Annotated in this window: 86 protein-coding genes and 5 tRNA genes; 42 read left to right on the top strand and 49 right to left on the bottom strand. The window is 29.1% G+C overall.

Annotated elements, in window-relative coordinates; all coding sequences use genetic code 11:
• Window positions 1-76: 76 nt before the first annotated feature.
• Window positions 77-277 (top strand): hypothetical protein, encoded by a 201-nt coding sequence (locus tag CAMP5063_RS04075; RefSeq protein ID WP_263665614.1) that lies wholly within the window; start codon window positions 77-79, stop codon window positions 275-277.
• A 126-nt stretch (window positions 278-403) separates the two neighbouring features.
• Here the strand turns inward: CAMP5063_RS04075 and CAMP5063_RS04070 are convergent, their stop codons facing one another.
• Entirely contained in the window at window positions 404-664 is a 261-nt protein-coding gene (locus tag CAMP5063_RS04070) for a hypothetical protein (RefSeq protein ID WP_263666860.1), read from the bottom strand.
• 225 nt (window positions 665-889) lie between these two features.
• Here CAMP5063_RS04070 and CAMP5063_RS04065 point away from each other — a divergent pair, with 225 nt between their 5' ends.
• Together CAMP5063_RS04065 and CAMP5063_RS04060 are read left to right on the top strand one after the other, a co-directional pair.
• The gene (locus CAMP5063_RS04065; protein WP_337194858.1) at window positions 890-1,039 is read left to right on the top strand and encodes a hypothetical protein; all 150 of its coding nucleotides are present in this window, start codon (window positions 890-892) and stop codon (window positions 1,037-1,039) included.
• Window positions 1,040-1,114: 75 nt separating this feature from the next.
• Entirely contained in the window at window positions 1,115-1,345 is a 231-nt protein-coding gene (locus CAMP5063_RS04060; RefSeq protein ID WP_133319264.1) for a hypothetical protein, read from the top strand.
• Window positions 1,346-3,801: 2,456 nt separating this feature from the next.
• Here CAMP5063_RS04060 and CAMP5063_RS04055 read toward each other — a convergent pair.
• Window positions 3,802-3,877: transfer RNA gene (locus CAMP5063_RS04055), tRNA-Met, on the bottom strand.
• 13 nt (window positions 3,878-3,890) lie between these two features.
• A tRNA-Gln gene (locus CAMP5063_RS04050) sits at window positions 3,891-3,965 on the bottom strand.
• A 105-nt stretch (window positions 3,966-4,070) separates the two neighbouring features.
• On the opposite strand from CAMP5063_RS04050, the gene CAMP5063_RS04045 reads away from it, so the two are divergent.
• Complete coding sequence (locus tag CAMP5063_RS04045) at window positions 4,071-5,093, top strand: bifunctional 3,4-dihydroxy-2-butanone 4-phosphate synthase/GTP cyclohydrolase II (RefSeq protein ID WP_337194857.1); 1,023 nt, start codon at window positions 4,071-4,073, stop codon at window positions 5,091-5,093.
• Here the strand turns inward: CAMP5063_RS04045 and CAMP5063_RS04040 are convergent.
• The 5 genes from CAMP5063_RS04040 to CAMP5063_RS04020 are packed head-to-tail and all read right to left on the bottom strand — an operon-like array spanning window position 5,083 to window position 10,451.
• Window positions 5,083-6,033 (bottom strand): SAM-dependent methyltransferase, encoded by a 951-nt coding sequence (locus tag CAMP5063_RS04040; protein WP_318529632.1) that lies wholly within the window; start codon window positions 6,031-6,033, stop codon window positions 5,083-5,085. The genes CAMP5063_RS04045 and CAMP5063_RS04040 overlap by 11 nt on opposite strands.
• Window positions 6,034-6,035: 2 nt before the next feature.
• Window positions 6,036-6,842 carry a M23 family metallopeptidase gene (locus CAMP5063_RS04035; protein WP_337194856.1) on the bottom strand — a complete coding sequence of 269 codons (807 nt, stop codon included), beginning with the start codon at window positions 6,840-6,842 and terminating at the stop codon, window positions 6,036-6,038.
• Window positions 6,839-8,833: a glycine--tRNA ligase subunit beta gene (gene glyS / locus CAMP5063_RS04030; protein WP_337194855.1), complete on the bottom strand. Its 1,995-nt coding sequence runs from the start codon at window positions 8,831-8,833 to the stop codon at window positions 6,839-6,841. Before glyS ends, CAMP5063_RS04035 begins: the two co-directional genes overlap by 4 nt.
• A 35-nt stretch (window positions 8,834-8,868) precedes the next feature.
• A complete protein-coding gene (locus tag CAMP5063_RS04025) occupies window positions 8,869-9,009 on the bottom strand; it encodes a hypothetical protein (protein ID WP_337194854.1) in 141 nt (46 codons plus the stop codon).
• Window positions 9,009-10,451 (bottom strand): alanine/glycine:cation symporter family protein, encoded by a 1,443-nt coding sequence (locus CAMP5063_RS04020; RefSeq protein ID WP_263659973.1) that lies wholly within the window; start codon window positions 10,449-10,451, stop codon window positions 9,009-9,011. The genes CAMP5063_RS04025 and CAMP5063_RS04020 overlap by 1 nt, the downstream gene beginning before the upstream one ends.
• A 223-nt stretch (window positions 10,452-10,674) precedes the next feature.
• Between CAMP5063_RS04020 and CAMP5063_RS04015 the strand changes: the two genes are divergently transcribed.
• Window positions 10,675-11,427, top strand: a complete 753-nt coding sequence (locus CAMP5063_RS04015) for an amino acid ABC transporter permease (RefSeq protein ID WP_133319270.1) — start codon at window positions 10,675-10,677, stop codon at window positions 11,425-11,427.
• Entirely contained in the window at window positions 11,420-12,148 is a 729-nt protein-coding gene (locus tag CAMP5063_RS04010) for an amino acid ABC transporter ATP-binding protein (RefSeq protein WP_263661710.1), read from the top strand. The genes CAMP5063_RS04015 and CAMP5063_RS04010 overlap by 8 nt, the downstream gene beginning before the upstream one ends.
• Here the strand turns inward: CAMP5063_RS04010 and CAMP5063_RS04005 are convergent.
• The 4 genes from CAMP5063_RS04005 to CAMP5063_RS03990 all read right to left on the bottom strand — a co-directional run bounded on the left by CAMP5063_RS04005 (window position 12,145) and on the right by CAMP5063_RS03990 (window position 14,616).
• Window positions 12,145-12,612, bottom strand: coding sequence for a tRNA (cytidine(34)-2'-O)-methyltransferase (locus CAMP5063_RS04005; protein ID WP_133319272.1), 468 nt, complete (start codon window positions 12,610-12,612; stop codon window positions 12,145-12,147). The two genes, CAMP5063_RS04010 and CAMP5063_RS04005, sit on opposite strands and share 4 nt — an antisense overlap.
• Window positions 12,613-12,626: 14 nt before the next feature.
• A tRNA-Arg gene (locus tag CAMP5063_RS04000) sits at window positions 12,627-12,703 on the bottom strand.
• Between the two features lie 42 nt (window positions 12,704-12,745).
• Window positions 12,746-13,762, bottom strand: a complete 1,017-nt coding sequence (locus tag CAMP5063_RS03995) for a fla regulon two-component system sensor histidine kinase FlgS (protein WP_337194853.1) — start codon at window positions 13,760-13,762, stop codon at window positions 12,746-12,748.
• A 2-nt stretch (window positions 13,763-13,764) separates the two neighbouring features.
• Window positions 13,765-14,616 (bottom strand): DUF234 domain-containing protein, encoded by an 852-nt coding sequence (locus CAMP5063_RS03990; RefSeq protein WP_337194852.1) that lies wholly within the window; start codon window positions 14,614-14,616, stop codon window positions 13,765-13,767.
• Between the two features lie 58 nt (window positions 14,617-14,674).
• Here CAMP5063_RS03990 and CAMP5063_RS03985 point away from each other — a divergent pair, with 58 nt between their 5' ends.
• Entirely contained in the window at window positions 14,675-15,940 is a 1,266-nt protein-coding gene (locus tag CAMP5063_RS03985) for an aminotransferase class V-fold PLP-dependent enzyme (RefSeq protein WP_263709456.1), read from the top strand.
• On the opposite strand, the gene CAMP5063_RS03980 is transcribed toward CAMP5063_RS03985, so the two are convergent.
• The 6 genes from CAMP5063_RS03980 to CAMP5063_RS03955 all read right to left on the bottom strand — a co-directional run bounded on the left by CAMP5063_RS03980 (window position 15,941) and on the right by CAMP5063_RS03955 (window position 21,366).
• Window positions 15,941-16,699: a basic amino acid ABC transporter substrate-binding protein gene (locus CAMP5063_RS03980; protein ID WP_263671483.1), complete on the bottom strand. Its 759-nt coding sequence runs from the start codon at window positions 16,697-16,699 to the stop codon at window positions 15,941-15,943.
• 190 nt (window positions 16,700-16,889) lie between these two features.
• The gene (gene ftsW / locus CAMP5063_RS03975) at window positions 16,890-18,053 is read right to left on the bottom strand and encodes a putative lipid II flippase FtsW (RefSeq protein ID WP_337194851.1); all 1,164 of its coding nucleotides are present in this window, start codon (window positions 18,051-18,053) and stop codon (window positions 16,890-16,892) included.
• 69 nt (window positions 18,054-18,122) lie between these two features.
• Entirely contained in the window at window positions 18,123-18,929 is an 807-nt protein-coding gene (locus tag CAMP5063_RS03970) for an adenylosuccinate lyase (RefSeq protein WP_263737659.1), read from the bottom strand.
• 18 nt (window positions 18,930-18,947) lie between these two features.
• Complete coding sequence (locus CAMP5063_RS03965) at window positions 18,948-19,667, bottom strand: arginyltransferase (protein WP_133319279.1); 720 nt, start codon at window positions 19,665-19,667, stop codon at window positions 18,948-18,950.
• A complete protein-coding gene (locus CAMP5063_RS03960) occupies window positions 19,667-19,927 on the bottom strand; it encodes a hypothetical protein (protein ID WP_263661557.1) in 261 nt (86 codons plus the stop codon). Before CAMP5063_RS03960 ends, CAMP5063_RS03965 begins: the two co-directional genes overlap by 1 nt.
• Window positions 19,924-21,366, bottom strand: coding sequence for an acetyl-CoA carboxylase subunit A (locus CAMP5063_RS03955; RefSeq protein WP_263728781.1), 1,443 nt, complete (start codon window positions 21,364-21,366; stop codon window positions 19,924-19,926). Before CAMP5063_RS03955 ends, CAMP5063_RS03960 begins: the two co-directional genes overlap by 4 nt.
• A gap of 118 nt (window positions 21,367-21,484) precedes the next feature.
• On the opposite strand from CAMP5063_RS03955, the gene CAMP5063_RS03950 reads away from it, so the two are divergent.
• Window positions 21,485-21,561 (top strand) — tRNA-Arg (locus CAMP5063_RS03950).
• A 1-nt stretch (window position 21,562) separates the two neighbouring features.
• On the opposite strand, the gene CAMP5063_RS03945 is transcribed toward CAMP5063_RS03950, so the two are convergent.
• From CAMP5063_RS03945 to folD, 5 genes are all read right to left on the bottom strand, one after another.
• A complete protein-coding gene (locus CAMP5063_RS03945; protein WP_263659363.1) occupies window positions 21,563-22,321 on the bottom strand; it encodes a CorA family divalent cation transporter in 759 nt (252 codons plus the stop codon).
• A complete protein-coding gene (gene tgt / locus CAMP5063_RS03940) occupies window positions 22,315-23,436 on the bottom strand; it encodes a tRNA guanosine(34) transglycosylase Tgt (RefSeq protein ID WP_263737660.1) in 1,122 nt (373 codons plus the stop codon). The genes CAMP5063_RS03945 and tgt overlap by 7 nt, the downstream gene beginning before the upstream one ends.
• A gap of 89 nt (window positions 23,437-23,525) precedes the next feature.
• A complete protein-coding gene (locus tag CAMP5063_RS03935; protein ID WP_263737661.1) occupies window positions 23,526-24,692 on the bottom strand; it encodes a pyridoxal phosphate-dependent aminotransferase in 1,167 nt (388 codons plus the stop codon).
• A gap of 162 nt (window positions 24,693-24,854) precedes the next feature.
• Window positions 24,855-25,703, bottom strand: a complete 849-nt coding sequence (lepB, locus tag CAMP5063_RS03930; protein WP_220566758.1) for a signal peptidase I — start codon at window positions 25,701-25,703, stop codon at window positions 24,855-24,857.
• Window positions 25,700-26,548 (bottom strand): bifunctional methylenetetrahydrofolate dehydrogenase/methenyltetrahydrofolate cyclohydrolase FolD, encoded by an 849-nt coding sequence (folD, locus tag CAMP5063_RS03925; RefSeq protein ID WP_133319286.1) that lies wholly within the window; start codon window positions 26,546-26,548, stop codon window positions 25,700-25,702. Before folD ends, lepB begins: the two co-directional genes overlap by 4 nt.
• An 81-nt stretch (window positions 26,549-26,629) precedes the next feature.
• On the opposite strand from folD, the gene CAMP5063_RS03920 reads away from it, so the two are divergent.
• From CAMP5063_RS03920 to CAMP5063_RS03890, 7 genes are read left to right on the top strand one after another with little or no spacing between them, the layout of a single operon-like run.
• Window positions 26,630-26,983: a c-type cytochrome gene (locus tag CAMP5063_RS03920; protein WP_263659360.1), complete on the top strand. Its 354-nt coding sequence runs from the start codon at window positions 26,630-26,632 to the stop codon at window positions 26,981-26,983.
• On the top strand, window positions 26,970-28,247 hold the full coding sequence (gene hemL / locus CAMP5063_RS03915) for a glutamate-1-semialdehyde 2,1-aminomutase (RefSeq protein ID WP_263737662.1): 1,278 nt from the start codon (window positions 26,970-26,972) through the stop codon (window positions 28,245-28,247). Before CAMP5063_RS03920 ends, hemL begins: the two co-directional genes overlap by 14 nt.
• Window positions 28,244-28,522, top strand: a complete 279-nt coding sequence (locus CAMP5063_RS03910) for an AtpZ/AtpI family protein (RefSeq protein ID WP_039641170.1) — start codon at window positions 28,244-28,246, stop codon at window positions 28,520-28,522. Before hemL ends, CAMP5063_RS03910 begins: the two co-directional genes overlap by 4 nt.
• Window positions 28,506-28,991 carry a hypothetical protein gene (locus CAMP5063_RS03905; protein ID WP_012661294.1) on the top strand — a complete coding sequence of 162 codons (486 nt, stop codon included), beginning with the start codon at window positions 28,506-28,508 and terminating at the stop codon, window positions 28,989-28,991. The genes CAMP5063_RS03910 and CAMP5063_RS03905 overlap by 17 nt, the downstream gene beginning before the upstream one ends.
• Entirely contained in the window at window positions 28,985-30,181 is a 1,197-nt protein-coding gene (locus CAMP5063_RS03900; protein WP_263660593.1) for an MFS transporter, read from the top strand. Before CAMP5063_RS03905 ends, CAMP5063_RS03900 begins: the two co-directional genes overlap by 7 nt.
• The gene (locus CAMP5063_RS03895; protein WP_337194850.1) at window positions 30,171-32,180 is read left to right on the top strand and encodes a flagellar hook-length control protein FliK; all 2,010 of its coding nucleotides are present in this window, start codon (window positions 30,171-30,173) and stop codon (window positions 32,178-32,180) included. The genes CAMP5063_RS03900 and CAMP5063_RS03895 overlap by 11 nt, the downstream gene beginning before the upstream one ends.
• Before the next feature lie 2 nt (window positions 32,181-32,182).
• Window positions 32,183-32,473, top strand: a complete 291-nt coding sequence (locus tag CAMP5063_RS03890; RefSeq protein WP_133319292.1) for a FlhB-like flagellar biosynthesis protein — start codon at window positions 32,183-32,185, stop codon at window positions 32,471-32,473.
• Here CAMP5063_RS03890 and CAMP5063_RS03885 read toward each other — a convergent pair.
• A complete protein-coding gene (locus tag CAMP5063_RS03885; RefSeq protein ID WP_263660591.1) occupies window positions 32,448-33,257 on the bottom strand; it encodes a phosphatidylserine decarboxylase in 810 nt (269 codons plus the stop codon). The genes CAMP5063_RS03890 and CAMP5063_RS03885 overlap by 26 nt on opposite strands.
• Window positions 33,258-34,388, bottom strand: a complete 1,131-nt coding sequence (locus CAMP5063_RS03880) for a metallophosphoesterase (protein ID WP_337194849.1) — start codon at window positions 34,386-34,388, stop codon at window positions 33,258-33,260. It abuts the gene before it with no gap.
• Window positions 34,389-34,458: 70 nt separating this feature from the next.
• On the opposite strand from CAMP5063_RS03880, the gene abc-f reads away from it, so the two are divergent.
• From abc-f to CAMP5063_RS03845, 7 genes are read left to right on the top strand one after another with little or no spacing between them, the layout of a single operon-like run.
• Window positions 34,459-36,396 (top strand): ribosomal protection-like ABC-F family protein, encoded by a 1,938-nt coding sequence (abc-f, locus tag CAMP5063_RS03875; protein WP_337194848.1) that lies wholly within the window; start codon window positions 34,459-34,461, stop codon window positions 36,394-36,396.
• 53 nt (window positions 36,397-36,449) lie between these two features.
• Window positions 36,450-37,637, top strand: coding sequence for a M48 family metallopeptidase (locus tag CAMP5063_RS03870; RefSeq protein ID WP_337194847.1), 1,188 nt, complete (start codon window positions 36,450-36,452; stop codon window positions 37,635-37,637).
• Window positions 37,637-38,437, top strand: a complete 801-nt coding sequence (locus CAMP5063_RS03865) for a HemK/PrmC family methyltransferase (RefSeq protein WP_337194860.1) — start codon at window positions 37,637-37,639, stop codon at window positions 38,435-38,437. The genes CAMP5063_RS03870 and CAMP5063_RS03865 overlap by 1 nt, the downstream gene beginning before the upstream one ends.
• 30 nt (window positions 38,438-38,467) lie before the next feature.
• A complete protein-coding gene (locus CAMP5063_RS03860) occupies window positions 38,468-38,935 on the top strand; it encodes a DUF4149 domain-containing protein (RefSeq protein ID WP_263661566.1) in 468 nt (155 codons plus the stop codon).
• Window positions 38,936-38,968: 33 nt separating this feature from the next.
• Window positions 38,969-39,718: a flagellin gene (locus tag CAMP5063_RS03855; protein WP_263660586.1), complete on the top strand. Its 750-nt coding sequence runs from the start codon at window positions 38,969-38,971 to the stop codon at window positions 39,716-39,718.
• A 38-nt stretch (window positions 39,719-39,756) separates the two neighbouring features.
• Window positions 39,757-40,632 carry a tRNA 5-methoxyuridine(34)/uridine 5-oxyacetic acid(34) synthase CmoB gene (cmoB, locus tag CAMP5063_RS03850; protein WP_263660585.1) on the top strand — a complete coding sequence of 292 codons (876 nt, stop codon included), beginning with the start codon at window positions 39,757-39,759 and terminating at the stop codon, window positions 40,630-40,632.
• Window positions 40,633-40,634: 2 nt separating this feature from the next.
• Window positions 40,635-41,198: a hypothetical protein gene (locus tag CAMP5063_RS03845; protein ID WP_133319302.1), complete on the top strand. Its 564-nt coding sequence runs from the start codon at window positions 40,635-40,637 to the stop codon at window positions 41,196-41,198.
• Here CAMP5063_RS03845 and CAMP5063_RS03840 read toward each other — a convergent pair.
• Together CAMP5063_RS03840 and CAMP5063_RS03835 are read right to left on the bottom strand one after the other, a co-directional pair.
• A complete protein-coding gene (locus tag CAMP5063_RS03840; RefSeq protein ID WP_263662160.1) occupies window positions 41,178-41,363 on the bottom strand; it encodes a hypothetical protein in 186 nt (61 codons plus the stop codon). The genes CAMP5063_RS03845 and CAMP5063_RS03840 overlap by 21 nt on opposite strands.
• 8 nt (window positions 41,364-41,371) lie before the next feature.
• A complete protein-coding gene (locus tag CAMP5063_RS03835) occupies window positions 41,372-41,896 on the bottom strand; it encodes a thermonuclease family protein (protein ID WP_133319304.1) in 525 nt (174 codons plus the stop codon).
• A gap of 53 nt (window positions 41,897-41,949) precedes the next feature.
• Here CAMP5063_RS03835 and CAMP5063_RS03830 point away from each other — a divergent pair, with 53 nt between their 5' ends.
• Window positions 41,950-43,218 carry a M20/M25/M40 family metallo-hydrolase gene (locus CAMP5063_RS03830; protein WP_337194846.1) on the top strand — a complete coding sequence of 423 codons (1,269 nt, stop codon included), beginning with the start codon at window positions 41,950-41,952 and terminating at the stop codon, window positions 43,216-43,218.
• A 134-nt stretch (window positions 43,219-43,352) separates the two neighbouring features.
• A complete protein-coding gene (locus CAMP5063_RS03825) occupies window positions 43,353-44,747 on the top strand; it encodes an anaerobic C4-dicarboxylate transporter (RefSeq protein ID WP_133319306.1) in 1,395 nt (464 codons plus the stop codon).
• A gap of 33 nt (window positions 44,748-44,780) precedes the next feature.
• Here CAMP5063_RS03825 and CAMP5063_RS03820 read toward each other — a convergent pair whose 3' ends face one another.
• The 4 genes from CAMP5063_RS03820 to CAMP5063_RS03805 all read right to left on the bottom strand — a co-directional run bounded on the left by CAMP5063_RS03820 (window position 44,781) and on the right by CAMP5063_RS03805 (window position 48,913).
• Window positions 44,781-46,637: an aryl-sulfate sulfotransferase gene (locus tag CAMP5063_RS03820; RefSeq protein ID WP_263671466.1), complete on the bottom strand. Its 1,857-nt coding sequence runs from the start codon at window positions 46,635-46,637 to the stop codon at window positions 44,781-44,783.
• Between the two features lie 21 nt (window positions 46,638-46,658).
• Entirely contained in the window at window positions 46,659-47,396 is a 738-nt protein-coding gene (gene dsbI / locus CAMP5063_RS03815; protein ID WP_263660580.1) for a protein-disulfide oxidoreductase DsbI, read from the bottom strand.
• 13 nt (window positions 47,397-47,409) lie between these two features.
• Window positions 47,410-48,072, bottom strand: coding sequence for a thiol:disulfide interchange protein DsbA/DsbL (locus CAMP5063_RS03810; RefSeq protein ID WP_337194845.1), 663 nt, complete (start codon window positions 48,070-48,072; stop codon window positions 47,410-47,412).
• Between the two features lie 196 nt (window positions 48,073-48,268).
• Window positions 48,269-48,913: a thiol:disulfide interchange protein DsbA/DsbL gene (locus CAMP5063_RS03805; RefSeq protein WP_442863207.1), complete on the bottom strand. Its 645-nt coding sequence runs from the start codon at window positions 48,911-48,913 to the stop codon at window positions 48,269-48,271.
• A 180-nt stretch (window positions 48,914-49,093) separates the two neighbouring features.
• Between CAMP5063_RS03805 and CAMP5063_RS03800 the strand changes: the two genes are divergently transcribed.
• On the top strand, window positions 49,094-49,474 hold the full coding sequence (locus CAMP5063_RS03800; RefSeq protein ID WP_263664745.1) for a YbgC/FadM family acyl-CoA thioesterase: 381 nt from the start codon (window positions 49,094-49,096) through the stop codon (window positions 49,472-49,474).
• Here CAMP5063_RS03800 and CAMP5063_RS03795 read toward each other — a convergent pair.
• The 3 genes from CAMP5063_RS03795 to CAMP5063_RS03785 are packed head-to-tail and all read right to left on the bottom strand — an operon-like array spanning window position 49,452 to window position 51,750.
• Window positions 49,452-50,669, bottom strand: coding sequence for a hypothetical protein (locus CAMP5063_RS03795; protein ID WP_220566741.1), 1,218 nt, complete (start codon window positions 50,667-50,669; stop codon window positions 49,452-49,454). The genes CAMP5063_RS03800 and CAMP5063_RS03795 overlap by 23 nt on opposite strands.
• Window positions 50,666-51,277 carry a uracil-DNA glycosylase family protein gene (locus CAMP5063_RS03790; protein ID WP_263737675.1) on the bottom strand — a complete coding sequence of 204 codons (612 nt, stop codon included), beginning with the start codon at window positions 51,275-51,277 and terminating at the stop codon, window positions 50,666-50,668. The genes CAMP5063_RS03795 and CAMP5063_RS03790 overlap by 4 nt, the downstream gene beginning before the upstream one ends.
• A complete protein-coding gene (locus tag CAMP5063_RS03785; protein ID WP_243705642.1) occupies window positions 51,277-51,750 on the bottom strand; it encodes a GNAT family N-acetyltransferase in 474 nt (157 codons plus the stop codon). Before CAMP5063_RS03785 ends, CAMP5063_RS03790 begins: the two co-directional genes overlap by 1 nt.
• A gap of 141 nt (window positions 51,751-51,891) precedes the next feature.
• On the opposite strand from CAMP5063_RS03785, the gene rpmH reads away from it, so the two are divergent.
• The 11 genes from rpmH to CAMP5063_RS03730 are packed head-to-tail and all read left to right on the top strand — an operon-like array spanning window position 51,892 to window position 62,953.
• The gene (gene rpmH / locus CAMP5063_RS03780) at window positions 51,892-52,026 is read left to right on the top strand and encodes a 50S ribosomal protein L34 (protein WP_012661270.1); all 135 of its coding nucleotides are present in this window, start codon (window positions 51,892-51,894) and stop codon (window positions 52,024-52,026) included.
• Complete coding sequence (rnpA, locus tag CAMP5063_RS03775) at window positions 52,023-52,349, top strand: ribonuclease P protein component (protein ID WP_082018444.1); 327 nt, start codon at window positions 52,023-52,025, stop codon at window positions 52,347-52,349. Before rpmH ends, rnpA begins: the two co-directional genes overlap by 4 nt.
• Entirely contained in the window at window positions 52,337-52,720 is a 384-nt protein-coding gene (gene yidD, locus CAMP5063_RS03770; protein ID WP_039664776.1) for a membrane protein insertion efficiency factor YidD, read from the top strand. The genes rnpA and yidD overlap by 13 nt, the downstream gene beginning before the upstream one ends.
• Window positions 52,684-54,267, top strand: a complete 1,584-nt coding sequence (gene yidC, locus CAMP5063_RS03765) for a membrane protein insertase YidC (protein ID WP_263737676.1) — start codon at window positions 52,684-52,686, stop codon at window positions 54,265-54,267. The genes yidD and yidC overlap by 37 nt, the downstream gene beginning before the upstream one ends.
• Window positions 54,251-55,096 (top strand): Jag N-terminal domain-containing protein, encoded by an 846-nt coding sequence (locus CAMP5063_RS03760; protein ID WP_337194844.1) that lies wholly within the window; start codon window positions 54,251-54,253, stop codon window positions 55,094-55,096. The genes yidC and CAMP5063_RS03760 overlap by 17 nt, the downstream gene beginning before the upstream one ends.
• Window positions 55,093-56,421 (top strand): tRNA uridine-5-carboxymethylaminomethyl(34) synthesis GTPase MnmE, encoded by a 1,329-nt coding sequence (gene mnmE, locus CAMP5063_RS03755; protein ID WP_263737678.1) that lies wholly within the window; start codon window positions 55,093-55,095, stop codon window positions 56,419-56,421. The genes CAMP5063_RS03760 and mnmE overlap by 4 nt, the downstream gene beginning before the upstream one ends.
• A 13-nt stretch (window positions 56,422-56,434) precedes the next feature.
• Window positions 56,435-58,612, top strand: a complete 2,178-nt coding sequence (gene purL / locus CAMP5063_RS03750) for a phosphoribosylformylglycinamidine synthase subunit PurL (protein ID WP_337194843.1) — start codon at window positions 56,435-56,437, stop codon at window positions 58,610-58,612.
• Between the two features lie 2 nt (window positions 58,613-58,614).
• Window positions 58,615-59,382 (top strand): DnaJ domain-containing protein, encoded by a 768-nt coding sequence (locus tag CAMP5063_RS03745; RefSeq protein ID WP_133319317.1) that lies wholly within the window; start codon window positions 58,615-58,617, stop codon window positions 59,380-59,382.
• A complete protein-coding gene (gene purH, locus CAMP5063_RS03740) occupies window positions 59,382-60,914 on the top strand; it encodes a bifunctional phosphoribosylaminoimidazolecarboxamide formyltransferase/IMP cyclohydrolase (RefSeq protein WP_337194842.1) in 1,533 nt (510 codons plus the stop codon). Before CAMP5063_RS03745 ends, purH begins: the two co-directional genes overlap by 1 nt.
• A gap of 15 nt (window positions 60,915-60,929) precedes the next feature.
• Entirely contained in the window at window positions 60,930-62,522 is a 1,593-nt protein-coding gene (locus CAMP5063_RS03735) for a methyl-accepting chemotaxis protein (protein ID WP_337194841.1), read from the top strand.
• A gap of 17 nt (window positions 62,523-62,539) precedes the next feature.
• The gene (locus tag CAMP5063_RS03730) at window positions 62,540-62,953 is read left to right on the top strand and encodes an META domain-containing protein (RefSeq protein ID WP_263666751.1); all 414 of its coding nucleotides are present in this window, start codon (window positions 62,540-62,542) and stop codon (window positions 62,951-62,953) included.
• A gap of 10 nt (window positions 62,954-62,963) precedes the next feature.
• Here the strand turns inward: CAMP5063_RS03730 and pyrF are convergent, their stop codons facing one another.
• Genes pyrF through CAMP5063_RS03700 form a run of 6 tightly spaced genes read right to left on the bottom strand, consistent with a single transcriptional unit; the run spans window position 62,964 to window position 67,632 of the window.
• Window positions 62,964-63,647, bottom strand: a complete 684-nt coding sequence (gene pyrF, locus CAMP5063_RS03725; RefSeq protein ID WP_263737681.1) for an orotidine-5'-phosphate decarboxylase — start codon at window positions 63,645-63,647, stop codon at window positions 62,964-62,966.
• On the bottom strand, window positions 63,644-64,042 hold the full coding sequence (nusB, locus tag CAMP5063_RS03720) for a transcription antitermination factor NusB (RefSeq protein ID WP_263659333.1): 399 nt from the start codon (window positions 64,040-64,042) through the stop codon (window positions 63,644-63,646). The genes pyrF and nusB overlap by 4 nt, the downstream gene beginning before the upstream one ends.
• Before the next feature lies 1 nt (window position 64,043).
• Entirely contained in the window at window positions 64,044-64,514 is a 471-nt protein-coding gene (gene ribH, locus CAMP5063_RS03715; protein ID WP_012661257.1) for a 6,7-dimethyl-8-ribityllumazine synthase, read from the bottom strand.
• A gap of 12 nt (window positions 64,515-64,526) precedes the next feature.
• On the bottom strand, window positions 64,527-65,330 hold the full coding sequence (gene kdsA / locus CAMP5063_RS03710; protein WP_263670124.1) for a 3-deoxy-8-phosphooctulonate synthase: 804 nt from the start codon (window positions 65,328-65,330) through the stop codon (window positions 64,527-64,529).
• Between the two features lie 18 nt (window positions 65,331-65,348).
• The gene (locus CAMP5063_RS03705) at window positions 65,349-66,710 is read right to left on the bottom strand and encodes a uracil-xanthine permease family protein (RefSeq protein WP_220566729.1); all 1,362 of its coding nucleotides are present in this window, start codon (window positions 66,708-66,710) and stop codon (window positions 65,349-65,351) included.
• Complete coding sequence (locus CAMP5063_RS03700; RefSeq protein WP_133319325.1) at window positions 66,700-67,632, bottom strand: DMT family transporter; 933 nt, start codon at window positions 67,630-67,632, stop codon at window positions 66,700-66,702. Before CAMP5063_RS03700 ends, CAMP5063_RS03705 begins: the two co-directional genes overlap by 11 nt.
• A 99-nt stretch (window positions 67,633-67,731) precedes the next feature.
• Here CAMP5063_RS03700 and der point away from each other — a divergent pair, with 99 nt between their 5' ends.
• From der to CAMP5063_RS03675, 5 genes are read left to right on the top strand one after another with little or no spacing between them, the layout of a single operon-like run.
• On the top strand, window positions 67,732-69,117 hold the full coding sequence (gene der, locus CAMP5063_RS03695; protein ID WP_133319326.1) for a ribosome biogenesis GTPase Der: 1,386 nt from the start codon (window positions 67,732-67,734) through the stop codon (window positions 69,115-69,117).
• Window positions 69,101-69,598 (top strand): shikimate kinase, encoded by a 498-nt coding sequence (locus CAMP5063_RS03690; RefSeq protein ID WP_263662351.1) that lies wholly within the window; start codon window positions 69,101-69,103, stop codon window positions 69,596-69,598. Before der ends, CAMP5063_RS03690 begins: the two co-directional genes overlap by 17 nt.
• The gene (trpS, locus tag CAMP5063_RS03685; protein ID WP_263664759.1) at window positions 69,595-70,554 is read left to right on the top strand and encodes a tryptophan--tRNA ligase; all 960 of its coding nucleotides are present in this window, start codon (window positions 69,595-69,597) and stop codon (window positions 70,552-70,554) included. Before CAMP5063_RS03690 ends, trpS begins: the two co-directional genes overlap by 4 nt.
• A gap of 11 nt (window positions 70,555-70,565) precedes the next feature.
• On the top strand, window positions 70,566-71,801 hold the full coding sequence (gene serS, locus CAMP5063_RS03680; RefSeq protein WP_263660568.1) for a serine--tRNA ligase: 1,236 nt from the start codon (window positions 70,566-70,568) through the stop codon (window positions 71,799-71,801).
• An 8-nt stretch (window positions 71,802-71,809) separates the two neighbouring features.
• Window positions 71,810-74,212, top strand: coding sequence for a tetratricopeptide repeat protein (locus CAMP5063_RS03675; RefSeq protein WP_263660567.1), 2,403 nt, complete (start codon window positions 71,810-71,812; stop codon window positions 74,210-74,212).
• Between the two features lie 102 nt (window positions 74,213-74,314).
• Here the strand turns inward: CAMP5063_RS03675 and CAMP5063_RS03670 are convergent.
• From CAMP5063_RS03670 to secA, 7 genes are all read right to left on the bottom strand, one after another.
• A tRNA-Asn gene (locus tag CAMP5063_RS03670) sits at window positions 74,315-74,389 on the bottom strand.
• 67 nt (window positions 74,390-74,456) lie between these two features.
• Window positions 74,457-75,365: a radical SAM protein gene (locus CAMP5063_RS03665; protein WP_337194840.1), complete on the bottom strand. Its 909-nt coding sequence runs from the start codon at window positions 75,363-75,365 to the stop codon at window positions 74,457-74,459.
• Window positions 75,362-76,384 (bottom strand): uroporphyrinogen decarboxylase, encoded by a 1,023-nt coding sequence (hemE, locus tag CAMP5063_RS03660; RefSeq protein ID WP_263737686.1) that lies wholly within the window; start codon window positions 76,382-76,384, stop codon window positions 75,362-75,364. The genes CAMP5063_RS03665 and hemE overlap by 4 nt, the downstream gene beginning before the upstream one ends.
• Window positions 76,385-76,398: 14 nt before the next feature.
• A complete protein-coding gene (locus CAMP5063_RS03655) occupies window positions 76,399-76,905 on the bottom strand; it encodes a YqhA family protein (protein ID WP_087699510.1) in 507 nt (168 codons plus the stop codon).
• Between the two features lie 11 nt (window positions 76,906-76,916).
• On the bottom strand, window positions 76,917-77,936 hold the full coding sequence (locus CAMP5063_RS03650; protein ID WP_337194839.1) for an aspartate-semialdehyde dehydrogenase: 1,020 nt from the start codon (window positions 77,934-77,936) through the stop codon (window positions 76,917-76,919).
• Window positions 77,937-77,945: 9 nt separating this feature from the next.
• Window positions 77,946-79,235, bottom strand: coding sequence for a sigma-54-dependent transcriptional regulator (locus CAMP5063_RS03645; RefSeq protein WP_263737688.1), 1,290 nt, complete (start codon window positions 79,233-79,235; stop codon window positions 77,946-77,948).
• Window positions 79,236-79,243: 8 nt separating this feature from the next.
• Window positions 79,244-81,835 carry a preprotein translocase subunit SecA gene (gene secA / locus CAMP5063_RS03640; protein WP_263728759.1) on the bottom strand — a complete coding sequence of 864 codons (2,592 nt, stop codon included), beginning with the start codon at window positions 81,833-81,835 and terminating at the stop codon, window positions 79,244-79,246.
• 119 nt (window positions 81,836-81,954) lie between these two features.
• Here secA and lolA point away from each other — a divergent pair, with 119 nt between their 5' ends.
• The gene (gene lolA, locus CAMP5063_RS03635) at window positions 81,955-82,461 is read left to right on the top strand and encodes a LolA-like outer membrane lipoprotein chaperone (RefSeq protein ID WP_220566718.1); all 507 of its coding nucleotides are present in this window, start codon (window positions 81,955-81,957) and stop codon (window positions 82,459-82,461) included.
• Here the strand turns inward: lolA and CAMP5063_RS03630 are convergent, their stop codons facing one another.
• Both CAMP5063_RS03630 and CAMP5063_RS03625 read right to left on the bottom strand, forming a co-directional pair.
• The gene (locus CAMP5063_RS03630; RefSeq protein ID WP_263737689.1) at window positions 82,462-83,112 is read right to left on the bottom strand and encodes a flagellar basal body-associated FliL family protein; all 651 of its coding nucleotides are present in this window, start codon (window positions 83,110-83,112) and stop codon (window positions 82,462-82,464) included.
• Entirely contained in the window at window positions 83,109-84,455 is a 1,347-nt protein-coding gene (locus CAMP5063_RS03625; protein WP_263737690.1) for an ATP-dependent DNA helicase, read from the bottom strand. The genes CAMP5063_RS03630 and CAMP5063_RS03625 overlap by 4 nt, the downstream gene beginning before the upstream one ends.
• Window positions 84,456-84,497 lie beyond the last annotated feature (42 nt).

Raw genomic sequence — 84,497 nt, 5'->3', positions numbered from 1 at the left:
CAACTTTTCATAATTGCCAGACAATACATCAACCTATTTATCAAGATGCTTTTTGCAAATGGACAGGATATTGTTAATGTTTGTTAATACTTGTCACGGCTTGGTAGATACCAAAGTAGAATATCGAGATAAACCTGCATTAGAAGAGGCGATTGCTAAACAGCAAGAAGATACAAAAAAAGTAGAAGCTGAAGCTAAAAAAGAAGAACAAAGTAATTCTACAAATACAGATAAAGCAGACAATAAAAAAGATCAGCTTTTAGATATATCTGTTTAATCTTAATATTAAGCGGCAGACTTTATCCGCTTTCCGTACTACACACTTAGACAACCCCCGCACCCCAATTATCGCAAATCATAGCACCTTAACAGGTGCGATTTGCTAAAGCACCAAAAAGGAAAACTATCTATTAAACCCAAACCCTCTATCGTTTCTTTTAGTTTTTGCTTGTTCAAAAGAATTTTCAAAAGCTCTTTGATATTTAAGCTCTTTTTCTATTCTTTCGGCTTTTAATGGAAATATTTCTTTTAACTGCTCCACGCTTAAATTTTTTTCGCACCATCTGCCTATTTCTTTTAGTCGAGTTTCTAATCTTTCATTATTTGTCTTGTGTGTTTCAAACAAAGTTCTTAAAGTATCTCTATCATCTTTGACTTTATCCACTTAATATTTCACTATCTCCTATCACATAGACTTTTGTGAAAATCCATCCCCTGCTTTTTTTAATATATAAAAACGCATACGCGCGAGAAAAAACAAAAAAAGTTGAGTAATTTTTTTCAATATTTAAGCAAATTTTGTTTTTTTCTCTTATTTAATATTAAATTAATTTTTTGACTTTTATAATTATTTATATATCAAAAATAATCACAAAAAGGCTCAAAAATAATGAAAAAAATTATCTTAGGTTTAGCAGTTATTGCTTCATTATCTAGCGTTGCTTTAGCTTTAAATCATAGTTATCATAGCAAGAAAAATTTTAATAATTCACAACAACAAGATAGAATTTTAACTTGTGCAACTTTTCATAATTGCTAGACAATACATCAGCCTATTTATCAGCATCAAGCTTGTGCTAAATTAGGTATTTGTATAAATCACTAAAGGATAATGATGGGATTAGTATATTCTCAATGTTGTAATCAAGTTATTGATACAAGCTTGCGTTATACAGCAAAACCACTATTAAAACTTGAAGAAGCTAAATTTGAACAAGAAAAAAAAGCTGAGAATGATAATACAAAAAAAGTAGAAGCTGAAGCTAAAAAAGAAGAACAAAGTAATTCTACAAATACAGATAAAGCAGACAATAAAAAAGATCAGCTTTTAGATATATCTGTTTAATCTTAATATTAAGCGGCAGACTTTGTCCGCTTTCCGTGCTACACACTTAGACAACCCTAGCACCCATTTTAGTACAAAACATATAGCACCTATAAGGTGTATTTTATTTAGAGAAGAAAAGAAAAGGTGCTTCTTTTGAAAACCTTATCTTGCTTCTTCTCTTCTTCATCACGGTGATTGCTATTTAATGGCATTAAAAGCCGTATTTTTAAAAGTGTTTAAAAAAGATTTTCTAAATCATTCATTGGTGTAGTTTCTTTGATATTTACAACCGCACTCCATTTATAGTTTTTTACTTAAAAATTTTATCCTATAAGTTTGATATATTTTTCATAGCATTATTTATGATTTCATTTTTTAACGCAATTGTTTGTTTAAAATAACTAAGTGATGAAATTCTTTATTATGTTGGATTTGTATAAAATTGGATTTTAAAATTAATACTATATATTTATCTCATTGTCATGTTTATCTATAATTATTTTAAAATAATTGATAATTTTTTCAGGATTTTTATTCCATTTCTTCAAATGTTTAAAAATCAAAACTACCATATTTATTTTAAGTTTCATTGCAATTGGTTTTAACAAGATCAAATCAGTGATTTACATATAAATATGGCTTAGTTATATCAATCAAGTGATGAAGAAGATCATATTTTTAAAAAAAGAAAGAATTTTACTTGTAGTTCATACTATATAGAAGGCAGTACGGCATACATTATTTCAACATCAAACTTAATCAATATTTTTTAAAGATTATTGCAGTGGTTAGATATTTATTATCTTTAATATTCAAGAAGAGTATAAAATAAATATTATTTCATGTTATCAACTTAGAAAACAAGAGTATAATTTATTCTTATATCATTTAATGACTCATAAAAAAAGAGAGAGTAATCATTAAATAAATCTTGATTATTATTACAATAACATAATAATTGCTACAATATACCTTAGAATAATTATACAAAATATTTTAAAATTAATTTCTTATACTTATTTTATATTGCTTCAATGTGAAGATTAAAAACATCAAGATAAAATATTATCACACAAGTTCGAACACATTTGGCACTTTCTTAGTTAATAAAACTACTATCTTTTATTTACCAATCAAGAAATATTTGATTAATAAAACTAACTAAGGAATATTTATCCAAACAGATTATTTATTTAGATGTATAAAAGGATTTGCTAAATTAAGAGAATATAGTTATATTTTTGAAATAAAACATAAAATAATAGAACAAAGAATAAAAATTATATCTTTCATAAGCATCATGGTTTAAAAGCTACTTTAGAAGCTTTTAATATAGATAAAAAGATACTTTTTAGAAAACAAGAAATTTATCACAAAAATAATGATAATTTAAATACCCTAAATACAAAATACACTAAAGTAAAAAATATAAGAAGTTCTTTTGATTTGGAAATTACTTTAAATATTAAAAGACTTAGGCATATTTATATAAATTTAGATAAAGAAAGATTGTATTATTTTTTAAAGCCTACCTCCTAGTGTTTCCACCATAGGAAGAATCATCTCTAAAGATAAAATGAGAATAACACTTACAAGAATTAATTATCTAGGTCAAAATAAAAGCTACAAGAGAAAGTTAAAAATAGATAACTAAAAAAATCTTAAAACAACTCCTATGAATACTTGGGCAATAGATACTATAAAATATGTCGATAATAAAATAAAAATATATACTTACTATGATAGATTTAGTTACAAGAATTGATTATACTGTAGCTTTATCTCCTAAAAAGACAAGATATACTAGCATATCTTAAAAGTTTTGTTATTATCTTAAAAACTAATAATACTCATAAAAGAATTTAGCATACTCACAGATAATGGCTGTGAATTTAAAAAACTATGAATGTTTTATTTAAAGAACTTAACACTACTCATTATTGTACTTATCTAAAGAATCTTAGAATGAATATTCATAATGAAATATTTAATAAAACCTTAAAAGAAGCATTTGTTAATCATTATAAAGATTTATTATTTATAGATCTTAAAGAATTTAATCAAGAAATGATTAAGTAGTTAGCAGCTTATAATACTATCTTGTTATATCCAGCTTTAAAATATAAAGTTTCCTCATTTGCACTTCATCAATTAAGAAATATTTTTATTTGTTAGACTTTAAATCAATATTGTTTTTTTCTTGCACTCTAAAAATTTTAATACATTACCTATTTAGCAAAAAATATCATTTTTTTACATTTTTACAATAAAATACAAAGCATGTGCAATAATTTAATTAATAAATCATACGCCTATTAAACTCGCCATTTATTCTTGTTAAATATTATTTTATCTATTTTATTCTTTGTATTGCATTTTTAAAATTTCAATAATTTTAGAAATTTTAAATTAATTTGATTTCAATATTGCTAAAAAACATCTGTTGAAATAGATTATAAGTTATTTTTATATAATGGTTGCGAAGGGGAGATTTGAACTCCCGACCTTCGGGTTATGAGCCCGACGAGCTAACCACTGCTCTACTTCGCGGCATCATATGAAGTGGATGGGGTAAAGGGATTCGAACCCCTGAATGACAGGACCAAAACCTGTTGCCTTACCGCTTGGCGATACCCCAATAGAAATTTTTTATTTAAATTAAAAGTGATATTATATATTATTTTTTATACAATGTCAAGAAAAATGCTATAATATTTTTAAAATATTTTCAAGGAATGATTTTATGGGATATATAAGTATAGAACAAGCTATAAAAGAACTTCAAGATGGTAAGATGTTGGTAATGGTGGATGCAGAAGATAGGGAAAATGAAGGGGATTTGATTTTCCCTGCACAATTTAGCTCACAAGAAAAAGTAAATTTTACCATCACTCACGCAAGAGGTGTGGTATGTGTAGCATTAAGTGAGAACTTAGCTAAAAAATTTGAACTACCTTTAATGGTACCTAAAAACACATCAAATCACGAAACAGCTTTTACCATCACTGTCGATGCAAAAAATGCAACAACAGGAGTAAGTGCCTACGAAAGAGATATGACTATACAAATTTTTGCTGATGATAATGCAAAGGCAAGTGATTTTGTGCGTCCTGGTCATATTAATCCTTTGATAGCAAAAAAAGGTGGAGTTTTAGAAAGAACGGGCCATACAGAAGGAACAGTGGATTTATGTCGTTTGGCAGGATTAAAAGAAGCATGCGTAATATGTGAAATTGTTAAAGATAATGGAGATATGGCTAGAAGAAGCGATTTGCTTGATTTTTGCAAAAAACATGATATTAATATGATTACTATTTCAGATTTAATCGAGTATCGTTTAAAAAATGAAAGTTTGATTTCTTTAATTAAAGAAGAAGAAAGTATTTTAGCAGGTTTTAAAGCTAAAAAAATGACTTTTAAAGATCACAATGAAAATGAACACATAGCTTTTAGCTTTGGCACTTTGAAAGAATGTGAGAATGTTAAATTTTATCTTAGTGGAAGCGACTTTGAGCTTCTAACTTCTAATAAATTTAATGAATTATTAAAACAGATTGAATTTTTAAGTCAAAAAGGTGGTGTAATCATTTTCATGAAAAATGAAAAACAAGAAAACATACAATTTAAAAATTATGGCATAGGAGCGCAAATTTTAAGGTATTTAAAAATTTCAAAAATCAAACTTCTAAGTCAAAATACCGATAAAGAATTTATAGGCTTAAAAGGCTTTGGGCTTGATATTACAAGCAGTGATTTTAAAGCTTAAATTCTAAAAACTTAAACTTATCGCCAAAGTTAAACATCAAATTTTTACTTTGGTTGATAAAGTTTTTATAAATTTGGAGGTTAATATTTTTAACTTGCTCGATAATTTCTTCCAAACCAAAGTCAATTAAGGCTTGATTTTGATTTTTATATTCTAACACCTCAAAGCCCTCTTCTTTTAAAACTTGTAAAAAATGATCAAAATTTACATTATATGTAATATCGCTTTTAGCAAAAAAATCTTTTAAGTTTTCTTCAAAAAGATTATACACTTGGTGATTTTTATACATTCTAATACTAATTTTTTCTTCTTTTTTTGCATAATCAAAACACGCAAAAGTTAGTTTTTCACAGGTTTGTTTTAATTTGGATAAAAAGGGTTTATAAGAAATACAAAGCTCGCTATTAGTGATAGAATATTTTTCACATTCTTTTAAAAGATCTTCATTCATAGCTTTAAAAATAATGTTTAAATCATCATCAACATATGCCATTGTTCTATCTTTTATAAGCTCACACGCAAAACAATCAAATAATTCATTAGCGTAAAAAAAGGCGTTTTTAAAATGACATTCTTCCAAAGAATTATAAATTTTTACATCCAAATCATACTCATCAAAAAGTTTTTTTTGAACACATTTTAATTTTTCATGTGGCTCTATGATAAAACACTCAATCTGCTCTAGAACATCGGCCCTAAGAGTGTATAGAGCTTGTATAAAATCAAGCATTAAATACCCTTCATTTGCCCCTATTTCTACAACTTCAACCGGTAAAATTAGCTTTTTATCATCTATAAGTTTTAAAAAATGATTAGCTAAGAGCGTTCCAAACAGATTTCCCACGCTAACTGCGGTATAAAAATCTCCATTTTTACCAACACTCACAGCTTGGGAGTAATATTTATCAATCCAATTTTGAAAAAACTCACTAAAAGCTATCATTATAAAGCATTAAATTTGGCTATAAAATCAAGTGGATCAACTTGCACACCATTAACTAAAATTCCAAAATGCAAATGTGGCCCTGTAACCCTACCGCTAGCTCCACTCAAACCTATAAGCTCACCCTTTTTTACCTTTTGTCCTACTTTTACATTAAGTTTTGATAGATGATAATACTGAGAATAAATCCCATATCCATGATCAATTACCACTGAATTTCCTGCATAATAACGATTTGAAGCAATCCTTACAATACCATCATTGCTAGCATAAATTTTTGTCCCACTTGCTGCTCTAAAATCAGTTCCGCTATGATAACTTTTAAGAGTATCATTAAACAATCTTGCTTTTCCAAAAGCACTTGTAATTTTACTTTCTAAAGGGTATGTAAAATTGCCTTCAAATAAAGCCATATTGGTATAAGTATTATAAACCTTAATAGCTTCTTGATATTCTTTGCTAATGCGATCAAGTGTTTCTTTAGGTGGATTAACCTTAGAAGCACTAACTTTTAAAAATTCTTTTTTATAGTTTCCTTCGCTAAATTTTATGTTAATTTCTTCTTTGGAATTATCTTTAAATTCAGCTATTAATTTTCTATCTTTAGGATTTTTATAAGGTATAGCTATACTAACAATGACTTTATTTTTATACTCAAAAAAAGGAAGTTTTTTAGAATTTGAGCTAATTTGTAAAAAATTATTTTTATCAAATTCTAAAAAAACTACTTGACCTTTTACAAGCTCAATCTCTCTAGCTTCTAATACAAATACCAAAAAACAAAGTAAAAAAAGAATTTTTCTCATACGCTAAGCTCTTTAATATCAGCTATTTTTAAAAACCCACGATAAATTGCACATACTAAAGCTTGACGATTGTTTTTAATATTTTCATCTTTGTCATTAATCATTACTTTATCAAAAAAAGCATCAATTTGTGGTTTTAGTGCAAAAAGGCTTTCTAAAAGCTCTTGGGTGTTATTTTCTTTTGTTTTACACTGCATAAAAGCTTGGTATAAATCTTTTTCCTCTTGAGTGTTAAACAAATTTTCATTAATTTGAACTTCACTTAATATTGCAATATTTGCCAAGCGCTTAAAAGTAGCAAAATTTTGACTAAAATCTGCCTTATTTGCACTTTGTATTAAAGCTTTAATACAAGAATCAATATAAATAACATCATAAGTTTTAGAGCTAAGTACAGCTTTAACAAAAGAAGCATTTACTTCATAAAAAGTATATAAACGCTCTAAGATAAAGTCTAATAAAATTTTCAAATCAAAGCTTTTATACTCACTAGCTATTGTTTCTAAAAATATCTTAAGATCAAAATTTTTATTTAAAGCTAGAATAATTTTTAAAACACCATTTGCTGCTCTTCTTAAAGCATAAGGATCTTTTGTACCACTTGGGATTTTCCCCATTGAAAAAAGCCCCACGAGTGTATCAAATTTATAAGCCAAAGCTACAATAGAACTAAATTCATTACTTGGCATAGCTGAATTATCGCCATTTGGAAGGTATTGTTCTTTAATCGCCAAAGCAAGCTCATCGCTCATACCCATAGCCTTAGCATAATAAGATCCCATAATGCCTTGAAGATCAGTAAATTCATACACCATTTGAGTACTTAGATCAGCTTTTGAGTATTCTATAGCTTTTAAAATTTCATCTTTTTGAGTATTAGCAAAAACTTCACAAAGCTTAGTAGCAATTTTTTGTTCTCTAATAATTTTATCTTTTAAGGTTCCAAGTCCTTCAAGATAAACCATTTGGCTTATTTTATCATTATTTAAACCCTGCGCTAAGTCATTTTTCCAAAAAAACATCGCATCACTTAATCTTGCTCTTAAAACTCTTTCATTTCCATTAATGATTTTAGAATAATCTTCACAAACCGCATTAGAAACTACAATAAAATGATTGCTTAGAGTATTGTTTTTAAATACTGCAAAATAGCGTTGATTTTCTCTCATAGAAGTAATTATCACTTCGCTTGGGATTTCTAAATACTCTTTTTCAAAATGCCCTAATAATGCCTTTGGATACTCTGTGATAGCTACAACTTCAGCTAAAAGCTCATCATCTTCTGCAATAGTAATATCATTTTCTTTTTCAAGTGTCTTTAACTGCTCAATGATAAGTTTTTTTCTTTGTTCTTGATCTAAAATAATATAATTTTGCTCTAGAGTCTTAAGATACTCATCAATATTTGAAAAAGCTATCAAATCATAACTAACACTTCTATGCACAAAAGTACTTTTTGCACTTTTAACACCATAGCTTTCAAACTCAATCAATTCATCATTTAAAATACAACAAAGCGAGCGAATAGCTCTGATAAATTCAAAGCTACCATCACCCCATCTCATAGTTTTACCAAAACTCAAGCTTTTTAAAAAAGCCTCGATCATTTGAGCTAAAACTGCTTTGCTTTGCAAGCCTTGTACTTGTTTTTGACAATACAATACTTCTTTACCCTTAATTTCTTTAAATTCAAGCTCTTCTTCTTTTAAACCACTTTTTTCTAAAAAGCTAAGTCCTGCTTGAGTGAGCTTTCCATCTTTATAAGCTATCGCCTTAGGTGCACCTATAAATTCCACAAAAGAATCATCTTGTTTTTCTTTAAAATTTTCATGGATAAAAACCAATCTTCTAGGAGTATAGAAAAATTTAAATTCAGATTCTAAATGATACTCTTGTAAAATCTTTTCCCATTTTTTAGTAATATTTGGAAGTTCTTTTAATAAAGGAATAGCAGGAAGCTCTTCTGTGCCTATTTCTATTAACAATTTCATTTTACACTCTTTTTTAAAAAATTTTTTAGTGTATTTTACCTATTTTTTTTAAAATCTTTCTTTGTTTTTAGTTTTTCTTCTCTTTGCTTGACTTTTTCTTGCATTTGGCGGTTAAAGCCAAACACAAGAAAAACAATAAAAGCTATAAACAAAGCAATAATAATATAATCTATCATTAGTCCCAACACTCTGCGTTTTTAATACCAAGCTTTGAAGCACTAAATACCGGATCTCTACCTTGTCTTTTTTGCTCGCTAAAATCTTTTAATACCTTTTTCACTATACCACCAAGCAATAAAATAGAAATGATGTTAATCGTAGCCATAAACGCCATAGTAGTATCAGCCAAATCCCACGCAAATTTTAAATCCATATTTGCACCAATAAAAATCATAAGCACGGCACTTGCTTTAAAAAGATTAATAATAATAGGATTTTGAGTAAGGTATTTAATATTTGCTTGAGCATAATAATAATTTCCTATCAAAGAAGTAATAGCAAATAAAACTATACTAATAGTAGTGAAATGTACACCTAGATTTCCATAATATTCTTTCATGGATTCTTGTACCAAAGGTAGTGCTGTTAAAATAGGCTTACCGTCTACACCAATATTATTAGCATAAGCAAGTGAAAATAATACCAAAAATCCTGAACTTGTACAAATAATCACATCAATTAATACAGAAAATGCTTGAATAACCCCTTGTTTTGCAGGGTGAGTTGTAAGAGCTGAAGCTGCTGCATTTGGTGCTGAACCCATACCTGCTTCATTAGAAAATAATCCTCTTTTTATACCTATAACCAAAGCAGAACCTGCAAATCCACCAAAAATAGCTTCAAAATCAAAAGCACTTTTAAAAATCATAGAAAACACTTCAGGAATTTTATCAAAATTCATAAACATTGCTATGATAGATAAACCAACATAAATCATCGCCATAATAGGAACGATAACTGAGCTTACTTTACCTATTTTAGTGTGATCGCCAAAAAACATATAAGCAGCAAAAATAGCCAAAATAGCCCCTATTACAATAGGCCACCAACTTTGCGAAAAACTTACTTCACTAGCATCAACCATACCTTTATAATAAAACTCAAATGCTGAAGTCATAGTTTGACTTTGAAGTCCATTAAATCCATAAGCATAAGTAATGATTAAAATCACCGCAAAAACAGCTCCAAGCCATTTTAAATTTAAAGCTTTACTAATATAATAAGCAGGGCCACCTTTAAAACTTTTTCCATCACGACTTTTATAAACTTGTGCTAAAGTGCTTTCTGCAAAAGCTGAAGCGCCACCAAAAAATGCCATAGCCCACATCCAAAACAAAGCGCCAGGTCCGCCTAAAACAACTGCTACTGCAATACCTGCAATATTTCCTATACCAACTCTTGAAGCTGTTGAAATCATCAAAGCCTGAAAAGGAGTAATATGGTGTTTTTCATGTTTTTCTTGCTTTTCTGTCAAAATGTCAAACACATAAGGAAGCATTCGAAATTGCACAAAACCCGTCAAATAACTATAATAAAACCCTACAATAATAAGCAAAATAACCAAAATGGAATAATACTGATTATTTACAAAGCCAACAAATTGGGATATTAAATCCATATTTATCTCCTTTTTATAATTTAATCGAGTGTAAATTTATCATAAAAAAATGAATTTGCTACAAAAAAATATAATTTTATATTAATTTTATTTTATTTTTTACAGCTATGTGAAAATTTAACTCACGATATTTACCAAAAAAACACATAAAAATGCTTTTAAGTAAAAAGAAAACTTAATTTTTATACACTTAGTTTTTTTAAAATTTTATAAGGTGTTTAAATTGAAACAAAATACGATGAAAATTTTTGTATTTTTTGCCATTATTGTTTTTTGGGCTTATTTTTCATTTCCTATTGAAATTTTACAAGTTAAAGATCAAAATGGCTTAGCTACAGGAGAATATGCTTATACTATAGAAGCCAAAGCTTATGTTCATAGTTATTTCACAACACTTGGCTTAACAGTGGGTGGAATTTTAATAGGAATAGCACTTGGTTTTTTCCTAGCATTTTTAAGATTTTTAGAAATCCAAAGTTTAAATTTCATCATAGATGAATACATAGACATTATACGCGGAACCCCTCTGCTTTTACAGCTTTTGATTTTTTCAGTAGTGATTTTTGCTACTTGGAGTGATAATTTTTATGTAGCTATTATTGCACTTGGACTTAATAGTTCTGCTTATGTAGCTGAAATCGTAAGAAGTGGAATTCAAAGTGTAGACAAAGGACAAATGGAAGCATCAAGAGCAATGGGGCTTAATTATTCTGCTTCTATGAGACTAATCATCTTTCCGCAAGCGATTAAAAATATCTTACCTTCTTTAATGAATGAATTTATTTCTTTATTTAAAGAAACTTCAATAGTGGGCTATATTAGCGTTATGGATATTACCATGCAAAGTAAAAGCTTACAAGCAATTTATTACAACCCTAAACCTATTATTTTTACAGGGCTTGTATATTATGTAAGCGTTAAAATTTTAACACTGATTGCAAGATTTATAGAAATGAGATTAAACAAACATGATTAAAATAGAAAATTTGATTAAAAAATACGGAGATTTAGAAGTTTTAAAAGATATTAGCATTGAAGTGCATAAAGGTGATATTATTGCTATTATAGGGCCTAGTGGGGGTGGGAAAAGTACTTTTTTACGCTGTTTAAATAAACTTGAAACACCAGATAGTGGTAATATTTATATCAATAACATTAATATACTTGATAAAAAAACAGATATCAATAAAATTCGTCAAAAAGTTAGCATGGTATTTCAACATTTTAATCTTTTTAATAATAAAAATGTTTTGGAAAATTTATGCCTAGCGCCAGTACAAACAAAAATCATGGGTAAAGATGAAGCAGTAAAAAAAGCACGAGAATTACTCAAAAAAGTTGGCTTAAGTGATAAAGAAAATTATTTTCCTCATAAGCTTTCAGGTGGACAAAAACAGCGTATTGCCATAGCAAGATCATTAATGATGAATCCTGATGTGATTTTATTTGATGAGCCAACTTCAGCTTTAGATCCTGAAATGATAGGTGAAGTTTTAAATATCATGAAAGAAGTAGCTAAAGAAGGTCTAACCATGCTTGTAGTTACACATGAAATGGGATTTGCAAGAAATGTAGCTAATCGAATTTTCTTTATGGATAAAGGCATTATAGCAGTAGATGAATGTCCTAAAATAGCTTTTGAAAACCCAAAAAATGAAAGATTGAAAGAATTTTTAAATCAAGTTTTAAATCATTAAAATTTTTCAAAAGAGGCAAAATTTTGCCTCAAAGCTTCATAACTCACTATGCCTACACTTGTAGCTAAATTTAAACTTCTACCACAATCTTTCATCGGTATAGTAATAGTATTTTCCCATTTTTTTTGCATTAAATCCATAGGCAAACCAAAACTTTCACTTCCAAAAAATAAAAAATCACCTTTTTGATAATTTACATCAAAATAAGCTTGAGTAGTTTTAGTTGTCGCAAAGAAAAATCTATCTTGAAATTTTTCATACTCTTTTAAAAAATCTTCTAAATTATCCCATAAAAAAGGATTTAATTTTTTCCAATAATCAAGTCCTGCTCTTTTAACTGCCTTTTCATCAATACTAAAAAGTGGATTGATAATATGTAAAGCAAAACCTGCATTAAAACACATTCTGCCTATACTTCCTGTATTTTGTGGTATGCGAGGTTCAACTAAGACTATATGAAACATCTTTTTCCTTGAAATGGTGTCCCCAGCAAGGTTTGAACTTGCGACCTCAGAATTAGGAATTCTGCGCTCTATCCAGCTGAGCTATGAGGACAAATTTTTTTATTATTTTAAGAAAAAATTTATTTTATAGAGCTTAAATTTTAAGCTCTATAAAAAAACATTTTGGATTTTCATCAAAACCTAAAACTCCATTATGCGCATCAATAATTTGTTTTGATAAAGAAAGACCTAAGCCATTGCCTTTTAATTTAGTTGTTTTAAAAGCCTCAAAAACCATTTTTTTATCTTTGATACTTACACCATTATCATAAACTTTAATAAAAACCTTATCTTCTTTTTGTTCGCACTTAACCTTTATATAACCATCATCATTTTCGCTTTCTTCAATAGCATCTATGGCATTATAAAGTAAATTTTGCAAAACTAAAGCAAGTAAAGATTTATCTGCATTGATTTTTAAATCTAAAAATTCAAATTTAAAATCGATGTTAGCTAGATAATTATAAGCTCCAATAGCTTGCTCACACTCATCTTGTAACTCCTGTAAATTAAACTCATTTAAATTAACATGTACTCCTTTTGTAAAAAGTAAAGTAGAATTTACAATACGCTCTACTCTTGAAATTGCTTTTTGGATTTCTAAAACTATATGCTTATTTTTTAACTCACTTCTTTCAAACAAAGTAGAGCTTAATAAAGAAATAGAACCTATAGGATTGCGTATTTCATGTGCTAGGTGTGCTGCAACTGTTCCCATGCTAGCTAACCTTTCATTTCTTTTTTCATCACTAATATCTGTTGCATTTACTATAAGTTTATCAGTATGAGAGGTGATTTTGATTAGATAAAATTTATGATCAAACTCAAGTTCATAATGTGTTTTATCAAGATCAATGCATTCTAAAAGCTTTGGCTTTTGTGTAGCTAAGTTGTTTTGCAAAATAATATTTTTATTTGCGTCTAAAATCCACAAAGCCATAGGTAAAACCTCTATAATCTCACTTACCATTTGTCTTAATGCAGTGTAGTTTTCATTAAGTTGCTTATATTCATTTTCTATAACATAGGTTTGCTCTATTAAGGCTTTTAATCCTTGTTGTAAGTTTTCTTTTTCACTAGAATCTAAACTTTTTAAAATATTCTCATCCACACTTAATCCTTAATTAAAAATTGAAAATCTTCTAAAGTATATAAAAGCAAATTACGCTCCTTATTTAAAATAAGCTCTTTACTAAAGCCACTCTTTGAAAAAAGCACATATAAATTAGGTTGAATTTGCAACTGTTTTGCTTTACTTTTTAAAATATTTAAAACATTTTTACATATTTTTCTTTCTTTAAATTTAACTTCACCTAAAACACAAAAATTGTTTTCATGATAATACAAGTCTATTTCATGATAATAATTCCAAAAACTATACACTTGATCCACTTTAAGTTTTTTTGCTAAAAATTCTTTACATAAAAGTTCAAAAGTAAAACTTTGGTATTTTTCCAAATTTTCTTGGATAAGTTCTATTAATTCATTATATTTTTTCATCGCGATTAAATTAAGTTTAGGATATATAAAATAAAAGAAAAATCTTAATCCTTGATTTTTAAAAACAACCTTATCTTGTATATTATAAGAGCGCAATTCTTTTTTAACTTTCTGTCTTTTGTTTTTTATAATTGGCTTTTCTTGACTTTTTTCTAAGATCAAAATATTTTTCTCTAAAAGTTTATTAATAATTCCTAGAGCCTGAAAATGCGGAATAGATTTATTAATAGAATAGCGTTTTCTATCGTTTTTACTTAAAACACTCAAAGCTTTTAAAGCATTCTCATCTAAATTTAAAGAAGCTAAAATATCAAAGGCTTTCAAAATAAAAACATTTAAGATATTTTCATATAAACTTAATTTCAAATCAAATTCAAACTCATCAAAAATACTATAAAAATCAAAAATACTTTCAAGCTCCAAAGTTTCACAGCGTTTTGAAAAATCACCAAATTTTATAATCACATCCTTAAAATAAATATTTTGTATGTTATAATTTTAACAAAAAATTAGAGGATTTTTTTTGGATATTGAAAAACTAAAACAAGATATTATTTTAAAAAAAGGAATATATTATTTTGATTTTACAGCTAGCGCTTTAGCACTAAAAAGCATAGAAAAAGAAATTAAAAAAATTCTTACCACCTATGCAAATACACATTCAGATAGCTCTTTAAATTCTTTTATCACACAACAGCATTATGAAAACGCAAGAATAAATTTAAAAAAATACCTTGAATTAGATGATAGTTTTGCTCTTATAGCTTGTGGGAATGGATCTTCAGCAGCTATAAAAAAATTTCAAGAACTTTTAGGTCTATATATACCACCACTTATTAAAGAAAAATATTTTAAAAATACAGACAAAAATACCTTACCTTTGGTTATAGTTGGACCCTATGAACACCATTCTAATGAACTTTCATTTAGAGAAGCTTTGTGTGAATGCGTTCGAGTACCCTTAGATAAAAATGGAGAATTAGATTTTAATTTTTTAGAAAAATTATTACAAAAATCCAAAAACAGACAAATCATAGCAAGCTTTAATGCAGCTTCTAATGTTACAGGAATTTTAAGTGATTATAAAAAAATTTACACTTTAATCAAACAACACAACGGTATAGTTGCTTTTGATATTTCCACTTTAGCTCCTTATGCTAATTTAGATCCTAAATTTTACGATGCAGTGTTTATTAGCTCTCATAAACTACTTGGAGGTGTAGGATCTTGTGGCTTACTTGTTATCAAAAAAAATCTATGTGGCAATACCCCTAGCTTTGCAGCAGGTGGAACTGTGGGCTATGTTTCAAGAACATCTCAACAATATTTATGCGAAGTTGAAAATTTAGAAGAAGGTGGCACGCCTGGAATTATTCAGCTTATTAGAGCAAGTTTGGCTTTTAAAATACGCAATGAAATAGGTTTAAAAAATATAGAAAAAAAAGAAAAAGAACTTTGTGAATATTTTTTCAAACAATGTACAAATTTTCCAAAAATGATCTTATATGCAAAAAATATCACTAATAGATTACCTATTTTTGCTTTTAATATAGAAGGAATTTCTCCTTTTGATTTAGCTTATAAACTAAGTAAAACTTATAAGATAGAAACAAGAGCAGGTTGTGCTTGTGCAGGACCTTATGGGCATGATTTACTCAATCTAAAAGACAATCAAGAATTAAAATCTAAACCAGGTTGGCTAAGAGTGGGTTTTCATTATACGCATACAAAAGAAGATATAGAATATTTTTTTAAAGCCTTGAATATAAGCATCAAGGCTTTAAGTTAATTATTGTAAATCGTATTTTTCTACGATTTTTTGGTAAGTACCATCAGCTTTAACTTTTTCTAAACCTGCATTAATTTTTTGAACAAGCTCATTTTGTTTTCCTTTATCAAAAGCTATACAAAACCCTGAACTTCCATCATTTTCTTCTAAAAATGCTTCTAACTCTTCATTAGTTTTTAAATAACCTTTACCAATATCTTTATCCGTTAAAACTGCATCTACTTTGCCAGCTTTTAAAGCTAAAATTGCTGCTAACATTTCTTCGCTTGCAACTACTTGAGCATTTGGAATAGTCTTAGCAGCACTTTCTTGAATAGTTCCAAGTTGAACACCTATTTTTTTACCTTCCAAACTTTGTTTATCGCTAATACTAGAATCTGTTTTTAATTTTAAATATAAATTTTTAGTATTGAAATAAGTATCACTAAAATCCATACTTGCTAATCTTTGAGGAGTTGAACTCATAGCAGAAGCTATCATATCAATCTTTCCAGCTTTTAAGGCAGGAATTAAACCATCAAAACTCATATTTACCCATTCAAGTTTTAAATTTTCTCTTTTAGCAATTTCTTCCAATAAATCAACATCAAAGCCGGTAATTTTTGCATCTTTAATAAAATCAAAAGGAGGATAATTTGCAGCTATACCTACTTTATAAACTTTTTCACCAGAAGCACTAGCTTGATTTTTATCGCTTGAACAAGCACCTAAAGCTAATATACCAAATAACGCTAAAACAACATATAATATTTTTTTCATTTTTTTCCTTTGTTAAAATTAAAATAAAATTGATAAATGATTATAATGTGTTTAAACGCCTGTATTTCTTCATATCCGCCTCCTTTATAATAAATGTGAGCATAATTATAGCAGAAAAAAGTTTTTTGTAAAGAGTTGTTATAGAATATTTTTTATTTAAGTTAATTTTTATATATTTTAATTAATGAGTTTAAATTTTTATCTTCTTGCTAATCATTAAAACATAACCTATTCCAAGACAAATAGACCACATAGAACTGCCGCCATAACTTAAAAGTGGCACAGCAACTCCTTTTAATGGAGTTAAAGAAATAATTCCAAAAGCATTCATAAAAAATGAAAATAATAAAAGTAAAGCTACACCTGAACAAAATAAAAAATGGACCTTATTTTCACAACGCCCAGCAATTCTAAAAATTCTAAGTATGACCATCAAATAAATCAAACATATAATGCTCAATCCTAACAATCCTATTTCCTCAGTAATCCCTGATAAAACAAAATCCGTATGCACCTCACTTAAAAATCCCAATTTAAAAGTTCCAAGGCCCAACCCTTCTCCAAAAAATCCACCATGAGCTATAGCATTTAAACTATGTGAAATTTGATAAGGTTCTGAGTTATGGCTTACTCTTAAAGCACTTGCTAGCCAATCAGGAAAAAAAGGTAAAAACGCATCTTGGATATTTCCCCACCAAGCAGAAATACGCTGAATTCTTCTTTGATTACTTAAAATCACCAAAACCCCAATCATTCCAACAATAACCACGCCAAAAGCAAAAAGTCTTTTACTAGCTCCTGCAAAAAATGCTAAAGCAAAAACCAAGAAAAAAGAGATAACACTTTGGCCTAAATCATTTTGTGTCATATAAATATAACCAATAACAAAAGCAGCTAAAATAAAATAAGGAATTAAAATTAAAACTTCGTGTTTGATTGCTTTTTTGCTATCATCAATTCTTCTTGTATAAGACCAAGCAAGGAAATAAATCAAACCTATCTTAAAAAATTCAACAGGAGAAATAGATAAAGGACCAAGCCTGATCCACCTTTTAGCACCACCTGCTGCAGTAGCAAGAAAGGTCGGTAAAAAAGGCAAGATAAGTATAAATAAAAAAGAGATTAACAAAACACTTATCATTAAATAATGTGCCATTTTACTATCAGGATTTAATCTTGAAACAAAATAAATAATAGCTATACCACTAAGTCCAAAAAAAAGCTGTCTGATAAAAAAATGAAATTCATTATATTCTAAATAAAGCACAGTAAAAGCACTTAAAGAATATGAAAAAAGTATCCCTATAGTTATTAGAATGCAACTTAAAAAAAATAATTTTCTATCAGCAACCAAAATTTCTTCCTAGAATTTTATAAAAATTAATTTTAATAAATTGCAACTTAAAATGATGTTATTTGGAGATTATGTATTGTTTTTATATAAAGATTTTAAACTCTCATAAGCAAGCTGAATTTTTTCAAATTCCTCACGGCAATAAGCTTGTTCGATTTTGCTTTTACCTTGATGGCGATCAGGATGATAAATTTTAACTAAATTAAGATAATTTTGTCTAATAGTAGCAAAATCATCACTAGAATTACATCCTAAAGTTTGGAAATAATTCTCAAAAAGTTTAGCCAAAGCATTAAATTTCCAATTAGTATTGGCTTTATTTTTCATTTTATTTCTAAATTCTAAAAGTTGAGTTTCATTGATTGTAAAATCCACACAATATTTTAAATGCTCATTTACGCTTGCTAAAATTTCTAAAAGATTTAAAGTATTATCATCTTTGTATTCTACTGAAAAAATACAATTTTTCTCATCATACATACTTTTATGACCTTTAAAATATTGCTCTAAATATACAGCAAACATTTTTTCATTAGAACTTAAAGTTATTAAGATATTTTTTTGTGCAAAACCTATTTTAGCAAAGATTACGGGCTTTAAAGTATTTGCTTGAGCAAGATTTAATTTAAAGGTCTTATAATGCGCAAAAGCAAGATTATCGATTTGGTTTCCAGTATTTTTTTTATACTTGTGATTAACAAGTTTTAAAAAATATCTTCTTTGAGGAATTTCATTTTCCACAAAAAAAGATAGGGTTTTATTTTTATTACCTATAACTTTAGAAAAATTTTTACGGATAAGATCTTGAAAATATTTAAACATTAAAAAATCATCAGTATTAACACTAACAGATTCTAAAGTTTGCACTACTTGCATAAAATCCTCTCTATAAACCTAACTCCACAAAAATGCCTGTTCATCTAAAGCACTAGTGTGTTTTAAAATTTCATTTGGACTATAATCGGCTTTATACGATAAAGATTGACACCCTTTTACAAAATATCCTAAATAAATATATTTTAATTTTTTTAATTGTGCAAGCTTGATTTCTGTTAAAAGCGAGTATTTTCCAAGACTTAGATGTGAAAAATCAGGATCATAAAAACAATATATACTAGAAATTCCATCTTCTAAAATATCAATCAAATCAACACACACTAACTTATTATCTATATAAAAATCAAGTTCATATCCAAAAGTACCTGCATTATCTACATAAAGATTGTAATATTTTCTAAAATTTAAATCATAAATTTTCCAATTTCTTTTATCTTTTTGATAATGGTGATATTTTTCATAAAGCAGTAAATGCTCATCACTTAAAGAAGGTTTTTGTAAGATTATTTTAGTAGCTATATTTTTTTTTAAAACCCTACGATAGCTTTTACTAAAATGGAAATTTTCTACCAAAATACGCAAATTTTGACATTCATTACAATCATTACATATTGGTCTTGAAAAATATGATCCAAAGCGACGCCAACCTCTTGAAACTAATTCTTGATTTTGCGCTTTGTTAATAAAAGATATATAATTATACTCATTTCTACAATATCTATTTTCAAGATAAGGACATTCTTCTTCTAAAGTACAAAAACCAATAATATTATTCATTAGATCTTTTTAATATCACTATTTTTTACAAATTCCATAAATTCATTAGCTAAGCGCTCTTCTTTTAAAAACATATCTTCAAATTCTTGTTCTTGCTTTTTATCTTCATTTTGCTTAGCTAAGTCTTTTTGTATAGCATCTAAGTCAGTATTTTTCATACTAACTCCGCTTTTACTCGCTTTAACCTTTTCTTTTTTTATTTGACCTTGTTCTTTTTGGAGTGCTTTTTTTATATCTTTTAATTCATCTAAAAAACTCATGATTGCCTACTTTCTTTTATCTTTTGTAAGGCTGCAGCTATAGCAGCAATTACTTCTTCTTTATTTTCTTGGTGTCTATCTTCTGTCTTTTCCAAAAGCTCTTCCATATGTGTTTCTATGAAAGAAGTATCAAAATACCCTCTTCTAAATTCTCTTATTTTGGTAATTGCAATCAAAAATGGAACAGTTGTTCTAATATCATCAATCACAAATTCTTTCAAAGCTCTCTCAAGTCTATTAACTGCACTATCATAACTTGAACCCTTAACAATTAATTTTGCAAGTAAAGAATCATAATAAGGTGGTACAGTATAGTCTTTATATAAATGACTATCCACTCTCACAGATGGCCCTAAAGCTGGAAAATACTCTGTAATTTTGCCTGGACTTGGAATGAAATTTTTCCATACATTTTCTGCTGTAATCCTAGCTTCTATCGCGAAACCTCTTGGTTTTATATCGCTTTGCTCAAGATCTAAAATTTCCCCATTTGCTATACGAATTTGTCTTGTGATAAGGTCAATCCCCGTAATTTCTTCAGTAATTGGGTGTTCTACTTGAATTCTTGTATTCATTTCCATAAAATAAAATCTATTATAATCATCAAGTAAAAACTCAACCGTCCCAACATTCGTATAACCTACAGCTTTTGCAGCAGCTACTGCAGTAACTCCTATGGTTTTTCTTAGTTTTTCTGAAATACTTGGGCAAGGTGCTATTTCAATGATTTTTTGATGTCTTCTTTGTATTGAGCAATCTCTTTCACAAAGATGAATGATATTACCATAATTATCTGCTAAAATTTGAAATTCAATATGCCTTGGATTAATAACATATTTTTCCATAAAAACTTCATCATTTTTAAAAAAACTTAGTGCTTCTCTTTTGCATGCTTCAAAAGATTTTTCCAAATCCTCTTCTTTATGTACTACGCGTATGCCTCTACCGCCGCCACCACCACTAGCTTTTAAAATTACAGGATAGCCTATTTTTAAAGCTTGAAATTTGATTTCTTCTAATGTGCAATGATTTAATTTTTCAGTACCTGGAACTACAGGGATTCCATTTTTTTTCATTAAATATCTTGCTATATTTTTATTACCCATTTTGCGGATAACATCTGATTTTGGACCTATAAAGATAATCCCTGCTTCTTCGCATTCTTTTGCAAATTCATAATTTTCACTTAAAAAACCATATCCAGGATGTATAGCATCAGCTCCACAAGCTTTAGCAATCTCAACTATTCTTTTACCATCTAAATACCCTCTTATGGCATCAGTTCCTATTCTATATGCTTCATCAGCAACTTTTACATGCAAACACTCATAATCAGGTTCAGTATAAACAGCAACACTTTGTATATGCAAATCTCTACAAGCACGGATCACCCTTACTGCAATCTCACCTCTATTGGCTATTAAAATCTTATGTATCATGACTTTGCCTTAAGCTAAAATATTAAAAAGAAGATTAGCATAAAAATATAAAAATTCTATAAAAATATTTATTTTTGCTAATTTTAAGAATTTTTTGATAGAATTACTCTTTATTTTTGCGCCCATAGCTCAGCTGGATAGAGCATTTGATTGCGGTTCAAAAGGTCAGAGGTTCGAATCCTCTTGGGCGTACCACTTACTTCTTTTTTACAGAAAATTCATCCAAATCTAATTCTTTTTTATCTTTAAATTGATACCATAAAAATAAAATAAAAAATATCGTTAAAATCACAGCCAAAACATAGTAAGTTCCATATTCATTTTCAGATAAAAATAAATTTTTGGTATTCATACCAAAAAATCCAACGATTAAATTTAAAGGTAAAAAAATTGCAGACATAATACTTAAAAAGTAAATATTTTTATTTATTTTTTCATTTCTTGCGGTATTAATATAAGTGTAAATCCCTTCTAATCTTGATATATTTTCTTTAATATTTTTTTCCAAAACAGCTAAATTTAAAATAATTGTTTTTAAACTTTTCTTTATAAAATGATGCTTACTATGACAAATTTTACAAGCCTCTAAAACAGAAGAAACCATGTTATAACTTTTACTAAGCTTGACTTTTAATATAAAATATTTTGTCAAGAAATTCTTTACTTTTTTATTTTCTAAAATCAACTCCTCTCTTTTTTCTATAGAAAGGTTAATGGTATTATTTTTTTCTTTTTCATTTTGCAAAATTTCTTTTAATATAGCTATAAATTCCGTATTAGAAAATAAAATCAAATTTTCATCTTTATACTCAAAAATTTGATTTTCTTTAAAAACAAATACACTTTTAGAATTTTTAGTTATATCTAGAGTGAAAATATCAAAATCATCAAATTCATAATAAGCATTTGATATATTAATATTGCTAATAATTTGTTTTAAAACATCATTTAACACATTCTTTGCCTATAAAATTCTTTTCTAAAATTTTCAAATTCATCTTTAACAATAGCTTCACGCATTTGCTTGACCAAATTTAAATAATAGTGTAAATTATGAATACTTGCAAGTCTAAAAAAGGTTAATTCTTTGGCTTTAAATAAATGATTTAAATAGGCCCTTGAAAAATTCTTACATGTATAGCAAGAACATTTGCTGTCTATAGGGGCATGATCAGTGATAAATTCTGCTTTTTTGATATTAAATTTTCCAAAGCTAGTAAATAAAGTACCATTTCTTGCATTTCTTGTTGGCATCACACAATCAAACATATCCACACCTCTTGCTACATTTTCTACTAAATCTTCAGGCGTACCAACTCCCATTAAATATCTAGGGCGATTGTTATCCACATAAGGCATCATAGCTTCAACCGTATCATACATAGCCTCATTTTCTTCTCCCACGCTTAATCCACCTATAGCAAGCCCATCAAAATCCATCTCACAAAGTGCTTGAGAGCAAATTTTTCTAGCTTCAAAATCAGTCCCACCTTGGATAATACCAAAGATATTTTGCCCTATTCCCACACCTTGACTTTGTTTTAACTTATGATAATCAATAGCTTCTTTTGCCCATTTTATAGTGCGTTTTAGAGAAAGTTCTATCCTTTCTTTACTTGCAGGTAAGGCCACTAAATCATCTAAAATCATCATAATATCTGAATTAAAATCATATTGTGCATCTAAAACACTTTGCGGGGTAAAATAGTGCAAACTTCCATCGATATGACTTTTAAATTGAATACCTTTTTCATCAGGTTTTGAATTTTTACTTAAAGAAAAAGCTTGAAAACCTCCACTATCTGTTAAAAAAGAGCCTTCAAATTTACTAAAACCGTGCAGGCCACCCATTTGCTTAATCACTTTAGAACCAGGCCTTAAATACAAATGATAAGTATTTGCTAAAATAATTTTTGCATTTAAAATCTCACTCATATCAACAGCATCTAAACTTTTAATCGCAGCCAAAGTTCCAACGGGCATAAAAATAGGAGTTAAAATTTCACTATGTGTAGTTTTTATACGACAAGCTCTAGCATTTGCACTTTTATATTGAACTTCAAATTCCATTATTTTTCCTGTATTTTTTGCATAATCATACCAAAGACTTGCTTATAAGTTTTTTTGAAAGAAAGCCTGTTTTTAACAGGCTTAAGAAATTAGTAGTTTTTTACAAATTCAACGATTTTTTCACAACCTTCAATAATATCTTTTTCATTAGTTGCGTAAGAGAGCCTAAAATACCCTTCCATGCCAAAACCAATACCTGGCACCAAAGCTACTTTTTGCTCTTCTAGTAGTCTTTTACAAAATCTCATAGAATCATTATCAACTTCTTTACAAGATATAAATAAATAAAAAGCTCCTTGTGGAATTTGTTCTAATTTTAACTTATCGCTTTTGGCTAAAATTTCACAAGCTAATTCTCTACGCTTTAAAAAGGCTTGTCTCATCATTTCAATATCATTATCTGCTTTTCCAAGCAAGGCTGGTAAAGCTGCGTGTTGGATGATTGAACAAATATTTGATGTACTTTGCCCTTGTAGTTTTTTAACAGCATTATTAAACTCGCTCATTTTACTTGCCATGTATCCAAAACGCCACCCTGGCATAGCACCACATTTGCTAAGACCATTAATACTTACAGTTCTATTTAAAGCATCCTCACTAACTTGTGCAAAAGCACAAAATTCTCCATCATAAACTAATTTTTCGTAAATTTCATCACTTAAAACTACTATTTTAGTTCCTTCTAAAACCTTAGCTAAAGCACTTATTTCTTCTTTAGAATATATAGCTCCTGTAGGATTTGATGGAGAATTAAACATCAAAACCTTAGTTTTTGAAGTAATAGCTTGTTTTAATTGTTCTGGGGTGATTTTAAATCCATTTTTTGCTTCACCTTCTATAAACACAGGAGTTGCGCCTGCAAATTTTACCATTTCAGGATAACTCACCCAATAAGGACTTGGAATGACAACCTCATCACCTTCTTCAACTAAACACTCAATCGCCATAAACAAAGAATGTTTAGCACCAACATTGGTAATGATTTCACTTGTTTTATAATTTAAACTATTATCATTTTTAAATTTATATTGTATAGCCTCTATAACTTCTTTTATACCCACAACTGGCGTATAAGCTCCACAACCTTTTTCAATAGCTTCAATTGCTGCTTTTTTAATGATTTCTGGAGTATCAAAATCAGGCTCACCTGCCGAAAAACTAATAACTTTCTCACCATTTGCTTTTAAAGTTTTGGCTATATCAGTCATTACTAAAGTTAAGGATTCTCCTAAATTTTGAGATCTTTGGCTTAGCATTTTCTATCCTTTTATCTTATACTAATTTTAATTTTTGTAATTGTTACAACTTGGAGCTTAAAAAATTCTACGAGTAAAATCAAGATTGTATATTTTTCAAAAATTTTGTGTAGAAACTATACATTTTCTACACAAACTATTTTTATTTGTTTCTTTGGGTAATTATTCTAAAGCTTCTATGTCGCTTTCATTATGATGAATAAAGCGTTCATCTTTTTCTATAGTTTCAACTAAACGCCCTACTCTTTCCCATCTAACTTTTTTATTTTCATCCCATGAAAAATAAATAAACCAAGGTTGCCCAACTATATATTTATAATCTACACTTCCCCAAAATCGACTATCGCTAGAATGATCACGGTTATCGCCCATCATAAAATATTCATTTTCAGGTACTTTATAATAATAAGCATTAAAACCATAAATATTATTAGCACCTAATTCATCAAAAGAAGCAGGCTTCATAGCAAATTGCCCCAAATTTAAATAGCGAAAAAATACACTGTCTATATCCACTCTAGAATCATAATGTATTCCTTTTTCCACAAAAGGCTCTTTTACAAAAAGTCTTCCGCCTATAATTTTTGTTTTATTAGGATAATAATCTTTCATATATTCATCACCCTCAACCATACGCACATATAAGGTTTTATTTGCAAAAACTACTTCATCTCCGCCTTTGGCCACACATCTTTTTACATAGTGGATTTTTGGCTCATGCGGATATCTAAATACCACAATATCCCCTCTTTTAGGACCTTCACCACTTACTAAATGTCCATTTTTATTAAAATCAGGTAAAACAGGAATTTCCACCCAAGGAATATGCGGGGTTGGAATACCATAAGAAAATTTTTTTACAAATAAAAAATCCCCTACTAATAAAGTATTTTTCATAGAACCGCTTGGTATAGTAAAAGCTTGTATAAAGAAAAATATAATCAATAAAACAACTACTAAAGTTCCCGTCCAAGATTGTGTAAATTTATAAATTTTCTTCAAAAATTTCATTTTTTTATCCTATTTTTAGCTGATTTTATAGTATTTTCTAAAAGCATAGCAATAGTCATAGGCCCTACTCCACCTGGTACAGGAGTGATATAACTAGCTTTTTTACTAACATTTTCAAAATCGACATCGCCTACTATTTTTCCATCAACTCTATTAATCCCAACATCAATTACCACCACACCTTCTTTAACCATATCTTCTTTTAAAAGATTTGGACAACCTGCTGCTACGATAACAATATCAGCATTTTTTGTATAAGCTTTTAAATCTTTTGTATAAATATGACAAATACTCACACTAGCATTAGCATTTAACAAAAGAGTAGCCATAGGACGGCCTACTATATTTGAAGCTCCTATTACAACTACACTAGCTCCTTGTAATTTTATATCATAATGTTCTAAAATTTTCATAACGCCTAAAGGTGTACATGGTAAAAAACCACCTTTTAAATTAAGATTTAAATTTCCGACATTAAAGGGGTGAAAGCCGTCTACATCTTTATTAAAGTTAATACTTTCTAAGATTATATCTTTATTAATATGCGATGGCAATGGAAGTTGAACTAAAATTCCATCTATACTATCATCATGATTTAAAGTATTAATCAAAGCCAAAAGCTCATTTTGGGTTGTATTTACATCAAGTTTATAAACTAAAGACTTAATTTCACATTGCTCGCAAGCTTTTGCTTTAGAACCCACATAAGTAGCACTAGCAGGATCCTCGCCTACTAAAATTACAGCCAAACAAGGCTCTATACTTTGAGCTTTAAGTTCTAATACTTCTTGTTTTAAATTTTCTTTTAACTTATCACTTAGCTTTTTACCATCTAAAAGTGTCATTTCTTTCCTTAAATTTTATAGCTTTCTTTAACTTAAAAAATTGTATCATAACAAAACTTCTTTTTTTGTTAAAGGCAATGAATGAAAATTGTATTATTTTTATTTTTTATAATTTATGGTGCTTGGGCTGAAGATTTTATCTCTCCTAAAGAATACCAAGAGTCCCTTTACAAAAATCCAAGAGGCATAAGTTGTGCTAAATGTCATGGCGATGGAGGTCAACAAATACTAGGTTATTACACTAAAAATGGAGAAAAAATTCCTTTTATTGTGCCAAGTATTAAAAACACTCCTTATACGCGTTTTAGAAAAATTCTAAATCAACCTCAAGAGGCAAAAAGCATTATGCCAACTTACTCGCTAACAGAAGATGAAATAAAATCACTTTATGATTATATTACTAGCAATAAAAGGAGTAAAAATGAAAAACAATAAAAAAGCCTTTGAGGAAGCTTGTGAGTATATAGCAGGTGGGGTAGATTCCCCAGTGCGTGCTTTCGCAAGTGTAGGTAGCAATCCTTTATTTATCAAACAAGGCAAAGGTGCTTATATTAGCGATATAGAAGAAAATACTTATATAGATTATGTGCAAAGTTGGGGACCTTTACTTTTTGGACATTGTGATGAGGATATTGAAAAAGCTTGTAAAAAAGCATTAGAGCATGGCTCGAGCTTTGGTGCGCCAACTTTAGCTGAAACTAAATTGGCTAAATTTATCTTAAAAGATTGGCCACATTTGGATAAAATCCGTTTTGTAAGTAGTGGCACTGAAGCTACTATGAGTGCTATTCGTCTTGCAAGAGGATTTAGTAAAAAAGATAAAATCATCAAATTTGAAGGATGTTATCATGGGCATTCTGATTCTTTATTGGTAAGCGCTGGAAGCGGTGCAGCTACTTTTAACACCCCAAGCTCACTAGGAGTTTTAACCGATGTAGCTAAAAATACTCTAGTAGCCGTTTATAATGATATTGATAGTGTTAAAAACTTAATCAATAATGATGATAATATAGCTTGTATCATCATAGAGCCAATTGCAGGAAATATGGGTTTAGTACCTGCTAAAATAGAATTTTTACAAGAGTTAAGAAAACTATGTGATGAGCATCAAATTCTTTTAATTTTTGATGAAGTTATGAGTGGTTTTAGAGCTTCATATCTTGGCTCTTTTGGGGTTAATAATATAAAAGCTGACATAGTAACTTTTGGTAAGGTTATAGGCGGAGGTATTCCTGCAGCTGCTTTTGCTGCAAGAGCTGAAATCATGGATTTATTAAGTCCTTTGGGCGGGGTATATCAAGCAGGAACACTAAGTGGCAATCCTCTTGCTATGGCTGCAGGTTATGCGAGCTTAAAAAAAGCAAGAAATTATGAAGGCTTATATGAAAAATTAGAAAAACTAGGCAAAAGACTTACTCAAGGCTTTAAAGAAGCTGCAAATGATTGCAAAATTCCTTTGCAAGTTAATTGCGTTGGTTCTATGTTTGGATTTTTCTTTTGTGAAAACCCTGTTAATAATTATCAAGACGCTTTAAAATCAGATACTAAATTATTTGCCAAATTTCATGCGCAGATGCTAAGCAAAGGTGTATATTTAGCACCATCTCAATTTGAAACAGGTTTTATATGTGAATGTATGGATAAAAAAATCATTGATAAAACTATACAAGCAGCACAAGAAAGTTTTAAAGCATTATGAATAAAAGACAAAAAATCATTCGCAAAGGTATAGAAGCTGCAGATGGATTAAGCCTTGGTATATCCATGGTTGTGGCTGTTTTAATCGGAGTTGGTATAGGCTATTTTTTAAAAAACTTAACCGGTATTGTTTGGCTTTTTTGGGTAGGAGTGTTTATAGGAGTAGCTGCGGCGATTTTAAATGTTTACAAAGCCTATAAAGCACAAGTAAAAAGTTACGAAGAATTTAAAGAAGAAAATCGCTATAAAGATTTAAAAAATGATCCTAAAGCCTAAAATTTTATTAAAACTCTTGCTAGGATTAAATTTACTTTTCTTAGCAGGAGTTTTTTTTTACAAAGAATTAAGCTTTAAAACCTTTATAAGCTTTGAATTTGGCTTTTTAGCTCAAAATTTAATCATTCTAATATCTTTTTTAAATTATAAAAATTTTATTTTTAAAGCAGCTAAAAATTATGATTTTACGCAAAGACCTTTACAAATTTTTGCTAAAAAACAATATTCTTTGCCAAAAATTATAAAATTTATCCATATAGATGACGATTTAAAACCAAAATTTAAAAGTATTTTTAAAAACGCATTAGCTTTTTTTTCTTTATTTAAAATTTTTGCTTATGTGTTTTTAATAGCAGGATTTTTATTTTTAGAGTTTCAAGGTTTAATGAGTATTTTTGCCTTGTTTTGTGCAATGTTTGTCACACCCATAGCGGTATTAATATATAATTTTTTAATAAGAAAATGTTAAGCTCAAAAAGAACGATTAGATCACTAACAGCATTATTTCTTGGTATGATTTTTGTTTTCATAGGAAGTGCTTTAACAGTAAATTCCATAGCTATTATTTTAAAGCATAATAATATTAGTAATTTTTATATAGGTGTAATAGGAAGTTGTTATTTTCTTGGTGCTATGGTAAGTACAATTAGTGCCCATAGAATAGTTTCTAAAGTAGGACATATAAGATCATTTGGAATTTTTGCTATTATTTTTGGTATAGCCACCATGCTTCATAGTTTAAATTCTAATCTTTATTTTTGGATGTTTTTAAGATTTTTGCTAGGTTTTTGCTATTATGCACTTTTAATGGTAATAGAATCATGGCTTAATGAAAAAGCAAAAAACACTATTCGCTCAAGAGTGATAGCCTTTTATGAGGTTGTATTTTACTCATCATCAGGTTTTGGAATTTTACTTATGTCTTTTGACTTTCCAAGTAATACAGTATTTATTTTAAGCGCTAGTTTTATTATGTTTGCTTCCATTCCTTTATTTTTAATCCGCATTAAAGAGCCTATTTTGCCACAAAAAACAAAAATTTCCATTCCTAAGGTTTTTGATATAGTGCCTTTAGCCTTAGTAACAAGTTTTATAGCGGGCATGCTTTTAAATGGCTTTTTTTCCATGGCTTCTTTATTTGTACTTATACAAGGATTTGGCGCAAAAGAAGCTTCTATTTTTATTTTCTCTACTATGGTAGGTGGCTTTATTTCGCAACTTTATATCGGAACTCTTTCTGATAAAATTAGCAGAAAATTTGCCATTATATTGTGTGCTTTTATTGCTTTAAGCGCTATGCTTTGCATACTACTTTTAGAATATAATATTTATCTAAAATACTTTTTTGGATTTTTGCTAGGCATGGGTATGTGTTGTTTATACGCTCTTTCTTTAGCAAGAGCAAATGATATGCTTGATAATCCTAGCAAAAGAGTTGAACTTGGCAGAGCAGTTCTTTTTACCTATTCTTTTGGTGCTTTATTCGCGCCTGCAGTTTTGGGAACTTTGATGTATTATTTTCAAGCTTATGGCTTTATGTATTTTTATATAGTTTTATTAAGTATTTTGATACTATTTGCCATCGATAAACCAAAATTTAAAAAACTTACCAAATTTAAAAGAAAACCTGGTAATATGGTAATGCTAGATGATAACTAATATCTCTAATAATCAAAATCAGTTTGCAAAAAATGAAACAAATAAAGAAAATAAAAGTGAAAAATCAGACAAAAAAACCTCACTCAATGATGCGTTAAAAAATCCTTTATTTTCCAAAAGCGATTCTGAAGTTAAATTACCCAAAGATTATGTTAGCAAAATTGATCAAAAACTACAAGAATTACTTAATAAACTTTTAGATCAAATCAAAACCAATAAAGATCCTGATTTGGCAGTATTAAAAAATCATAAAGTTTTAAATTTTGCACCTAATTTTGCCAATGAAGTAAAAAAACTCCAAGCAGAGCTTTCAAAAAATCCTGAATTTGAAAAACTGCTTAAAATTTTAGAAGATTTAGTCAAGCCTGCTAAAGATATTAATAATAAAAATCTTTCATCTTTAGTGAAAAATTCAGGCATATTTTTAGAAGCAAAGCTCAATCATTCTTTAAAAGAACAAAATTTACCACAGAGTTTTTTTAATCTTTTAAGTACTATAAAAGGCGCTACAAGTGAAAATTTAAAACACGATATAAGTAATTTAGATCTTAAAAATCTTGATACTACAAGCACCTTAAAAGAGCTTATTCACATCTTACAAAATCACAAAAAAGATAATAAAATTTCTTTGGAAAATACAAACTACAAAACACTTTTTAAGCTATTTGATAAAATAGAAAATTTTAAAAATTATATCAATAAAAACCCAAGTTCTATTAGTCAAGAAAAACTCCAAAATATTGCGGATAATTTTATCAAAAATCTTAATAAAAATTTAACACTTATCAACAAAGAACTAGCTAAACCCGAAAACATAAAAATTCAAAACACTCATATACTAAAAGAGCTTAGCCAAAATATAAAAGATTTTATAATACTTTTAAAAGATATAAAAAATCACAAAAACAAAACCGAAACAACACAAGAAAATTTAAACAAAACTCCACACACTAAAGACATCAAAGAAGAGTTAAAAGAAGAAATAAAAACTCCACAAAAAAGCACAGAGGATAAAAAAGAAACTCAACAAAAACAAGAAAGCATAGCAAAAGATAAAGAAATTCAAAACACAAAAGAAGAAAAAATACCACAAAGTAAAGATATCAAAGAAAATCCCAAAGAAGAGCCAAAAACACCACAAAAAAATACTGAAGATTTAAGTAAAAATGATAGTAAAAGTCAAAATTTACAAACAAATAATACTAAGCTAGAGGATATATTTAAAAGCACTTCAGGTAAAATTTTACTAGAAGATATTTTCAAACAAAATGTAAGTAAAAATCTTAATTTTAGCCAAAATTTACAAGAAGAGCTTTTAAACAATCTAAACAAAGAACTAGGCTTAATAGGAAGAAAACTCAATGAAGTTTTAAAAGCTTTAGATCCTAAAAATTATGAGGCAAAAAATTCTTTAGATGATATAAAAAATATAGAAAAAAAATTAGAACTTTCTATAAAAGATCTTGGAAAAATTACCCAAAAAGATAGCACAGAAATTTCTTCAGAATTACAAAAAGATATTAAATCCACTCTTTTGCAAGTTTCTAATCTAGCCAAAAATTTAGACAATGAAAGCATACTAAATCAAGCGAATCGTCTTATAGCTCAGCTTGAATTTAACCAACTTTTATCTTTAGCCAATAATAGCATTCATACTTTTTTACCTTTCTTTTGGGATGATTTAGAAAAATCTAATGTAGTTTTTAAACGCGGTAAAAAAGATAAATTTTATGCACAAATTAATCTTGAATTTGAAAAATTAGGAAAAATCAATGTATTTTTATCTCTAAGTAATGATAAATACATCGATATAAATATGATGATAGAAAATGCTAATTTTAGAAAAAAACTTTATGAAAGAGCACATGAACTAAAAAAAGCCTTAGTTAAAGTAGGACTTCTAAGCTCTAATTTTTTCATCAGCGATATAATTAAAAGTAAATTTCACAATCAAGAAGAATATAATGACTTTAATATGGGTTTTGACACAAGGGCTTAAAAATGGCTAAAAAAACAAAAAAAGCCGTTGCACTAGGCTATAACAAAGAAGAACAAAATGCACCAAAAATCCTAGCTAATGCCAAAGGTGAAAACGCTGCTAAAATCATCTCTTTAGCCAAAGAAAATGGCATACCCATAAAAGAAGACAAAGACTTAGTAGAAGTGCTTAGCAAACTTGATCTAGGCGATGAAATCCCACCTAATATGTATAAAGCAGTGGCTGAAATTTTTGCCTTTTTATATAAAGTTGCTAATGAAGATGAGACTAAGCAAAGTCCGCAATCTTCTTAGAAAATTCAACTTGCTCATAAGCATTTTTACTAAATTTTAAAAACCCTTTTTGAGCGATTAAAACTATAGTTGAACCTAGCTCAAAATTTCCAAGTCTTTGGCCTTTTTTTACAAAAAGATCTTCATAGGTATGAGTAAAATCAAAATTTGCTGCATTAGTTTGTATGCTAGTATCAAAGCTAAAGTGCATTTTACCGACATTTAGCGCACCCACAAATACCATCCAAAGTATAAATTTTCCTTCCACTAAGCACTTTAAAACTACTCTTTCATTTTTAGTATAAAGGTTTATAATTTTAGCTAACTTTGCCTCACTCACACTAAATAAGGCCCCGCTCATATAAGTAGCACTTAAAATTTGCATATTACAAGGTGCATGATAATGATGATAATCTTTTGGAGATAAATAAATATTTGCATAATCTATGCCATTTTCCAATTCTTCTTTACTAGCTGAGTTTTTTAAAAGCTCTTCTATACTATAACTTGAACCTTTAATGCTAAAGGCTAAATTTTCTTTTAAATCATTTTGAAAGCTACTTCCAAGTTCTAAAATTTTACCATCACTTGGACTTATAAAGCCATCTTCTAATTCTCGCTCATTTAATAAAGTTCTTGTAAATAAAGCATTTAAACTCTCATATTCTTCTAAAGGTTTAAATTCACTCATATTGATATTAAAAGCATTTACATAAGCTTTATTAATATTTTTTTGTATAATTTTTGGAAATTTATATTTTGCTATGATTCCAAACATTTTTGAAGCACTATTGCTAAATCCCACTCATTCTCCTTTTAATCTAATCAAAGCTATCTCACTAGGGGCTAAAAATCTCACAGCAGGCCCCCAAAATCCAGCTCCACTACTTACATAAAGCAAGCTATCTTTGCTTAATTTATAAAGCCCATACACAAAACCTTGTTCTAAATATACTAGCAAAGAAAAAGGGAAAATTTGTCCTGCATGTGTATGTCCTGATAAAATCAAATCAAACCCACTTACATCATAAGTTTTTACATACTTTGGTTGATGAGTGATTAAAATATTAACCTTTTCTTGATTGATTTGAGTTTTGATTTTTTCTATATTGCTTTCTTTAAAACCCAAACGCTTGGCAGCCAAATCCAAAGTCCCACTTAAAGTAAAATCCCCAAAATCAATACTTTCATCTTCCAAAACTTTGAAATTTTTAAGAGTTTTAAGCTTTTTGCTTATTGCATTTATATCATTATAATACTCATGATTTCCATAAACAAAATAAGTACCATATTTTGATTTAAAATTTTCTAATAAATTAATATAAGGCATACTAGCAATATCTGCATCGATTAAATCCCCAGCTATAATAACCATATCAGCATTTAAAGCATTAACTTCACCGATTAAGGTTTTTAAAAAATCTTCTCCTAAATTTTTTCCCAAATGCACATCAGAAAGTAAAACTATATTTAAATCTTCTTTTAAATTTTTAACTTTAATATCTACCTCATTAACCTTAGGTGTGCTAATAGCATTTACAAAACCTTTAAATACCATACTAACGCTAAGTATAATAAGCCAAGAATCAAAAATTAATTTTAAAAACTTTCTTCTTTGGACACTAAAAATTTGCTCTTTTTTATTTTCATTAAAAAAAATCCAAGAGCCAATTTCAAAAATCACTCCAAAAAACAAGAAAAAGCAAGTAACAGTAGGAAAAATAGCTAAAATATAATAAAGCTTTTCATGTAAAAAGTCCCCGCGCATATTTATAAAAAAGATTAATTCACATGCAAAAACTATTAAAACAAAAGCTAATACAAACTTTTTATAAGGCTTTAAAAAATCAACCCTACTTAAAAATCTTTTATAAATATACCAATTTGCCAAAGCAAAAAATAAAACTAATAAAGTAAAAAAAACAAATGCTCTCATGGCGTAATTTTATTTAAGCAAAATTAATACTTTTTAAAGTAAAATCGTAAAAAACATTTGGGAAAGAAATTTGGCTTTAATAGATTTAATCGACGCAAATAAGAAATTTAATACAAAAATAGTTTTAGAAAACGCAAATTTTAGCGCAAATTTAGGAGAAAAAATCGCCATTATAGGCAAAAATGGCGAAGGAAAATCAAGCTTTTTAAAAGCCCTTATGGGAACTTTAAAACTAGATAGCGGTAGAGTAATTAAACAAAATAACACTAGTATAGGTATGCTAAGCCAACAAGTAAGCTTTGAAAGCACCTTAAGTGTGAGCGAAGCCATCAAAAAAGAACTTGAAGAAATATACCAAGCCTTGAAAGAATTTGAAAGCTATAATGAAAAACTAGCTTTTGATCCTGAAAATAAAGAATATTTAAAAAAAGTAGATGAATTAAGTTTATTTATAGATTCAAAAGACGCATGGAATTTAGACCAAAAAATACAAAGAATATTAGAAGAATTTAAACTATTAGAATACAAAGACAGAACGCTTTGCTCTTTAAGCGGGGGCGAAATAAGACGCGTAGGGCTTTGCACACTTTTGCTAAAAAATCCTGATATATTATTGCTTGATGAACCAACTAATCATCTAGATGTATATATGAGTAACTTTTTAGAAGAAAGACTGAAAGCTTCTAAAATGTGCGTTATTTTCATCTCTCATGATAGGTATTTTATCGATGCTATAGCGCAAAAATGCGTAGAAATAGAAGCGGGAAAATTAAGCATTTTTGAGGGTGGATATACGCAATATCTAGAAAAAAAAGCAGCTATTTTAGCTTCCTTAGCTAAAAACCATGAAACCTTGCTTAAGCAACTAAAAAGTGAGGAAGAATGGCTAAGAAGAGGAGTCAAAGCTAGGCTTAAACGCAACGAAGGACGCAAAGAACGCATTTTTAAAATGCGTGAAGAAGCTAAGAAAAACCCAGGAGCTATCAAACGCTTACAACTTGAAATCAAAAGAGCAAGTAAAAATTTTAACCAAACTCAAAGCCAAAACCGCAAAAAAATGCTTTTTGAACTTAAAAATATCTCAAAGTCTATTACCAACAAGACACTTTTTAAAGACTTTAATGCACGAATTTTACAAGGTGAACGCATAGCCATAGTAGGTAAAAATGGCTGTGGGAAATCTACTTTCTTAAAGATTTTACTTGATCAAATTCCGCTTGATAGCGGAGAGATTAAAAGAGGTGAAGTTAAAATAGGCTATTTTGATCAAAGCAGAAGTTTATTAAACACTGATAAAAAACTTTTAGAAATTTTTTGCCCAAATGGTGGCGATCACATTCAAGTGCGTGGTAAAAATATGCATGTTTATGGGTATTTAAAACAATTTTTATTTCCAAAAGAATTTTTAGAGCAAAGTGTGAGTGTACTAAGTGGGGGCGAGAAAAACAGAGTTGCTCTTGCCTTGCTTTTTACTAAAGAATATGATGTATTAATCTTAGATGAACCAACAAATGATTTAGATATAGCTACAATAAATATCTTAGAAGAATATTTACTTTCTTTTGAAGGTGCGATTTTGCTTGTATCACATGATAGATATTTTGTTGATAAAATAGCAACTAAACTTTATGCTTTTGAAGATAATGCAAATATTAACATAGAAGTTCTTTCTTATAGTGAATATTTAGAAAATGAAAAAGAATACAAGGACTTTGAAGAATTTTCTAAAAGTTTAGAAACAAACACTACAACAAGTGTAAAAACAAAAGAAAAATCAAGTAAAAAACTAAGCTATAAAGAAAATGAAATTTTAAACTCATATCCTGATAAAATTCATAAATTAGAAGAAGAAATCAAAGAAATCAAAAATGCTCTAAGCAATCCTGCAATCTATCAAGAACTAGGTATAAATACCCTTTATGAAAAGCTAAACTCTTTAGAAAATGAACTTAGTATTTTAGAAGAAGCTTATTTTGAGGTTTTGGAAAAAAGTGAAAATATTGATTAACTTTATATATTTTAAATAAGATAAAATTACTCAAATTTATTTAAGGAAAAACTATGACTTTGATAACTATTTTATGTATTTATACAGCTTTTTTGGTTTTTATATCTTATGTGCAAATTTCTTTTTTAAAAAAAGAAAGAGAAAAACAAGCAATTATTTTAAGTGAGTACGATTATAAAAATGCTGCAAATATCGCCATAGAAAATGAAAAATACAAAATCTTTTCTAATCTTTATAATCTGATGGTTAACATTTCTTGGATTAGCTTTGGCTTTTTGTATTTAAAAGAAATTTTTATAAAAGAAAATTCTACCTTAGAAAATACTTTATTTTTGCTTGCATTTTTATTTATTATTAGTATTTTAAATTTACCACTTAGCTATTATGAAAGCTTTATAAAAGATAAAAAACACGGCTTTTCAAATATGACTTTAGCACTTTTTGTTAAAGACAGCATTAAATCTTTAGCTCTAATGCTTGTTTTTGGCTTTTTAATCATCTATGCCTTAGTATTTTGCTTTGAATTTTTTAACACATACTGGTGGGTAGTGGCTTTTGCTCTAAGTTTTATAATTATACTTATTATAAATCTCATCTACCCTACACTTATTGCACCTATGTTTAACAAAATGAAAAAACTTGAAGATGAAAATTTATTAGAAAAAATCACTAATTTAATGCAAAAATGTGGCTTTAGTGCAAATGGTGTTTATGTTATTGATGCAAGCAAAAGAGATAAAAGATTAAATGCTTATTTTGGTGGCTTATTTAAAAGCAAAAGAGTAGTACTTTTTGATACACTTTTAAATGCTTTAAAAGAAAAAGAACTCATTGCTGTTTTGGGTCATGAGCTAGGACATTTTGTGCATAAAGATTTGCTAAAAATGTTATTTGCTAGTGCTTTGATGCTTTTTGCTTTATTTTTCATCTTTGCACATTTACCAAGCTTTTTTTATATTGAAAGTCATTTAAATGGAGTGAATGCTGGAGTTTTTGTACTTTTATTGATTTTTGGAAATATTTTTACTTTTATTATTTCTCCACTGCTTAATAAAATGAGTCAAAAAAATGAATTTAATGCTGACTTACACGGAGCAAAACTAAGCTCTAAAGAAGATATGAAAAATGCTCTCATAGCTTTAGCAAAAGAAAACAAAGCCTTTGTTAAAACAAGTAAAATTTATACTTTCTTTCATCTAAGTCATCCTTGTATTTATGATAGAATCAAAGCTTTGCAATGATTTCAATCAAACAAGCTTTAAAGCAAGCTTACGCAAAAGATCCTACTCACAAAGAATATATACTTTTTATTCTTTGTGAGCTTTTGCAAAAAGATAAAGCTTGGATTTTTTTAAATCCTGAATTTCAAATCAATGAGAAAGTTTTTTTAGAATATATAGATAGATTTTTAAATGGTGAGCCTTTTGAGTATTTATTTCAAAAAACACAATTTTATAGTTTTGATTTTTTTACTAAAAAAGGGGTTTTGATACCGCGTTTTGATAGTGAAATATTACTTGAAAGATGTTTAGAAATTTTAGATCATAACTCTTTTAAAAATATACTTGAAATTGGCTTTGGAAGTGGAATTTTAAGTATTTGCTTAGCAAAGTTAAAACAAATTTTTATACAAGCTTGCGATATTAATCCAAAAGCATTAGAGCTTGCTAAAAAAAATGCAGATTTTCATAATGTTTCAAATTTAATCAATTTTCAACTTTGTGATTTTAAAAATATACAAGGAAATTTTGACTTTATTTTTTCTAATCCTCCTTACATAAAAAATGACTATCCTTTAGATAAATGGGTTCAAAACGAACCACACAATGCTTTGTTTGGTGGAGATAAAGGTTGGGAAATTTTACATGAAATTATTCTTTTTGCCAAAAATCACAACACAAAAGTCTTAGCATGTGAGTTTGGCTATGATCAAAAAACAATTTTAAATAAAATTTTAAAAGAAAATGATTTTAAAGCTACTTTTTATCAAGATTATAATGGATTTGATAGAGCCTTTGTTGCATGGAATTTAAAAAATTAGACTATAATTATCTTTATTATAGGAGAAAATATGAAATCAATATATTTATTTTTACTAGCAAGCTTAATTGGGATTGAAATTAGCATAGGTGTATTTTTAGCTCCGACTATATTTTATCCTGCTAAATTCATAGGTGAAGGGGTTTTAACTCATTTTCAAAGTGGGCTTTTAATGACACACATTTTTGTACAATTTGGCTATGTTTTGTTAAGTGTGAGTGTTTTGTCTATTTTAATAGAAATTTTTTCATTTAAAGACAAAAATTTAACTTTTAAAATAAATTTTTCAAAATTTATGCTTTCTTTGATCATTTTGGCACTAAGTTTGCTTTTTATATTTTACTTCACTGCTTATGTTTTAGAAGCACAAAGTTTAGGAGAAGAAGCAACTAAAACTCAAGAATTTATAAAAATTCATGGTGCAAGTGAAGTTGTGATGAAAATTATCATGTTATCACAAGTAATTTTGTTTTTCTTAAATTTTAAAACAAAAAAATGATATAATAAAATAAGTCTTTAAAAGGAGTCAAAGATGAAAATAGGCGATATAGGAACAACTCAACAAAATCACTACTTAAATCAAGCTCAAAAAAGCCAAGAAAAAGCTTTAGAAAACATAGCTGCAATCCGTGCTATAGATGGGAGCGATGGAGCAAATTTAGCCATAGCTGATTCTTTAAGAAGTCAATATAGCACTATAGATCAAGGTATTTTAAATGCCTATGATTCCATAGGAGTTTTACAAATTGCTGATTCAACTTTAAATAACATTTCAGCTACTGCAGACAAACTCAATGAACTTTCAGTGCGCTCAAACAATGCTGCTTTAAATGACAGACAAAAAAGTATGCTAAATTCTGAAGCAAGCAAACTTGTAACTTCAATCAATGATGCTTTTTCTAATGCGACTTTTAATGGAAAAAATGTATTTCAGAGTATGGATTTTGTTGTTGGTACTGGGGTTGAAAGTATTAATTTAAATCAACCAAGCACAGCAAATTTAAGCCTTGAAAATCAAGACGGAATTCGTGATTTTCAAGATCAAGTAGGTTCTTTACGCGCAGATATTGGTGCTGGAATTAACGCTATCCATTCTAATATCAACTCATCTTTGCAAACTAGTATTAACACTAAAGAAGCTGAAAGCAAATTACAAAATAATGACTTAGCTCAAAATATCAATGATTTTAATGCAAATTACCTAAAAGAAAATGCATTTTTATTTGCAAATGCTCATTCAAATGTAATGTTACAAACTAAACTGGCAAGCCTACTTCAATAATAAAAACTCCCAAATAAGGGAGTTTTTCAAGGAAAAATATGCAAAATAATGCTTTATTTAAGCAAGTTTTAAAACATCCTTTATATGAAAAAATTCAAAAACTTAGTGAAAAAATTCAAAATTCAAATTACCTTATAAATGAAAGTTTTGATATTTTTTGTGATAAAAGTTTAGATGATGAGATTAAGAATATCACTTTAGAATTAAAACCTTGGCGTAAAGGACCTTTTAAAATTAATGATTTATTTATAGATACAGAATGGCAAAGTTTTATCAAATTTAATATTTTAAAGCCTTATATGCAAGAAATAAAAGGCAAAATAGTAGCAGATATTGGCTGCAACAATGGTTATTATATGTTTAAAATGCTTGAATTTAATCCTTCAAAGCTCATAGGTTTTGATCCTTCTATTAAGTATTATTTGCAATTTTTACTTTTAAACTCCATTGCAAAAACTCCTATACAATATGAGCTTTTAGGCGTAGCTGATGTACCAAATTATGGCATAAAATTTGATGTGATTTTTTGTCTTGGAGTGATTTATCATCGTAGTGATCCCATAGCCATGCTAAAACAACTCAAACAATCTTTAAATAAAGATGGCATAGTCTTTTTAGACACTATGTATATAGAAGATGAAAGAGAAATAGCACTTATTCCTCAAAAAACTTACTCAAAAATACCAAATATTTTTTTCATTCCGTCGATATTAGGTTTAAGAAATTGGTGTTATAGAGCTGGATTTAGTGAATTTGAAGTTATAACAACTAAACAAACCGATCTTTTAGAACAAAGAAAAACACAATGGATTGATTCTTATTCTTTAGATCAATTTTTAGATAAAAATGATTCAAATTTAACTTGCGAAGGCTACGAAGCACCAAAAAGAGTTTATGTTAAATTAAAGGTGTAAAAATGGCAAGAACAGTAAGTGCTGTTACTATAGAAGAATTAATAGATCCAGAAGAGTTAAATCGTATCAAATCAGAACTTATCACTTGTCCAGGGATAAACAATACTTTAGCAGGAAGTATTTCTCATATAGAAAAAAATTTCGCCAAAGGTATTTTAATCACAACCCATGATATGGCAGTAGATGAACTAGGATTAGTGCATAGTGGCTTTGTATTTAATGCAGCAAATTACATAGCACAAGCTGCAATTAATAAAGAATTTAGCGTCTTAATAGGCTCAAGAAGCTTTTTTTATGCTCCTTTAAAAGTGGGAGATATTTTAAATCTTGAAGCGAGTGCTTTATTTAGCGATGACTCAAGAAAAAGAGAGGTTAAAGTAGCTGGTTTTGTAAATGAGATTAAAATTTTTGACGCATCTTTTCAAGTTATTACTACAGATGATCATATATTTAAACTTAAACAAAATCAAGCCGCTACAAATAATAATCAAAATCAGCAAGAAACAACTAAACAAGAATCAATGCAAGAAGAACTTAATGCAGTCTTAAAAGGAATCGGGGGTTAAAGGTAAATCCACCCAATTCTTTGGACATTCCTTATGATAAGTCCCACTTGCATCATAATATTCTTTACAATCATCGTAAAAGCGATTTGAAACCCCTCTTTCATTTACAAAACAACCACTAAAAAATAATGCTAAAAACCCTAGAAAAAATACACTTTTAAACATTTCTCATCCTATTTTAATCTTATTTGTTTACGCCATTTATAAGGCTCTATAGGATTTTCACTTTCCCATAATCCTTTTTTATTTATCTTGGCATAATTTTGCTCATTTATATACAAATCACTATAATGCTCATACGCCCAAGCAAAACCATTTTTAACCATAACTTGATTAATATCTTTATCATTTAAATACACAATGGCTAAAATTCTACCATATTTATCCTCATCTTTTACATTTAAAACTACTTCTTTATTTAATACAATAGCTTTTAGAAATTGCGTAGCCATCTTTCCATAAGCTTGATCACTCTCAGGCGCATCTATACCAAAAAGTCTGATTTTAAGCTTTTCATTTTCGAATTTAGCCTCAATAGTATCTCCATCTACTACACGACTTACTTTAGCATTGATATATGAACCACTATCATAGTTTAAAACATAAGCAAAAGCAACTAAAAAAAGTGCGATTAAAAATTTCTTCGGATCTTTTAATAAGTTTATAAATAATTTAATTTGTTTCCTAGAAAATTTCATTTAAACCTCATCTATATAAAAATATGCCATAATTACAATAAAAAGGAGAATTTATGCAAGAAATTATACAAAATTTTAAACAAATTGCTCAAATACCTCATTGTAGTTTCAAAACCGAAGAATTGAAAAATTTTCTCATTGATTTTGCTAAAAGTCAAAATTGCCAAGTAAGCGTTGATGAAGCAGGTAATATCCACGCACACAAAGGAAATCCTAAAATTTGTTTACAAAGTCATTATGATATGGTTTGCATGGGAGAAGCTCCAAGTATACAAATATATGAAGAAAACGGATATTTAAAGGCTAAAAATTCAAGCTTAGGTGCAGATAATGGCATAGGAGTATCACTAATGATGCAAGCTTTAAAAGATTTTGAAAATATAGAATGTCTTTTTACTAATGATGAAGAAGTTGGACTTTGTGGAGCAAACAATCTCACCCATACTTTGATCTCAAGCAAGCTTTTAAATTTAGACCACGAAAGCGATGATGAAGTTGTTATAGGTTGTGCTGGTGGGGTAGATATTTTTGCTAGTTTAAACTTAGAAATAGATGAAAAAGAAGAAGATTGTTATGAGATAGAAGCAATTGATTTTAAAGGTGGGCACTCGGGAATTGATATTGTTAAAAACATTAAATCTTCTATTAAAGAAGTGAGCTATTTTATCACTCAAAATCAAGGGGAACTTTGCGAATTTAAAGCGGGTGAAAGAATAAATTCTATACCAAAACATGCTAAAGTTATAGCATTTTTTAAAAATCCTCCAAAAGAAAATGATCATTTTAAAGTAAATTATATAGGTAAAATCAAAAGAACATATTATAAAAATTCTCAAGTTATTTTAAATCTCATTAATGCTTTTGCACAAGGAGTTAGAACTTTTAATCATCAATTAAATTTAGTTCAAACAAGTATCAATCTTTCACTAGCTTATGAAAAAGATAGCAAATTTCATTTTGAGCTTTTTGCAAGATCTAATGATTTACAAGAACTTAAAAACATAGAATTTGAAACCTTAACTTATTTTAAGATGCAAAACTGCGAAGTTTCAAGTGCAAATTTTTATCCACCGTGGGCTAATAAAGATACTAAATTTGGAGAAGAAATTCTAAGTTATTTTAAAAAAGAAAACCCAAACGCCAAGCTTTACACTATACATGCTGGTTTAGAATGTGGCGTTATAAGTGAAAAACAACCTTTAGAATGTTGCTCAATAGGACCAAATATCCATAACCCTCACTCAACAGATGAAAAATGTGAAATAGCTTCTATTGAAAAAATCAGTAAAATTCTTTATGCAATCTTAAAATATTATCAATAAATATAAAATAACCAATATTTTGATAAATAAATTCAAAATATTGGTAAATATTTATTTAAATAATAAAAAATTTTATTTACTATTAATAAAACTTGGATTATACTCTCACATATTTCAAAAAATAAGGAGAGAGTATGGAAATACTAACTAGCCTTAGCGAAGGTGTTCAATTTAGTATCCAACTAATTGTTGTTCTTATTTGTCTTTTTTATGGGGCAAAAAAAGGCGGTATCGCTCTAGGCTTATTAGGCGGTATAGGTTTATTAGTTTTAAGTTTTGGTTTTGCTGTAGCACCTGGAAAACCTTCTATTGATGTTATGCTTACCATTTTAGCTGTTGTTGTTGCTAGTGCAACTTTACAAGCTAGTGGTGGTTTGGATGTAATGTTGCAAATTGCAGAAAAAGTTCTAAGAAAAAATCCTAAATTCTTAACTATTTTGGCGCCATTTGTAACTTGCATTCTTACCATGCTTTGTGGAACTGGGCATGTTGTCTATACTATGATGCCTATTATTTATGATATTGCTATTAAAAATGGTATTCGCCCAGAAAGACCAATGGCTGCTTCTAGTATTTCTTCACAACTTGGTATTATCGCAAGTCCTGTTTCAGTTGCAGTTGTAAGCTTAACAGCCCTACTTTTAAATCCAGAAATTAATAAACATCCTTTAGCAGGATTTGATGGCTATGTAGATTTACTTGCTATTACTATACCTTCTACCTTAGTAGGTGTTTTGGCTATAGGAATTTTTTCTTGGTTTAGGGGAAAAGATCTTGATAAAGATGAGGATTTTCAAGCTAAGATTAAAAATCCAGAACAAAGAGAATATATCTATGGCGATAGTAAAACTCTTCTTGGACAAAAACTTCCAACTATCCAATGGGTAGCTATGTGGATTTTCCTAGGTGCTATTGCTATAGTAGCTATACTTGGAGCTTTTCCAGAACTTAGACCGCAATTTACCTCAAAAGGCGTTACCAAACCTATGAATATGGTAGCAACTATTCAAATGTTTATGCTTTTAGCAGGTGCAGCGCTAATCATTTTTACCAAACTTGATGCAAGCAAAATTGCAAAAAATGAAATTTTTAAATCCGGTATGATAGCCTTAGTAGCTGTTTTTGGAATTTCTTGGATGGCAGATACAATGTTTGCAGTGCATACTCCTATGATGAAAGAATCTTTAGGTAATATCGTTATAGAACATCCTTGGACTTATGCTATTATGCTTTTACTTATTTCTAAATTTGTTAATTCTCAAGCAGCAGCAATTGCAGCTTTTGTGCCACTTGCACTAGGAATTGGTGTTGAACCAGGTATTATCATTGCTTTTGCAGCAGCTTGCTATGGATACTACATTTTACCAACTTATCCAAGCGATCTTGCAACTATACAATTTGATAGATCAGGTACTACAAAAATAGGTAAATTTGTTATCAATCATAGCTTTATCTTACCAGGATTAATTGGTGTGATTGTTTCTTGTATAGTAGGTTATTTTTTAGCTTTAGGTGCAGGATATTTATAAAAATTAAAAGGGCTTTAAAAAAGCCCTTTTTTCTTATTTAAATGCTTTTTCTAAATCAATAGGCATAGCTTGATAACCAGTACTTGCTCCGCTAAAGCGAATTTGTACTGAAGGTTCTTTAGCTCCCCATTTAAATTCATCTATTTCAGGTTTTGGCTCACCTACAGCAGCACCCTTGCTTAAGTCAAATGACATTCCAGCAGTAGCACTATAAACCATGATGGAATTTTTATCTTTATGGTATTCTGCTAAAGAAGTGACAGGTGAAAACCATTCATTGCCTCTTTGCTTTCCATACTCCCAAATTTGTTCTACGGTTTTATTTTTTTGATCTATTTTATACACAACTGCTCTTGAGTATTTCATTGAAGCAAAAGCAGGTTGCTCTATACCTCTTGCATCGCCATTATCAAAAGCTGTGATATAAATATATCTTTTGTCAGATTTTTCATCTATTCTAAAAGCAGTATGCTGTGTCCATGTAAAATCAAAACCACCTTCTTCGTTTTCATATCCTGGACATTTACTATACTCATCTTCACAAACTATCTTTTTGCCATTTTTATCAACAGGTTGTAAAAGTGTTTTTTTGTATTTTTCTCCCCAGCCTTTATGTGCTCCTAGTATCCATTTTACTTTTTTATCACGTCCTATTTTTATAATAGCACTTTGATGACGACTTGAAATAATAATACTATCATCACTTGGATCATAATCTACGCTATTTACATGAGCCCAGTTACGCCCTACTCCAGTGCCTGCTATATCGCCAAAAGAATCACTTGCGTCCATTTTAGCTAAATCCTCATCACTTAAAGTAACCCCTGCTTTACTCGCATCAATATTTAAACAAACCGCACCTTGATCTAATGCTTTGATTACATTTGCTCTATATGGATCTAAAATTTCAAACAATCTCCACTCATCTACTACATTACCATTTTTATCAACCTCTACTATCACATCGCGTACTGAACGCACATTTTTACCATCAGGACGCTTAACATTGGCAGAAGCCACCCTTAAAAGATAATTTCCATTTTGCATATTATCCATAGAATGAGAAAAATCTATATAAGAAGAAGGTAAAAGACGATTAAAAATTTCTCTACCCATTAAATCATACTTAACATATCTTTGTCCAAAACCCCAAGTTAAAGCTCCATCAGTATTTTGCCTAAATCCCATCATAATACCACGATTGTAAATATTATTCCAATCCATTAATTTATCATTATCAAAATACCAACGAATTTCACCTTTTGTATCAATGATAAATGCATTTGAATTCTCATCCCATTCCATTGCACCACCTGCTGGGTTATTCCAAACAGATTGAGAGCCTTTTCCACTTTGTTTCCCTGGAGCATTATTAACCAAATACAACCTATCTTCAAAACCTTTATCTACTTTAATCACTTCTACTTTTTCAAAAGGTACACCTCTTTGCATAATACTTCCACTTGGCTCTATATTTACTCCACCAGTTGCTATTTTATATACCTCATCTACTACTTTTTCACTCTTTCCAAAAGCAGTTTTAGTATAACTTACTTTTACTGTATTAAAATATGATGGATAAAGTCCAAAAACAGGAATTCCTCCATAAGTTTTAATTTTATTAGGGCTAACCTTATAAGATATAGTCTGTCCATTTGGCTTTGGAACTATAGTTACGCTTACATCACTTAGTTTGTATCCACCATCCATAATTACAGCACTAAGCGGAGATAAACCATAAGGATTCATCTTTACTGCGCCAATTTTGCCTTGAATTTCCCAATCAATTTTAGCACCACTAGGTCCACCCATAGCCAAAGAAACACTAGGCACTACCATAACAACACTGCTAGCAAGCAAAATACTACTTACAATTTTACTAATCTTCATTTTTTCTCCTTTTTTATATTATTAAGCTATTTGCACACTTGGCTCACCTAAAATTTTTAGCAAAACTACTAATATTAAAACAATCAAAGCATAAAATTTAGCCTTAGAATGTGAAAATGTATAAGAAACAAACATGCTTCCTAAAATCACCAAACAAACAACAAAAGCCAACAAACAACAAATTGCCATATTCATAAATTCCATACTAGGAATCAAATACCAACCATTACTATACAACCCATCTTCAAAATTTGGAGGATTTCCAACAAAAAATTTCTGAAAAGCATTTAAACTACCATAAACATCTTCAGGCACTATAGGTGTATCCATACCACACTCACCTGTTGGTAAAAACCATCCTGGTGCCCATTCATGCAATGGTAAATTAAAAGGATATATAGGAATTTCTCTACACCCATCAACACCAGCAAAAGGATTTTCTGAATGCACTACCTCGTGGATATGATTAAGAGTAATACAATACTCTATACCAAGCCATATACCCCAAAATACAAAAGTATAAGCAAAAATTTTCAAATAATCATTTTTAGGATCTATCAAAGCTAATATACCACCAAAAGCCATAGTTAACATAGCAAATCTTATATAAACACACTGCTCACAAGGCTCCATATAAAGGTATTCTTGAAACAAAAAGTGTGCTATAAAAGTTAAGCCTACCATAGCTATAACCATTATTAACCAAGGCATTCTAGTGTTTTGCCAAGCACTAACTCTACTAACAGGACAAGAACTCATAAAATACCTCAAATCACATCTTGCTTAATTCTTCTGTTATTTCTATTAAAGCTTGTGGAGATGTGATAGCTTGTGGTATGATTTGGTATTTACCATTTACTACAAATGCAGGTGTACCATAGTTTTTAGAGATATCATTAGCATTTTCATAAGATTTTAAAATTTCACTAGCCTCAGGAGTTTTTAAAAAGTTATCTAAATCTTCTTTGCTTGCTGAAATTGCTTTTAATCCTACTTCATAAAACGCTTCAGGATTGGCTCCATTTCCCCATCTTTGTTTTTTCTTAAAATAAGCATTAAAATATGCTTCAGAAGCTTTATGAGTTAAACTATTTTTATCGCTTTGACTTACTTTATTTTGCTCATCTTTAAAAGCAGCAAAAGCAAAAATTTCATTAGCTTGCTTACCATAATCACCCATAGAGCTAACAGGATAAAATTTATAAGTTAATTGTGGTAATTTTTCTTTGACTTTTGACATGGTATTAAACTTATGATGATCATAACAATGTGTGCAACGATAAGAAAATACTTCTATTAAAGAATTTTGTGCATTTGGAATAGGTGTTTTTAAAGTAATATACTCTTTACCCTCACTAAGTGCATTTGCACTCACACCAAGAACAAAAGCAGCTGCCGCCACTGCTTTTGACAAATTATTTAAGTTGAATTTCATTTTATTTCTCCTATTTGTATTTTATATATAATAAATATTTGCAATTTATTATAAACATGCTAAAGTTATATTAATATAACTTAAATATTAATTAAACAATAAGAAAAAATTTCAAAATGAAAATATAATTATTAAAAAAATAAAAAATAATAATACTTTATCACAAAAATTACAAAAAGCAATGCTTAAAAAAGCATTACTTGGTAGAAAGTTCTTTAACTATACGGATTAGTTCTTCTAAAGAAGTGATATACTCAGGATTGATTTGATATTTGCCATTTACTACAAAAGCAGGCGTGCCATAATTTCTTGAAATTTCATTAGCTACATCATAAGCAACTAAAAGCTCTTTGGCTTCTTTAGTTTGTAAAAATTTTTGCAATTCTTCTTTACTAGCACCAATAGCATTTAAACCTATTTTATAAAACAAATCAAGATTATTTAAATTTAATTTTTTTTCAAAATGACTTACAAAATACACATCAGCAAGCTTATAAGTAAGACTTTTTTCACTAGTAACATCTAAACCTAAAGCTTTTTCTTTAAAAGAAGCTAAAGCAAACATCTCATTTAAAGCACCACCGTACTCGAGCATAGAACTTACCGAGAAAAGATCATATTTTAAATTTGGTAAAGCTTGTTTAACTTTTGCTAGAGTGTGAAATTGATGATGATTATAGCAATGAATACAACGATAAGAAAATACCTCTATTAGAGAATTTTGTGCATTTGGGATAGGTGTTTTTAAAGTAATATACTCTTTACCCTCACTAAGTGCATTTGCACTCACACTAAAAACAAAAGCCATAATAGCTAGCAATTTAAACATTTTTTGCAACACTTGCATGATTTTCCTTTTTTCAATGATATAAAATACAATTTTAACATAAGATATAAAATCAAGAATATTTTATGCTTTTCTTATGACATTTTAAGTAGAATTTCAACAAATTTATCAATAAAAAAAGTTGATTGTAAGCGATATTTTCCGATCAATATATAATAAAATAAAAGGTCTAAAATGCAAATACGAATTTATTATGAAGATACCGATGCAGGTGGAGTAGTATACCATAGCAACTACTTAAAATTTTGCGAAAGAGCAAGAAGTGAGATATTTTTTCAAAAAAATGCAAAAATTTTTGATAAAAATACAGGACATTTCCTACTTACTAAAGCAAATTGTAACTTTTTAAAACCCGCTAAACTTGGAGATCTTATAGAAGTAAAAACATTTATCACAAAGCTTAAAAAAGCCTCAGTTTGTATAAAACAAGAGATTTATAAAGAAAATACCAAGCTTTTTGAAGCTGAATTTACCCTAGCTTTTTTAAAAAATGAAAAAGTAACTCCTATAGATGAGACTATAACTAAGGTTTTTACTGATCTTGCAAAGGAGTAAAACCTAAGCCTTGCGAGCGAATGATTTTAACCTTATAGTCAAATTGATTATCATTTAAACCCTCATCAAAAATTCTTTGAGAATCTTTATCTAAAAACTGCGTATAAAAATAATCAAGGCCCACACTAGTTGCATAAGCTATCCAGTTGTAATTAATATTTTGCGAAAAAAGTTCATTAAGATAGCTTAGAGTTTGATCCTCATTAGAAATGGAATTTGCTAGCAAAAGTTTTTTTCTATCATTAATTTGCGTTAAACTTAGCAAGATAGGATTATAATTAATCTGAGTTGATAATAATACAAAAGGCTCTATATCATAAGTTCTTATTTGTGAGCTTATGAGTGCTGTTTTAATCAAAGAAGTATTTAAAATAATACTAGAATCTTGAAAACTTCTATTTTGATTTAAAATACTTCTAAAATCAAATTTAGAACTATTAATAGTATAAATTTTCTCACTACCATTACCTGCGTTTAAAACATTCTCATCTAAGCGATTAGCTAAGGCTGTTCCATCTGAAAAAATAATATTTTTACCATTTGAGTATTCCAAAAGTTTTTGGATTTGTTTTTGATAATCTATACTTCCAAAATACACATTTTCATTTTGCGTATCAAAATTTCTTTTATGTGCAGTAGGAATAAAAACTTTTACATTAGAATCAAGGCTTTCTTTTAATAAATTTTTCACACCTTTATCTGTAAAACCTGCGATAATATAATTAAATTTCTCATCTTGAGCTTGTTTAAAAGCTTTAGTTATCTTACTCTCATCTTCTGTGCCTATTAAAAACACCTTTACTTTTATTTGCGCTCTTTGCCTTAATAAATACGCTATGCTTGAATTTATAATAGTATTAGAATAACTTTTAATCGTTTGCTCAGGTATAATAATAGCTAGTTTTATGCTAGCATTTTTTTGAATTCTTTTTTCAAAATCTATAATAGAATTTAAAAGTTTAGTATAGATATTAACTAAAAGCTCATTTGCATTATCATTATTAAATCTTGATAAAAAATTAAAATAAAGTCCTGTTTCTAACAAAGTAAATAAACAATCATTATCACAATTTTGAAATTCTAAATTAGGATAAAAAGACTCACTAGGTTCTATAGGCGATGGTTTTTGCTCTTTCGCAAAGACATTTAAAGTTAAAACAAAACTCATCATCAAACAAACTAAACTTTTTCTCATAAATAACCTTTTATTTTTTTAATATCTTCTATAAATTCAGCATAAAAGCTAGGATTTTTACTCAAAAAATTCAAATCATAACTTGGCAAAAGTAAGACATTATTATAATACATACATTGTCCTTTATATTTTTGAAAATTCTCAAAACCCAAACTTGCAAAAGCTTCTTGGCCAAGACATAAAATAATCTTTGCTTTTATAAAATCAAGCTCATTATAAAAATATGGCAAGCATAATTTTAATGCTTGATCGTCTATTTTAAAATTACTAAAACATTTAAACATATAAGAAAAATATATCTCATCGTCTTTTAAATTTAAAAGCTCCTTACATAATTTCAAAAATTCTTGTTTATTTTTAGAAGCAAAAAACTTTCCACTTTCATTCTCTTCCTTGTCAATAAAGGCCTGATAAATCAAAATTTTAGCATTTTTGGCTTCTTTTTCCATTAAACTATGCTTTCTTAGTCTAGAAAAATGACAAAGATTGCAGGTTTTTACCCTTTCGTTTAATTCTTTAAAACTTAAATTAAAATGCCTAATTTGTTTTTGCTCGTTAAAATATTCATAACCAAAAGCTTTTAAATAATACAAATTACGCTTATTCATTACATCAATACTTCTAAATTTTCACCCTCTAAACGATAAGTTCTCCACTCATTCATATGCTTTGCATTTAATTTAGTATAAAACTCAATCCCTAAATCATTATCGTTCAAACATACCCATTCTAATCTTTTAAGATTTTTTTCTTTACAAATTTGTGCTAAATATTTAAAAACAGCTTTTGCATAGCCTTTTTTTCTATATTTTGCTTGAATATAAATATCTTCTAGATATAACCCACCTAAACCCCAAAAAGACGAAAAAGTAAAATAATACATTGCATAACCTATGATTTTACCATCAACTTTTAAACTTAAAGCCTTAGCATATTTATTTTCAAAAAAAGATTCTTCAAGTTCTTTAGTTGTGCATTTTACATCTTCAAGCATATTTTCATGGATAGCAAGCTCTTTAATTAATTCTAAAATTTTTTCTAAATCTTCTTTTTTACTCTCACAAATTTCAAAACTCATGATTTTTCCTTAAAATACATAAAAATAAAACAAAAATTTAGCAAAAACTTTTAAAATAACTCTTAATTAAAAGCAGATTTAAGTAAGATTTTGATAAGATACACGCTTATTATTTTGTTTTTTATTTTAAGTTAAGGAAAGAATATGAAAAGAACATATCAACCACACAAAACTCCTAAAAAAAGAACTCATGGCTTCCGCGTGCGTATGAAAAGCAAAAATGGTCGCAAGGTAATCAATGCTAGACGCGCTAAAGGTAGAAAAAGATTAGCGGTATAAAAGATTTTCTAAGTATTAACGACTTAGGAGAGTTTGCAACAATTTATAAAGAAGGTAAAAAGTGGCACTGTGAAGGTGTAATCATCTTTTATACTTTAAGTAAAGAAAAAAAATTTGCTGTTGTTGCTAGTAAAAAAGTTGGAAAAGCTGTCGTTAGAAATAGAGCCAAAAGGCTCTTAAGATCAGCTTTTTTTCAGGTTAAAAATCAAGTCGAAAACGGGAAATACATACTTGTAGCTAAGACAAGTATTACTGAAATTCCTTTTTTAAAATTAGAAAAAAACTTGAAATGGGGTTTGAAAAAAATAGGATGTATAAAATAGCTTGTTTAAAACTTATCAGATTTTACCAGCTCTTTATCAGCCCTTTTAAGCCACAATGCTGCAGGTATTATCCAAGTTGTTCTGAATATGCCTTATGGCAATTTAAAAAAAATAATATTTTTAAAGCATTTGGTGCAGTTTTTTTAAGAATTTTAAAATGCAATCCGTTTTTTAAAGGTGGTATTGATTATCCTAAAATACGCAAGAATACTCTAAACTCAGGTGTATGTTTTAAACCTAGTTTTAATGCTTTAAAACAACTCAATTATTTTTATATCCCTTGCAATGATAATCAATTTTTTTTAATTAAGATTATATTTCCAAAGGACAATCCGTGTCAGAAAATTTATCCCAGCAAAAACGCATATTAATTGCCATTGTATTATCATTTTTATTTTTTGTAGTTTATGATTATTTTTTTATCCCAAAAGCACCACAAAATGAGCAAAATATCACTCATATAGAACAAAACAATTCAGCTCCACAAACTACAACCGCAAATACAAATACACAAGCTCCAAAGACAGAACTTAGTGTTAATCAAAAAGAAGAAATAGCAGTTGTTAAAAGTGAGCATTTTGAAGCACATATTGACTCTTTAGGTAGAATAGCTAAATTTTATCTAAGCGATGAAAAATATAAAGATGAAAATGGTAAAAGCATTAATCTAGTAGATACTTCTTTATCACCTTTGCCACTAGAAATAAGATTTAGTGATGCAAAGATAAATCAAGAGGCATTCAATACAGTATATACAGCTAGTCAAAAAACTATCAATGTAAATGATGAAAATACAACATTAATTCTTACTCAAAATTTAAATGATCTAATAATAACTAAAAAAATCACTTTTCACAAATATGGAAATTATGATTTAGAAGTAAATCTAAGCAAAGATACAGCTTATTTTATCACTCCAGGTTATCGTCCAAATATAGCAGTTGATAGTTATACAGTACATGGAGTTTTAATCTTAGATAAAGATGATAAAATAACAATGTTAGAAGATGGTGATGTAGAAAATGATGAAAGTTTTTCTAATGTAACCCTTATGGCAGCTTCAGATCGCTATTATAGTGCTTTCTTTTATAATTTTGAAAAACCTTTAAATGCAGTAGTTACTAAAGATAATCACGAAAATTCTATCGTTTTTGCAAGTGCAACTAACAATTTTAAAGCAACCGGATATATAGGTTCAAAAGAGCATGAAATTTTAAGAAGCATTCATGCGGATTTAGATGATGTGGTAGAATATGGTTGGTTTACTTTTATAGCTAAACCTATGTTTGAATTTTTAAATTTCTTACATGGTTATTTGGGTAATTGGGGTTGGGCTATCGTAGTGATGACTTTAATTGTGCGTATTATTCTTTTCCCACTTACTTACAAATCAATGATTTCTATGAATAAACTCAAAGATTTAGCACCAAAAATGAAAGAAATTAGAGAACGCTACAAAGGTGATCCACAAAAAATGAATTTACATATGATGGAACTTTATAAAAAACATGGTGCAAACCCAATGAGCGGATGTTTACCTATACTCATTCAAATTCCAATTTTCTTTGCAATTTATAGAGTTTTACTAAATGCCATAGAACTTAAAGCTGCACCTTGGGCTTTTTGGATTACAGATTTATCTGTGATGGATCCATGGTTTATTTTACCTATATTTATGGGTCTAACTATGTTTATCCAACAACTTATTACACCAATGGCTATACAAGATCCTATGCAAGAAAAGATTATGAAATTCTTACCATTAATTTTCACTTTCTTTTTCTTAACATTCCCAGCAGGTTTAACTTTGTATTGGTGTGTAAATAATATATGCTCACTTATCCAACAAGTAATTGTTAATAAGCTTTTCAAAAACCATAAAAAAGAGGAAATAGCTAAACATGAACATAGAAGCTAAAGACTTACAAACTGCACTCATAGAAGCCTCAAAACAACTTGAGTGCTCTGTGATTGACTTAGAATACGAAGTTATTCAACATGCTAAAGCAGGATTTTTTGGCCTTTTTAAAAAAAATGCGATAATCTGTATTAAAGGACATAAAAAAGCTCAAAAAGTCCATAATGAAAAACCTAAAAAAAATCAAAATGAGAAATTTAACAAATATTCTCAAAAAAATTTTGAAAAAAATGAATATAAAAAAGAATATAAAGAAAATTTTCAAAAACCAATTGAAAATATTGCTCAACCTAAAGAACATTACAAAGTAAAAAATGATGCTATTTTTGATTCTTTTCATAAGGAGTCTTCAGAAGAAAAAAACATTGTTTCTTATATTGATGAGATAAAAATTTCACTAGAAAAATTATTAGCAACTTTTGATTTTGATATTAAAGTTGTGCAAGTTAGCGTTTGGAATGAAACCTGTGTTTTAATTAAACTTGATGGAAAAGATGCAGCCTTGCTTATAGGCAAAGAAGCTCACAGATATAAAGCTTTTTCATATTTACTTTATAATTGGCTTAATGCTAAATATAAAATTCAACCAAGACTAGAAATAGCACAATTTTTGGAAAACCAAACCCAAGCTATTGATAGTTATTTAAAAATTCTCATAGAAAAAGTAGAGAACACTGGAAGAGTTCAAACAAAACCACTAGATGGAATTTGGCTAAAACTTGCTTTAGAAAAATTAAGAGAACGCTTTCCTGATAAGTATGTAGCTATCAAACAAAATGACGATCAAAGATATATCGTTGTGAATGATTTTTTGAAGAAAAATGAATGAATGACACGATAGCTGCTATTGCTACAGCTCACGGAGTGGGCTCTATAAGCATCATTAGAGTAAGTGGAAAAAAAGCTTTAGAACTTGCATTAAAAATTACCCACAAAAAAGAACTCGCACCACGCTATGCACACTTGTGCAAACTTTATAAAAACAATAATGACTTTTTAGACGAGGCTTTAGTAATTTATTTTAAAGCACCCTGCTCTTTTACAGGAGAAGATATTGTAGAATTTCAACTTCATGGTGGTTTTTCTTTGAGTGAAATTTTACTCGATGAGCTTGTTTTAGCAGGTGCGCGCCTTGCTAATCCTGGAGAATTTAGCAAAAGAGCTTGCTTAAATGGCAAAATGGATCTTTTAAAAGCTTTAAGCATACAAGATGCTATCATGTCAAAATCAACAAGTGCTGCAAATATCATAGCAAAAAATATTAAAGGTGATTTAAGTAAATTTTTAAACACCATTCGAATAGACCTTGTTCAAACTCTTGCTTTTGTAGAAACTAGCATTGACTATGCAGATGATGATTTACCGCAAGATCTACTTGATCAAATCATTGCTATGTGTGAAAAAAATTCAAAACTTTTAAGCGATATAGTAGATATTTCCTTAAGTAAAAAAGGTCTTATAAATGGCTTTAAAGTTGCTATTATCGGCAAGCCAAATGCCGGAAAAAGCTCATTGTTAAATTCGCTTTTAGCATTTGATAGAGCTATTGTATCTAATATTGCAGGCACCACAAGAGATCGTATCGAGGAAAGTTTAAAAATAGGCTCACATTTAATTAAAATCATCGACACAGCAGGCATAAGAAACGCAGATGATGAGATAGAAAAAATCGGAGTCAACTTAAGTTATGAAAGCATTAAAGAAGCAGATATTATTATAGCTGTTTTTGACGGATCTAAAGAATTTGAAGAAGAAGATAAACATATTTTACAAGCTTTAAAAGATTGTGATAAAAAAATCATTTATGTTTTAAATAAAAGCGATTTGACTACCAAATTTAAACATGAAATTAGCACTTCTTGTATACGCATTTGCGCCCAAGAAAACGCCCAAGCCATTAAAGAAAGTTTAAATGAATACTTAAATACTTTAGATGGCGATGGAATGCTAATTAGCAATACTTTAATACTCAATGCTTGTAAAAATGCTAGTGAAGCTATTTTGCGTGCAAGGGATTTATTAAAGGAAAGTTCTTTAGAACTTTTTGCTTTTGAATTAAATTTAGCCATAGGAGAAATAGCTCAATTTACCAAAAATTTTGAAAGAGATGAAATTTTAGATGCAATGTTTAGTAATTTTTGTTTAGGAAAATAAAAAGGAGATAATTATGGATAAAGAAGTTATAAAACAACACAAAATTAGCGATGAGGAATATCAAGAAATTTTAAATATACTAGGTAGAGAACCTAATTTATTAGAACTTGGAGTGATTTCTGCAATGTGGAGTGAACATTGCTCATATAAATCAAGTAAAAAATACCTTAATGGCTTTCCAACTAAAGCTCCTTGGGTAATCCAAGGTCCTGGTGAAAATGCTGGAGTAATAGATATAGGCAAAGGAATGGCTGCTGTATTTAAAGTAGAAAGTCATAATCACCCAAGTTTTATAGAGCCATTTGCAGGTGCAGCTACTGGTGTGGGTGGAATTTTACGCGATGTTTTTACCATGGGTGCTAGAGTTGTTGCAGGTATGAATTCTTTAAAATTTGGTAATATCCATGATGAAAAAATAGGTAAACATCAAAAATATTTAGTTAAGGGTGTAGTAAGTGGAATTTCACACTATGGTAATTGTATGGGTGTTCCTACTATAGGTGGAGAATGTGCTTTTGATGAGTGCTTTAATGGAAATATCTTAGTTAATGCTTTTGCACTTGGAACTTGCAAAATCGAAGATATTTTTTATGCAAAGGCTGAAGGTATAGGAAATCCTGTAATTTATGTAGGCTCAAAAACTGGTCGCGATGGACTTGGTGGAGCTGTAATGGCAAGCGATAGTTTTAATGAATCTAGCAAAAGCTTAAGACCAACTGTTCAAATTGGTGATCCATTTGCTGAAAAATTATTAATGGAAGCTTGTTTGGAACTTTTCAAAACTGATTATATAGTTGGAATTCAAGATATGGGTGCAGCAGGACTTACTTCAAGCTCTTTTGAAATGGCAGGACGCAGTGGTAGCGGGATGAAACTTTACCTTGATAAAACTCCTATGAGAGAAGAAGGTATGACTCCTTATGAGTTAATGCTAAGTGAATCTCAAGAAAGAATGCTAATTTGTGCTAAAAAAGGCTATGAAGAAAAAGTTATTGAGATTTTTAATAAGTGGGGGCTTGATGCAGCCATTATAGGCGAAGTTACAGATACTGGCAAAATGGAATTATTTTGGCATGATGAATTAGTTGGTCTAATCCCTATTGAACCACTAAGCGAAAAAGCACCTATACTTGATAGACCTGTGGCTAAGCCAAAATACTTAGATGAAATAAAAAACTATCAATTTAAACTTAGCATTCCCACTCAAGAAGCCTTTGAAAAACTTCTTGCAAATGAAAATATCAGCAATAAAGCTTATATTTATGAGCAGTTTGACTCAAGCGTGCAAACTAACACTTTAAAAAGCGATGGGGCTTTAGGTGCAAATAGTATTAGAATTAAAGAAAATAATTGCTTGCTTTCTATGGCCATTGAGTGCAACTCAAGATTAAACTATGTAAATCCAAAAATCGGTGCAGCAGCAGCCGTTGCAAGTGCAGGAAGAAAAATAGCATGCTCGGGAGCTAGACCTTTGGCAATTAGTGATTGTTTAAACTATGGCAACCCACAAAACCCTGAAGTAATGTGGCAATTTGCTCAAGGCTGCGAAGGTATTAAACTAGCTTGTAAAGAACTCAATACCCCTGTGGTAAGCGGAAATGTTTCTTTATATAATGAAACCGATGGAGTAAGTATTTTTCCAAGTCCAACCATAGCTTGCGTTGGTATTCACGAAAAAGCAGAAAATGTTTTAAAATCATACTTTAGTAAAGAAACGCAAGCTATTTATTTAATAGGAGAAAATAAAGGTAGTTTTGGTGGATCTTTGGTTGCTAAAGTACTAGATCAAAAAGTCGCAGGAGAGCTTGAAGATATAGATTTTAAAGCAGAATTAAAACTATGGGATTTCTTACTAAAAGCAAACGAAGCAAAATTACTTGATTGTGCTAATAGCATAGGCATAGGTGGTCTTGCTATGACTTTAGCCAAAATGAGCGTAAAGGCGAATTTAGGTGTAAATGTAAAAACAAATTTTGAAAACAGAAGTTTTATTTTTGAAGAAAGTCCAACTAGAGTTGTAATTGGTGTTAAAAATGAAAAAAATTTTATTGAATTTGCAAACAAAATGAAAATTAATTTTGCAAAACTTGGAATTTTAAATGAAAAAGATTTCGTTTTAGATGATATTAAGATATCTTTAGTAAAACTACAAAAAATTTATTTTGATAAATTTAAAGAATATTTAGGATAGAAATGCTTTTTGTTTTATTGGTATTAGCAATTCTTGCATTTTATTGGTATTACAAAACTTGGGGCAAAGATGATCTTTTAGGCTCTTTCAAAAAAGGAGCTAAAAGCTTCTCCCAAGGTTTTAAACAAGGCTATCATGAAGAAAGGATTGATGGCTTTAAAAGGAGATTAAACTATTATGTTATAGCGCTTTTAGCAAAAATAGCAAAAAGTGATGGTAGAGTTAGTGAGAACGAAGCAAATATGATCTCACAAATTCTTGATTATAATGCTAAAGATAAAAAAGAAAGAGATTTTTTAAAACAATGTTTTAATGAACATAAAAATACTTTAAATGATACTTTTGATATAGCCAAAGAGTTTATCAAAGAAGTGCCTTTACCGCAACAAGAAAGAATTAATATTTTGAATGTCTTAGTAGCAATGGCTTTGATTGATGGAGAACTTAACAATACCAAAAAAGATGTCTTAAGAGCTATCATTAGAGCTTTTGAACTTGATGTAAATATACTTGAAAAACTTTTAAACTCTATGCAAACACAAAATACAGGTATGAATTTACAAAAGGCTTGTGAAATTTTAGGCTTAAATGAAAATGCAAACTTGCAAGAGCTTAAAAAACGCTATAGAGAGCTTGCCAAAAAATACCATCCTGATATTTTAAACGCAAACAATAGTGATGAAGAAAAAATCAAAGAAGGTGTTAAAAAATTTCAAGAAATTAATGAATCATATGAATTTTTAAAACAATATATAGAAAGGAAAAATTAATGAAAGCACTAATTAGTGTGAGTGATAAAGAAGGTGTTGTAGAATTTGCTAGCGAACTTACTAAATTAGGCTATGAGCTTTTATCCACCGGAGGTACTTATAAGCTTTTAAAAGAAAATAATTTACAAGTACAAGAAGTTAGTGAATTTACTCAAAGCCCTGAAATGTTTGAAGGGCGTGTTAAAACATTGCACCCAAAAATTCATGGTGGAATTTTATACAAAAGAGAAAATGAAGATCATCAAAAACAAGCCAAAGATTACAACATCGAAAGTATAGACTTGCTTTGTGTGAATTTATATCCTTTCAAAAAAACTACAATTTTAACCCAAGATTTTGATGAGATTGTAGAAAATATCGACATTGGTGGTCCTGCTATGATACGCAGTGGTGCAAAAAACTTTAAAAATGTCATTGTCGTTTGTGATATTTTAGACTATGATAAAATCATACAAGCCTTAAAAGATAATACCTTAGATCTTGATTTTAGAAGAGCATTGATGATCAAAGCTTATGAGCATACAGCAAATTATGATGCTTACATAGCAAATTATATGAATGAGCGTTTTAATGGTGGCTTTGGTGCAAGTAAATTTATCGTAGGTCAAAAAGTATTTGACACAAGATATGGAGAAAACCCTCATCAAAAAGGTGCTTTATATGAATTTGATGACTTTTTCACACACAATTTTACAACCTTAAAAGGTGAAGCAAGTTTTAACAATCTAACCGATATTAACGCGGCTTTAAATTTAGCAAGTGCTTTTGATAAAGCTCCAGCAGTAGCCATAGTCAAACATGCAAATGCTTGCGGATTTGCCATAAAAGAAAACTTACTCCAAAGCTATATCCATGCTCTTAAATGCGATACCTTGAGTGCTTATGGAGGAGTTGTTGCTATCAATGGAACCTTAGATAAAGAATTAGCGCAAAAAATCAATGAAATTTATATAGAAGTAATCATTGCAGCAAATGTAGACGATGATGCTTTGGAAGTTTTTAAAGATAAAAAGCGTATTAAAATCTTTACACAAAAAGCGCCATTTTTAACTAGAGCTTATGATAAATATGATTTTAAGCACATAGATGGTGGTTTTGTATATCAAGATAGTGATGAAGTTAAAGAAGATGAATTAAAAAATGCGATTTTAAAAAGCGAAAGAAAAGCTAATGAACAAGAATTAAAAGATCTTGAAATAGCTATAAAAATTGCTGCATTTACTAAATCAAACAATGTAGTTTATGTAAAAAATGGAGCTATGGTAGCCATTGGTATGGGTATGACAAGTCGTATCGATGCAGCTAAAGCAGCTATTAATAAAGCCAAGGAAATGGGGCTTGATCTAAATGGTTGTGTTTTAGCAAGCGAAGCTTTCTTTCCATTTAGAGATAGTATAGATGAGGCTAGCAAAATAGGAGTAAAAGCCATCATTGAACCAGGTGGAAGCATAAGAGATGAGGATATTATTCAAGCTGCTAATGAGTATGGTATCGCATTATACTTTAGCGGCATAAGACACTTTTTACACTAATAAAAGGAGTTTTAAATGTTTAAAAGCATAGGTGCAAAAATATCTTTAGCAATGATCTCTACATTGCTAATTAGTTTTATTATCATGCAGATTATCTTACAAAAAGATTCTCAACAAACTACAGATAGAATCAGCCGTGCACATTTAGATACTTTAAGCACTTCTGTTTTTCAAACATTAAGAATGGCAATGAATTTGGGCGATCCTGCTATTATAGAACAAGCTATAAAAGATGCTGGTGAAATAGAAGGTATAAAAGATATTAAAATTTATCCTTCAAAAAGCACAATTGAGCTCTTTGAAATACAACATTTTACAAAAAGTGATGAGAGTATTATCAACGAGCAATTTAACAAGCCAGAAATTAAAGCTGTTGAAATCAATAACGAACAAGGACATTATCTAAGACTTATACGCCCACTTATCGCCAATAAAGGTTGTCTTGCTTGTCATGCTAATGCTAAAGAAGGCGATGTTTTGGGTGTTATGGATATGTACAATGATTTAAAACATGTAGATGATGATTTGGCAAGTTCAGCTAGAACTTATATTATAATCTTTAGCGTTGCTTTACTTTTTACCGTTTTTGCTGTACTTTATATTTTAAAATTAGTTGTAGGTAATCCTGTTTTAGATCTTTTAAAACATGCTAAAGAACTAGCTAGCGGCGATGGAGATTTACGCGCAAGAATTAATATAAAAAGCACCGATGAAATAGGTAAAGCTTGCACCTACATCAACCAATTTATTGAAAAAATTCAAAATGCAGTAGTTTCTACTAATAAAAACTCTCAAATGGTAGATAAACAATCTAAACTTTTAAATGCTAATGCACTTGATCTAGCAAATAGAACTAAAGAAGGTCATACAAAAACTGATGAATCTTATCATTTAAGTGAGCAAATTCATACAGAATTACAAGATCTTGCTGAACTTTCAAATAACGCAAATAAAGCCAATACAAAATCTTTTGAAGTTTTAAACACCATGCTTGACTCATTAAATCAAGTAGTAGATAAGGTAAAAGTTGTAGCTGAAAATGAAGATATATTATCTCAAAAAGTAGAAGTTATGGAAAAACAAGCAGAAGAGATTAAAAAAGCTTCTGACATGATGGGAGAAATTGCTGATAAAACCAATCTATTATCTTTAAATGCAGGTATTGAAGCTGCACGTGCTGGAGAATTTGGTCGCGGCTTTTCAGTTATTGCTGAAGATGTAAGAAATCTTGCTCAAAATTCAGAAGAATTTTTAAAAAATATTGCCATCGTAACCAAACAATTAGTAGATAGTATCAATGAAGTTTCTAAAGAGTTAAAACACAATGCTAACGAAATTAACTCTTTAAATCAAGATGCAAAAGAACTTGTAGAAGGAACCAATGAAGTAAAAGTTTGCAATGAAAATGCAAGAGATTTAGCAAATGCTTGCATGCAAAAAATTTCAAGCACACAAGAAACTTTACAATCTTTGCTTGATAAAATGCAAGAAACGGTAAAATTAAGTGATAAAAATGAAGAAATTTCAAAAATTTTATTAGATGTTGCTCATGAGTTAAATATAGTTTGTCAAAATTTAGAGGATGAATTAAAACATTTTCATGTATAAATCAAAGGAGTATAAAAATGAAAAAAATAATCACATTAAGTATAGCGAGCTTAGCTATTTTTAGTGGGTGTTCTGTGGCAAATTTAAGTGTTGATGATTTACAAAATAAAGAATTTACTATAAGTTCTTATGAAGCTAATGGAAAAAATCATGAACTTCCTCAAAATGCTAAAGCAAGCATTAGTTTTGATAATAAAGATAAAAGAGTTTTTGGTGTATCAGGATGTAATAGATTTTTTGGAAACTATAAAGATCAAGGAAGTAGTATCAAAATAGAAGATAATCTTGCTTCGACAAAAATGCTTTGCGATCAAGAATCTATGAAATTTGAAAACGACTTCTTAAGATATTTTAATGGAGAATTTCAAATTATTAGTGATGATGATGGAATTATTTTAGAAAATAAGAAAATGAAAATTTATTTAAAATAAGCCTAGAGGCTTATTTTAAATGCTCTAATATATTCTCACAAACCATTCTAGGTTCTTTTGCCTTATAAATAGGTCTTCCAACCACGATAAAATCTGACAGATTATCCTTAGCACACTGTATATCAGCTACTCTTTTTTGATCATCTAAATTTTCTTTAAAAGGACGAATTCCAGGAGTTAGTGTAATAAAATTTGTATTTGTATTTTCTTTAATCAATAAGCTCTCATATACCGAACAAACCATACCATCAAGACCGCTTTCATAGCTAATTTTAGAAAATTCCTTAACAGCTTGTTTGATATCTTGTTTGTATATACTAAAAAATTCTTGCTCATCAAAACTAGTTAAAGCAGATACAGCAAGCACCAAAGGTCTTTTACTCAAAACACTTAAACGCTCCATAATCATACACATAGCACTTTTACCTGCACTTGCGTGGATATTAAACATATCCACATCAAGCTTAGCAAGCTCTTCACAAGCATCTGCCATGGTATTTGGTATATCATAAAGCTTTAAATCTAAAAAGATTTTAAAATCATCCACTTTTTTAATCGCCTCTAAAAGCTTTGCTCCATCTCTTAAATATGATCTAAGTCCTATTTTAACCCAAAGATCTAAACCTTTTAATTCTTTAGCCAAACTAATACACTCATCATAACTTGACACATCAAAAGCCACACAAAGTTTCATTGCTTTTCCTTGTTGATTTTATCCAACACCCCGTTGATAAATTTAGGAGCATTATCCCCTGCCATTTCTTTTGCAAGCTCTATAGCCTCGTTAATGATAATCGCTTTTTGTGTAGAAGTAAATAAAATCTCATAAGCACCTAAACGCAAAATGGCCTTTTCTATACTAGCTACTCCATCTAATTTGTGCTCTTTCAAGCACTCATTGATTTTCTCATCAAGCAAAGTAAGTTGCTCATTAATACCATTATATAAATCTAGAGTGAATTTTCTTTGGTCATTGCGAATTTTTTTCTCATCCAAAAATTCATTGATAAAATCTTTATTTTCTTGATTTAACTGTGCTGCATAAAGCAAAGAAACTATACTTTGTCTTACTTGGTGTCTAGTAGCCATTTTAAGCCTTAATTTTTTGGATTAAATTAAGCATTTCAACTACAGTAAGCATAGCTTCAAAACCCTTATTACCTGCTTTACTACCTGCTCTTTCTATGGCTTGCTCTAAGGTATCAGTTGTTAAAACTCCAAAACTCACAGGCACATTAGCTCCAAGCCCCACACTTGCTATACCTTTGGTAGTTTCAGCTGCTACATAATCAAAATGTGGTGTACTTCCACGAATTACTGCTCCAACACAACAAATTCCATCAAATTTTTTACTCTCACAAGCTTGTTTTAATGCAAAAGGAATTTCAAAAGCACCTGGCACTAAGATAAGACTTAAGTTTTCTTCCTTGCCTCCATGTCTTAAAAAAGCATCTTTAGCACCTTCAACTAAACGATCTGTGATGATATGATTAAATCTTGCATTGATAATCGCAATTTTCTCATCACCTTTTAAACTTAAATTTCCCTCTATTATCTTCATAATTTTCCTTTTTTAAATGATTTCTTGAATTTTTAAAAGCGTATTTACACAGTTTTTAAGTCTTGAAAGATCAAGCATATTTGGTCCATCGCATAAAGCTTTACAAGGATCAATGTGCGTTTCAAAGAAAAATCCATCTACGCCTACACTAGCAGCAGCTCTTGCTAATGGCTCTACAAATTCACTTTTGCCTCCACTACTTCCACCATTTGCTCCTGGCATTTGCACACTATGAGTAGCATCAAAAATAACTGGAGCATATTTTCTCATGATAACCAAACTTCTCATATCTACAACCAAATTTCCATAGCCAAAACTCGAACCTCTCTCAGCTACAAAAACTCCATTTTCTTTGGCTATTTCAAAACCTTCTTCATTAATGCCTCTAGTTTGTAAAATTTTAGCTACGCTGTATTTAATATCTTCAGGATTTAAAAATTGCCCTTTTTTTACATTTACCTTGGCTTTTGTTTTAGCAGCAGCTACTAATAAATCAGTTTGCCTGCATAAAAAGGCTGGAATTTGTAAAACATCTACAACCTCAGCCGCAACACTTGCTTGAGAACTCTCATGAATATCAGTAAGAATTTGCATGCCAAATTTGTCTTTAACTTTTTGCAAAATTTCCAAGCCTTTTTCAATGCCTGGTCCTCTAAAACTATTAATACTAGTTCTATTTGCTTTATCAAAACTTGATTTAAAATAAAAATCAATTCTATCATCTTTTAAAAAGCATTCAAGCTCTTGTGCAACTTTAAAAACAAGTTCTTCATTTTCTATTACACAAGGACCTGCTATTAGTATCATTTTTTTCATTATTTTTCCTTATTTTTATTATTTTACTTTATTTTTTTCATTTTCTTCAAGCGGAAAAACGCAATTTAAAATAATAGCCGTAATCCCACCTGCTGCAATCCCTGAAGAAAATAAAGTTTTAAACCACATTGGCATAAATTCTAAAATATCAGGATTATTAGAAACTCCAAGTCCTATACCCAAACTCATAGCTATGATGATAATAGAACGACGATTTAGATTTTCCTTAGAAATAATCCTAACTCCCGTTGCAGCTATAGTACCAAACATTACTAAAGTTGCTCCACCTAAAATAGGCTCTGGAATTTGTAAAGTAATATCAGCCACAATAGGAAATAAACCCAAAATCATCAACATAAAAGCTACAATAAATCCAACATATCGACTTGCAACACCTGTTAAAGCTATAACGCCATTATTTTGCCCAAAACATGAATTTGGAAAAGTATTAAAAAAGGCTGAAACAAAGGAATTAAAACCATTAGCCAAAACCCCGCCTTTTAATCTTTTTGCATAAAGTTCGCCTTTAACTGGCTGATTTGAAACTTCACTAGTAGCACTAATATCGCCGATAGTTTCTAAAGAAGTTACCATAAAAACTAAAATCAAAGGTAAAATAAGATTATAATCAATACTCAAACCATAATGTAAAGGATCGGGTAAAAACACTAAAGGTAAATTTTCATTAAAATTAAAACTAAAATTTTCAAAAGTCATAGCTACTAAAAGTCCTATTATCATAGCTATAAATAAAGAAGAAATTCTTATATAGGCATTATTAAAACGATTTAAAACAATAATACTTAAAATCACAACTCCGGCTAATAATAAATTTTGTAATGAGCCAAACTCACCACTTGCCTTAGCCGCAAATCCACCTCCTGCACTCACAAGGCCAACATTAATCAAACTAAGACCTATAATCATCACAACTATACCTGAAACCAAAGGCGAAATCACTCTTCTAATAAAAGGTAAAATTTGAGAAATAATCATTTCAGTAGTAGAACAAAGCATTAAAGTGCCAAAAATGGCTCCAAGCATTGCTTCTTGCGATAAACCATTATTTTTTAAAACAAGCCCACCTAAAATAATAGGTGCAACAAAATTAAAACTAGTCCCTTGAATAGATAAAAGTCCACTCCCTATAGGACCCCAAGTTTTAATCTGCAAAAGCGAAGCAACGCCTGAAGCAAAAAGCGACATACAAATAATTCTAGCCGTATTAGTATCATCTATCCCAAGTCCTTTGCAAATTAATAAAGCAGGTGTAATCACAGCAACAAACATAGCCATTAAATGCACTAATGCAGCAAAAAATGCCTTAGCAAAAGGTGGTCTATCTTCTAAACCATAAATTAAATCTGTTTTATTTTCCATTTTTCTTTCCTTTTGTTTGCTTACTAACCAAAATAATTCCTCCTAAAATAATGCTAAAAATTCCTATAAAAACCATTAAGCTAGGAAATTCATCTCCTAATAATATGCCCAAAAATAAAGTAAAAACTACATCTATATAGCTAACTCCTGCGACAACTCCTGCCTTTTTTGCTACTCCATAAGCTTTAGTAACATGAATTTGATACATTGCTCCAAAAATTCCCATCAAAACAATAAAAATCCAAGCTTTAAGACTAGGCATAACAAAAGGAGCAATTAAAAAATCAAGCTCTTTTATTTCATAAAAAGAACCTACAATCATAGACATTAAAGGCATCAAAGTACCAATTAAAACAAAAGATAAAGCTATAAATGGCGCTGGGTATGATTTTCTAAGCTCTCTTACGCTAGTTAGCGCCAAGGCTGCACAAAAACCGCTTAAAATTCCTAAAATACTATTTTTTAAATCAAAACCTGAATGCGTAGTGCTATCTGCAAAAGGCTGACAGATTAATAATACTCCTATAAAAGCAATCAAAATCCCAAAACAAGCTTTTAATCCCAAACTTTCTTTAAAAAACAAAAAAGCAATCAAAGCTATAAAAATAGGCGCTGTTTTTTGAAAAGCAAAAGCCCCACCTAATGAAATATTAGAAACATTATAAAAGAAAAGATATAAAGCGATCGTTCCTATAATACCTCTAAAAATAAGCAGTCCAAGATGTCCGCCACTTTTATGAAAATTTAATTTTGAAAGCGCATAAAGCATAAAAGCTGTGCCTATAATATTTCTAAAAAACATAATTTCAATCGATGATAATTCTTCACTAAGAATTTTTGCACAAGCACCTACAAATGCAAATTCTATAGAAGCAATAATCATAAAATATATACCTAAATTCTTTTTAACTATTCTTAACATATAAATTCCATATAAAATTCCTGTTATTTTAGTCTTTTTTGCTTAATTTTAAGGCAATTTTTATATAATCACAAATAAAAATTTAAAAAATGAGTATTAATGCAAAGTATTATTTTAATAGGAAAACCAAATGTTGGCAAATCAAGTCTTTTTAATAGACTTGCAAGAAAGCGCATTGCAATAACTAGTGACATAAGTGGAACTACAAGAGATACTAATAAAATAGAAGTAGAAATTGATGGCAAAAAAGCTTTGTTGATAGATAGCGGCGGGCTTGATGAGAGTAATGAGCTTTTTAAAAATATCAAAGCAAATTCGCTTAAAGCTGCTAAAAATAGTGATATTATCTTTTATATGGTGGATGGAAAATTTTTACCTGATGATGAAGATAAAGCTTTTTTTTATGAAATGAAAAAACTCAACAAACCCATAGCTTTAGTAATCAATAAAGTCGATAACAAAAAAGACGAAGAAAGATCTTGGGAATTTTCTAATTTTGGAGTAAAAGAAGTTTTTAATATCTCTGTAACACATAATATAGGCATTGATGAGCTTTGTATGTGGGCTAGTAAGTTTTTAGATGAAAGTTATTTAAATGCAGATGAAGAAGAAGACTTTGAAAGTTATTTAGAAAATTTTGATGAAAATAGCGGAGATTTTAAGCTAAAAACTATTAATGAAAATCATATTAAAGTGGGAATTATCGGCAGGGTTAATGTAGGAAAATCAAGTCTTTTAAATGCTTTAGTAAAAGAAGAACGTAGCGTGGTAAGCGATATAGCAGGCACTACAATTGATCCTGTTAATGAAAGCATTATGCATAAAGATAAAATCATCGAATTTGTAGATACCGCAGGTATTAGAAAACGCGGGAAAATACAGGGTTTAGAGCGTTATGCACTTAATAGAACTGAATATGCCCTAGCCAATGCTCAAATTGCACTTTTAGTACTTGACGCAGCTGAAGGTTTTAACGAACTTGATGAGCGTATTGCAGGACTTGCTGCTAAACATTGTTTAGGTGTGATTATTGTACTTAATAAATGGGATAAAAGCGAGCTTGATTTTGATAAAACTTTAAAAGAATTAAAACTAGATCGTTTTAAATTCCTAGCTTATGCGCCCGTTGTAAGCGTATCAGCTTTAAGTGGAAAAAGAATACATGTACTTTTGGATAAAATTTTAGAAGTTTTTGCAAATTTCACCCAAAAAATTCCAACAGCAAAATTAAATGCTTTGGTAGAAGAAGCCACAAGAGCCCACCCGCTACCACATGATTATGGCAAATTAGTGAAAATTTATTATGCAGTTCAATACGACTTAGCACCTCCAAAAATAGCTCTAATTATGAATAGACCAAAAGCTTTACATTTTAGTTATAAACGATATTTACAAAATCAAATTAGAAAACAATTTAACTTTGAAGGTGTACCTTTAATTTTAGCTTCAAGAAAAAAAGGTAGCAAAGATGAGCAAGAAAACTAACCTCCTTTTTGTAGGATTTATGGGCTGTGGTAAAACAACTATAGCAAGGGCTTATGCAAAAAAATATGATAAATTCTTTTTAGATACAGATGTTTTAATCAAAGAAAAATTTAATCTTGAAATTAGTGAATTTTTTAAAACATATGGAGAAAAAAAATTTCGCAAAGAAGAAAAAAAACTTGTTTCGTTTTTAACTTATGTGCAAAATTGTTCTATTGCAAGCGGTGGTGGCTTCATAGAACAAAAAAAAATAAAAAATATTGGTACTATCGTTTACTTAAAAGCAAGTTTTGATTATCTCTTGAAAAGACTAAATAAAGAAGAATTGGCCACAAGACCCTTATTTTCAAACACAAACAATGCTAAAATACTATTTGATCAAAGAATTAAAAAATATGAAAAAAAAGCAAATATCATTATAAACATTGAAAACAAAAATATCCAAGAAATAATTAAAGAAATCAAAAAAGAGGTAAAATGAGAATTATTACAGGATTACAGCCAAGTGGGGATTTACATATAGGAAATTATTTTGGCTCTATAAAACAAATGCTAAATATGCAAGAAGAAAATCAAATGTATATGTTTATAGCAAACTATCATGCTATGACTTCAAATTTTAATGGAGAAAAACTTAAACAAAATTCACTCAAAGCTGCGGCAGCTTTTTTAAGTTTAGGAATTGATCCACAAAAAAGCGTATTTTGGTTACAAAGTGATGTAAAAGAAGTGATGGAGCTTTATTGGATTCTTTCTCAATTTACCCCAATGGGACTTTTAGAAAGAGCACATAGCTATAAAGATAAAATTGCCAAAGGTTTAAATGCCAACCATGGGCTTTTTTCTTACCCTGTTTTAATGGCTGCAGATATTTTACTTTTTAATGCTCAAGTAGTTCCTGTAGGTAAAGATCAAATTCAACATGTTGAAATAGCAAGAGATATAGCTTTAAAAGTAAATAATGAATGGGGTGAAATTTTTACCCTACCTCAAGCTAAAGTTAATGATGAAGTTGCAGTAGTGCCTGGTACTGATGGAGCTAAAATGAGCAAGTCTTATCAAAACACAATCGATATTTTTAATACACCAAAAGCTATTAAAAAACAAATTTCTTCTATTGTTACAGATAGTACGGCTTTAGAAGATCCAAAAGATTGGCAAAATTGTAATGTATTTAAAATCGCAAAATTGTTTTTAGACAAAACAAAACAAGAAACTTTAAAAAGTCGTTATGAAAAAGGTGGCGAAGGTTATGGGCATTTTAAAATGTATTTAAATGAAATCATTAGTGAGTATTTTGCCTCGGCTAAGGAAGAATATGAAAAATTACTAGCTAATCCTTCTAAAATCGATGAGATTTTAGAATTTGGAGCAAGCAAAGCAAAAAAACAAGCCCGAGAAACAATGGAAAAAATTTATGCTAAAATAGGACTATAAAAGGAGTTAGAATGTTAGATTTAAAACTTTTGCAAAATAATTTTGATGAAATTGCGCAAAAACTAAAAGCTAAAAAAGTAGATGAAAATTTACTCAAAGAACTTAGCGACTTATTTATAAATTTAAAAAAAGAAAAAGCACTTTTGGAAGAATTTCAAGCTTTTCAAAATAAATTTAGTAAAGAGCTTGCAACAGCACAAGATAAAGAAAGCTTAAAAGCACAACTAAGCCAAAATAAAGAAAAAATCAATACTCAGTCAAAAATCGTTAGCACGCTAGAAGAAAAACTAGAACAAATTGCCCTAGCAATACCAAATACCCCTGATGATTGCGTACCTTTTGGAGAAGATGAAGATGAAAATGTAGAATTAAAAAAAGTTCTAACACCTCCTAGTTTTGATTTTGAAATCAAAGAACATCATGATTTAGGAGAAAAATTAAACTGGCTTGATTTTACAAGAGGGGTTAAAATCTCACAAAGTCGTTTCTGTGTGCTTAAAAATGAAGGAGCTTTACTAAGTAGAGCCTTGGTAAATTATATGATTGATTTTAATAGAAGTAGAGGTTTTGAGCTAGTCAATGTACCATTTTTAGTAAATAGCGCAACCATGTATGGTACAGGACAGCTTCCTAAATTTAAAGATGATATGTATAAGGTAGAAAATGATGATTTATATCTCATCTCAACTTCTGAAATTCCTGTAACTAATCTTTATTCTAATGAAATTTTAACTCAAGAAGAACTACCCTTAAAAATGACCTGCTATAGTGCTTGTTTTAGACAAGAAGCAGGAAGCGCGGGTAGAGATACAAGAGGTATTATAAGGCAACATCAATTTGAAAAAGTAGAGCTTGTTAGTATATGTAAGCCTGATCAAAGTGAATTGATGTTTGAAGAAATGTTAAATTGCGCTAGTGATTTACTAAGCTCTTTGGGTCTAGCACATAGGCATTTAATGCTTTGCACGGGAGATTTGGGCTTTTCTGCTGCGAAAACAGTAGACTTAGAAGTATGGCTTCCATCGCAAAACAAATACCGTGAAATTAGCTCTGTGTCAAATTGTAAAGATTTTCAAGCAAGACGCGCAAAGATCCGTTTTAAAAACGATAAGGGCAAAAATGAATTAGTTCACACACTTAATGGTTCTTCGCTAGCTGTTGGTAGAACTTTAGTAGCTATTATGGAAAATTATCAAGAAAAAGATGGAAATATAAGAATTCCTGATGCATTAAGAAAATACTTTTAAGAGAAAACATGGCCGAAGAAGTAACACCTAAAGAACAAGATAATCAAGAAAAAGCTTTTTCAGAGATTGATGAAAATCCAGGAGTGGAAGAACAAACTATCCCTCCTGGCACAATACCTCCTGAATTAGAGGAAGAAGAAAGTACTTTTCAAAGAGTAGAGGAAGAACCTCAAGCATCACAACCTGAAGAAAAGAAAAAGCTTTTTGATAAAAAATTTCTTATTTTGATTTCAACACTTGGTGCTCTTGCTCTAATTTTATTTATTATTTTAGTTTTACTTCTTGTTTTTAAGGAAGATAAAAAAGTAATCACAAATAATCCAATTTTAGAAGATAATGTTAGTACAAGTATCACAAAGGTGAAACAATCTGCTTTAGATCTTGTAGTACAAAAGGCAAATTTATTATATGAAAAAGGTGATATAGAAAGTGCTTTAGAGCTTTATAATAATATTAATATTTTCAATCAATCTTTATCAAGTTATAATCTTGGTGTAGCTCAAATGAAACAAAAAGATTATATTAGTGCTGTTGAAAATTTCAAACAATCTTTAGAATTAGAAGAACACAAAGTTGCAGCAGCTATTAATATAGCTGTGTGTTATTTTAATCTAGGCGATAAAGAGAAATTTAAATATTATCTTGATTTAGCAAGGGTACATTTACCACAAGATTCTAAATCTTCTTTGTATGATTATTATCTAGGATTAATTAATTACTATCAAGGATTTTATCCAGAGGCTTTACAAATGTTCATGCGTTCAAGTAATATCAACAGCTATCAAGGGGAGTCTTATTACCTTGGGGCAAAAATTTACGCATTATTAAAATCTGACCAAAACGCCATTAATCTTCTGCAAAAGCAACAAGATTATGAAGCAAGCTTACCCTTAGGTTTATTATATGCAAAACTAGGAGAGTATAAAAAAGCTAAAGAATATCTTGAAAAAGCATCAAAAATAGAAAATCAAGCCATAAGAAGCAAAATGGCTCTAGCTTTAGTAGAATTAAAAACAGGCCAATTTGACAATGGTGCACAAATTTTAAAAACTTTATATGTAAAAGATAGAGCTATTGGCTCAAAATACTATAACATAAAAACAAGACTAAAAAGAAATTTTTCAAATATTGATATAGCGCAGCAACATTTTGCCAAAAGTTTAATCACAGGAAAACAACAAATTTATGATTTACTTTTTTATTTTTCACCTTATCGCGTTTTTGATATAAAACAAAGCATGGAACTCATCACAAAAGCTGATTTGGGAAATTTCATACAAGGGTATGAGTATGAAAATGAATTGCTTGTTAAAAGCAAAGCTTTATCAGGCGTTAATGTGGAATTATCTCATGCTATCAATCTAGCTTTTAATTTTCATCTAAGAGAAGCAAATCAAGAATTTAAAAATTTAAGTGAAATTTATCATGCTCACGATGTAATTCATTATAATCTTGCTTTAACTTATGCACAACTGCAAGATTATAATAATGCATATAAACATTTTTCAACTGCTTATCATTTAAATCCAAAAAATTATATTGCAGGTATTTTTGCCATATATTGCATGGATTTAGTAAAAAAAGATTATACCAAACTTGCTAATGAACTTTTGGAAAATTTACAAGCAGATAATAATATCGATCAAAATCATAATATCTATAAATATTTACTACATCTAGTTAAAAGTGACTTTACTGCTATGATTCCTTATTTAGATAACCTTTCAAATAGCAAAAATACTCCTTTAGAATTAATGTTTGCTATAGTAGCTGCTAATGGCAATAATCTTGAAATTTTAAGAAATCAAAAAATAAAAGAATTAAAAGATTTACTCGGTGAGGATATTATTAGCAATATTTTATATTTTAATTCTAAAAACACAAATCTTGATATTAAAGAGTATGCCAAACAAGCACAAATGTATTTTTTAACAACCAAGCTTGATTATAATTCTTTATTTGGTGGAGCTGGTATAGTTAAAGACAGCTATGTGACACTTATGCAAATTACAGGCTTGTTAAATCATGTTAGAAATGACATAAAAAAAAGACTTGCTATGAGTAATAAAAATTCCATCGGACTGATTTTTGCTCTAGCTTATGTTGATATTTTTGCTAAAGAATACCAAGAAGCATATACACTTTACAATATCTTAATAGATGATTATAAAATCAAAGATGCACAAACTTTATTTTTAGCCGCAGTAGCAGCGATAGGTTCTAATAATCCAAATTCAGCCATAGCTTTACTAGAGCTTGCAAAATTAGAAAATGAAGAAACCTTAGAAGCAAGACTTGCACTAGGACTATTATATCATGAAGTCCAAAATTTAGAACCCGCTATGTTTCAATATGAAAAAGTAGGGAATAATTTTGAAAGTAAATTTTTTACTTTTGATATTAAAAATTAGTATTTTCATAAAATAAGAAAATACTAATTAACTATCAAAAAATATAATTATAAATTACAAATTAGATTATTATAAAATATACATGAGATTAACTTTATGAAGTGGCTCCGGATGTAGGATTCGAACCTACGACCAATCGGTTAACAGCCGACTACTCTACCGCTGAGCTAATCCGGAACATCAATAAATAAGAAATGATATTATATAAGAAAAAAACTTTTTTGTCAAGATTTTTTATAAAAAATTACGCTTTTTTGTAAAATTTTACTCCTGCTAAATTTTCTACAACAACTTTTCGTTCTTTAATTAATTTTTCTAATATATCTTTACTATGCTGACTAAATTTGTTTTCTATGTCAAATTCACTTTGCGCTCTAAGCTGCAGCATCTTCAGGAGCTCTTGGATATTAAAATCAATTTTTTCACCTTTGTAATAATGTTTAGCAAGCACAACAGGCACACTAGTGATATACATACTTAATTCTTCCAACTTTTCCAAAGATATACCTTTAACAGGATACGCAGGCGGTCTATCTATAGTGCTAAAATCCACTCTTGATGGTCTTATCTTGTCAAATGCCTCATTTAAAGCCAACATCTCATCTTTGTTATCATTCAATCCCTTGACAATTAAAACTTCCATAACAAGCTCACCCAAAAATTTCTCTCTAAAGGTGATCATTTGTTCTATCATTGTTTCAAGTTTTATTTGCTTTAAAGCCCTATCAACTCTATAAAAAGTTTTTTCCATTGCACTATCAAGACTAAATTTAACTACATCAATATACATTAAAGCATCAAAAATAGCCGAATTTAAAACTCCACTACCATTGCTTAGGATTAAGAGTTTTTTATCTTGTTTTATTTTATTTAACTCATAAACTAATTCTTTTAAATGAGGATATAAAGTAGGCTCACCATTTGCAGTTAATGTTAAAAAGTCAAATTGCACATTACTTTTCAATACACTTTGTACTTCATCGATAATATTTTTTATTTTAGGATAAATTAAAGATTTTTCCAAAGGTTTTGCAGCTTGTAATTCACAATAAACGCAGTCAAAATTACATTGTTTTTGATTTGGACTTAAATCAATTCCCAATGAAAGTCCAAATCTTCTTGAACTTATAGGCCCAAAAGTTATTTTACTCACTTTTTAGATTTCTCTTGAACTAGCTTGATAAAATATTTAGCATTATCAACAGGAATATCAGGTAAAATTCCATGTCCGAGATTAAAAATATGTGCACTATCTTGCATAATATTTAAAATTTTATCCACACCTTGTTCAATAGCTTTTTTATCATAGAGTCTGCAAGGCTCCATATTACCCTGCAAAGTATATTTAGTGCCTAGTTTTTCCTTAGCCAACTCTAAAGGGGTACTCCAATCTACTCCAAAGACATCAAAATTTCCATTTATATCATCTAAGAACCCACTTACCCCTTTAGGAAATAAAATCACAGGAATATGCGGATATTTTTCCTTTATAAAATCAGCAATTTCAAGCATATATTTAAAAGAAAACTCAAAAAACATTTCTTTTTCTAAAGCACTTGCCCAACTATCAAATATCTGTATAGCATTAGCACCTGCTCTAATTTGCTCTTGAATATAATACTTTAAAACAAAAGTAAGTTTAGATAAAATTTGATGTAAAAATTCAGGATTTTGATAGACTAATTTTTTACACTTTGCATAATTTTTACTACTACCACCCTCTATCATATAAGTAGCAATAGTCCAAGGACTTCCACAAAAACCAATCAAAGCTTTATCTTGTGTAAGTTTTTCTCTAGTAAATGCTAGTGCATCATAAACATAAGAAAGATTTTTAATGCTTTTTTCAACATCTAATCTTTCCAATTCTTCTTTTGTTTTAATAGGATTTGAAAATATAGGGCCCTCGCCTTTTTCAAATTTTAAATCCATACCCATTTCTAAAGGTACTACCAAAATATCTGAAAAAATAATAGCTGCATCAACACCCAAAATATCTACTGGTTGTAAGGTAACTTCACTCGCTTTTTTATAATCTTTACAAAGTGATAAAAAATCTCCAGCACTTGCTCTAACCTGCATATATTCAGGTAAATATCTTCCTGCTTGGCGCATCATCCAAACTGGAGTATAAGAGGTTGACTTTTTAAAACATGCATCAATAAAAATCATTTTTATTCCTTATTTTAATGATCACTTTTGTGTAAAAAATAAAGTCCTATACAAAGAGCTAAAATAGAACCTGCAAGATAAGTCATATCCAAAACCGTATTTAGTTGCATTTGCAAAATTCTTTGGAAAAAATTTACAACTAAAACCATAATAATAACTTTTGCAAGTTTATCTTTTAGTTGATCTAAACTGTGCACTTCTAAAACTTTTGACTGTTTAGTTTGTTTAAATTCTTCTATTTCACTAATAAAAAGTTCATAAATTCCAAAAGAAAATATAAATAAAACTAAAGCCATTAAATATAAATCTACAGCCCCTATAATCAAACCAACAATATCCTCATGCAAATCTACCGTAGAATTAGGCAACATAAAATACTCAAATACATATTTTAAAACTTTAATCACATCATAACTTGCAATAAAAAATAAAACAAAAGCTCCTATAAGGCCAAAAATTACAGGCAAAATAGTGACTAAACGGCTTTTAACTAATAAATTTTCAAAAAATCTTTCTAACATTTTTCTCCTTTTTAAACCAATTCTAACCATTTTTGCGCAATACGCACTGCATTTGTAGCAGCTCCTACACGAATTTGATCAGCCACGCACCATAAATGCAAAATATTTTTATGATTAATATCGCGTCTAATTCTTCCTACATAAGTTTCATTAGTATCGCTTGTAAAAAGCGGCATAGGATATTTTTTATTTTCTACATCATCAATCACAACAACACTTGGTGCTTTAGAAAGTATCTCTCTAACCTTAGCAACATCAACATCTTTTTCAAAATGCATAGTAATGGCTTCACTATGACTTCTAAGCACAGGAACTCTTACACAAGTTGCTGAAATTTCAAGTTTTTTATGCAATATTTTTTGCGTTTCATTTACCATTTTTAATTCTTCTTTAGTGTAGCCATTTTCACTAAAAACATCAATTTGAGGAATTAAATTTAAAGCTAAGGTATATGGAAAAGTTTTTGCCTCAAATTCATCTAATTTAAAAGCAAAAAAACTTTGCATTCCTTGAACTAATTCTTCCATACCTTCTTTACCTGCACCACTTGCTGCTTGATAAGTACTTACATCTACTCTTTTTAGATTAAATACATCATCAAGTGGTTTTAAAACATGCACCATTTGTATAGTAGAGCAATTTGGATTAGCAATAATTCCTGTTTTTTCCCAATCTTTAATATCTTCGCTATTGCATTCAGGAACTACCAAAGGAATATTTTCATCCATTCTAAAATGACTAGTATTATCAATCACTACAGCACCACACTCTACTGCGTATTTTGCATACTCAGCACTTATGTTTCCTCCGGCACTAAAAAAAGCAATATCTACAGGATTTTCTTTAAAAACATTTGGAGTTAATTCTTTTACTTTATAACTTTTTCCCCTAAATTCTACTTCACTACCTGCGCTTTTTGCACTTGCTAATGGTAAAATACTTTCAACCGGGAAATCAAGCTCATCTAAAACATTTAAAAGCTCTTCTCCGACTGCTCCAGTTGCACCTACAATGGCTATTTTTTTCATCATCCATCCTTTTTAAGTAATATTGTATTTTTTCATTTTTTCACTAAAAATTTTCTCACTCATCCCTATAAGCTTAGCTGCTTCTGCAATATCTTGCGAATTTTTTAAAGCTTCTAAAATCAATTCTTTTTCAAGATTTTTAATATCTTTACTTTTTCTACTTTCTAAGAATAAATCTTGAGCGCTAATCTCATCATTTTCACTTAAAATACAAGCTCTTTGTATAATAGAAATCAACTCTCTAATATTACCTGGAAAATCATAAGCTAGCAAAGCATCTTGTGCTTCTTGACTTAAAGTTTTTTCATTAAAATCATATTCTTTACATGTATCAAGTAATACCTTTTGTGCAATTTGCAAAATTTCTTCTTGACGCTCTCTTAGTGGTGGTATATTAATAGGAATAGTATTAAGCCTATAATATAAATCTTGTCTGAATTCATTATCTGCAATCTTTTTTTCTATATGAGCATTAGTTGCACTAATAATTCTTACATCAATCTTTATACTTTTAGTACTTCCCAATCTTGTAATTTCTTTTTCTTGTAAAGCTCTTAATAATTTTGCTTGAATTTCATAAGGCATTTCACCTATTTCATCTAAAAACAAAGTGCCTTCATTAGCAAGCTCAAACAACCCTATTTTAGTAGTATTAGCATCGGTAAATGCACCTTTTTCAAAACCGAAAAGCTCACTTTCTATCAAATTTGATGGAATTGCTGCCATATTAATAGCCACAAAAGGTTTTTGTGCTCTTTTTGAATTTTTATGCACAAAATTTGCAAAAACTTCTTTACCTACCCCACTTTCTCCAAAAAAAAGCACACTCGCATCTGTCTTAGCAGCCTTAGTAGCCAATTTTAAACAATCTTCTAAAGCTTTAGAAGTGCCATAAAAATCTTGATTTTCTTCTTTTTTGATAATCTTTTTGTTTGTTTTTTTAGAAGTCTTTTCTTGAATTATTTTTGCGCGTTTTATCGCAGTTACTAAAGTATTAATATCAAATGGTTTTACTAGAAAATCTTTTACTCCAAGTCTTACTGCTTCTATGGCACGATTTAGCGTTGCATTACCTGTAATAATAATAAAATCATATTTATTCTCACAAGCTTGCACAAATTCAATACCATCCATACCCGGCATATTAATATCTGTAATAATCAAATCAACATCATCATTTAGTTTTTTTAAAGCTTCAGTTGCTGATTTATAAGATTTTATAGTAAATTCCTCATACTCACTCAAAGCAATTTCGAGTGATTTTCTCATATTTATATCATCTTCGACTATAACCAAATTCATTTCAAACCTTAAGCTAAAATACCTTTTTTGGGACCACTTTTACCATGGCATTCTTTATATTTTTTACCACTACCGCAAGGACAAGGTGAATTTCTAGGTACTTTGGTAACTTGTGCTTCACCATTTTCATCAACACCACTTTCTGTGGTATTAGCTAAAAACTGCTCATTTTGTTCATGACTTTTTTCTTCAAAATTTTGTGCTTCTTTTTGAGTAAAAACTACATTAAATAGTAATTTCAAACTATCAAATTTAACACGCTCAACAAGCTCCATAAAAAGATTATAGCTTTCTTTTTTATATTCTACCAAAGGATCTTTTTGATTATAACTTCTTAAACCTATACCAGTTTTTAAAATATCCATTTGGTATAAATGTTCTCTCCATAGATTATCTAAAATTTGAAGATATAAAATTCTTTCAATTCTTCTAGCTTCTTTATCTTCAATAATACTCATTTTATCTTTGTAAGCTTTTTCTAAAATTTCACTTAATTTATTTTCTACTTCAATTACACCTAAATCTTTAAAATCAGCTTCGCTAAGCTCAAGATTACACTCATAACTTACTTTTTGTTTTAAACTTTCAAAATGCTTAACATCATCTTCAAGTTCTGCATTTAGATAAATTTGACTTACTAAGTGATTACTATACTCAGCAATATTTTTTAAAATTTTATCTTGCAAGTCAAATTCTTCATCTAACAATTCATTTCTATAATTATAAATAGTCTTTCTTTGTTCATTTGCCACATCATCATATTCAAGCAAATGTTTTCTGCTCTCAAAATGCAAGCTTTCAACTTTTTTTTGCGCATTCTCAACAGCTCTTGTAACAATACGACTTTCTATATGCTCGCCCTCTTCTATACCTAATCTTTCCATGATATTTTTTATGCGATCACCACCAAAAATTCTCAAAAGATTATCCTCTAAACTTAAGTAAAATCTACTTACACCAGGATCACCTTGACGCCCTGCACGACCACGAAGTTGATTGTCTATTCTTCTGCTTTCATGACGCTCAGTTCCTATAATATAAAGCCCACCTAAAGCTCTTATCTCATCATCTATTTTTATATCAACCCCACGACCTGCCATATTAGTAGCTATAGTCACTGCACCTTTTTTACCTGCATCTTGGATAATCAAAGCTTCTTGCTCGTGATTTTTAGCATTAAGCACATGATGAGGAATGCGTTCTTTTACAAGCATATTATGAAATACTTCACTTCTTTCAATACTTGCAGTTCCCACTAAAACTGGCTGACCCTTTGCATTTGCTTTTTTTATCTCTTCAATAACTGCTTTAAATTTTTCTTCTTGAGTTTTATAAATCAAATCATCTTTATCTATTCTTGCAATTGGTATATTTGTAGGTATAGAAACTACATCTAAATTATAAATTTGAGAAAATTCCGTTGCCTCAGTTTGTGCAGTACCTGTCATGCCTGCTAACTTTTTATACATTCTAAAATAATTTTGGAAAGTAATATCTGCTAAAGTTTGACTTTCTTCCTGAATTTTTACCCCTTCTTTAGCTTCTAATGCTTGGTGTAAACCATCACTAAAGCGTCTTCCCTCGCTTAATCTTCCCGTGAATTCATCAACAATTACAACTTCTTTATCTCTTAATACATAATGCACATCTTTTTCAAATAAATTATGCGCTTTTAAAGCCTGGTCAAGCTGATGGGCCAATATTGCATTATCTAAGCTATATAAATTTTCTACTCCAAATAATTTTTCAGCCTTAGAAATTCCAGCCTCTGTAATCATAATAGTTCTATTTTTCTCATCGACAACAAAATCACCACTTGGCAATTCTTGAGGAGTAGTAGCTGCTTGGCCTTTTTGCATTTGTTTTGCTACTTCATTTGCTTTAACATAGCCGTCTAAAGTTCTATTTGTAGGCCCACTTATAATAAGCGGAGTTCTTGCTTCATCTATTAAAATACTATCTACTTCATCAACTATAACAAAATTATGCTCTCTTTGTACTTTTTCAAGCTTTGAAAATTTCATGTTATCGCGTAAATAATCAAAGCCAAATTCATTATTTGTACCATAAGTTATATCACACTCATAAGCTTTTTTATGTGCCTCATCACTATTTTGTTCTGAAAGTATCACACCTACACTAAAACCTAAAAAATTATAAATAGCACTCATTTGCTCTGCATCTCTTTTAGCCAAATAATCATTTACGGTAACCACATGCACACCCTTACCACTCATAGCATTTAGTACAACAGGTAAAGTTGCAACCAAGGTTTTACCTTCTCCAGTTTTCATTTCAGCAATTTTTCCATCATGTAAAACCATACCACCAATTAATTGCACATCAAAATGACGCATATTAAGAGTTCTTTTTCCTACTTCTCTAACTATCGCAAAAACATCATTCAGTATTTGGTCTAAAGTTTGTTCTTCTTTTTGAATTTGTGTTTTAAATTCTATAAATACTTGTTTTAATTCATCATCGCTTAAATTTTGGTATTTTGATTCTAAAGCATTAATTTGCACAACCCTCTTTAAATATTTTTTTACTTCTCGATCATTTTTTGTGCCAAATATTGCTTTAAATACACTAGAAAACATTTTTTTACCTTTAATTACAAAAATATATGCTAGATTATACCTTGAATTTAATTAGAACTATATAAAAAGTTTTGTTTGGATAAATTTTATATAATTTACAAAATTTTTAAAGGGTAATTATGAGATATTTTATATTTTTAATATTATTTGTTTGTAGTATTTTTGCTTTTGATATAAATTTTAAAAATTTTAGTAGTGATTTTGAACAAAAGGTGCAAAGCAATAATTCTTCACTAAATTATAAAGGAAATTTTATCATTACTCAAAATAAAGCCTTTTGGAATTATACTAAACCAAATAAAAAACAAATTTATATCAATCACAAAGAAGTTATTATCATAGAGCCTGAGTTAGAACAAGCCATTTATACTCAATTGCAAAATTTACCAAATCTTCAAGAAATTTTTAAAAATGCAAAATTAATATCTCATGAAAATTATGAAGCAAAATACGAAAATATCACATATAATATCAAACTAAAAAATGATAATCTTAGTAATATTTCTTATAAAGATGAGTTAGGAAATTTAGTTAGTATTTATTTTTATAATCAGAAATTTGATCAAAATATCAACGAAAATATTTTTATACCAAAAATCCCAAGCCATTTTGATATTATTCAATAATCAAAATGGTATTTCATTAAACAAATCTTGCTGTTCTTTACTTGGAGCTAACATTTGCATTTGAGTTTTTTCCATGGTTTTTAAAATCATATCCATATTCTCTTTACTTGTGTTAGTATCTTGATTAAAACTTTTATTATCATCTTTATCATTGTTGTTTATTTGATCGGTATTTATATCTTTTGATTGAGTATTATTTTGATCCGTATTTTTTGCAACTTTGGAATTATCTTGAATTTCCTTTTGTTTGATAGTTTTTATTGTATTGTCATCTTTTTTTTCCAAATCATTTATAAAACGCTTAAATTCTTCCAAGTCAAACTTAGCTACCGAATTAATTTTTAAAATATAAATATTTTTAATTTGAGTTTTATATTTTTTATTACTAAATTTAAGCAAGGTTTCTTTAAAATTATTTTTACCAACTTCTGTAAATAAATCTTCATAAAAATAACTAGATACAATGGTATTTAAAGCATCTATAATTTTCTTTTGATCTAAATTTTCTCCTTCAAAATCTAAATTCATTTCAATTTTTTTTAAAGTATTATTTCCAACCTTTGAATATAAATCAGTTCTAAAATTTTCTATACTCAAGGAACTAGCATGGATATTAAAAAACATTAAAAGCAAAACTATAATCCATTTCATATTATCTCCTCATCTTCTTCTAAATCTATAAATTTTTCTTGTAAATAAAATTTTTTCACTTCTTTATCGGTTTTTAAAATTCTTAAAAAATAATCCTCAAAAGGCATTTTATAATTATATATGATTTTTAAACTACAAGGATTAATGGCCCTTGATAAACATACATATAATTGTCCTTTTTCAAAAATTCCATCAATATCACATATAAGCTTATCTATACTCATACCTTGAGATTTATGGATTGTTATAGCATAAGCTAACTTTATCGGAAACTGAATAAATTTTGCTTTTACTTTTACTTCTAATTTTTCTTCATCATCTAAATCATATTCTTCCAAAATATACTCATAAACCTTTAATCGCAAATTCTCACCATTGCTTTTTTCTATTAAAATATATTCTTGCTCTTTATCTTTTATAAAATCTAAAATAATTCCTTGCTCTCCATTGTAATAATTTTCCTCTTTATTATTTACACAAAAAATAATCTTAGCGCCTATTTTTAATTTTAACTCCTCTAAAGAATTTAATCCTTTAATCCACTGTTCGTAAGTTTTATCATCTAAAATATGATCTAATTTTTCCATTCTTGATTTAAATATTTTTTCTTTACCTTGCAAAAGATTTAATTTTTTAGCATTTATACAATTAGCTTTTTTATTTGTAGCACACAATAGGGTATATTCATCCATATACTCAAGCAAATCTTTTGGATAAATTAACATTTTTTTAAAAAAACTTAGTATTTCTTGATTTACTTTACCAATTCTAAGAAAAAATAAATATTCATAAAATTGTTTATCCAAAGTTCTTTTAGTAATACTAAGCTTTAAATTGACAAATTTTAAATCATTCCAAGTTTGAGAAGAAAAAGCATATAGAGTATTTTGAAATAAAGTGTTTTGATTCTCTTTGTAGTTTATTACAGGTGGAAGTTGAAAAAAATCACCGACTAATAAAATTTTGCCACTAAAGTCACTTCTTGTTAATCTATAATAAATCATTTCCATCAATGAAGCACTTACCATAGAGATTTCATCAATAACCAACAAATCACATTGCTTTAAAATTCTCTTTAATTTTTCTAGTTTATCCCTTTGCTTTCTATCTTCATAATATAACTCATCATAATTTTGACATCTTTTAAAAGCAAAAAAACTATGTAAAGTAACTCCTCCTATATTAAATGCACTTAATCCAGTAGAACCTAATACAACAACAATTCTACCTTGTTTTCTATATAATTTAACAAGTTCTGTAGTTAAGAATGATTTACCAACTCCAGCAGAACCACTTAGAAATATATTATTATCTTTTAAGAAAAAATCTAATTTATTTAACATCATCCTAATATTATATTATAATCTACTAAAACTCAACTAAAA

The sequence above is a fragment of the Campylobacter sp. RM5063 genome (assembly GCF_024723655.1).
Classification (GTDB): domain Bacteria; phylum Campylobacterota; class Campylobacteria; order Campylobacterales; family Campylobacteraceae; genus Campylobacter_D; species Campylobacter_D lari_D.
The sequence above is the reverse complement of the archived record's forward strand: the minus strand, read 5'-3'. Positions and strand labels throughout refer to the sequence as shown.

Bases quoted from the DNA above. Each gene is read 5' to 3' on its own strand.
- CAMP5063_RS03895 (WP_337194850.1), top strand. From the start codon at position 30,171: ATGATAACTAATATCTCTAATAATCAAAATCAGTTTGCAAAAAATGAA.
- trpS (WP_263664759.1), top strand. From the start codon at position 69,595: ATGAGAATTATTACAGGATTACAGCCAAGTGGGGATTTACATATAGGA.
- CAMP5063_RS03855 (WP_263660586.1), top strand. From the start codon at position 38,969: ATGAAAATAGGCGATATAGGAACAACTCAACAAAATCACTACTTAAAT.
- CAMP5063_RS03960 (WP_263661557.1), bottom strand. From the start codon at position 19,927: ATGAGTTTTTTAGATGAATTAAAAGATATAAAAAAAGCACTCCAAAAA.
- CAMP5063_RS03830 (WP_337194846.1), top strand. From the start codon at position 41,950: ATGCAAGAAATTATACAAAATTTTAAACAAATTGCTCAAATACCTCAT.
- CAMP5063_RS03745 (WP_133319317.1), top strand. From the start codon at position 58,615: ATGCTTTTTGTTTTATTGGTATTAGCAATTCTTGCATTTTATTGGTAT.
- ribH (WP_012661257.1), bottom strand. From the start codon at position 64,514: ATGAAGATAATAGAGGGAAATTTAAGTTTAAAAGGTGATGAGAAAATT.
- der (WP_133319326.1), top strand. From the start codon at position 67,732: ATGCAAAGTATTATTTTAATAGGAAAACCAAATGTTGGCAAATCAAGT.
- nusB (WP_263659333.1), bottom strand. From the start codon at position 64,042: ATGGCTACTAGACACCAAGTAAGACAAAGTATAGTTTCTTTGCTTTAT.
- CAMP5063_RS03705 (WP_220566729.1), bottom strand. From the start codon at position 66,710: ATGGAAAATAAAACAGATTTAATTTATGGTTTAGAAGATAGACCACCT.
- CAMP5063_RS03820 (WP_263671466.1), bottom strand. From the start codon at position 46,637: ATGAAGATTAGTAAAATTGTAAGTAGTATTTTGCTTGCTAGCAGTGTT.
- CAMP5063_RS04045 (WP_337194857.1), top strand. From the start codon at position 4,071: ATGGGATATATAAGTATAGAACAAGCTATAAAAGAACTTCAAGATGGT.
- hemL (WP_263737662.1), top strand. From the start codon at position 26,970: ATGAAAAACAATAAAAAAGCCTTTGAGGAAGCTTGTGAGTATATAGCA.
- cmoB (WP_263660585.1), top strand. From the start codon at position 39,757: ATGCAAAATAATGCTTTATTTAAGCAAGTTTTAAAACATCCTTTATAT.
- CAMP5063_RS04035 (WP_337194856.1), bottom strand. From the start codon at position 6,842: ATGAGAAAAATTCTTTTTTTACTTTGTTTTTTGGTATTTGTATTAGAA.
- tgt (WP_263737660.1), bottom strand. From the start codon at position 23,436: ATGGAATTTGAAGTTCAATATAAAAGTGCAAATGCTAGAGCTTGTCGT.
- CAMP5063_RS03645 (WP_263737688.1), bottom strand. From the start codon at position 79,235: ATGAATTTGGTTATAGTCGAAGATGATATAAATATGAGAAAATCACTC.
- CAMP5063_RS03630 (WP_263737689.1), bottom strand. From the start codon at position 83,112: ATGAAATGGATTATAGTTTTGCTTTTAATGTTTTTTAATATCCATGCT.
- CAMP5063_RS03935 (WP_263737661.1), bottom strand. From the start codon at position 24,692: ATGCTAAGCCAAAGATCTCAAAATTTAGGAGAATCCTTAACTTTAGTA.
- CAMP5063_RS03790 (WP_263737675.1), bottom strand. From the start codon at position 51,277: ATGAATAAGCGTAATTTGTATTATTTAAAAGCTTTTGGTTATGAATAT.
- CAMP5063_RS03700 (WP_133319325.1), bottom strand. From the start codon at position 67,632: ATGTTAAGAATAGTTAAAAAGAATTTAGGTATATATTTTATGATTATT.
- rpmH (WP_012661270.1), top strand. From the start codon at position 51,892: ATGAAAAGAACATATCAACCACACAAAACTCCTAAAAAAAGAACTCAT.
- CAMP5063_RS03675 (WP_263660567.1), top strand. From the start codon at position 71,810: ATGGCCGAAGAAGTAACACCTAAAGAACAAGATAATCAAGAAAAAGCT.
- CAMP5063_RS03840 (WP_263662160.1), bottom strand. From the start codon at position 41,363: ATGTTTAAAAGTGTATTTTTTCTAGGGTTTTTAGCATTATTTTTTAGT.
- CAMP5063_RS03810 (WP_337194845.1), bottom strand. From the start codon at position 48,072: ATGAAATTCAACTTAAATAATTTGTCAAAAGCAGTGGCGGCAGCTGCT.
- CAMP5063_RS04065 (WP_337194858.1), top strand. From the start codon at position 890: ATGAAAAAAATTATCTTAGGTTTAGCAGTTATTGCTTCATTATCTAGC.
- secA (WP_263728759.1), bottom strand. From the start codon at position 81,835: ATGTTTTCTAGTGTATTTAAAGCAATATTTGGCACAAAAAATGATCGA.
- glyS (WP_337194855.1), bottom strand. From the start codon at position 8,833: ATGAAATTGTTAATAGAAATAGGCACAGAAGAGCTTCCTGCTATTCCT.
- CAMP5063_RS04010 (WP_263661710.1), top strand. From the start codon at position 11,420: ATGATTAAAATAGAAAATTTGATTAAAAAATACGGAGATTTAGAAGTT.
- CAMP5063_RS03965 (WP_133319279.1), bottom strand. From the start codon at position 19,667: ATGAATAATATTATTGGTTTTTGTACTTTAGAAGAAGAATGTCCTTAT.
- CAMP5063_RS03690 (WP_263662351.1), top strand. From the start codon at position 69,101: ATGAGCAAGAAAACTAACCTCCTTTTTGTAGGATTTATGGGCTGTGGT.
- CAMP5063_RS03845 (WP_133319302.1), top strand. From the start codon at position 40,635: ATGGCAAGAACAGTAAGTGCTGTTACTATAGAAGAATTAATAGATCCA.
- serS (WP_263660568.1), top strand. From the start codon at position 70,566: ATGTTAGATTTAAAACTTTTGCAAAATAATTTTGATGAAATTGCGCAA.
- CAMP5063_RS04060 (WP_133319264.1), top strand. From the start codon at position 1,115: ATGGGATTAGTATATTCTCAATGTTGTAATCAAGTTATTGATACAAGC.
- CAMP5063_RS04020 (WP_263659973.1), bottom strand. From the start codon at position 10,451: ATGGATTTAATATCCCAATTTGTTGGCTTTGTAAATAATCAGTATTAT.
- CAMP5063_RS03655 (WP_087699510.1), bottom strand. From the start codon at position 76,905: ATGTTAGAAAGATTTTTTGAAAATTTATTAGTTAAAAGCCGTTTAGTC.
- CAMP5063_RS03760 (WP_337194844.1), top strand. From the start codon at position 54,251: ATGAACATAGAAGCTAAAGACTTACAAACTGCACTCATAGAAGCCTCA.
- CAMP5063_RS03910 (WP_039641170.1), top strand. From the start codon at position 28,244: ATGAATAAAAGACAAAAAATCATTCGCAAAGGTATAGAAGCTGCAGAT.
- CAMP5063_RS03735 (WP_337194841.1), top strand. From the start codon at position 60,930: ATGTTTAAAAGCATAGGTGCAAAAATATCTTTAGCAATGATCTCTACA.
- CAMP5063_RS03905 (WP_012661294.1), top strand. From the start codon at position 28,506: ATGATCCTAAAGCCTAAAATTTTATTAAAACTCTTGCTAGGATTAAAT.
- lepB (WP_220566758.1), bottom strand. From the start codon at position 25,703: ATGAAATTTTTGAAGAAAATTTATAAATTTACACAATCTTGGACGGGA.
- CAMP5063_RS03870 (WP_337194847.1), top strand. From the start codon at position 36,450: ATGACTTTGATAACTATTTTATGTATTTATACAGCTTTTTTGGTTTTT.
- yidD (WP_039664776.1), top strand. From the start codon at position 52,337: ATGTATAAAATAGCTTGTTTAAAACTTATCAGATTTTACCAGCTCTTT.
- mnmE (WP_263737678.1), top strand. From the start codon at position 55,093: ATGAATGACACGATAGCTGCTATTGCTACAGCTCACGGAGTGGGCTCT.
- CAMP5063_RS03800 (WP_263664745.1), top strand. From the start codon at position 49,094: ATGCAAATACGAATTTATTATGAAGATACCGATGCAGGTGGAGTAGTA.
- CAMP5063_RS04025 (WP_337194854.1), bottom strand. From the start codon at position 9,009: ATGATAGATTATATTATTATTGCTTTGTTTATAGCTTTTATTGTTTTT.
- folD (WP_133319286.1), bottom strand. From the start codon at position 26,548: ATGACACTTTTAGATGGTAAAAAGCTAAGTGATAAGTTAAAAGAAAAT.
- pyrF (WP_263737681.1), bottom strand. From the start codon at position 63,647: ATGAAACTTTGTGTGGCTTTTGATGTGTCAAGTTATGATGAGTGTATT.
- CAMP5063_RS04005 (WP_133319272.1), bottom strand. From the start codon at position 12,612: ATGTTTCATATAGTCTTAGTTGAACCTCGCATACCACAAAATACAGGA.
- CAMP5063_RS03900 (WP_263660593.1), top strand. From the start codon at position 28,985: ATGTTAAGCTCAAAAAGAACGATTAGATCACTAACAGCATTATTTCTT.
- lolA (WP_220566718.1), top strand. From the start codon at position 81,955: ATGAGATATTTTATATTTTTAATATTATTTGTTTGTAGTATTTTTGCT.
- purH (WP_337194842.1), top strand. From the start codon at position 59,382: ATGAAAGCACTAATTAGTGTGAGTGATAAAGAAGGTGTTGTAGAATTT.
- CAMP5063_RS03650 (WP_337194839.1), bottom strand. From the start codon at position 77,936: ATGATGAAAAAAATAGCCATTGTAGGTGCAACTGGAGCAGTCGGAGAA.
- CAMP5063_RS03795 (WP_220566741.1), bottom strand. From the start codon at position 50,669: ATGAGAAAAAGTTTAGTTTGTTTGATGATGAGTTTTGTTTTAACTTTA.
- CAMP5063_RS03860 (WP_263661566.1), top strand. From the start codon at position 38,468: ATGAAATCAATATATTTATTTTTACTAGCAAGCTTAATTGGGATTGAA.
- CAMP5063_RS03835 (WP_133319304.1), bottom strand. From the start codon at position 41,896: ATGAAATTTTCTAGGAAACAAATTAAATTATTTATAAACTTATTAAAA.
- dsbI (WP_263660580.1), bottom strand. From the start codon at position 47,396: ATGAGTTCTTGTCCTGTTAGTAGAGTTAGTGCTTGGCAAAACACTAGA.
- CAMP5063_RS03730 (WP_263666751.1), top strand. From the start codon at position 62,540: ATGAAAAAAATAATCACATTAAGTATAGCGAGCTTAGCTATTTTTAGT.
- CAMP5063_RS03980 (WP_263671483.1), bottom strand. From the start codon at position 16,699: ATGAAAAAAATATTATATGTTGTTTTAGCGTTATTTGGTATATTAGCT.
- CAMP5063_RS03970 (WP_263737659.1), bottom strand. From the start codon at position 18,929: ATGCAAGTAGTGCAAACTTTAGAATCTGTTAGTGTTAATACTGATGAT.
- CAMP5063_RS03625 (WP_263737690.1), bottom strand. From the start codon at position 84,455: ATGTTAAATAAATTAGATTTTTTCTTAAAAGATAATAATATATTTCTA.
- purL (WP_337194843.1), top strand. From the start codon at position 56,435: ATGGATAAAGAAGTTATAAAACAACACAAAATTAGCGATGAGGAATAT.
- hemE (WP_263737686.1), bottom strand. From the start codon at position 76,384: ATGATTTTTATTGATGCATGTTTTAAAAAGTCAACCTCTTATACTCCA.
- CAMP5063_RS03920 (WP_263659360.1), top strand. From the start codon at position 26,630: ATGAAAATTGTATTATTTTTATTTTTTATAATTTATGGTGCTTGGGCT.
- CAMP5063_RS03955 (WP_263728781.1), bottom strand. From the start codon at position 21,366: ATGATACATAAGATTTTAATAGCCAATAGAGGTGAGATTGCAGTAAGG.
- kdsA (WP_263670124.1), bottom strand. From the start codon at position 65,330: ATGAAAAAAATGATACTAATAGCAGGTCCTTGTGTAATAGAAAATGAA.
- CAMP5063_RS03890 (WP_133319292.1), top strand. From the start codon at position 32,183: ATGGCTAAAAAAACAAAAAAAGCCGTTGCACTAGGCTATAACAAAGAA.
- CAMP5063_RS03880 (WP_337194849.1), bottom strand. From the start codon at position 34,388: ATGAGAGCATTTGTTTTTTTTACTTTATTAGTTTTATTTTTTGCTTTG.
- CAMP5063_RS04075 (WP_263665614.1), top strand. From the start codon at position 77: ATGTTTGTTAATACTTGTCACGGCTTGGTAGATACCAAAGTAGAATAT.
- CAMP5063_RS03825 (WP_133319306.1), top strand. From the start codon at position 43,353: ATGGAAATACTAACTAGCCTTAGCGAAGGTGTTCAATTTAGTATCCAA.